Origin of the sequence: Paraburkholderia susongensis (genome assembly GCF_900177725.1) — a bacterium.
GTDB classification, from domain to species: domain Bacteria; phylum Pseudomonadota; class Gammaproteobacteria; order Burkholderiales; family Burkholderiaceae; genus Paraburkholderia; species Paraburkholderia susongensis.
On the sequence record NZ_FXAT01000003.1, the window covers coordinates 686,134 to 800,295 of the forward strand.

101 protein-coding genes, 3 pseudogenes and 1 riboswitch (2 of these 105 cut by a window edge) are annotated in these 114,162 nt (G+C 60.5%); of the genes and pseudogenes, 62 read left to right on the plus strand and 42 right to left on the minus strand.

Going from position 1 to position 114,162, the window contains the following annotated elements; all coding sequences use genetic code 11:
* The 3 genes from fliI to B9Z01_RS12145 form a co-directional block, all read left to right on the plus strand.
* On the plus strand, positions 1-1,003 hold the 3' portion of the coding sequence (fliI, locus tag B9Z01_RS12135) for a flagellar protein export ATPase FliI (protein ID WP_085483193.1). Its footprint begins 704 nt before the window's first position; 1,003 of the gene's 1,707 nt are visible here — the last part of the coding sequence; its start codon lies off the left edge, out of view; it ends in the stop codon at positions 1,001-1,003.
* 51 nt (positions 1,004-1,054) lie between these two features.
* Positions 1,055-1,504: a flagellar export protein FliJ gene (fliJ, locus tag B9Z01_RS12140; protein WP_085483195.1), complete on the plus strand. Its 450-nt coding sequence runs from the start codon at positions 1,055-1,057 to the stop codon at positions 1,502-1,504.
* A gap of 153 nt (positions 1,505-1,657) precedes the next feature.
* Positions 1,658-3,145 (plus strand): flagellar hook-length control protein FliK, encoded by a 1,488-nt coding sequence (locus B9Z01_RS12145; protein WP_085483197.1) that lies wholly within the window; start codon positions 1,658-1,660, stop codon positions 3,143-3,145.
* Positions 3,146-3,930: 785 nt separating this feature from the next.
* On the opposite strand, the gene B9Z01_RS12155 is transcribed toward B9Z01_RS12145, so the two are convergent.
* Positions 3,931-5,349: a coniferyl aldehyde dehydrogenase gene (locus tag B9Z01_RS12155; protein WP_085483201.1), complete on the minus strand. Its 1,419-nt coding sequence runs from the start codon at positions 5,347-5,349 to the stop codon at positions 3,931-3,933.
* A gap of 488 nt (positions 5,350-5,837) precedes the next feature.
* On the opposite strand from B9Z01_RS12155, the gene B9Z01_RS12160 reads away from it, so the two are divergent.
* Positions 5,838-7,511 (plus strand): GMC family oxidoreductase, encoded by a 1,674-nt coding sequence (locus B9Z01_RS12160; protein ID WP_085483203.1) that lies wholly within the window; start codon positions 5,838-5,840, stop codon positions 7,509-7,511.
* A 67-nt stretch (positions 7,512-7,578) separates the two neighbouring features.
* Here the strand turns inward: B9Z01_RS12160 and B9Z01_RS12165 are convergent, their stop codons facing one another.
* Positions 7,579-8,553, minus strand: coding sequence for a LysR family transcriptional regulator (locus tag B9Z01_RS12165; RefSeq protein ID WP_085483205.1), 975 nt, complete (start codon positions 8,551-8,553; stop codon positions 7,579-7,581).
* Positions 8,554-8,665: 112 nt separating this feature from the next.
* Between B9Z01_RS12165 and B9Z01_RS12170 the strand changes: the two genes are divergently transcribed.
* From B9Z01_RS12170 to B9Z01_RS12245, 16 genes are all read left to right on the plus strand, one after another.
* Positions 8,666-9,190: a CidA/LrgA family protein gene (locus tag B9Z01_RS12170; protein WP_085483207.1), complete on the plus strand. Its 525-nt coding sequence runs from the start codon at positions 8,666-8,668 to the stop codon at positions 9,188-9,190.
* Positions 9,187-9,921 (plus strand): LrgB family protein, encoded by a 735-nt coding sequence (locus tag B9Z01_RS12175; protein WP_085483209.1) that lies wholly within the window; start codon positions 9,187-9,189, stop codon positions 9,919-9,921. Before B9Z01_RS12170 ends, B9Z01_RS12175 begins: the two co-directional genes overlap by 4 nt.
* Before the next feature lie 42 nt (positions 9,922-9,963).
* Positions 9,964-10,098, plus strand: a riboswitch (S-adenosyl-L-homocysteine riboswitch).
* A 33-nt stretch (positions 10,099-10,131) separates the two neighbouring features.
* Positions 10,132-11,550, plus strand: coding sequence for an adenosylhomocysteinase (gene ahcY / locus B9Z01_RS12180; protein WP_085483211.1), 1,419 nt, complete (start codon positions 10,132-10,134; stop codon positions 11,548-11,550).
* Positions 11,551-11,788: 238 nt separating this feature from the next.
* On the plus strand, positions 11,789-12,142 hold the full coding sequence (locus tag B9Z01_RS12185; protein ID WP_085483213.1) for a phage holin family protein: 354 nt from the start codon (positions 11,789-11,791) through the stop codon (positions 12,140-12,142).
* Positions 12,143-12,153: 11 nt separating this feature from the next.
* Complete coding sequence (gene metF / locus B9Z01_RS12190; protein WP_085483215.1) at positions 12,154-12,984, plus strand: methylenetetrahydrofolate reductase [NAD(P)H]; 831 nt, start codon at positions 12,154-12,156, stop codon at positions 12,982-12,984.
* Positions 12,985-13,337: 353 nt separating this feature from the next.
* The gene (locus B9Z01_RS12195; protein ID WP_085483217.1) at positions 13,338-14,996 is read left to right on the plus strand and encodes an ABC transporter substrate-binding protein; all 1,659 of its coding nucleotides are present in this window, start codon (positions 13,338-13,340) and stop codon (positions 14,994-14,996) included.
* Between the two features lie 215 nt (positions 14,997-15,211).
* Positions 15,212-16,843 (plus strand): ABC transporter substrate-binding protein, encoded by a 1,632-nt coding sequence (locus tag B9Z01_RS12200; protein WP_085483219.1) that lies wholly within the window; start codon positions 15,212-15,214, stop codon positions 16,841-16,843.
* A 141-nt stretch (positions 16,844-16,984) separates the two neighbouring features.
* Entirely contained in the window at positions 16,985-17,995 is a 1,011-nt protein-coding gene (locus tag B9Z01_RS12205; RefSeq protein ID WP_085483221.1) for an ABC transporter permease subunit, read from the plus strand.
* Positions 17,996-18,080: 85 nt separating this feature from the next.
* On the plus strand, positions 18,081-18,998 hold the full coding sequence (locus tag B9Z01_RS12210; protein ID WP_085483540.1) for an ABC transporter permease subunit: 918 nt from the start codon (positions 18,081-18,083) through the stop codon (positions 18,996-18,998).
* A 2-nt stretch (positions 18,999-19,000) separates the two neighbouring features.
* A complete protein-coding gene (locus tag B9Z01_RS12215; RefSeq protein WP_085483223.1) occupies positions 19,001-20,008 on the plus strand; it encodes an ABC transporter ATP-binding protein in 1,008 nt (335 codons plus the stop codon).
* Positions 20,005-21,024 carry a peptide ABC transporter ATP-binding protein gene (locus tag B9Z01_RS12220; RefSeq protein WP_085483225.1) on the plus strand — a complete coding sequence of 340 codons (1,020 nt, stop codon included), beginning with the start codon at positions 20,005-20,007 and terminating at the stop codon, positions 21,022-21,024. The genes B9Z01_RS12215 and B9Z01_RS12220 overlap by 4 nt, the downstream gene beginning before the upstream one ends.
* Positions 21,017-22,402 carry a TraB/GumN family protein gene (locus B9Z01_RS12225; protein ID WP_338047366.1) on the plus strand — a complete coding sequence of 462 codons (1,386 nt, stop codon included), beginning with the start codon at positions 21,017-21,019 and terminating at the stop codon, positions 22,400-22,402. Before B9Z01_RS12220 ends, B9Z01_RS12225 begins: the two co-directional genes overlap by 8 nt.
* Positions 22,403-22,594: 192 nt before the next feature.
* Positions 22,595-23,071, plus strand: coding sequence for an Hcp family type VI secretion system effector (locus tag B9Z01_RS12230; RefSeq protein ID WP_085483227.1), 477 nt, complete (start codon positions 22,595-22,597; stop codon positions 23,069-23,071).
* 4 nt (positions 23,072-23,075) lie between these two features.
* A complete protein-coding gene (locus B9Z01_RS12235; RefSeq protein ID WP_085483229.1) occupies positions 23,076-23,558 on the plus strand; it encodes a DUF2778 domain-containing protein in 483 nt (160 codons plus the stop codon).
* A complete protein-coding gene (locus B9Z01_RS12240; RefSeq protein WP_085483231.1) occupies positions 23,555-23,833 on the plus strand; it encodes a hypothetical protein in 279 nt (92 codons plus the stop codon). Before B9Z01_RS12235 ends, B9Z01_RS12240 begins: the two co-directional genes overlap by 4 nt.
* Before the next feature lie 38 nt (positions 23,834-23,871).
* Entirely contained in the window at positions 23,872-24,150 is a 279-nt protein-coding gene (locus B9Z01_RS12245) for a hypothetical protein (RefSeq protein ID WP_143808897.1), read from the plus strand.
* A gap of 115 nt (positions 24,151-24,265) precedes the next feature.
* On the opposite strand, the gene B9Z01_RS12250 is transcribed toward B9Z01_RS12245, so the two are convergent.
* From B9Z01_RS12250 to pxpB, 5 genes are all read right to left on the minus strand, one after another.
* Positions 24,266-25,222: a DUF979 domain-containing protein gene (locus tag B9Z01_RS12250; protein WP_085483235.1), complete on the minus strand. Its 957-nt coding sequence runs from the start codon at positions 25,220-25,222 to the stop codon at positions 24,266-24,268.
* Entirely contained in the window at positions 25,219-25,971 is a 753-nt protein-coding gene (locus B9Z01_RS12255; RefSeq protein WP_085483237.1) for a DUF969 domain-containing protein, read from the minus strand. The genes B9Z01_RS12250 and B9Z01_RS12255 overlap by 4 nt, the downstream gene beginning before the upstream one ends.
* A gap of 124 nt (positions 25,972-26,095) precedes the next feature.
* Positions 26,096-26,848: a 5-oxoprolinase subunit PxpA gene (gene pxpA, locus B9Z01_RS12260; RefSeq protein WP_085483239.1), complete on the minus strand. Its 753-nt coding sequence runs from the start codon at positions 26,846-26,848 to the stop codon at positions 26,096-26,098.
* Between the two features lie 30 nt (positions 26,849-26,878).
* Positions 26,879-27,931, minus strand: a complete 1,053-nt coding sequence (locus tag B9Z01_RS12265) for a 5-oxoprolinase subunit C family protein (RefSeq protein WP_085483241.1) — start codon at positions 27,929-27,931, stop codon at positions 26,879-26,881.
* On the minus strand, positions 27,928-28,581 hold the full coding sequence (pxpB, locus tag B9Z01_RS12270; protein WP_085483243.1) for a 5-oxoprolinase subunit PxpB: 654 nt from the start codon (positions 28,579-28,581) through the stop codon (positions 27,928-27,930). The genes B9Z01_RS12265 and pxpB overlap by 4 nt, the downstream gene beginning before the upstream one ends.
* Positions 28,582-28,783: 202 nt before the next feature.
* Here pxpB and B9Z01_RS12275 point away from each other — a divergent pair, with 202 nt between their 5' ends.
* The gene (locus tag B9Z01_RS12275) at positions 28,784-29,296 is read left to right on the plus strand and encodes a winged helix DNA-binding protein (RefSeq protein WP_085483245.1); all 513 of its coding nucleotides are present in this window, start codon (positions 28,784-28,786) and stop codon (positions 29,294-29,296) included.
* Between the two features lie 81 nt (positions 29,297-29,377).
* Here B9Z01_RS12275 and B9Z01_RS12280 read toward each other — a convergent pair whose 3' ends face one another.
* Positions 29,378-29,977, minus strand: coding sequence for a 5-formyltetrahydrofolate cyclo-ligase (locus tag B9Z01_RS12280; RefSeq protein ID WP_244195992.1), 600 nt, complete (start codon positions 29,975-29,977; stop codon positions 29,378-29,380).
* A gap of 20 nt (positions 29,978-29,997) precedes the next feature.
* On the opposite strand from B9Z01_RS12280, the gene B9Z01_RS12285 reads away from it, so the two are divergent.
* The 4 genes from B9Z01_RS12285 (at position 29,998) to B9Z01_RS12300 (ending at position 34,933) form a co-directional block, all read left to right on the plus strand.
* A complete protein-coding gene (locus B9Z01_RS12285) occupies positions 29,998-31,965 on the plus strand; it encodes a lytic transglycosylase domain-containing protein (protein WP_085483247.1) in 1,968 nt (655 codons plus the stop codon).
* 82 nt (positions 31,966-32,047) lie between these two features.
* A complete protein-coding gene (locus B9Z01_RS12290; protein WP_085483249.1) occupies positions 32,048-33,001 on the plus strand; it encodes a complex I NDUFA9 subunit family protein in 954 nt (317 codons plus the stop codon).
* Between the two features lie 49 nt (positions 33,002-33,050).
* Positions 33,051-33,704 (plus strand): glutathione S-transferase family protein, encoded by a 654-nt coding sequence (locus tag B9Z01_RS12295; RefSeq protein ID WP_085483251.1) that lies wholly within the window; start codon positions 33,051-33,053, stop codon positions 33,702-33,704.
* On the plus strand, positions 33,701-34,933 hold the full coding sequence (locus B9Z01_RS12300) for a multifunctional CCA addition/repair protein (protein WP_085483253.1): 1,233 nt from the start codon (positions 33,701-33,703) through the stop codon (positions 34,931-34,933). Before B9Z01_RS12295 ends, B9Z01_RS12300 begins: the two co-directional genes overlap by 4 nt.
* 149 nt (positions 34,934-35,082) lie before the next feature.
* On the opposite strand, the pseudogene B9Z01_RS12305 reads toward B9Z01_RS12300, so the two are convergent.
* Together B9Z01_RS12305 and B9Z01_RS34820 are read right to left on the minus strand one after the other, a co-directional pair.
* A pseudogene (locus B9Z01_RS12305) lies at positions 35,083-35,316 on the minus strand (IS110 family transposase); the annotation flags it as partial.
* Positions 35,317-35,492: 176 nt separating this feature from the next.
* Positions 35,493-35,750: a hypothetical protein gene (locus B9Z01_RS34820; protein ID WP_143808898.1), complete on the minus strand. Its 258-nt coding sequence runs from the start codon at positions 35,748-35,750 to the stop codon at positions 35,493-35,495.
* 249 nt (positions 35,751-35,999) lie between these two features.
* Here B9Z01_RS34820 and B9Z01_RS36885 point away from each other — a divergent pair.
* Both B9Z01_RS36885 and B9Z01_RS12310 read left to right on the plus strand, forming a co-directional pair.
* A pseudogene (locus tag B9Z01_RS36885) lies at positions 36,000-36,467 on the plus strand (ESPR-type extended signal peptide-containing protein); the annotation flags it as partial.
* 81 nt (positions 36,468-36,548) lie between these two features.
* On the plus strand, positions 36,549-39,425 hold the full coding sequence (locus B9Z01_RS12310; protein ID WP_244195993.1) for a YadA family autotransporter adhesin: 2,877 nt from the start codon (positions 36,549-36,551) through the stop codon (positions 39,423-39,425).
* A gap of 215 nt (positions 39,426-39,640) precedes the next feature.
* On the opposite strand, the gene B9Z01_RS12315 is transcribed toward B9Z01_RS12310, so the two are convergent.
* Positions 39,641-39,835, minus strand: a complete 195-nt coding sequence (locus B9Z01_RS12315) for a DUF2905 domain-containing protein (protein WP_027199138.1) — start codon at positions 39,833-39,835, stop codon at positions 39,641-39,643.
* 23 nt (positions 39,836-39,858) lie between these two features.
* Positions 39,859-41,067, minus strand: coding sequence for a class I SAM-dependent methyltransferase (locus B9Z01_RS12320; protein WP_085483257.1), 1,209 nt, complete (start codon positions 41,065-41,067; stop codon positions 39,859-39,861).
* A gap of 13 nt (positions 41,068-41,080) precedes the next feature.
* On the opposite strand from B9Z01_RS12320, the gene B9Z01_RS12325 reads away from it, so the two are divergent.
* From B9Z01_RS12325 to glmS, 5 genes are all read left to right on the plus strand, one after another.
* Complete coding sequence (locus B9Z01_RS12325) at positions 41,081-41,908, plus strand: SDR family oxidoreductase (protein WP_085483259.1); 828 nt, start codon at positions 41,081-41,083, stop codon at positions 41,906-41,908.
* Positions 41,909-41,997: 89 nt separating this feature from the next.
* The gene (locus B9Z01_RS12330; RefSeq protein WP_085483261.1) at positions 41,998-42,393 is read left to right on the plus strand and encodes a dihydroneopterin aldolase; all 396 of its coding nucleotides are present in this window, start codon (positions 41,998-42,000) and stop codon (positions 42,391-42,393) included.
* A 3-nt stretch (positions 42,394-42,396) separates the two neighbouring features.
* Positions 42,397-43,455, plus strand: a complete 1,059-nt coding sequence (gene ttcA, locus B9Z01_RS12335) for a tRNA 2-thiocytidine(32) synthetase TtcA (RefSeq protein ID WP_085483263.1) — start codon at positions 42,397-42,399, stop codon at positions 43,453-43,455.
* Positions 43,456-43,592: 137 nt separating this feature from the next.
* Positions 43,593-44,957, plus strand: a complete 1,365-nt coding sequence (gene glmU / locus B9Z01_RS12340) for a bifunctional UDP-N-acetylglucosamine diphosphorylase/glucosamine-1-phosphate N-acetyltransferase GlmU (protein WP_085483265.1) — start codon at positions 43,593-43,595, stop codon at positions 44,955-44,957.
* Between the two features lie 59 nt (positions 44,958-45,016).
* Entirely contained in the window at positions 45,017-46,834 is a 1,818-nt protein-coding gene (gene glmS / locus B9Z01_RS12345) for a glutamine--fructose-6-phosphate transaminase (isomerizing) (RefSeq protein WP_085483267.1), read from the plus strand.
* 319 nt (positions 46,835-47,153) lie between these two features.
* On the opposite strand, the gene B9Z01_RS12350 is transcribed toward glmS, so the two are convergent.
* Positions 47,154-47,603 carry a hypothetical protein gene (locus tag B9Z01_RS12350; RefSeq protein ID WP_085483269.1) on the minus strand — a complete coding sequence of 150 codons (450 nt, stop codon included), beginning with the start codon at positions 47,601-47,603 and terminating at the stop codon, positions 47,154-47,156.
* A 165-nt stretch (positions 47,604-47,768) separates the two neighbouring features.
* Between B9Z01_RS12350 and B9Z01_RS12355 the strand changes: the two genes are divergently transcribed.
* Complete coding sequence (locus B9Z01_RS12355; RefSeq protein WP_085483271.1) at positions 47,769-48,926, plus strand: hypothetical protein; 1,158 nt, start codon at positions 47,769-47,771, stop codon at positions 48,924-48,926.
* 55 nt (positions 48,927-48,981) lie between these two features.
* Here B9Z01_RS12355 and B9Z01_RS36780 read toward each other — a convergent pair whose 3' ends face one another.
* Positions 48,982-49,545, minus strand: coding sequence for an ImmA/IrrE family metallo-endopeptidase (locus B9Z01_RS36780; RefSeq protein ID WP_338047367.1), 564 nt, complete (start codon positions 49,543-49,545; stop codon positions 48,982-48,984).
* A 7-nt stretch (positions 49,546-49,552) separates the two neighbouring features.
* Entirely contained in the window at positions 49,553-49,888 is a 336-nt protein-coding gene (locus B9Z01_RS12365) for a helix-turn-helix domain-containing protein (protein ID WP_085483273.1), read from the minus strand.
* Positions 49,889-50,044: 156 nt separating this feature from the next.
* On the opposite strand from B9Z01_RS12365, the gene B9Z01_RS12370 reads away from it, so the two are divergent.
* From B9Z01_RS12370 to B9Z01_RS12380, 3 genes are read left to right on the plus strand one after another with little or no spacing between them, the layout of a single operon-like run.
* Positions 50,045-50,800: a multiubiquitin domain-containing protein gene (locus tag B9Z01_RS12370; RefSeq protein ID WP_085483275.1), complete on the plus strand. Its 756-nt coding sequence runs from the start codon at positions 50,045-50,047 to the stop codon at positions 50,798-50,800.
* Entirely contained in the window at positions 50,797-52,203 is a 1,407-nt protein-coding gene (locus tag B9Z01_RS12375) for a ThiF family adenylyltransferase (RefSeq protein ID WP_085483277.1), read from the plus strand. The genes B9Z01_RS12370 and B9Z01_RS12375 overlap by 4 nt, the downstream gene beginning before the upstream one ends.
* A 3-nt stretch (positions 52,204-52,206) precedes the next feature.
* A complete protein-coding gene (locus tag B9Z01_RS12380; RefSeq protein WP_085483279.1) occupies positions 52,207-52,548 on the plus strand; it encodes a ubiquitination-like system serine protease family protein in 342 nt (113 codons plus the stop codon).
* Between the two features lie 142 nt (positions 52,549-52,690).
* On the opposite strand, the gene B9Z01_RS12385 is transcribed toward B9Z01_RS12380, so the two are convergent.
* The 4 genes from B9Z01_RS12385 to B9Z01_RS12400 all read right to left on the minus strand — a co-directional run bounded on the left by B9Z01_RS12385 (position 52,691) and on the right by B9Z01_RS12400 (position 59,223).
* Positions 52,691-53,785, minus strand: coding sequence for a DUF4238 domain-containing protein (locus tag B9Z01_RS12385; protein ID WP_085483281.1), 1,095 nt, complete (start codon positions 53,783-53,785; stop codon positions 52,691-52,693).
* A 282-nt stretch (positions 53,786-54,067) separates the two neighbouring features.
* Complete coding sequence (locus B9Z01_RS12390) at positions 54,068-56,251, minus strand: hypothetical protein (protein ID WP_143808899.1); 2,184 nt, start codon at positions 56,249-56,251, stop codon at positions 54,068-54,070.
* A 64-nt stretch (positions 56,252-56,315) separates the two neighbouring features.
* Positions 56,316-57,554 (minus strand): hypothetical protein, encoded by a 1,239-nt coding sequence (locus tag B9Z01_RS12395; RefSeq protein WP_085483285.1) that lies wholly within the window; start codon positions 57,552-57,554, stop codon positions 56,316-56,318.
* 760 nt (positions 57,555-58,314) lie between these two features.
* Positions 58,315-59,223 (minus strand): peptide ABC transporter permease, encoded by a 909-nt coding sequence (locus B9Z01_RS12400; protein ID WP_085483287.1) that lies wholly within the window; start codon positions 59,221-59,223, stop codon positions 58,315-58,317.
* 267 nt (positions 59,224-59,490) lie between these two features.
* On the opposite strand from B9Z01_RS12400, the gene B9Z01_RS12405 reads away from it, so the two are divergent.
* The 3 genes from B9Z01_RS12405 to B9Z01_RS12415 all read left to right on the plus strand — a co-directional run bounded on the left by B9Z01_RS12405 (position 59,491) and on the right by B9Z01_RS12415 (position 63,477).
* Entirely contained in the window at positions 59,491-60,480 is a 990-nt protein-coding gene (locus B9Z01_RS12405; protein ID WP_244195995.1) for a hypothetical protein, read from the plus strand.
* A 382-nt stretch (positions 60,481-60,862) separates the two neighbouring features.
* Positions 60,863-62,512, plus strand: coding sequence for a hypothetical protein (locus B9Z01_RS12410; RefSeq protein ID WP_085483291.1), 1,650 nt, complete (start codon positions 60,863-60,865; stop codon positions 62,510-62,512).
* The gene (locus B9Z01_RS12415; RefSeq protein WP_085483293.1) at positions 62,509-63,477 is read left to right on the plus strand and encodes a DUF2726 domain-containing protein; all 969 of its coding nucleotides are present in this window, start codon (positions 62,509-62,511) and stop codon (positions 63,475-63,477) included. The genes B9Z01_RS12410 and B9Z01_RS12415 overlap by 4 nt, the downstream gene beginning before the upstream one ends.
* Before the next feature lie 123 nt (positions 63,478-63,600).
* Here the strand turns inward: B9Z01_RS12415 and B9Z01_RS12420 are convergent, their stop codons facing one another.
* The 3 genes from B9Z01_RS12420 to B9Z01_RS12430 all read right to left on the minus strand — a co-directional run bounded on the left by B9Z01_RS12420 (position 63,601) and on the right by B9Z01_RS12430 (position 66,068).
* Positions 63,601-63,837, minus strand: coding sequence for a hypothetical protein (locus B9Z01_RS12420; protein ID WP_208625965.1), 237 nt, complete (start codon positions 63,835-63,837; stop codon positions 63,601-63,603).
* Between the two features lie 135 nt (positions 63,838-63,972).
* Positions 63,973-64,437 carry a hypothetical protein gene (locus B9Z01_RS12425; RefSeq protein WP_085483295.1) on the minus strand — a complete coding sequence of 155 codons (465 nt, stop codon included), beginning with the start codon at positions 64,435-64,437 and terminating at the stop codon, positions 63,973-63,975.
* Between the two features lie 269 nt (positions 64,438-64,706).
* Positions 64,707-66,068: an alkaline phosphatase family protein gene (locus tag B9Z01_RS12430; RefSeq protein ID WP_143808901.1), complete on the minus strand. Its 1,362-nt coding sequence runs from the start codon at positions 66,066-66,068 to the stop codon at positions 64,707-64,709.
* A gap of 418 nt (positions 66,069-66,486) precedes the next feature.
* Between B9Z01_RS12430 and B9Z01_RS12435 the strand changes: the two genes are divergently transcribed.
* Both B9Z01_RS12435 and B9Z01_RS36180 read left to right on the plus strand, forming a co-directional pair.
* Positions 66,487-66,795, plus strand: coding sequence for a hypothetical protein (locus B9Z01_RS12435; protein WP_085483297.1), 309 nt, complete (start codon positions 66,487-66,489; stop codon positions 66,793-66,795).
* 53 nt (positions 66,796-66,848) lie between these two features.
* Positions 66,849-67,088 (plus strand): hypothetical protein, encoded by a 240-nt coding sequence (locus tag B9Z01_RS36180; protein ID WP_085483299.1) that lies wholly within the window; start codon positions 66,849-66,851, stop codon positions 67,086-67,088.
* Between the two features lie 70 nt (positions 67,089-67,158).
* On the opposite strand, the gene B9Z01_RS12445 is transcribed toward B9Z01_RS36180, so the two are convergent.
* Positions 67,159-68,157: an H-NS family nucleoid-associated regulatory protein gene (locus B9Z01_RS12445; RefSeq protein WP_085483301.1), complete on the minus strand. Its 999-nt coding sequence runs from the start codon at positions 68,155-68,157 to the stop codon at positions 67,159-67,161.
* Between the two features lie 829 nt (positions 68,158-68,986).
* On the opposite strand from B9Z01_RS12445, the gene B9Z01_RS12455 reads away from it, so the two are divergent.
* The 4 genes from B9Z01_RS12455 to B9Z01_RS12470 all read left to right on the plus strand — a co-directional run bounded on the left by B9Z01_RS12455 (position 68,987) and on the right by B9Z01_RS12470 (position 74,992).
* Positions 68,987-69,439 (plus strand): SRPBCC family protein, encoded by a 453-nt coding sequence (locus B9Z01_RS12455; protein ID WP_085483303.1) that lies wholly within the window; start codon positions 68,987-68,989, stop codon positions 69,437-69,439.
* A 389-nt stretch (positions 69,440-69,828) separates the two neighbouring features.
* Entirely contained in the window at positions 69,829-73,548 is a 3,720-nt protein-coding gene (locus B9Z01_RS12460) for a hypothetical protein (RefSeq protein WP_143808902.1), read from the plus strand.
* A gap of 110 nt (positions 73,549-73,658) precedes the next feature.
* Positions 73,659-74,276: a rhomboid family intramembrane serine protease gene (locus B9Z01_RS12465; protein WP_085483306.1), complete on the plus strand. Its 618-nt coding sequence runs from the start codon at positions 73,659-73,661 to the stop codon at positions 74,274-74,276.
* A gap of 389 nt (positions 74,277-74,665) precedes the next feature.
* Positions 74,666-74,992 carry an H-NS family nucleoid-associated regulatory protein gene (locus B9Z01_RS12470; RefSeq protein ID WP_085483308.1) on the plus strand — a complete coding sequence of 109 codons (327 nt, stop codon included), beginning with the start codon at positions 74,666-74,668 and terminating at the stop codon, positions 74,990-74,992.
* Between the two features lie 709 nt (positions 74,993-75,701).
* Here B9Z01_RS12470 and B9Z01_RS12475 read toward each other — a convergent pair.
* A complete protein-coding gene (locus B9Z01_RS12475) occupies positions 75,702-77,294 on the minus strand; it encodes an SIR2 family protein (protein ID WP_085483309.1) in 1,593 nt (530 codons plus the stop codon).
* A 489-nt stretch (positions 77,295-77,783) separates the two neighbouring features.
* Here B9Z01_RS12475 and B9Z01_RS12480 point away from each other — a divergent pair, with 489 nt between their 5' ends.
* The 3 genes from B9Z01_RS12480 to B9Z01_RS36890 are packed head-to-tail and all read left to right on the plus strand — an operon-like array spanning position 77,784 to position 80,355.
* Positions 77,784-79,373, plus strand: coding sequence for a recombinase family protein (locus B9Z01_RS12480; RefSeq protein ID WP_275937500.1), 1,590 nt, complete (start codon positions 77,784-77,786; stop codon positions 79,371-79,373).
* On the plus strand, positions 79,370-79,708 hold the full coding sequence (locus tag B9Z01_RS12485) for a hypothetical protein (protein ID WP_085483311.1): 339 nt from the start codon (positions 79,370-79,372) through the stop codon (positions 79,706-79,708). The genes B9Z01_RS12480 and B9Z01_RS12485 overlap by 4 nt, the downstream gene beginning before the upstream one ends.
* Positions 79,708-80,355, plus strand: coding sequence for a plasmid partitioning protein RepB C-terminal domain-containing protein (locus B9Z01_RS36890; protein WP_420814660.1), 648 nt, complete (start codon positions 79,708-79,710; stop codon positions 80,353-80,355). The genes B9Z01_RS12485 and B9Z01_RS36890 overlap by 1 nt, the downstream gene beginning before the upstream one ends.
* Positions 80,356-80,710: 355 nt before the next feature.
* Here B9Z01_RS36890 and B9Z01_RS37055 read toward each other — a convergent pair.
* Positions 80,711-80,888: pseudogene (locus tag B9Z01_RS37055) on the minus strand (SOS response-associated peptidase family protein); the annotation flags it as partial.
* Between the two features lie 228 nt (positions 80,889-81,116).
* Between B9Z01_RS37055 and B9Z01_RS12495 the strand changes: the two are divergent.
* From B9Z01_RS12495 to B9Z01_RS12505, 3 genes are read left to right on the plus strand one after another with little or no spacing between them, the layout of a single operon-like run.
* Positions 81,117-82,739 (plus strand): recombinase family protein, encoded by a 1,623-nt coding sequence (locus B9Z01_RS12495; RefSeq protein WP_085483316.1) that lies wholly within the window; start codon positions 81,117-81,119, stop codon positions 82,737-82,739.
* Positions 82,678-83,589 (plus strand): ParB/RepB/Spo0J family partition protein, encoded by a 912-nt coding sequence (locus B9Z01_RS12500; RefSeq protein WP_085483318.1) that lies wholly within the window; start codon positions 82,678-82,680, stop codon positions 83,587-83,589. Before B9Z01_RS12495 ends, B9Z01_RS12500 begins: the two co-directional genes overlap by 62 nt.
* Positions 83,577-84,551, plus strand: a complete 975-nt coding sequence (locus tag B9Z01_RS12505) for a plasmid partitioning protein RepB C-terminal domain-containing protein (RefSeq protein WP_085483320.1) — start codon at positions 83,577-83,579, stop codon at positions 84,549-84,551. The genes B9Z01_RS12500 and B9Z01_RS12505 overlap by 13 nt, the downstream gene beginning before the upstream one ends.
* Positions 84,552-84,604: 53 nt before the next feature.
* Here the strand turns inward: B9Z01_RS12505 and B9Z01_RS12510 are convergent, their stop codons facing one another.
* On the minus strand, positions 84,605-85,564 hold the full coding sequence (locus B9Z01_RS12510) for an SOS response-associated peptidase family protein (RefSeq protein WP_085483322.1): 960 nt from the start codon (positions 85,562-85,564) through the stop codon (positions 84,605-84,607).
* A gap of 144 nt (positions 85,565-85,708) precedes the next feature.
* Between B9Z01_RS12510 and B9Z01_RS12515 the strand changes: the two genes are divergently transcribed.
* Complete coding sequence (locus tag B9Z01_RS12515; protein WP_085483324.1) at positions 85,709-86,098, plus strand: response regulator; 390 nt, start codon at positions 85,709-85,711, stop codon at positions 86,096-86,098.
* Positions 86,099-86,204: 106 nt separating this feature from the next.
* On the opposite strand, the gene B9Z01_RS12520 is transcribed toward B9Z01_RS12515, so the two are convergent.
* From B9Z01_RS12520 to imuA, 5 genes are all read right to left on the minus strand, one after another.
* Positions 86,205-87,038 carry a class I SAM-dependent methyltransferase gene (locus tag B9Z01_RS12520; protein ID WP_420814661.1) on the minus strand — a complete coding sequence of 278 codons (834 nt, stop codon included), beginning with the start codon at positions 87,036-87,038 and terminating at the stop codon, positions 86,205-86,207.
* Between the two features lie 390 nt (positions 87,039-87,428).
* On the minus strand, positions 87,429-88,250 hold the full coding sequence (locus B9Z01_RS12525) for a hypothetical protein (RefSeq protein WP_085483326.1): 822 nt from the start codon (positions 88,248-88,250) through the stop codon (positions 87,429-87,431).
* 805 nt (positions 88,251-89,055) lie between these two features.
* Positions 89,056-92,205, minus strand: coding sequence for an error-prone DNA polymerase (locus tag B9Z01_RS12530; RefSeq protein ID WP_085483328.1), 3,150 nt, complete (start codon positions 92,203-92,205; stop codon positions 89,056-89,058).
* A 6-nt stretch (positions 92,206-92,211) separates the two neighbouring features.
* Positions 92,212-93,681 carry a Y-family DNA polymerase gene (locus tag B9Z01_RS12535; RefSeq protein WP_208625967.1) on the minus strand — a complete coding sequence of 490 codons (1,470 nt, stop codon included), beginning with the start codon at positions 93,679-93,681 and terminating at the stop codon, positions 92,212-92,214.
* On the minus strand, positions 93,611-94,318 hold the full coding sequence (imuA, locus tag B9Z01_RS12540; RefSeq protein WP_064265610.1) for a translesion DNA synthesis-associated protein ImuA: 708 nt from the start codon (positions 94,316-94,318) through the stop codon (positions 93,611-93,613). Before imuA ends, B9Z01_RS12535 begins: the two co-directional genes overlap by 71 nt.
* 87 nt (positions 94,319-94,405) lie before the next feature.
* Between imuA and B9Z01_RS12545 the strand changes: the two genes are divergently transcribed.
* Together B9Z01_RS12545 and B9Z01_RS36190 are read left to right on the plus strand one after the other, a co-directional pair.
* Entirely contained in the window at positions 94,406-94,720 is a 315-nt protein-coding gene (locus B9Z01_RS12545) for a hypothetical protein (protein WP_064265611.1), read from the plus strand.
* A gap of 346 nt (positions 94,721-95,066) precedes the next feature.
* Positions 95,067-95,285 (plus strand): hypothetical protein, encoded by a 219-nt coding sequence (locus B9Z01_RS36190; protein WP_064265612.1) that lies wholly within the window; start codon positions 95,067-95,069, stop codon positions 95,283-95,285.
* 595 nt (positions 95,286-95,880) lie between these two features.
* On the opposite strand, the gene B9Z01_RS12560 is transcribed toward B9Z01_RS36190, so the two are convergent.
* Both B9Z01_RS12560 and B9Z01_RS12565 read right to left on the minus strand, forming a co-directional pair.
* Positions 95,881-97,149, minus strand: a complete 1,269-nt coding sequence (locus tag B9Z01_RS12560) for an ATP-binding protein (RefSeq protein WP_242665715.1) — start codon at positions 97,147-97,149, stop codon at positions 95,881-95,883.
* 29 nt (positions 97,150-97,178) lie between these two features.
* Positions 97,179-97,853 (minus strand): response regulator, encoded by a 675-nt coding sequence (locus B9Z01_RS12565; protein WP_064265614.1) that lies wholly within the window; start codon positions 97,851-97,853, stop codon positions 97,179-97,181.
* Positions 97,854-98,146: 293 nt separating this feature from the next.
* On the opposite strand from B9Z01_RS12565, the gene B9Z01_RS12570 reads away from it, so the two are divergent.
* The 4 genes from B9Z01_RS12570 to B9Z01_RS12585 all read left to right on the plus strand — a co-directional run bounded on the left by B9Z01_RS12570 (position 98,147) and on the right by B9Z01_RS12585 (position 104,735).
* Positions 98,147-99,307, plus strand: coding sequence for a TolC family protein (locus B9Z01_RS12570; protein ID WP_085483331.1), 1,161 nt, complete (start codon positions 98,147-98,149; stop codon positions 99,305-99,307).
* Positions 99,285-100,352 carry an efflux RND transporter periplasmic adaptor subunit gene (locus B9Z01_RS12575; RefSeq protein WP_143808904.1) on the plus strand — a complete coding sequence of 356 codons (1,068 nt, stop codon included), beginning with the start codon at positions 99,285-99,287 and terminating at the stop codon, positions 100,350-100,352. The genes B9Z01_RS12570 and B9Z01_RS12575 overlap by 23 nt, the downstream gene beginning before the upstream one ends.
* Before the next feature lie 21 nt (positions 100,353-100,373).
* Complete coding sequence (locus B9Z01_RS12580) at positions 100,374-103,418, plus strand: efflux RND transporter permease subunit (protein ID WP_085483334.1); 3,045 nt, start codon at positions 100,374-100,376, stop codon at positions 103,416-103,418.
* A 105-nt stretch (positions 103,419-103,523) separates the two neighbouring features.
* Complete coding sequence (locus B9Z01_RS12585; protein ID WP_085483336.1) at positions 103,524-104,735, plus strand: MFS transporter; 1,212 nt, start codon at positions 103,524-103,526, stop codon at positions 104,733-104,735.
* An 85-nt stretch (positions 104,736-104,820) separates the two neighbouring features.
* Here the strand turns inward: B9Z01_RS12585 and B9Z01_RS12590 are convergent, their stop codons facing one another.
* From B9Z01_RS12590 to bufA1, 5 genes are all read right to left on the minus strand, one after another.
* Complete coding sequence (locus B9Z01_RS12590; protein ID WP_075643431.1) at positions 104,821-105,120, minus strand: hypothetical protein; 300 nt, start codon at positions 105,118-105,120, stop codon at positions 104,821-104,823.
* 163 nt (positions 105,121-105,283) lie between these two features.
* On the minus strand, positions 105,284-105,763 hold the full coding sequence (locus tag B9Z01_RS12595; RefSeq protein ID WP_085483338.1) for a DoxX family protein: 480 nt from the start codon (positions 105,761-105,763) through the stop codon (positions 105,284-105,286).
* A complete protein-coding gene (locus tag B9Z01_RS12600; RefSeq protein ID WP_085483340.1) occupies positions 105,760-106,575 on the minus strand; it encodes an HvfC/BufC N-terminal domain-containing protein in 816 nt (271 codons plus the stop codon). Before B9Z01_RS12600 ends, B9Z01_RS12595 begins: the two co-directional genes overlap by 4 nt.
* The gene (gene bufB / locus B9Z01_RS12605; RefSeq protein WP_085483342.1) at positions 106,547-107,437 is read right to left on the minus strand and encodes an MNIO family bufferin maturase; all 891 of its coding nucleotides are present in this window, start codon (positions 107,435-107,437) and stop codon (positions 106,547-106,549) included. Before bufB ends, B9Z01_RS12600 begins: the two co-directional genes overlap by 29 nt.
* A gap of 16 nt (positions 107,438-107,453) precedes the next feature.
* Complete coding sequence (gene bufA1 / locus B9Z01_RS12610; RefSeq protein ID WP_085483344.1) at positions 107,454-107,774, minus strand: BufA1 family periplasmic bufferin-type metallophore; 321 nt, start codon at positions 107,772-107,774, stop codon at positions 107,454-107,456.
* On the opposite strand from bufA1, the gene B9Z01_RS12615 reads away from it, so the two are divergent.
* Genes B9Z01_RS12615 through B9Z01_RS12625 form a run of 3 tightly spaced genes read left to right on the plus strand, consistent with a single transcriptional unit; the run spans position 107,767 to position 109,901 of the window.
* Entirely contained in the window at positions 107,767-108,567 is an 801-nt protein-coding gene (locus tag B9Z01_RS12615) for a sigma-70 family RNA polymerase sigma factor (protein ID WP_244195996.1), read from the plus strand. The genes bufA1 and B9Z01_RS12615 overlap by 8 nt on opposite strands.
* The gene (locus B9Z01_RS12620; protein WP_085483347.1) at positions 108,564-109,238 is read left to right on the plus strand and encodes an NrsF family protein; all 675 of its coding nucleotides are present in this window, start codon (positions 108,564-108,566) and stop codon (positions 109,236-109,238) included. The genes B9Z01_RS12615 and B9Z01_RS12620 overlap by 4 nt, the downstream gene beginning before the upstream one ends.
* A gap of 48 nt (positions 109,239-109,286) precedes the next feature.
* The gene (locus B9Z01_RS12625; RefSeq protein WP_085483349.1) at positions 109,287-109,901 is read left to right on the plus strand and encodes a class I SAM-dependent methyltransferase; all 615 of its coding nucleotides are present in this window, start codon (positions 109,287-109,289) and stop codon (positions 109,899-109,901) included.
* A gap of 52 nt (positions 109,902-109,953) precedes the next feature.
* On the opposite strand, the gene B9Z01_RS36195 is transcribed toward B9Z01_RS12625, so the two are convergent.
* The 4 genes from B9Z01_RS36195 to B9Z01_RS12650 form a co-directional block, all read right to left on the minus strand.
* Positions 109,954-110,166, minus strand: a complete 213-nt coding sequence (locus B9Z01_RS36195; protein ID WP_244195997.1) for a GDCCVxC domain-containing (seleno)protein — start codon at positions 110,164-110,166, stop codon at positions 109,954-109,956.
* Complete coding sequence (locus B9Z01_RS12635; protein WP_275937502.1) at positions 110,166-110,390, minus strand: cation transporter; 225 nt, start codon at positions 110,388-110,390, stop codon at positions 110,166-110,168. The genes B9Z01_RS36195 and B9Z01_RS12635 overlap by 1 nt, the downstream gene beginning before the upstream one ends.
* Before the next feature lie 199 nt (positions 110,391-110,589).
* Positions 110,590-112,224, minus strand: coding sequence for a hypothetical protein (locus B9Z01_RS12645; protein WP_143808905.1), 1,635 nt, complete (start codon positions 112,222-112,224; stop codon positions 110,590-110,592).
* Positions 112,225-112,395: 171 nt separating this feature from the next.
* Complete coding sequence (locus tag B9Z01_RS12650; RefSeq protein ID WP_143808906.1) at positions 112,396-112,800, minus strand: hypothetical protein; 405 nt, start codon at positions 112,798-112,800, stop codon at positions 112,396-112,398.
* 495 nt (positions 112,801-113,295) lie between these two features.
* Between B9Z01_RS12650 and B9Z01_RS12655 the strand changes: the two genes are divergently transcribed.
* Positions 113,296-114,162: the 5' end (the start) of an AAA family ATPase gene (locus B9Z01_RS12655; RefSeq protein WP_085483358.1), read on the plus strand. It continues 1,746 nt past the right edge of the window; 867 of the gene's 2,613 nt are visible here — the first part of the coding sequence; the start codon lies at positions 113,296-113,298; the stop codon falls past the right edge of the window.

Here is a 114,162-nt window from a genome sequence, read left to right on the forward strand (position 1 = left end):
CGACGCGTCCGGCCGTCCGCTCGACGGACTCGGCCCGCTCGGCACGCAGACCGACGCGCCGCTCTCCGCGCCCGTCATCAATCCGCTCAATCGCGAGCCGATCCATAAGGTGCTCGACGTCGGCGTGCGCGCGATCAACGCGCTGCTGACCGTCGGCCGTGGGCAGCGCATGGGGCTCTTCGCGGGCTCGGGCGTCGGCAAGTCGGTGCTGCTCGGCACGATGGCGCGCTACACGAGCGCCGAGGTGATCGTGATCGGCCTGATCGGCGAGCGCGGCCGCGAAGTGAAGGAATTCATCGAACAGATTCTCGGCGAGGAAGGGCTCGCGCGCTCGGTCGTGATCGCGGCGCCCGCCGACGTGTCGCCGCTGTTGCGCATGCAGGCGGCAGCCTATTCGACCTCGCTCGCCGAATATTTCCGCGACCAGGGCAAGCACGTGCTGCTGCTGATGGACTCGCTGACCCGCTACGCGATGGCGCAGCGCGAGATTGCTCTGGCCGTGGGCGAGCCGCCCGCGACTAAGGGCTATCCGCCCTCGGTGTTCGCGAAGCTGCCGGCGCTCGTCGAGCGCACCGGCAACGGTCCGGCGGGCGGCGGTTCGATCACCGCGTTCTACACGGTGCTCACCGAAGGCGACGACCAGCAGGACCCGATCGCCGACTCGGCGCGCGCGATTCTCGACGGCCACATCGTGCTGTCACGCGCGCTCGCCGAAGCCGGCCACTACCCGGCGATCGATATCGAAGCGTCGATTAGCCGGGCAATGACCGCGTTGATCGACGAAAACCATCTGAATAAAACGCGTATGTTCAAGCAGATGCTCTCGCGCTATCAGCGCAACCGTGATCTGATCAACGTCGGCGCGTATTCGAGCGGACGCGACGCGGTGCTCGATCGCGCGATTGCGCTGTATCCGCGGATGGAAGCATTCTTGCAGCAAGGTTTTCGCGAGTGCGCGAACTTCGCGCCGAGCATCGAGATGCTGAACGCGCTGTTTACCTAGCGCGCATTCGCAAGCCCGTTATTGGCGTGAACAGGCCCGAGGAGGCCGACGATGGCAAAACACTTCCCGATCAAGACGCTGATCGATCTCGCGCAGGACGACGTGGACGCCGCCGCGCAACGCCTCGGCCGCGCGCAGCGCGAACGCAACGACGTGGAGGCGCAGCTCGATGCGCTCGTGCAGTACCGCGACGAATACCACGCGCGCTTCACGGCGAGCGCGCAGAACGGCATGCCCGCGGGCAACATGCGCAACTTCCAGGCGTTCATCGACACGCTCGACGCGGCGATCCAGCAGCAGCGCGATCTGCTCGTGGCGGCGACCGCGCGCGTGGAAGCCGCGAAGCCCGAATGGTTGCGTCAGAAGCAGAAGCTCGGCTCGTACGAAGTGCTGCAGGCGCGCGGCGAGGCGGCCGAGGCGAAGGTCGCCACGCGGCGCGATCAACGCGATTCAGACGAACACGCTGCACGGATTCTGCGCATGCGCGCCGAGGGCGCGTGATGCGGGCATGGCGTTGCCGCATGGCCGAATCGCGCTGCGGTGTTTTTGCCCCATCGTTTTGCCGCGTTGCCCGGCTTCATTGCTTTGCCTCATTGCCAGGTCTGATTGCTTTGCCTGACCGCACACCCGTTTGATGGATTGACAGGATTCCTCATGTCGCTTCTTTCACAGATCGGCTCACAACTCAGTTCGCTACTCAGCGCGGGCGGCAATGGCGCGACCGGCGCCGCCGCGAGTGCAGCAGTGAGCGCGAGCCCATTCGCGCAGACCTTGCAGCAGAGCATCGAGCAGCAAAACAGCGCGACCTCGCAAAGCGCGAGCCAGCAGCAGACGAGCTCACGGTCGGCGTCGCAGGCGTCGACATCGAGCGTGCATGACGCGCCATCGCCCGCCGCGCCCGCGCCGAAGAGCGCGAGCAGCAGCCAGAGCGGCAACGGTTCGGCGAACACGGCGGCGTCGGCTTCCTCGACGGGGCATGCGCAGCAGACGTCGAATGGCAATGCGGCCCGCACGCAAGCGAAGCGGAACGACACGAAGGCGCAGACCGATGCGGGCGCCGTCGCGGCTGCGGCGGCCGCCGCGCAGGCACAGGCGCAAGCCGAGGCACAGGCCGCCGCCAATAACGCCGATGCCAACAGCGCCGGCTCGACCGACGCCACGGCATCCGCAGCCGACGCCGTGGGCGCGCTCGCCGGCAATGCGGCGGACAAGAAAGGCGCCATCGATCCGAAGTCGCTACAAAATGCTTTGCAGAACGCGCTTTCCGCGCTCTCGAGCGGCCAGGGCGTGGTGCCGGCGCAGGCGATCGCGAGCGGCGCGGCCGTGAAAGCCGCGACCGCGGCGAGCAGCCTAGCGAGCACGAGCGGCGGCCTGAACGGAACATCGCAAGGCAAGACGCTCACGAGCGGCCTGTTCGGCGACGGCAAGGGCTCGGGCGCGACCCACACCACGTCGGCGGCCGCAGCGGCCGCGACCGCGCTGAGCGACCCGGGCACGGCCAAATCGGCCGCCGATGCATTGACCGCCGCAGCGGCCAGCAGCGCGCAGGCTGACAACCTCGCGTCGGCGCGTAGCACAGCCGATGCATCGAGCGCCGCGCTCGCCGCGACACAAGCCGCAGCCAATGCCGCGAGCACGACAGCCGCGGTGCAGAACACCGGCAACGCGAGCGCGGCGGCCGCGGCCGCGAACGCGCTGACACCGCAGGTCGGCACGAGCGCTTGGGAAGATGCGCTGAGCCAGAAGGTCGTGTTTTTGTCGAACGCGCATTCGCAGAGCGCTGAGCTGACCTTGAACCCGAAGGATCTCGGACCGTTGCAGGTCGTGTTGCAGGTTGCTGATAACCATGCGCATGCGCTTTTCGTGTCGCAGCATCAGTCGGTGCGTGAGGCTGTCGAGGCTGCGTTGCCGAAGCTGCGCGAGGCGATGGAGTCCAATGGCATTGGGCTGGGTAGCGCGAGTGTTAGCGATGGGTTTGCCCGGCAGAGCGGGCAGCAGCAGAGTGCGGATTCGGGGCGGTCGGGGGGGAGGTCTGCTGGTGGTGCAGGCGCTATCGGCGGTAGTGGGTTGGCTGATTCGGCGGATACCGTTGTTGATGCCGCTGTGCGGCGGAAGGTGGGGTTGGTCGATACGTTTGCTTGAAGGTGAGGGTTGGTTTCTTCTTGTTTTTTTGTTGGCCTGTTGGTCATGGTTCCTGTGCGGGGCCTGCTTTCTTTGTTCATGCGGTGTTGGCCTTTCCTTGTTTTCTTGTTGGTCTATTGGCGTTGCCCCTGTGCGGGGCGGCACCTACTTTCTTTGCGGCTGCAAAGAAAGTAGGCAAAGAAAGCAGCTTCACACCGCCAGTTCTTAAGCGGGTCCCCTGGCTTGGAGGGGGCAGTGGTGCATCTGGAATCTGTGCCCCCGCACATTGCGCGCTGGTGACAAAGCCATCATCCGCTCCCACTCCGCACTACGTGCGTCGCGGACGGGTCTGCAAGGGAAACCAGTGGGGCGAGCCTTGCTCTGTGGGGGCCATCGGCTTCGTCTCGGCGATGCGCCGAAAAAAACCGATGGGTTTTGAACAGGGGTTCGGCGCGCGCAGCGCCGCCGGAAGAATGACTGCCTTGTCACTCACGGCAAATGTGCGAGGAGACAGATTCCAGATGCACCACTACCCCCTCCAAGCCAGGGGCCCCGCTTAAGAGTTGGCGGTGTGAAGCTGCTTTCTTTGCCTACTTTCTTTGCAGCCGCAAAGAAAGTAGGTGCCGCCCCGCACAGGGGCAACGCCAATAGACCAATAAGAAAGCAAGGAAAGGCCAACACCGCACGAACAAAGAAAGCAAGCGCCCCGCCCCGCACAGGAAGCACCGCCAACAGACCAACAAGAAAACAAGGAAAGGCCAACACCGCAAGAACAAAGAAAGCGAGCAGGCCCCGCAGGGGCACCCCTAAAACCTCATCATCAACCTCAACAAAGCATCCACACGTTTCCCATACGGCGGCGAAATCAAACCCCGCGCATTGAACCGCGACTGCGTCAGCACCGGCTTCATCTTCGAGAACGTCACGAACCCCTCGTAGCCGTGATACGCGCCCATGCCACTCGCACCGACCCCGCCAAACGGCAAGCTTTCACACGCGAGATGCATCAGCGTTTCGTTAACCGCCATGCCGCCCGCGATCGTTTCATGCGTCACGCGCTCGATCGTGCGCGCATCGTCCGCATACAGATAGAGCGCGAGCGGCCGCGGCCGCGCATTGATCCACGCAATCGCGTCGTCGAGCGTGTCGTAGGGCACGAGCGGCAGCAGCGGCCCGAAAATCTCCTCCCGCATCAACGCGCACTCCTGCGGCGCTTGCGTGACGGCGATCAGCGGAAAGCGGCGGCTCGCGGCATCGGGCAACGCGTCGGTCAGCGCATGCAGTTGCGCGCCGGCGGCCTGCGCTTCGTCGGCGAGGCGCTCGAGCCGCCCGAAATGGCGCACCGAAATGATCGACGTGTAGTCCGGGTTCTGCGCGAACTCCGGGTACATCTTCGTCATGCGCAGGCGCGCCCGTTCGATGAACGCCTGCTCCTTGCCGCGCGGCACCAGCACGTAATCGGGCGCGACGCAGGTCTGGCCCGCGTTGAGTGTCTTGCCGGCGATGATGTTATCGACCGCGTTGTCGAAGCGCGCATGCGCGCCGATGATCGCAGGCGACTTGCCGCCGAGTTCGAGCGTGACCGGCGTCAGGTGTTCGGCGGCCGCGCGCATCACTTCGTGACCGATCTTCGTCGAGCCGGTGAAGAGCAGGTGATCGAACGGCTGCGCGCTGAACGCGGCGGCGAACGCCGCGTCGCCGTTGACGACCGCGACGTGATTGCGCGCGAAAGTCTGGCCGATCAGTTGCTCGAAGAGCGCCGAGGTGCGCGGCGTGAATTCCGACATCTTGATGATCGCGCGATTGCCGGCCGTGAGCGCGCTGATGAGCGGCCCGACCGCGAGCAGCACCGGATAATTCCACGGCACGATGATGCCGGCCACGCCGAGCGGCTGCGGCACCACCTTCGCGCGCGCGGGCATGAGCCACTTGCTGGTGCGGCGCCGCTGCGGCTTCATCCAGCGCTTGCCGTGGCGCAGCGCGGCGTCGATCTCTTCCTTCACGAGCAGGAATTCGGCGAGCAGCACTTCCTGTTTTGCGCGATTGCCGAAGTCGGCGTGCATCGCATCGGCTAGCGCGTCGCGATTGTCGAGCATGAGCTTGCGCAGCGTGCGCAGGTGCGTCGCGCGGGTGTCCCACGACGGATACGGCGTGCGCAGATACGCATGACGTTGATCGCGCAACAGCGCTTCGAGTGCGGCGACCTCCGGCAGATCGTGCTTCATGTGAGTCCACTCCCTGATGGATGACGGTGCGCGTAGATCGCGCGTTAGGGTTGTGCGTCGCGCTGTTGCACCGGACCGTTGAGCGTGACGGCGAATTTCACGAGCCGTAACGCCTGATTCGTTACCTCGTGAGTCTGGCCGAAGCCGTGCCGTTCCATCCGCTGTCTCCGTGCTTTTTCCATTGTGCGCTGGTTCACTGGCGTTGGTTGGCAACGTGCTGTTTGATCGCCGTGTGTCACGCCGCGTACGGAAAGGATGGCGCGCGCCGCGCCATGTTTGAATGCCGCGCGCGACCGGCTGGCAGCCGCGCGTGCGTGCCGGGCGCGCCTTTCATCATAGGGGTGCGCCGGTGCCGGCGTTTAGAGGAATCGCCCTGGCCCGAGGTCATCGCAGCCCCCGCAACGCTCCCTACAATGCGCAGAAAACACGCGTAGACGAGTGTGCACGAGACAGGGCTCGCGAGCAGCGCGGCCCATCAGGAGGAGCGGATGCAATACGACTACATCATCGTCGGTGCGGGCTCGGGTGGTTGCTCGCTCGCGAGCCGGCTCGCGGATAGCTGCCCCGACGCGACCATCGCGCTGATCGAAGCCGGTCCGCACACCGGGCGCAATCTGCTCGTGAACATGCCCGTGGGCGTGGCGGCCATCGTGCCGAACAGGCTCAAGACCAATTACGGCTATCTGACCACGCCGCAGCCGGGACTCGCCGGGCGTCAGGGTTATCAGCCGCGCGGGCGCGGCTTCGGCGGATCGAGTGCGATCAACGCGATGATCTACACGCGCGGCCATCCGCTCGATTACGACGAGTGGGCGCAGCTCGGCTGCAAGGGCTGGTCGTGGGCCGACGTGCTGCCGTATTTCCGCCGCGCCGAAGGCAACGAGCGCGGCGCCGATGCGTGGCACGGCGACGCCGGTCCGCTGACGGTGTCCGATCTGCGCTTCCAGAATCCGTTTTCGAAACGCTTCGTGCAGGCCGCGCTCGAAGCGGGCTACACACTGAATCACGATTTCAACGGTGCGGACCAGGAAGGCGTCGGCTTCTATCAGGTGACGCAGCGCGACGGCCGCCGTTGCAGCGTCGCGCGCGCGTACATCTACGACCGCCCGCGCGCCAACCTGCACACGATCGCCGATGCGACCGTGCTGCGCGTCGTGTTCAACGGCAAGCGCGCGGGCGGCGTGGAGATCGCGCGCGGCGGCCGCACCGAAACGCTGGAGGCGCGCGCCGAGGTCGTGCTCGCCGCGGGCGCGTTCAATTCGCCGCAACTCCTGATGTGCTCGGGCATCGGGCCGGCCGCGCATCTGTGCTCGCTCGGTATCGACGTATTGCAGGATGCGCCGGAGGTCGGCCAGAACCTCATCGATCACGTCGACTTCACGATCAACAAGCGCGTGTCGTCGATCGAGCCGACCGGTTTTTCGGTGCGCGGCATCGCGCGGATGCTGCCGCAGTTCGTCACGTTCATGCGGCACGGGCGCGGCATGCTGTCGAGCAACGTCGCCGAGGCGGGAGGTTTTCTGAAGAGCCAGCCGACGCTCGCGCGGCCCGATCTGCAACTGCATTTCTGCGCGGCCATCGTCGACGATCACAACCGCCGCATGCATTGGGGCCACGGTTATTCGCTGCACGTGTGCGTGCTGCGTCCGCATAGCCGCGGCACGGTCACGCTCGCGAGCGCCGATGCGCGCACGGCGCCGCTGATCGATCCGCGCTTCCTGAGCGATGCGCGCGATCTCGATCTGCTCGCCGACGGCGTGAAGATGGCGCGCCGCATTCTCGATGCGCCGTCGCTCGCGTTGCATGGCGGGACAGAGTTGTACACGCATGCGGGGCAGTCGGACGCGGAGTTGCGCCGGACCATCGCCGGGCATGCGGACACGATCTATCACCCGGTGGCGACCTGCCGCATGGGCAGCGATGCGCGCTCGGTGGTCGATCCGCAATTGCGCGTGCGCGGCGTGACGGGTTTGAGGATCGTCGATGCGTCGGTGATGCCGACGCTGATCGGCGGCAACACCAATGCGCCGACGGTGATGATCGGCGAGCGCGCGGCCGAGTTGATTGCGGCGAGCCGCCGGGAAGGAGCAGCGGCGTTGAAGACAGTGGAGACCGCGACGGCGGGCGAGGGTGGAGGCGGAGTCGCGGCGCGGGCCGTTTGACGTGCGCAGTTGCGCCGATAGATGCGCGGGTGGGCGAGCATGATTACCCGCCCGGATCCGCCTTGCCTCACTCGTCCGGCGGCGTTCGCATCTTCTGCGTATCCGCCACCGCAATCCCACTAAAGCCAATTGCCGGCCCGAGTATGAAGTCATCGCTGACCTGCGTCGGCAGCGTCTCGCGCGCGACGTCGAGCCACGCGCGCGCCGCGTGCGACAGGTAGCCGTTGCGCCGCCAGCCGATCGCCATTTCCCACGGAATCTCTGGCTCCACGACCGGCAGGCACGTGAACTGCGCGGGGTCGAGCCGCCGGCAATACGGCGCGGGCAAGAGCGCAATGCCGACGCCGGCCAGCACCAGCGCCGCCATGAAGTCCCAATGCCCGCTGCGCCCGACGATGGCCGGTGCGAAGCCCGCCGCGCGGCACGCGTTCAGCACGACGTCGTTGAGCGCCAGGCTCTCGCCGTAGAACACGAACGGCTCGTTCGCGAGCTGCGCGAGCGGCACTTCGCGCAGCGCGTCCCAGCGCGAGCCGGTGCGCGCGACGAGCCAGAGCAACTCGTGCGACATCGGCAGCACGTCGATATTGTCGGGGTCGACCGGCTGCAGCACGCCGCCGAGTTCCAGTTCGCCGCTGATGAGCGCCGCTTCGATCGCGCGCGAACCCTGCTCGAACAGCTTGAGCTCGATCTTCGGATAACGCTGGCGAAACGCCGCGATGGCGGGCGTGAAGAGCGCACCGCCCATCGGCGGGATGCCGATGGCGAGTTCGCCGCGCCCGAGCGTGTCGAGATCGTTCAGTTCGGCTTGCAATTGCGCGTGCGCGGCGAGCACGTCCTGGCCGCGCTGATAGACGATCCGGCCGGCGTCGGTGAGCACCATCTGGCGGCCTTCGCGCAGCAGGAGCGGCGAGCCGATCTCGTCCTCGAGCGACTTGACCATCTTGCTGATGGTCGGCTGCGTCACGAACATCTGCTCCGCGGCGGCCGTGAAGCTTTGTTGACGGACCACTTCGACGAAATAGCGCAGCGCACGTAGTTCCACGATTCCCGCCTCCCAATTCCAGATTGGAATGATTTGAATGATTGTAAGTCATTATGTTTATGATGCGGTGCACCCTATACTGGCTTGCATCTGAAGTCATCCAGGAAATGCCATGGCTACGCCAGTTTCTGCTCGCGCCGGTGCTCGCGCCGCTGGCCGCGCGCGCAGCCGAGGCAAGGCGGGCGGCACATCAGGCGCCTCGGGCCCCTCGGGCATCGCGCGCGTGGCGCGGATCGCCGTGCAAAGCGCCGCGCTCGCCGCCCTCTGGAGCGTTGCCGATTTCGCCGCGCGCAAGCTGCATCTGCCGGTGCCGGGCGGCGTGGTCGGTCTGATCGTGCTGCTCGCGCTGCTGTTCTGCGGCGGCGTCGCGCCGCGCTGGATCAAGGCCGGCGCGGACTGGCTGCTGTCCGACATGCTGCTGTTCTTCATTCCGGCCGCGGTCGCCGCCGTGCAGTACGGCGGCCTGTTTCGCGAGGACGGCTGGCGTCTCGCGCTGGTCGTGATCGCCGGCACGCTGCTGGTGATGGTGGCGGTTGCCTTCGCGGTCGAGCAGGCCGCGCGGCTCGAACGGCGGCTTGCGCTGCGCCGCGCGCTGGTTGCGCGAAGCGCGTCCGGCCTCTCCCGGCCGCAGCGATGAGCGCGTTCTATTCGTCCCCGTTCGCGTCGCTCTTTACCGACAACGCCTCGCGCCTGATCGCGGCCGGCTGCTTCGTACTGACGGTCGCGCTGTACTTCGCGTCGAAGGCGCTCCATGCGCGCGTCAGGTCGCCGTGGCTCACGCCGATGCTCACGGTGCCCGCCGCGCTCGTGGCGATCGTCGCGCTCGCGCACATTCCGTATGCGCTCTATGTCGAGGACACGCGCTGGCTCATGTGGCTGCTCGGCCCAGCCACCGTCGCGTTCGCGCTGCCGATCTACGAATACCGCGCGCTGCTCAAGCGCCACTGGATTTCGCTGACCGTCGGCGTGGCGGTGGGGATCGTGGCCGGAGTCGGCGGTTCGCTGATGCTCGCGAAGCTGCTGCATCTGTCGCCGGAAATCCAGCGCAGCCTCATGACGCGCTCGGTGTCGACGCCGTTTGCGCTCGCCGTCTCCGACCGGATTCACGCGCCGAAGGATCTGACCGCGTTGTTCGTGATCGCGACGGGCGTCTGCGGCATGATGTTCGGCGAACTCGTGCTCGCGTTCGTGCCGCTGCGCACGCGCCTCGCTCGCGGCGCGCTGTTCGGCGCGGCGGCGCACGGCGTCGGCACCGCGAAGGCGCGCGAACTCGGCAGCGAGGAAGGCGTCGTCGCGAGCCTGACGATGATGATCGCCGGCGTCGCAATGGTGCTGCTCGCGCCGATGCTGGGGCTGCTGCCGGTCTGAGCGGATGCCAGATGCCATCCCGATTTGCTACAATCGCCGTTCGTCTTCGAGGAGCGTTGCGACGGGTCCCGCGAATCCGCATTCGCCGGCCGCCCGCCAGGCTCGAAGGCTTCAATCGGAGGGCCCGGATGCGCATAGCGCTTTCCCATCCACCGCATCGAACCGCGCTCACGTCAAATTTCTAGTCAATTTCTTAGAAAGGAGGGCGTGATGAACGCCGCAGTGATCGATTCCCAGAACCAGGATTACGTTGTTGCCGATATGTCGCTGGCCGACTGGGGCCGCAAGGAACTCACGATTGCCGAGACCGAAATGCCCGGCCTCATGCAAACGCGTGAAGAGTACAAGGCGCAGCAGCCGCTGAAGGGCGCGCGCATCGCAGGTTCGCTGCACATGACGATCCAGACCGGCGTGCTGATCGAGACGCTGACCGCGCTCGGCGCCGACGTGCGCTGGGCTTCGTGCAACATCTTCTCGACCCAGGACCACGCCGCCGCCGCCATCGCGAAGGCCGGCACGCCCGTCTTCGCGTTCAAGGGCGAATCGCTCGACGAATACTGGGAGTTCTCGCACCGCATCTTCGAATGGCCGAACGGCGAGTTCGCGAACATGATCCTCGACGACGGCGGCGACGCAACGCTGCTGCTGATCCTCGGCTCGAAGGCCGAGAAAGACCGCTCGGTGATCGCCAAGCCGACCAACGAGGAAGAAGTCGCGCTGTACAAGTCGATCGCGAAGCACCTCGACGCGGATCCGGTGTGGTACTCGACGCGCCTCGCGCACATCAAGGGCGTGACCGAAGAAACCACGACCGGCGTGCACCGTCTGTACCAGATGGAAAAGGAAGGCCGCCTGCCGTTCCCGGCGATCAACGTCAACGACTCGGTCACGAAGTCGAAGTTCGACAACCTGTATGGCTGCCGCGAGTCGCTCGTCGACGGCATCAAGCGCGCGACCGACGTGATGATCGCAGGCAAGATCGCGGTCGTGGCCGGTTACGGCGACGTGGGCAAGGGCTGCGCGCAATCGCTGCGCGGTCTCGGCGCCACGGTGTGGGTCACCGAAATCGATCCGATCTGCGCGCTGCAGGCCGCGATGGAAGGCTACCGTGTCGTGACGATGGAATACGCGGCCGACAAGGCCGACATCTTCGTGACGGCCACCGGCAACTACCACGTGCTTAGCCACGACCACCTGAAGGCGATGCGCCATAACGCGATCGTCTGCAATATCGGCCACTTCGACTCGGAAATCGACGTCGCGTCGACCCGTCAGTACCAGTGGGAAAACATCAAGCCGCAAGTCGACCACATCATTTTCCCGGACGGCAAGCGCGTGATCCTGCTCGCCGAAGGCCGTCTCGTGAACCTCGGCTGCGCAACGGGCCACCCGTCGTTCGTGATGTCGAACTCGTTCACGAACCAGACGCTCGCGCAGATCGAACTGTTCACGCAGGGCAAGAAGTACGAGAACAAGGTGTACGTGCTGCCGAAGCATCTCGACGAGAAGGTCGCGCGCCTGCATCTGGCGCGCATCGGCGCGAACCTGACCGTGCTGTCGGACGAGCAGGCCGGCTACATCGGCGTCGACAAGAACGGCCCGTTCAAGCCGAACCACTACCGCTATTGAGTACGCGCGCACTTCGGTGCGTTCGGCTCATCAGGCACGCGGGCGGCTATGACAGCAGACGGTGTGATGGCTTGATGGCGTGACAAAAACAGGGCGGCGCGTCATGCGCCGCTTTGTTCACCCGCTTTATTCACCCCCGCTTTGTTCACCCATTTCGCTCGCCGGCCTCGTCTGCTCACTCGTTCGTTATGGCCGCCCTTTTTCATTCAACGGACATCCCGCCTACAAGGAGTGCTACATGACCGTGCTGCTCACCTGGCTCATCAACGCGCTGGCGCTGCTGATCATCACCTACCTCGTGCCGTCGATCCACATCCGCAGCTTCGGCACGGCCCTGATCGTCGCGATCGTGCTCGGCCTCATCAACGCGGTCCTGCGGCCGGTGCTGATTCTGCTGACGCTGCCCGTCACGATTCTCACGCTCGGGCTCTTCATTCTGGTGGTCAATGCGCTGTGCTTCTGGCTGTGCGCGTCGCTGTTGAAGGGTTTCGAAGTGTCGGGCTTCTGGTCGGCGTTCTTCGGCTCGATTCTGTACAGCATCGTTTCGTGGCTGCTGTCCGCGCTCATCTTCGGCAACCGCAGTCTCGCCTGACCTACTGAATCATGAATCCGATCGAACTTTCATTCGAATTCTTCCCGCCGAAAACCCAGGACGGCGTCGACAAGTTGCGCGCCACACGTGCGCAACTCGTGCCGCTCAAGCCGAAGTTCGTGTCCGTTACGTTCGGCGCGGGCGGCTCGACCCAACAGGGCACGCTCGACACCGTCATCGACATGGCGAAGGAAGGGCTCGAGGCAGCACCGCACCTGTCGTGCATCGGCTCGTCGAAAGAGAGCCTGCGCGCGATCCTCAACGAATACCGCGCGCATGGCATTCGCCACATCGTCGCGCTGCGCGGCGATCTGCCGTCCGGCATGGGCGAAGTCGGCGAGCTGCGCTATGCGTCGGAACTCGTGAGCTTCATCCGCGCCGAGTTCGGCGACTGGTTCTGGATCGAGGTGGCCGGCTACCCGGAATACCACCCGCAGGCGCGCTCGCCGCGCCACGATCTCGAGAACTTCGCGCGCAAGGTGAAGGCCGGCGCAAATTCGGCGATCACGCAGTATTTCTTCAACGCGGACGCGTATTTCCGTTTCGTCGACGATGCGCGCAAGCTCGGCGTCGACGTGCCGATCGTGCCCGGCATCATGCCGATCACGAACTTCTCGCAACTGATGCGTTTCTCCGAGATGTGCGGTGCTGAAGTGCCGCGCTGGGTCGCGCGTCAACTCGAGAGCTTCGGCGACGATCGCGAGTCGATTCGCGCATTCGGACTCGACGTGGTGACGGACCTGTGCCGGCGGCTCATCGACGCGAAGGTGCCGGGCCTGCACTTTTATACGCTGAACGCCGCCACGGCGACCAAGGCGATCTGCGAGCGGCTCGGCGTTTGAGTGGCGGGTTGGCCTTGGAGTATCAGCGCACCTGAAAAAACCGCGCGTCCGCAATGGCCGCGCGGCCTCGTGCGACCTCATCCCCGCATGCATCGAGGGCGCATCGCGCCAGTTAAGAACTCACCTAAATCGGCCGCGCTCAGCGGCTATCAACCGTGATCGACCGCCATCGACCGCGATCAAGCAGCAGTCACACCGCGGTCACACCGCATTCATCTCCCGCCAAAACCCCGCGCGGCGCGCGATTCGCGCCGGGATCCGTCCCGGACGGCGTGGTAAGTACCTGTTGAAGCTCATTTTTGTGCTGTCTATGATCGAATCGCAGCCAACCCGGCTGCTGTGCGGAGGACGATATGACAGTGACAAGAAAGACTGCGGCACAACGACTCTTTGCGCTTCGCCAGTTCTGCCTTCCCGCTCTCGCAGCATGCGCGTTCGTCGTAGCCAGCCTCGCGCCCGCCGCGACGCAAGCGGCCACGCTGCCGGACAAGACCCTCGTGTTCTGTTCCGAGGGCAGCCCGGCCGGCTTCGACACCGCGCAATACACGACGAGCGTCGAATTTACCGCCGGCTCGTACACGGTCTACAACCGGCTCGTCGAATTTGCACACGGCAGCACCGACATCGAGCCGGGCCTCGCCGAAAAGTGGGACGTCTCGCCGGACGGCCTCACCTACACGTTCCATCTGCGCCACGGCGTCAAATTCCAGACCACGTCGTTCTTCAAGCCGACGCGCGAATTCAACGCGGACGACGTCGTCTTCACCTACGAGCGCATGCTCGATCCCGAGAATCCGTTCCGCAAGGCCTATCCGGTCAGTTTTCCGTATTTCAACGACCTCGGCCTCGCGAAGAACATCGCGAAGATCGAGAAGGTCGATCCGTACACGGTGCGCTTCACGTTGAAGGAAGTCGACGCGCCGTTCCTGCAGCAGATCGCCATGCCGTTCGCGTCGATCCTCTCGGCTGAATATGCCGATCAGTTGCTGAAGGCGGGCAAGGCGTCCGATATCAACCAGTACCCCGTCGGCACCGGCCCGTTCATCTTCCGCAGCTATACGAAGGACGACACGATCCGCTTCGACGGCAATCCCGACTACTGGAAGCCGGGCATCGTGAAAGTGGGCAAGCTGATCTTCTCGATCACGGTCGATCCGGCCGTGCGCCTGCAAAAACTCAAACGCGGCGAATGCCAGGTGATGGCATATCCGCGCCCCGCCGACATCCCGACCGTGAAGGCGGACGCGTCGCTCGCGATGCCGAACGAAGTCGGCTTCAACCTCGGCTACATCGCTTACAACACCACCAAAAAGCCGCTCGACAACGTGCTCGTGCGCCGCGCGCTCGATATGTCGGTCAACAAGAAGGCGATCATCGAAGCGGTCTACCAGGGCGCGGGCCAGGCCGCGACCAACCCGATGCCACCGACGCAATGGGGCTACGACAAGAATCTGAAAGACGCGCCCTACGACGTCGAAAAGGCCAAAGCGCTGCTCAAGCAGGCGGGCTATCCGGACGGTTTCGAGCTGACGCTGTGGGCGATGCCGGTGCAGCGGCCGTACAACCCGAATGCGCGTCTGATGGCGGAAATGCTGCAGTCCGACTGGGCGAAGATCGGCGTCAAGGTGAATATCGCCACGTACGAGTGGGGCGAGTACATTCGCCGCGCGCATGCGGGCGAGCATCAAGCGATGCTGATTGGGTGGACCGGCGACTACGGCGATCCTGACAACTGGCTTGGCGTGCTGCTCGGCTGCGACGCGGTGAACGGCAGCAACTTCTCGAAGTGGTGCTACAAGCCCTACGACGATCTCATCAAGCAGGGCCGCAGCACCACCAACATGGCTGAGCGGACCAAGGCGTATACGCAGGCCCAGGAGATCTTCAAGGACCAGGTGCCGTTCACGCCGATCGCCCATTCCACCGTCTATCAGCCGATCAGCAAGGACGTGACGGGCTTCAAGATCGATCCGTTCGGACCGACCCAATTCCTGGGAGTCGGTCTCAAATGAGCGCCGGCGGCGCGTTTCTTGCGCCGTCCGCGCCGCATGACACCGCGGGCCGCCGCCGTGCCGCGCGCTGCGGCCCGCGGCGGCATGTGGCAAAAACGTTTGCCCGAAGTGTTTGCCATCGTCAACAGGGGGCGTTTCCTCCGCTTGGTGGTCGAGCCAAGCTCAAGTAATATCCCGCTACGCTGGCGCAAGCCGGCCCAGATCCTGGAGGAAACATGAAGCAAAACAATCTGTTGCGCGTCGCGCGTATGACAACGCTCGTCGCTGCCGCAGCGGCATCTCTCGTGGGCGCGACGAGCGCGCACGCCGCGGGGATTCCGAACAAGACGCTCGTTTACTGCTCAGAAGGCAGTCCTGCGGGTTTCGATCCGGCGCAATACACCACTGGCGTCGATTTCACGGCTAACACGTTCACCGTCTACAACCGCCTCGTCGAATTCGAACGCGGCGGCACGAAAGTCGAGCCGGGCCTTGCCGAAAAATGGGAAGTTTCGCCGGACGGCAAGACTTACACGTTCCATCTGCGTCACGGCGTGAAGTTCCAGACCACGTCGTACTTCAAGCCGACGCGCGACTTCAACGCGGACGATGTCGTGTTCACGTTCCAGCGCATGCTCGATCCGAACCAGCCGTTCCGCAAGGCGTACCCGGTGCAGTTTCCGTACTTCACCGACATGGGCCTCGACAAGCTGATCGAAAGCGTCCAGAAGGTCGACCCATACACGGTCAAGTTCACACTGAAGGAAGTCAACGCGCCGTTCATCCAGAATCTGGCGATGGAATACGCGTCGATTCTCTCGGCTGAATACACGGATCAGTTGCTGAAAGCCGGCAAGGCCGCCGACATCAACCAGTATCCGGTCGGCACCGGGCCGTTCATCTTCCGCAGCTACACGAAGGACGCGACGATCCGCTTCGACGGCAATCCTGATTACTGGAAGCCGAACGCGGTGAAGATCTCGAAGCTGATTTTCTCGATCACGCCGGACGCCGGCGTGCGCGTGCAGAAGCTCAAGCGCGACGAATGCCAGGTGATGAGCTATCCGCGTCCGGCCGACATCGCGCCGCTGAAGGCCGAGCCGAACATCGACATGCCGTCGCAGCCGGGCTTCAACCTGGGCTACCTCGCGTACAACGTGACGCACAAGCCGGTCGACAAGCTCGAAGTGCGCCAGGCGCTCGACATGGCGATCAACAAGAAGGCGATCATCGAATCGGTCTACCAGGGCGCAGGCCAGCTCGCGACCAACCCGATGCCGCCGACCCAATGGTCGTTCGTGAAGAACCTGCCGGCCGCGTCGTACGATCCGGCGAAGGCGAAGGATCTGCTCGCGAAGGCGGGTTATCCGAACGGCTTCGAGCTCACGCTGTGGGCGATGCCCGTGCAGCGCGCGTACAACCCGAATGCGCGTCTGATGGCGGAAATGATCCAGGCCGACTGGGCGAAGATCGGCGTGAAGGCGAAGATCGTCACGTATGAATGGGGCGAGTACATCAAGCGCGCGCACGCGGGCGAAGACGACACGATGCTGATCGGCTGGACCGGCGACAACGGCGATCCGGACAACTGGCTCGGCACGCTGCTCGGCTGCGAAGCGATCAACGGCAACAACTTCTCGAAGTGGTGCTACAAGCCGTTCGACGACCTGATCCAGAAGGGCCGCACGACCTCGGACGTGGCGACGCGCACGAAGGTGTACGGCGAAGCGCAGCAGATCTTCGCGCAGCAACTGCCGTTCTCGCCGATCGCCCACTCGACCGTCTATCAGCCGGTCAGCAAGAAGGTGGTCGACATGCGCATCGAACCGCTCGGCTACGCGCGCTTCGACGGCGTCAGCGTCAAGTAATCCGTAAAGTTCGCGCAGTACGCCGCAGTACAGTACGCTTTTCGCACGGTTAGAAAACTGGTCGAAATGGTCCGGCGACCGGGGTCACGAGCCCTCGTCGCCGGTTGCGTTTTTTCATCACCAGTACCATAGGAGCGAACCATGTTCCGCTTCGTTTTGCGCCGCATCGGCATGGTGATACCGACGTTCATCGGCATCACGATCCTCGCGTTCGCGCTGATTCACCTGATCCCAGGCGACCCCATCGAAGTGATGATGGGCGAGCGCGGTGTCGATCCGGCCATGCACGCTGCCGCGATGCACCGCCTCGGGCTCGACGAGCCGCTGCCGATGCAGTACATCCACTACATCGGCCGCGCGCTGCACGGCGACCTCGGCACCTCGATCATCACCAACACCAGCGTGATGGGCGAATTCCTCGCGCGCTTTCCCGCTACCGTCGAACTGTCGATCTGCGCGATGCTGTTCGCGCTCGTCGTCGGTCTGCCGGCGGGCGTGTTCGCGGCGCTTCGGCGCGGCACGGTGGTCGATCACGGCGTGATGGGCACCGCGCTCACCGGCTATTCGATGCCGATCTTCTGGTGGGGCTTGATCCTCATCATGGTGTTCTCGGTCAAGCTCGGCTGGACGCCGGTGTCGGGCCGCATCGCGGTCGAATACGACATTCCGCACGTGACCGGCTTCATGCTGATCGACTCGCTGATGTCCACCGACGAAGGCGCGTTCACGTCCGCGCTGAGTCACCTGATCCTGCCCGCGATCGTGCTCGGCACGATTCCGCTCGCGGTCGTCGCGCGCATGACGCGCTCGTCGATGCTCGAAGTGCTGCGCGAGGACTACATCCGCACCGCGCGCGCGAAGGGTTTGTCGCCGGCGCGCGTGATCGTCGTGCATGCGTTGCGCAATGCGCTGATTCCGGTTGTGACCGTGATCGGCTTGCAGGTCGGCACGCTGCTTGCTGGCGCGGTGCTGACCGAAACGCTGTTCTCGTGGCCGGGCATCGGCAAGTGGCTGATCGACGCGATCGGCCGGCGCGATTATCCGGTCGTGCAGGGCGGCATTCTGCTGATCGCGACGCTTGTGATCGTCGTGAACCTCGTCGTCGATCTGTTGTACGGCGTGTTGAACCCGCGCATTCGCCATACGAGGTAAACATGTACCCCCACGCTCACTTACGTTCGCTGCCCCCCGAGGGGGCGCATGCCTCCCTTGAGGCGGCTCTGCGGGAGGCATGACGATGGCTGACATCCAAAACACCGTCCCCCAATCGGTTACCCCGCCGAGCGGCCGCGCAATCGCGGCGCGCGAATTCTGGGCCAACTTCTCGCGCAACCGCGGCGCGGTCGGCGCGGGCATCGTCGTGCTCGTGCTGATCTTCGTCGCGATCTTCGCACCGTTGATCGCGCCGCACAGCCCGATCGAGCAATACCGCGATTCCGTGAAGATTCCGCCCGCGTGGCTCGACGGCGGCAACTGGAAGTTCATTCTCGGCACCGACGAAGCGGGCCGCGACATCCTCTCGCGTCTGATGTACGGCGCGCGGCTGTCGTTCTGGATCGGCTTCGTGTCGGTCGTGCTCGCGCTGATTCCGGGCGTCGTGCTCGGCCTCATCGCCGCGTTCTTCGAGAAGTGGGCCGACACGCCGATCATGCGCATCATGGACGTGCTGCTCGCGCTGCCGTCGCTGCTGCTCGCGGTCGCAGTGGTCGCGATCATCGGCCCCGGTCTGGTCAACACGATGCTCGCGATTGCGATCGTCGCGCTGCCGGGCTACGTGCGTCTCACGCGCGCGTCCGCCCAGGGCGAGTTGCAGAAGGAATACGTGACCGCTTCGCGCGTCGCGGGTGCGGGCACGCTGCGCCTGATGTTCTCGCAGGTGCTGCCGAACTGCACCGCGCCGCTCATCGTGCAGGCGACGCTCGGTTTTTCGTCGGCGATTCTCGACGCCGCCGCGCTCGGCTTTCTCGGCCTCGGCGTGCAACCGCCGTCGGCGGAGTGGGGCGCGATGCTCGCGTCGGCGCGCGATTACATCGACAGCGCATGGTGGATCGTCACGATGCCGGGCCTGTCCATCCTGATCTCGGTACTTGCGATCAACCTGCTCGGCGACGGGCTGCGCGACGCGCTCGACCCCAAACTGAAACGGATGGCGTGACCATGAGCAACAATCTACTGACCATCCGCAACCTCGCAGTCAACTTCGGCGGCCTGCCGGCGGTCGACCGCATCAATCTCGACGTCGCACCGGGCGAAGTGCTCGGCGTGGTCGGCGAATCGGGGTCGGGCAAGAGCGTGACGATGATGGCGCTGATGGGCCTGATCGACGCGCCGGGCAAGGTCACCGCCGACGAAATCACGTTCGACGGCAAGAACCTGCTGAACGCATCCGCGAAGGAACGCCGCAAGATCATCGGCAAGGACATCGCGATGGTGTTCCAGGATGCGCTCACGAGCCTGAACCCGAGCTACACGGTCGGCTATCAGATCAAGGAAGTGCTGAAGCTGCACGAGGGCTTGCGCGGCAGCGCGCTCGACCAGCGCGCGCTCGAACTGCTCGACCAGGTCGGCATTCCCGATGCGAAAAGCCGCATCACGTCGTTTCCGCATCAGATGTCGGGCGGCATGAACCAGCGCGTGATGATCGCGATGGCGATTGCCTGCAACCCGAAACTGCTGATCGCCGACGAGCCGACCACCGCGCTCGACGTGACGATCCAGGCGCAGATCATGGAGTTGCTGATGCGTCTGCAGAAAGAGCGCGGCATGGCGCTCGTGCTGATTTCGCACGATCTCGCCGTGGTCTCCGAGGTCGCGCAGCGCGTCGCGGTCATGTACGCTGGCGAAGTGATCGAAACGAACAAGGTGCCGGACATTTTCGCGGCGCCTCATCATCCGTATACGGAAGCGCTGCTTGCCGCGATTCCCGAGCACAACGTGGGCGCGGTGCGGCTCGCGGCGTTGCCGGGCATGGTGCCGGGCCGCGATGACCGGCCGCGAGGCTGTCTCTTCGCGCCGCGCTGCAAGTACGTGGCCGACGACTGCATGAAGGCGCGGCCCGCGCTCGCGCCGCTGCAAGGTCACGCGGAAGTCACGCGCGTGCGCTGCATCAAACCCCTGAACCTGAGCGGCGACGCCAACGTTCATACCCACGGAGGCGCGCGATGAACGCAGTACCCGAAACGCGGCGTCCGTCGAACCATGCGGGCGATCAGGTGCTCGTCGCCGAGCAGCTCGCGCGCTACTACACGGTCAAGCGCGGCATGTTCGCGCAAGGCACGGTGAAGGCGCTGAACGGCGTGTCGTTCGCGCTCGAGCGCGGCAAGACGCTCGCGGTAGTCGGCGAGTCCGGCTGCGGCAAGTCCACGCTCGCGCGTCAGCTCACGATGATCGAAACCCCGAGCGCGGGGCGTCTGCTGATCGACGGCGAGGACGTGGCCGGCGCGAATCACGAGAAGATCGCGGCGCTCAGGCGGCGCGTGCAGATGGTGTTCCAGAATCCGTTTGCGTCGCTCAATCCGCGCAAGACCGTCGAGCAGACGCTCGGCGAGCCGCTCGCGATCAACACCGCATTGAGCGCAACCGAACGCACCGAACGGATCGCGCAGATGATGCGCACGGTCGGCTTGCGGCCCGAGCATGCGAAGCGTTATCCGCATATGTTTTCGGGCGGCCAGCGTCAGCGTGTCGCGATTGCGCGCGCGATGATTCTCGATCCGCAGATCGTCGTCGCCGATGAACCGGTCTCCGCGCTCGACGTGTCGATCCAGGCGCAGATCCTGAACCTGTTCATGGATCTGCAGGATCAGTTCAAGACGAGCTATGTGTTCATCTCGCACAACCTGTCGGTGGTCGAGCATATCGCCGACGACGTGATGGTCATGTACTTCGGCGGCGTCGCGGAACTCGGCGACAAGAAGCGCATCTTCTCGAAGCCGCGCCATCCGTACACGCGCGCGCTGATGTCGGCGACACCGTCGATCTTCGAGGCGGACCGCACCATCAAGATCAAGCTGCAAGGCGAGATGCCGTCGCCGCTCAATCCGCCGTCGGGCTGCACGTTCCATCAGCGCTGCCCGTACGCGATCGAGCGCTGCCGCAGCGAGGAGCCGAAGCTGCGCGAGGTGGATGGCCGTCAGGTGTCGTGTCACCGTGCCGAGGAGGTGGGGGACGTGGATGCCTGATGCGGTGGCGGCGCGTCGTCTTGCGCGCCGCTTGCGTGAGGGCGGCCGCGCGGCTGCCTTCGCGCGGCGACGGGGAGCGCGTGCGCAAAATGGCGCCGCGCTCTTCGGTGCTTTTCCTGGTGTTTTCTTCGGTGTATTCGGCGTGCTTGCCGGTGCGTGCGTTGGTGTCTTCGGCATCTTCGGGGCGCTTGCCGGTGCGTGCGTCGGCGTTTTCGGCATCTTCGAAGCGCTTGCCGGTGCATGCGTCAGCGTTTTCGGCCTCTTCGGCGCACTTGCCCGCAGATGCGCCGGCGTCCTCGGCGCATTAGTCGACGCGCTATCCCGCGCTTCTTTACGCGCATTTTTCCCTGCCTTTTTCCCGCTAAGCTGCGCGCTGTATCTCGGCGCCGCCGCGCCCAACCTCGCCTATGCGGCCGGCGCCGCCGCGAATGCGCCAGCTCAGGCAGGCCGCCCGGCGGTGGCGGTGCCCGGTGCGTCACCGCCGCCCTCGGTTGCGCCGCCCGCTGTGCCCGGCACCACGGCGAGCGGCCCGGTGCGTGTGCAGCCTGCGCGTATGCCGTTCTATGTCGCGACGCGCGGCACCACCACGATCTACGTGCTCGGCACGCTGCATGTCGGCGATCCCGCAGACTATCCCGCGGGACAGCCATTCCGCGCGCCGATCCTCGCCGCGCTCGCCGCCTCGCCGACGCTCGCGCTCGAACTCTCGCCCGACGAACTGCTCGTCTCGCAAGACGACGTTTCGAAGTACGGCGTGTGCAAGCGCGACTGTCTGCCGGGCCTGCTGCCCGAGCCGTTGTGGCACAAGCTCGCGTTGCGTCTGCACGGCAATCCGGCCGCGCTCGATGCGATCAAGAAGATGCGGCCGTGGCTCGCGTCGCTCGTGGTCGAGACCTACGACTCGCTCTCCGCGGGCCTGCAAACCGAGTACGGCACAGAAGCGCAATTGCAGAACGTGTATCTGAAGACGCGCGGCAAGATTGTCGGACTCGAAACGCTCGCGCAGCAGATGCGCGCGTTCACGGGACTCACGCTCGCGCAGCAGCGCGAAATGCTCGCGCAGGATCTCGTGCAGACGCCCGCGCAGAACGTCGACGACGTGCGCGCGCTGCATCGGCTCTGGCAGGTCGGCGATGCCGATGCGATTGCCGCGTGGCAGGCCGCCAAATCGGAGAAGCTCGCGCGCGACAAGCGCATCTCCAATTCGATCGACAACCGGACCGTCTACGAGCGCAACCGCCGCTTCGTCACGCGGATGCTGCTGCTTGCCGCGCCGAACAAGCCACTGTTCGTCGCGATCGGCGCGCTGCATCTCGGTGGGCCGAAGGGCGTGCTGCAACTGTTGCGGCAGCACGGCTTCGTGGTCGAGCCGGGTTGAGGGGCCGGGGCTCGTTGGAAGCAATGGGCTCAGAATGTCTGCTGCACATCGCCCGCGAGGGCCGAAGCCCGCGCCAGATATTTAGCAATCCTTGACGCAATTCTCGGAAGATTCCTATTTGTCTCGCATCCTGATTCCGCTAACTTCGTCCAGCAATATTTCTCATTCGAATAACAGGACGGAGACTCACGGATGGTGCAGGACATCTTTATCAAGATCAACGGTATCGACGGCGAATCACAGGACGCGGCTCATCTCCACGAAATTGATGTAATCGGATGGCGTTGGCACGTTACGCAGCAATCGGCAATGCACTCCGGCTCAGGTGGTGGGGCCGCGAAAGCCACCGTTTCCGACCTCGAATTTACCCATCTGATGGACCGGGCAAGTCCGAATCTGGCGAAGTACTGCTTCTCCGGCGAGCATATTCCCCAAGCGAAGCTCACCATGCGAAAGGCCGGAGGTACTCCTCACGAGTACGCAAGAATCACGATGTACGACGTGATCGTCTCTCATGTGGAACCTGCGGGCGGTGGCCACGGTTGTCACGAACAGGTGCGGCTGTCATTTGCACGCATGAAGCATGAGTACATTTTGCAGAACGACCTGGGCGGAAGCGGCGGCACGGTCACGGCGCTCATCGACGTCAAGGCAAACAGACAGGGCTGATGAAATGCCAGTGTCCTGTACTTTCACATTGAATCGGCGTGCTATGTCGATGCTGGTTTGTCCGGGCTTTGGGAGTGTTGCTGCGTTTTCGGGTAACGGACGGTATGTCGATGATCCGGATTTCACGAACGTAGTAGAAGAGGGTGCCATTCCCAAAGGCGTTTATTACATCGTCGATCGGGAAAGCGGCGGACATCTGGGCTGGCTTCTGGATGCTGCCAAAGATTGGTGGGCGGCCACGCATCGCGCGCAGTGGTTTGCTCTGTATCGTGATGACGGAGCCATCGATGACTGGACGTTCGTAGAAGGCATAAAACGCGGCAACTTTCGCTTACACCCAGTCGGACGATTCGGGGCAAGCGACGGTTGCATTACGCTCCCATCCCGCGAGCAGTTCAAGACACTGCGTTCGTACCTGAAAGCACAGTCGCCTGCGTTCGTCCCCGGAACGGTGACCAGATACTACGGCACGGTAGAGGTGCAATGAAAAAGGCACTGATTTGTATCGCGCTCGCACTGTTGATGATGCTGCCGGTCACAATCGGGATCGTACGCATCCCGATTGTTGAGAAATGGCTTGCGAGTAGTGCGGGCTATGAGTTCTTTATTCCGCTTTTCAAAGCACTGGGTTCGATTGGCGGTGAAAGCAATATGGACATCATCTTCGCGGCGACGCTCGTTGTCGGGTTCGTCGTGTCGTTGGTGTTAGCCGCCGCGCTTTTGGCGATTGTCAGCCGTTTGCGTCATACGCACCGGCGTTGATGTGCTCACAGATGTTTAACAGGGAGATTCAAAGGGTAATGAAAAAAGCACTTATTTGTTTCGTGCTCGCACTGTTGATGACACTGCCCGTCGCAATCGGGATCGTACGCATCCCGGTTGTTGATGGATGGCTTAACAGTGACGCGAGCGATGGCTTCTTTAAACCGATTTTCATCGCACTGGATTCGCACGGCTGCGAAAGTAACTCGGACATTATCTTCGCGGCGACGCTCGTTGTCGGGTTCGTCGTGTCGCTGGCGTTAGTCGTTGCGTTTTGGGCAATTGTCAGCCGTTTACGTCGTACGCACCATCGTTAAGCCGACGTCGGTAATTCCCACTGCCAGGCACCACCCGCAAAGACCGGCGCCCGGCAGCTACGACAGCGAGACAGCGGAACAACGAAACAGCAAAACAACGCAGACCCCGCTACAGCTACAAAAACATCAAAAAATTCAACAGCAAAATATTGATGACAAGCAACGTCAGCGCGGTCGGAATCTGCACCTTGATTACCGCGTTCTTGTCCGGCAATTCGAGCAGCGCGACCGGCACCATGTTGAAGTTCGCGGCCATCGGCGTCATCAGCGTGCCGCAGTAGCCGGAGAACATGCCGATCGCCGCCATCACGGCCGGATTGCCGTGAAACACGTTGACGAGGATCGGCACGCCGACGCCGCCCGTCATCACCGGGAACGCGGCGAAGCCGTTACCCATCACCATCGTGAAAAGCGCCATGCCGATGCAGTACACCGCCACCGCGACGAAGCGGTAGTCGAGGCTGATGTACGCGGTGGTCACATGCGCGACCGCCTTGCCCACGCCCGCGTCGGAAAACACGAGCCCGAGCATGCCGAGCATCTGCGGCAGCACGGCGGCCCACGAGAGCGCATCGACGAGCCGGCGCGCTTCCTTCATCGACTGGCCGACCGTGTCGCGCGTCATCACGCAAGCAATCGCGAGCGCGATCACGCAGCCGATGCCGAAGCCGATCAGCGTGACGTTGGCCTTTTCGATCAGCGGCACGCCGCCGAACACGAGGTAGCTGGCCGCGAGCGTGACGATCACGGTGATGACCGGAATCGTCAGCGCGGGCACGAAGAGCTTGTTGCCGAGCCGCGCGGCGCTCGCCTTGCGCGCTTCGGGCGACAGCGTTTTCGGCTTCGCCGCCGTGACGCCGCCGAAGCCCGCGATCAGCGCCATCACGATCACCGCGATGCCGACCACGGCGGGCGGCAGCCGGTCGCCGATCAGGAAGATCAGCGCGTAGAGAATCCAGAACCCGCCCGCGGTGAGGCGGCGCGGATGCTCACGGTCCGTGACGATCATGCCGCCGACGATCAGCAGCACCACGCCGAGCAGCCAGAAAAGGTAGTTGATCGTGAAAGTCATGCTTCGTCTCCGGCGGCGGGTTGCGTGGCTGGCTTCGATGGGATGACGCCGCCCTGCGCGTTGCCGCGCAATTCGCGCTCGAGCCTGCGATCGAGCAGATAAAGCCGGAAGCCATGCACGATGAACGCGCTGATCGCGGTCGGAATGCCCCACACCGCGACGTGGATCGGCTCGATGACGATGCCCGCTTCCTTGAGGAAGGTCGTCATCAGCACGATCGCGCCGAACGCGACGAAGATGTCCTCGCCGAAGAAGAGCCCGACGTTGTCGGTCGCGGCGGCAAACGCGCGCAGCCGGAAGCGCACTGCATCGCTGATCTTGCCGAAGCGCGTTTCGGTCGCACCCTCGGCCATCGGCGCGATGAGCGGACGCACCATCTGCGGATGACCGCCGAGGCCGGTGAGGCCCACCGAGGCAGTCAGCTCGCGCACGAGCAGATAGACGATCAGGAGGCGCCCGGCGGTGGCCGCCTTGATGCCGCTGATCCACGTCTGGGCGCGCTCGCGCAGGCCGTGCCGTTCGAGCAGGCCGATCACGGCGAGCGGCAGAAGAATGATGAGCGGGATGTTGCGCGTCTTGATGAAGCCGGTGCCGATCAGCGCGAGGATTTTTTCAGGCGGGAATTGCGCGGCGAAGCCGGTGATGATCGCCGCGACGGCCACGATCAGCATCGGATTGAACCGCAATAAAAAGCCGACGATGATGACGGCCACGCCGATGAGCGGCCATAGACTGACGGTTGTTTGCATCAGGATCTCCTCCAAACAGGGTTTCAACCTCGCCGCGAGTGGCGGTGAGCGTAAACCGGCGCACGGGGTTCGCTGAGCCGGCTTGTTGCCGCGGCTCTGCGGCCGCGTTGACTGGCACTGCTTCTCAGACGCGCGCGGCGCTTGCCGCGTGAACCGCGATGCCGGCGGCGTCGAGCTCGCTGCGGATGCGCCGCGCGAACGCGAGCGCATGCGGGCCGTCGCCGTGCAGGCAGATGGTCTGCGCGTTGAGCGTCACCCAGTGGCCGTCCACGGCGCGCACGCGTTGTTCGCGGATCATCGCGAGCGTGCGTTCGAGCACTTCGTTTTCATCGTCGAGCAGCGCGCCGGGTTCCTTGCGCGGCACGAGCGAGCCGTCGGCGCGATAGCCGCGGTCGGCGAACACTTCTTCGATCGCGGTGAGGCCCGCGTTGCGCGCGGCGCTCACGAGTCCGCTGTTGGCGAGCGCGAACACCGCGACCGACGGATCGAAGTCGTGCACCGCCGAGACGATCGCATCGGCGATCTTCGCGTCGCGAGCAGCCTGGTTGTAGAGCGCACCGTGTGGCTTCACGTGCGCGATGCGCCCGCCCTCGGCCTGCGCGATCGCCGACAGCGCGCCGAGCTGGTACAGCACGCCCGCGTAGATTTCCTGCGCCGGCAGATCCATTTCCTTGCGGCCGAAGTTCTCTGGATCGTTGAAGCTCGGATGCGCGCCGATCGACACGCCTTTCTGCACGGCCCAGCGCACGCAGTCGCGCATGGCGTTGGGGCCGCCCGCGTGCCAGCCGCACGCGATATTGGCGGAACTCACGAGGTCGAGCAGCGCCTCGTCGGAGCCGCAGCCTTCGCCGAGGTCGGCGTTCAGATCGATTTCCATGGGGATTCCTCTACTCGGTTCTACTCGGTGTCAGAGCGCAGCGACCGCCGACCGGCGCACGCAGCGTTCTTCATGCATCGCGATCGCGGCATCGATCTGCCGCAGATACGAGCGTTCTTCCAACAAGGCCAGGCGCGCCTCGTAAGGCGTCGTCGGGATGAAACGGACGGCCGCGTTCAGGCGCACCTGCGCGAGCTTCCACAGATCGGCCTGGATCACCGCGCCGATCTTCGGATAGCCGCCGGTGGTCTGCGCGTCGCTCATCAGCACGATCGGCTGGCCGTTCGGCGGCACCTGGATCGTGCCGGGCAGCACCGCGTGCGACAGCAGATCGGTCTTCTGCGTGCGCTTCAGTTCGGTGCCGGCGAGCCGATAGCCCATGCGGTTGCTGTTCGGCGTGACGAGCCACTCGTCGGACCAGAACGATTGCTGCGCTGCTTCGGTGAAGCGGTCGTATTCGGGGCCGCGCAGCACGCGGATCGGCACGGCCCATGGCACGCCCGACGGATGCCGGCCGCGCCGCAGCGGCTCGTGGACCAGCACGAACTTGCACCAGGCGGGCGCCTTCACGCCGAACTCGGGCGCCTCGGGCGAGAAGCCCACGTGGCCGCGCTGCGGCGGCGCGCCGACCGGCAGGCGGTCGCCGTCGTGCAGGGCGCGGCCGCCGAGTCCGCCGAAATGGCCGGCGAGGTCGGTACTGCGCGAGCCGAGCATCGGCAGCACGTCGATGCCGCCCGCCACGCACACGTAACCGCGCATGCCGCGCTTCGCCGCGTTGAGCACGAGTTCCTGGCCGGCCTGCACGGGCAGGCTCCACCATGAATAGACCGGTTTGCCGTCGAGCGTCGCACCGAATTCGGTGCCGGTGATCGCGACGCGCGTCGCGCGCAGGAAGCGCAGCACGGTCGGGCCGAAGGTGATTTCGAGGCCGGCCGCGTCGGGCCGGTTGCCGACCAGCCGGTTGCCGACTTCGAGCGAGAGCCGGTCGAGCGCCCCGCCCATCGCGACGCCGAGATGCCGGTGGCCGTGGCGGCCGAGGTCCTGGATCGTGGTCAGAAGACCCGCGCGGATCACGTCGATCATGCGTGCATCCCCGCGATCGTGAAGCGCACCCGGTCGCCCGGTTGCAACAGCGTGGGCGGGCGGCGCGCGGGATCGAAAAGCGGCACTTCGGTGCGGCCGATCAACTGCCAGCCGCCCGGCGAGACGGCCGGATAAATGCCAGTCTGCTCGCCGCCGATGCCGACCGAGCCCGCCGGCACCTCGAGCCGCGGCGACGCGCGGCGCGGCGTGTGCAGCGCGGCTTCGAGGCCGCCCATATAGGCGAACCCCGGCTGGAAGCCGAGGAAAAAGACCACGTAGCTGCCGCTCGTATGACGCTCGACGACCTCGCGCATGGTCAGCCCCGTATGTTCGGCGACCGCCTGCAGATCGGGGCCGAACTTGCCGCCGTACTGCACCGGAATCTCGACGTCGCGGCCGGGCACGGCCGTTTTGCCCGCCGCGTTCCAGGCCGCGAGCAACTGCCCGGCAAGAGCCTCGGCGTCGGCTTCGAGCGGATCGAACACGAGCGTCAGATTGTTCATGCCGGGCACGACCTCCAGCACATGTGCCCAGTCGCGCGCGGCTTCGGCCGCGGCCCACACTCGCTGCTGGCATTCGAGCGTGGCGGGCGGCGGCGCTTCGCAGACGAGCGCGGTATCGCCGAGCGGGAAGATTCTTGGTTGGCTCATGGCTTGACAGCCCAGGTCGAGTCGGAGGAGGCCGGCATGGCGGTGCGTTGACGCATGCTCGGCACGGAATCGGCGATGATGTGAGGGTACATTATCAATAAAATATCAACGTTTTATCAATAAGCGTTTTCGCCAGGCTCGCCGGAAGCGAGGGCTCGTCGTACACTTTCGACACCTTTCCACCCCGTCCCGAGAACCTCGTATGGCGCGCCATCCCACCAAGATCGTTTCGTCGGAGCATCTCGTCTCCGAGACCAGCGCGGAACTGTCCGAACTCGAATATGCGCTCATCATGGCGGGCAATGCATTCAACCGCTGGATGGTGCGCTGCATGTCGGCGGCCGGCGACAAGGACATGACCGCGATCGAAGTGTCGCTGCTGCACCACGTGAGCCATCGCGAACGCCGCAAGAAGCTGGCGGACATCTGCTTCGTGCTGAACATCGAGGACACGCACGTCGCCACTTACGCGCTCAAGAAGCTCGTAGCTAGAGGGTATGTAAAAAGCGAAAAGACCGGCAAGGAAGTGTTCTTTTCGGCGACCGAGGCGGGCCGCGAGTTGTGTCTGAAGTATCGCGAGGTGCGCGAAAACTGCCTGATCTCGACGCTCAAGGAAAGCGGCCTGACCAACGAGCAGATCGGCGAGGCCGCGCAACTGATGCGCAACGCATCGGGGCTGTACGACACGGCCGCGCGGGCCGCGGCTTCCTTATAGCGGTGGCGTGACGGCGGGAACGTGGCGGGAAAGCGGCGAGGAAGCACCGCGCGCACGGCAGGGCGGTGCGCGCCCGTCGCCTCAGGCCGGCAAGCCCGGATGAAATCCCGCCTCGGTCACGATCAGATCGAGCGGAACGTCGTGTGCTTCGCGTTGCAACGCTTGTGTGCGGCACGCTTCGTAGGCGATGCCGACCGTGACCGGCTTCCTTGCCGCCGGCCAGCCGGCCAGCGTGCGATCGTAATAGCCGCCGCCGTAGCCGAGCCGGTAGCCGTCTGCGTCGAAACCGACACAGGGCACGAACAGCAACTCGGGCAGCACGATGCGCCCCGAGGTCGGTTCGGTGATCCGGTGATGGCCGATTCTCATCGGCATGTCGGGCGTCCATGCGTGAAACTCGAGCGGCATGCCACGTTCTTTAACGATTGGCAGACTCGCTTCATGCTCCGCGTTGGCCGCGAGCCAGATCGCAATCGCGCCGCGCGCGTCGAATTCGCCCGCAAGCGGCCAGTAGAAGCCCACGCTGTCCACTGCATAGTGCTTCAGCGCGTCGAGTACGCGCCGCCCGAGCGCGGCATTGCGCGCCGGCTCGGAAGCCGCTTGCAGACGGGCTTCCAGTAGCTTCCGACGCAACGCCTTTTTCGCTTCCGGCACAGGGTTGCATGCTATGCTTGGGTCCAATTCGCGCTCCAGAAACAACGATGTCAAAAAGCCTCTTTCGAGTATATCGCGCGGTCGGCATGGCGCTGGCCGCCGCGGCGCTCGTCGCGTGCAGCACGGCCTCGGCCGTCAAGCCCGTTCCGTTCTCGCAACTCACGAACGACGACCAGATCTTCGTCCAGCTTCGCGAAGCCGCACGCAATAACGACGCGGCGCGCGCGGCCCAGCTCGCGAGCATGATCCCGAATTACCCGGCACCGTCGTATCTGGAGTATTTCCAGATCAAGCCGCAGCTATTCGATTCGAGCGGCCATGCGCGCGTCGACGCGCCCGACGCGCCGGTGCTCGCGTTCCTGCAGAAGTACGACGGCCAGGCGATCGCCGATCGCCTGCGCAACGACTACCTGACCGTGCTCGGCACGCGCCACGACTGGCGCAACTTCGACCAGCAGTACGCGAAGTTCGTGCTCAACGACGACACGCAGGTGAAGTGCTACGCGCTCGAATCGCGCGCATCGCGCGGCGAAAACGTCGCCGACGCGGCACGCGCGCTGCTCGTCGATCCGAAATCGTACGGCGACGGCTGCGTCGATCTGATTACGGTGCTCGGCATGAACCGCCAGTTCAGCACCGACGATGTCTGGCAGCAGATCCGCCTCGCGTACGAGCAGAACTATACGAGCACGGGCAGCAAGCTCGTCGACGCGCTCGGCGACCAGGCGCCCGATCCGGTGCTGTTCAGCCAGGCGGTCAATACGCCGCCGCTCCTGCTCGCGCGCGGCGTCGGCGCCGATCCGCAAGCGCATCAACTGGCGCTGCTCGCGATCACGCGCATGGCGCGCAACGATCCGGCCATGGCGGCGGCCACCTTCGCGTCGGTCGCGCCGTCGCTGAATTCGCCCGAGCGCGCGATCGGCTGGGGCACGATCGGCTATCAGGGCGCGTTGAAGCAGATGCCGGCCGCGGTCGACTGGTACCGGCTGTCGGCGAACGCGCCACTGTCGAATCCCGCGTATGAATGGCGCACGCGCAGCGCGCTGCTCGCGGGCGACTGGAACATGGTGCGCTGGTCGATCGAGCAGATGCCCGAGACGCTGCGCAAGCAGCCGTCGTGGGTGTACTGGCATGGGCGCGCGCTGAAGCAGGCCGGCGACACGGCCACGGCGAGCCAGGAATTCGAATCGATCTCGCAGGGCTTCAACTTCTACGGCCAGCTCGCCGCGGAAGAGCTCGGCCAGAAAATCACCGTGCCGCCGAAGACCACGGTCACCGACGCCGAAGTCCAGCAGGCCGGCAACACGCCGGGCTTCGATCTCGCGCAGCGCTTCTACGCGCTCAATCTGCGGCTCGAAGGCAATCGCGAATGGAACTGGCCGCTGCGCAACATGACGGACCGGCAATTGCTCGCCGTCGCTGAATACGCGCGCCGCATCCAGCTTTACGACCGCACCGTCAACACCGCGGACCGCACGAAGAGCGAACATGATTTCTCGCTGCGCTATCTGTCGCCGTTCCGCGATATCGTCGAGCGCGACGCGCAATCGAGCGGGCTCGACGTGGAATGGGCATACGGGCTGATCCGCCAGGAGTCGCGCTTCATCATCAACGCGCGCTCGGAAGTCGGCGCGGGCGGTCTGATGCAGCTGATGCCGGGTACCGCGCAACTGGTCGCGAAAAAGATCGGCCTCGGCCCGATTTCACGCGAGCAGATGAACGACATCAACACCAACATCCTGCTCGGCACGAACTACCTGGCGATGATCTACAATCAGTTCGACGGGTCCGCCGTGCTGGCCACCGCCGGCTACAACGCAGGTCCTGGCCGTCCGCGCAACTGGCGGCAGTCATTGCAGCGCCCGGTCGAAGGCGCGATCTTCGCCGAGGCGATTCCGTTCCAGGAAACCCGCGACTACGTGAAAAACGTGCTGTCCAACACGGTCTACTACGCGGCATTGTTCGAAGGCCGTCCGCAATCGCTGAAGGCGCGTCTGGGTTACATCGCACCGTAAGCGCCGTGCCGCCGCGGTCTCGTTGCCGAGGCCGCGGCGCGCTTCTCCAGCCGTTGCCGCGGCTTCCAACAGGGAGTCGAAAATGCGACATCAAGCCATTGCGATCATCGGTGGGTCCGGGTTCATCGGCAGCCACCTCGTCAACGCGCTCGTCGACATGGGCAAAGACGTGCGCATCGCCACGCGGCGGCGTTACAACGCCCGCCATCTCACCATGCTGCCGATCGACGTGATCGAAACCGACGTGTTCGATCCGGTCCAGCTCGCGCGCTTCGTCGAAGGCGCCGATTGCGTAATCAACCTCATCGGCACGCTGCACGGCAAACGCGGCAAGCCCTATGGCGCGGAGTTCGCGCGCGCGCACGTCGAATTGCCCACGCGCATCGTGGCCGCGTGCGAAGGCAAGGGCGTGCATCGGCTCATTCATCTGAGCGCGCTCGGCGCTGATCTGAATGGCCCGAGCATGTATTCGCGCTCGAAGGCCGACGGCGAGAAAGCCGTGCATGCGGCGAACGTCGCGTGGACGATCTTCCGGCCGTCCGTGGTGTTCGGTCCCGCGGACCAGTTCCTCAACAAGTTCGCGTTCCTGCAGCGCGTGTTTCCGGTGATTCCGCTCGCCATGCCGGACGCGCAATTCCAGCCGGTCTATGTCGGCGACGTCGCGAAGGCGATCGTCAACGTGCTCGATCTCGACGCCGCCAGCGGCCACACCTACGAACTCGGCGGTCCGACCGTCTATACGCTCGAAGACCTCGTCACCTATTGCGGCGACGTGATCGGCCGGCACGCGCGCATCATCCGTCTGCCCGAGCCGCTTGCGCGCCTGCAGGCGCTGAGCTTCGAAATGGCACCCGGCGAGCCGGTGATTTCGCGCGACAATCTCGATTCGATGAAGGTCGACAACGTGCTGAGCGTGCCGCTTGCGCCCGAACTCGGCCTCGAGCCGACCAGCATCGAAGCGATCGCGCCGACGTATCTGACCGGTGCGTCCGCGCGCTCGCGCCTCGACGACTTCCGCGCGAGCGCCGGGCGCTGAAGCCTTTGCGCCGGTTTTTCGTTTCCCTCTCTCTTCTTTGATACCTCGCATGAAACTGCTCATTGGTGACAAGAACTACTCGTCATGGTCGATGCGTCCGTGGCTGCTGCTCACGCATTTCGGCATTCCGTTCGAAGAGGTGTTGATCCTCCTGTACGAAGCGGACACGAATGCGAAGGTCCTCGCCCAGGCGCCGCGCGGGCCGGGCAAGGTGCCGTGCCTGATCGACGACGCAGGGCAGGCCGTATGGGAGTCGCTCGCGATCGCCGAGACGCTCGCCGAGCGCTTCCCGCAGCACGCGCTATGGCCGCGCGACGCGGCGGCGCGCGCATATGCGCGCAGCGTCAGCGCCGAGATGCATTCGGGCTTCGGCGAATTGCGCTCGAACATGTGGATGAACATTCGCGCATCGTTCCCGGGCAAGAACGCGAAGCCGGGCGTGCTCGCCGATATCGCGCGGATCGAGGCAATCTGGGGCGATTGCCTGCAAAGCTATGGCGGCCCGTTCCTGTTCGGCGAATTCAGCATTGCCGATGCGATGTACGCGCCGGTCGCGATGCGCTTCAACACGTGGAAACCGGCGCTGTCGGCGACGACGTCGGCCTACGTCGAGCGGCTGACCGCATTGCCCGCGGTCAGCGCGTGGATCGACAGCGCGCGGCGCGAAACGCACGCCATTCCCTATCAAGACGTATGTCCATGAATATTTACGCAGTAGGCGGCGCGATCCGCGACGAACTGCTCGGCGTGCCGGTGCAGGACCGCGACTACGTGGTGGTTGGAGCGACGCCCGAGCAGATGGTGGCGCAAGGCTATCGCCCGGTGGGCAAGGACTTTCCGGTGTTCCTGCATCCGCAGACGCACGAGGAATACGCGCTCGCGCGCACCGAGCGCAAGACGGCGGCCGGCTATCACGGCTTCCAGTTTTTCTATGCGCCGGATGTCACGCTCGAAGAGGACCTTGCGCGCCGCGATCTGACGATCAACGCGATGGCGCGCGAAGTGCGCCCGGACGGCAAGCTGAGCGGCCCGGTCGTCGATCCGTTCAATGGCCAGGCCGATCTGCGGGCGCGCCTCTTTCGCCACGTCAGCGATGCGTTCCTCGAAGACCCGGTGCGGATTCTGCGCATCGCGCGCTTTGCGGCGCGCTTCGTCGATTTCACGGTTGCACCGGAGACGATGACGCTGATGCGCCAGATGGTCGCCGACGGCGAAGCCGATGCGCTCGTGGCCGAGCGCGTGTGGCAGGAAGTGTCGCGCGGACTGATGGAGAAACGGCCGTCGCGGATGTTCGCGGTGCTGCGCGACTGCGGCGCGCTGGCGCGGATTCTGCCCGAGGTCGATGCGCTCTTCGGCGTACCGCAGCGGGCCGACTATCACCCTGAGGTCGATACGGGCGTGCACGTGATGATGGTGCTCGACCATGCCGCGCAGCAGGGTTATACGCTGCCGGTGCGCTTCGCGGCGCTGACGCACGATCTCGGCAAGGCGACCACGCCCGAGGACGTGCTGCCGCGTCACATTGGCCACGAGGGGCGCAGCGTCGATCTGCTCAAACCCTTGTGCGAGCGGCTGCGCGTACCGAACGAGTGCCGCGACCTCGCGGTACTGGTGGCGCGCGAGCACGGCAATATTCATCGCGTGATGGAAATGGGTGCGGCTGCGCTCGTGCGGCTCTTCGAGCGCAGCGACGCGATCCGCAAGCCGGCGCGGTTTGCCGAGGCGTTGCAGGCGTGCGAGTCGGATGCGCGCGGGCGGCTCGGCTTCGAGACGCGCGATTATCCGCAGGCCGAGCGTCTGCGGGTCGCGCTCGTCGCCGCGCGCGGCGTGGATGCGGGCGCGGTCGCGAAGCGGCTCGCCGACGCGCCGGCCGGCATCAAGGGCGCGGTGCATCAGGAGCGCGTTCGCGCGGTGGAAGCGGCGATCGGCTAGGGAATGTCAGGTACTTTGAGTAATCGCTGCGACGTGTACAAGCTCCGCGCGGGTCCAACCCGCTTCACATCACCGTTGGCAGTGCGAAGTGATCGTTTCTACGTGCTTGTAAAGTTTCCGCTCATGTCTGTTGCCGCTTGAGCGACAGGTTAGTCAGTTGCCGGTTCGAGCTTGACGTCATCGCCATACTTCAATGAGGCCCACGCCAGTCTCGTATTCTTTGCGGCGATCGCGATGGCCGTCTTCCAGTAGCCTCGTCGCTCGACCAGGGTTCGGACCCGCCGGCTGAAGCGATCCTGCTTCTCGCCGAGACTGGCAATGACAGAACGGGCACCGTTGACCAGCGGGCCGCGCAGATAAGCGCCGCCTGCCTTCGTAATGCTGACTTCATCATGGCACTTCGCTGCCAACCCGCGGATTCCACCGCAGCCTCGGAACGAGGAAGTCCCTTTCATTCTCCAGGCGGATCAGTCATATGGTTCGAACGGAAGAAAACCCGCTCGAATCCGATCGGTCATGCAGGTATTGAATCGACCAGAAAAGGTTGGAAAGAGCGGTTTTAGAAGTGAAGCGTCGCGATATGGCGATCGGTGAGGATAAGTGCCGGGTTCGTGTGGATCGCGCCGCTCAGACCTTCGCCCTCCTGAGGCGCATCGCCATGAGCCTGCTGCGCCAAAAGCACCTCACTTGCACGTGAGCAAAAAACCATCGCCAGCAGGTCAGCACGAGCGATGTTGACCGCCCTAAAGTCCTTGCCTAGTAAGCGATGTGGTGATCTGGCGTGACACGCAATTGTCCTGATTCGATATTCGGACAAAGCCTATTTTCGTGCAGTCCCAAAAATATAGACTTGGAATCAGTTAAAGAGATCAGCGCAAGGCGATCTGGCTCTCGCGGAATTCAACAGTTATCGACCGACCGTCACCGGCTGTCCGGTGTTGGGGAGTGTGTGGCCGTCACGATTTTCTAGCGAGAAATTGCTGATCTGTCAGACAGGAATGGTTTCCACAAAATCAGTAATCCTAAGTTATCTAGATTAATTAATCTCTTGTAAAAGGAACGCATCATGAACAAGTCATATGTCAGCGTCTGGAATGAAGCGATTGGGTCGTGGGTCGCGGCCTCCGAGCATACGGTTGCGCGCGGCAAGCGAAGCAAGTCACGGGCAGTGGCTGGGGCGGTTGCCACTGTCGTTGTGCTGGCCGGGCTGTCGAGTGCGGCATCAGCCGGCATCATCGCCACGCCGGCTCAGGCGACAAACGGGCAGTATTCGGGAACATCGACGACTTCCGCTTCCGCTACGGGCGAGGAAGCGACAGCGGTTGGGTCGAAAGCGGCTGCATCGGCGCTGGGAACAACCGCGATTGGCGCGGCTAGCTTGGCGAACACACAGAACGCTACTGCGATTGGCATTCAGGCGACAGCGTCCGCGTCGGGGGCGGTCGCTCTGGGTTGGCATACGACTGCCTCCGGGAACCTCAGCACTGCGCTTGGCTCACAGGCGATTAGCGATGGAGCTCAGAGCGTGGCGCTCGGTTATTCTGCTAACGTGTCTGCTGCAGGGACCAACGGCCTCTCCATTGGTACCTTGACATCGGTGTCAGCGGCCGACGGGGTGGCAATCGGTAACCGGGCGAGTGTCACGGCACAGAACTCGGTGGCACTGGGCGCGAATTCGATCGCCGACCGCGAAAATGCGGTGTCGGTTGGCAGTGCGACGGGCACGCGCCAGATCACGAATGTGGCGGCCGGCACGCAGGACTCGGACGCGGTCGTTGTGTCGCAACTCAAGGGAGTGAGCGACGCGCTTGGTGGCGGTGCTGCGGTCAATGCCGACGGTTCCATCGAGGCACCTGCTTACAGCGTGGGTGGTACGACGGTCAACAATGTGGGTGATGCAGTCACCAACATCGACGGCCGTGTGACGGACAACAGCAAGAACATTGCGATCAACAAGTCCGATATCGCGAACATCACCAACAGCCTGAACGACGGCACGATCGGTCTGGTGAAGCAGGATGCGGTGACGAACGCGATCACGGTGGCGTCGGACAAGGCGGGCACGTCGGTGGACTTCAGCGGTACGCAGGGTGTGCGCACGCTGAGCGGTGTTGCGGCCGGTACGCTGTCGGACACGAGCACGGAAGCGGTGAACGGTTCGCAGCTGTTCGCGACCAACACCCGCGTGACGGCGGCGGAAGGCAACATTGCCCAGAACACTAGCGACATCGCCCAGAACACGAGCAACATCGCGAACAACACGTCGTCGATCAGCAGCATCGACGGCCGCGTGACGAACGTTGAAGGCTCGGTGACGGACCTGACGGAGCAACTGAGCACGGGCGAAGTGGGCCTGGTGAAGCAGGATGCGGTGACGAACGTGATCACGGTGGCGTCGGACAAGGCGGGCACGTCGGTGGACTTCGCCGGTACGCAGGGTGCGCGCACGCTGAGCGGTGTTGCGGCGGGTAGTCTGTCGGACACGAGCACGGAAGCGGTGAACGGTTCGCAACTGTTCGCAACCAACACCCGTGTGACGGCGGCTGAAAGCAACATCGCGCAGAACACGAGCGACATCGCCCAGAACACGAGCAACATTGCGAACAACACGTCGTCGATCAGCAACATCGACGGCCGCGTGACGAACGTTGAAGGCTCGGTGACGAACCTGACGGAGCAGCTGAGCACGGGCGAAGTGGGCTTGGTAAAGCAGGATGCGGTGACGAACGCGATCACGGTGGCGTCGGACAAGGCGGGCACGTCAGTGGACTTCGCCGGTACGCAGGGTGCGCGCACGCTGAGCGGCGTTGCGGCGGGCAATCTGTCGGACACGAGCACGGAAGCGGTGAACGGTTCGCAACTGTTCGCAACCAACACCCGTGTGACGGCGGCCGAAGGCAACATTGCCCAGAACACGAGCAACATTGCGAACAACACGTCGTCGATCAGCAATATCGACGGCCGCGTGACGAACGTTGAAGGCTCGGTGACGAACCTGACGGAGCAGTTGAGCACGGGTGAAGTGGGTCTGGTGAAGCAGGATGCGGTGACGAACGCGATCACGGTGGCGTCGGACAAGGCGGGCACGTCGGTGGACTTCAGCGGTACGCAGGGTGCGCGCACGCTGAGCGGCGTTGCGGCGGGCAATCTGTCGGACACGAGCACGGAAGCGGTGAACGGTTCGCAGCTGTTCGCAACCAACACCCGTGTGACGACGGCGGAAGGCAACATTGCCCAGAACACGAGCGACATCGCGAACAACACGTCGTCGATCAGCAACATCGACGGCCGCGTGACGAACGTTGAAGGCTCGGTGACGAATCTGGCGGATCAACTGAGCACGGGCGAAGTGGGTCTGGTGAAGCAGGATGCGGTGACGAACGCGATCACGGTGGCGTCGGACAAGGCGGGTACGTCGGTGGACTTCAGCGGTATGCAGGGTGCGCGCACGCTAAGCGGCGTTGCGGCGGGCAATCTGTCGGACACGAGCACGGAAGCGGTGAACGGTTCGCAACTGTTCGCAACCAACACCCGTGTGACGGCGGCAGAAGGCAACATCGCGCAGAACACGACGGACATCACGAAGCTGCAGGACCAGATGGGTGATGTCGGGACGTCACTGTCGGGCGCGGTGCAGTACGACCGCAACGTCGACGGTTCGGTGAACTTCAATTCGGTCACACTGGGCGGAAGCCTGAGCGCAGGTCCCGTGGTCCTGACCAACGTTGCGGATGGCAAGAGCCAGTACGACGCGGTGAACTTCGGCCAGTTGTCAGCGTTGCAGGACCAGGTGACGGATCTCAATGGACAGATGTCGAATCTCAACACCCATATGTCGAATGTTCCATCGGCGAGCGGCAGCGATGGCGCGGAGGTCAATGCGGCGATGCCTGGTACCGGCGCAGGCAGCACGGCTGCCGGTGCGGGTGCGGCGGCCTCGGGCGACAACGCCACGGCAGTCGGCGCCAACGCAGGGGCGACGGGTGTCAACTCGACGGCGATCGGTGCGGGCTCGCAGGCTGACAATGCGAACTCGGTCGCGTTGGGTCAGGGTTCGGTGACGGACCGCGACAACTCGGTGTCGGTGGGCTCGGTGGGTAACGAACGCCAGATCACGAACGTGGCGAGGGGTACGGAGAGCACGGATGCAGTCAACGTCGGCCAGATGCAAGACTCGGTTGCACAGGGCGTGAGCCAGGCGAACGCCTACACGGATCAGCGTATCGGTGTGATGGACCAGCAGATCAACGATGTCGCGAGGAAGTCGTACTCCGGTTCGGCGGCGGCGATGGCCATGGCCAACCTGCCGCAGGCTCCGGCTCCGGGCACGCGCATCGTGTCGGTGGCGGGCGGTACGTACTCGGGTCAGTCGGCGGTAGCAGTGGGTGTGTCGACCTTCACGCGCAACGGCAAGTGGATCGTGAAGGCTTCGGGCTCGACCACCACGTCGGGTACGTTTGGGGTCGGCATCGGTGCGGGTCGTGTCTTCTGATCGGAGGTGTGAAGTAAAGCGTGGTATCGTGAAGTAGCTGAACGGGCGGGATGTGAGAGCATCCCGCCCGTTTTTTTTGTGCGCGAGGCACGGCGCGCAGCGTCGTGACTGGCGCCATCCGGCTCGTTGCGGTGACGGGTTGGATGACTTGGGGGTGAACGTCCCCTACATACCCGGCAAGAGGACGTGTTAGCTGAACGGCAAGCCGCCCGCCCCTACAACGCCCGAGCCAGCAGCGACAGCAGCATCGACAACACCAGCGTCGACATGAACGGAAACGGGTACTCCCGGCCGAACAGCCGCAAGGTCACGTCGCCGGGCATCCGGCCAATGCCGAGCTTTCTCAACCACGGCCAGCAGGACGAGAGCACGGCTACCGCAACGAAGGTGGTCAGAAGCCAGCGGATCATCGCGAATCCTTAGGGTCTGGGAATCACAGCGTATGCGAGCGATCGCCGCTCGAAAATGCCTGCAGCGTATCGTCGAGTCCGCGCGAAAAGGCGATCACCTTGAACAGCTCGCCCATCTCCGCCTCGGACAGCAGCTTTTGCACAGCATTCGCGGCGGGCAGGAAGCGCGCGGTATCGGCGGGATCGATTTCGCCGAGCGCCTCGGTGATACCCGCGTTCAGCAGAAAGCGCGCTTGCGACGTGAAGCCGAGCAGGTCCGCGCCGGTCTCGACGCCCGCTTCGGCGATGCCGGTGAATTCCACGTGCGCGGTGATGTCCTGCAAACCCGGGTACAGGAACGGATCGCCGTGCGCGCGGTGCCGGTAGTGGCACATCAGCGTGCCTTGCGCGCGCTGCCCGTGGTAGTACTCGTGACGTGGAAAGCCGTAGTCGATCAGCAAAATCGCGCCGCGCGCGAGCATCGTGCAGATCGTGCGCGTGAACGCGCTCGCGGCTTCGTGTGTTTCGGTCACGTAGTCTTCGCCGGCGGCGCCGGTAGTATCGATTTCGGCGAGCAGCGCAAGGTCCGATGCGGCCTGCACGGGCCGGTCGTCGAACGCGAACGCGCCGTCGCGCCACACCACGCCGCGCTCGTGCCAGATTCCGCCGGTGTGGGCGAAGAGCCGCACCGGCATCGCGTCCAGCACCTCGTTGCCGATCACGACGCCCTCGAAGCGCTCGGGCAGCGCGTCGAGCCAGCGTACTTTCGCGAGCAGCGCGGGCGCGGCCGCCGCGATCGTTTCGCGCTGACGCTCGCGCAACTCGCCCGACAGATCGACGATCGAGTAGCTGTCGAATTCGACGCCCGAAGCACTCAGAGCGTCGAGTGCGTTGAGCAGCCCGGCCGCGAGCTTGCCGGTGCCCGCGCCGAACTCCATCACGTCGCGTGTGCCGCTCGCCTGCAAGGCCTCGGCCACCGGACGCGCGAGCGTCGCGGCGAACAGCGGCGACAGTTCCGGCGCGGTGACGAAGTCGCTGCCGTCGTCGCCGCGCAGGCCGAATTTGCGCGCTCCGCCGCTGTAATAGCCGAGCCCCGGCGCGTACAGCGCGCGCTCCATATAGCGGTCGAACGGCAGCCAGCCGCCGGCCTCGTCGAGCCGCGCGCGGATTTCGGCGACGAGCGCTTCGGACTGCGCGAGCGCGCTCGGGCCGGGAGCAGGTAAACTATCGGGTTGGTGAGCTTTCAGATTCATCCCCGCATTGTAAATGACCGTTTCTCCGGACACCGCTGCCCGCGCGGCTGAAGCGCCGCCCGAGGCACCCCGAATCGTGCTGATTACCGGCGCTGGCCGCCGCATCGGGCGCGCGCTCGCGCTCGGCTTTGCCGCGCGCGGCTGGGACGTGGCCGTTCACTACAGCACGTCGCGCGAGGAAGCCGGCGAAGTGGTCGCGCAGATCGCCGCCATGGGGCGCCGCGCGGTCGCGCTGCAGGCCGAACTCGGCGACGAGGCGCAGGTCGAGCGGCTGCTGCCGGACTGCACGGCGGCGCTGGGGCGGCCCACGTGCATCGTCAACAACGCGTCGCGCTTCGAGGAAGACACGGCGCGCGACATCGGCTACGAGTTGCTGCTCAAGCTGACCGCGATGAACCTCGGCGCGCCGCTCGTGCTTGCGCGTATGCTGTTCGAGGCGACGCCCGAGGCCGCGTTGAGCGACGAAAGCCAGCGCACGGTGGTCATCAACGTGCTGGACCAGAAGCTGTACAACATGAATCCGGATTACCTGTCGTACACACTGTCGAAGGCGGCCTTGCAGAGCGCGACGGTCGCGCTGGCCCAGGCGCTCGCGCCGAAGGTTCGCGTGGTCGGGCTCGCGCCCGGCCTCACGATGCAATCGGCCGATCAGACCCAGGACGGGTTCGAAGCCGCTCACCGTATGACACCTCTCGGCCGTGCGTCGCGGCCCGAGGATATTGTCGCCGCCGCGCTGTATCTCGCGGATGCAGCCGGCGTCACCGGAACGACGCTGGTGGTCGACGGCGGGCAGCATCTCGTGCCGCTGCCGCGCGACGTGATGTTTTTGACGGGCGCCTGAAACGCGCGCGGCTCGCCTTGCCAGGGCGGCCGATGTGTGGCGATGCGCCCCCTTGCGTGTCTTGCACGCCTTTTTCGATTGGAACGAACATGTTTGCCGCTCTTTCGCATCCCCGGCTCGCCGATTGCCGCCGGCTCTTTCTGCGCAATTACGAAGTGCACATCAACATCGGCGTGCACGACTTCGAAAAGCGCGGCGAACAGCGCGTCGTGATCAACGTCGAACTGTTCGTGCCGCTTTCGCTCTCCACGCCGGTGCACGACAAGCTCAACGAAGTCGTCGACTACGACTTCATGCGCTCGACGATCGCGCGGCGCGTCGCGCAAGGCCATATCCATCTGCAGGAAACGCTGTGCGACGACGTCGTGCGCACGATGCTCGAACATCCGCAGGTGCGCGCCGCGCGCGTGTCGACCGAGAAGCCGGACGTGTATCCCGACTGCGACGCGGTCGGCGTCGAAGTCTTCCGCATCAAGGAGGATTGAGCGATGAACGCGCCGGAAATCCTCAACGACGCCACGGCGAGCGCCGCCACAGTGACCGCTGACGCTGACGCTACCGCCAGCGCCAGCGCCAGCGCCACGCCGGCCACAGCGCACGCCGAACGCACCGAGCGCGCCAAATCGCCGCTCACGCGCCGCGAACAGAAGGAAGCGTACGAGAACAACAAGCTGTTCAAGCGCCTCGCGCGCCAGGTCGGCCAGGCGATTGGCGACTACAACATGATCGAGGACGGCGACAAGGTGATGGTCTGCCTGTCGGGCGGCAAAGATAGTTACGCGATGCTCGACATCCTGATGCGGCTGCGCGAGCGCGCGCCGATCAATTTCGACATCGTCGCGGTGAACCTCGACCAGAAGCAGCCGGGCTTCCCCGAGCACGTGCTGCCCGAATACCTGAAGCAGCTCGACATCCCGTTCCATATCGAGAATCAGGACACCTACAGCATCGTCAAGCGGCTCGTGCCCGAAGGCAAGACCACCTGCTCGCTGTGCTCGCGGCTGCGGCGCGGCATTCTGTACCGTGTCGCGGGCGAACTCGGCGCGACCAAGATCGCGCTCGGCCACCATCGCGACGACATCCTGCAAACGCTGCTGCTGAACCTGTTCTACGGCGGCAAGCTGAAGGGCATGCCGCCCAAGCTGCAATCGGACGATGGCAAGAACATCGTGATCCGGCCGCTCGCGTACGTAAAGGAAACTGATCTGGAGAAGTACGCGGAACTGCGCGAATTCCCGATCATTCCGTGCAATCTGTGCGGCAGCCAGCCGAACCTGAAGCGCGCTGAAATGAAGGCGCTGATCCGCGACTGGGAGAAGCGCTTCCCGGGCCGCATCGAGAACATGTTCAACGCGTTGTCGAACGTGGTGCCGTCGCACCTGATGGATCACCAGCTGTTCCCGTTCGCGGGGCTGCGCGCGACCGGCGAGGCCGATCCGCAAGGCGATATCGCGTTCGACGAAGAGCCGTGCTCGAGCGGCGCCGACGAGGGCGCACCGCTTAAGGGCGAGAAAACCATTTCACTGGTCCAGTTCGACGATCTGTGACGGAACGTGCCTGTTGCGCAGGCATTCCGGCGGTTTTTCGCTGACTTTCCATCCCCGCCAGGGCCGCGTCCGCGGCCTTTTTTGCAGATGCAGCATGATAGAATCGGCGGCTCCGAACTCGTCTTATTGCCGACGCCATGAACATCGTGATTTTGGCGGCAGGCACCGGCAAGCGCATGCGGTCCGCGCTTCCCAAGGTGCTCCATCCCCTGGCCGGCCGGCCGCTCCTCGCTCATGTCATCGACACGGCTCGCGCGCTGAAGCCCGCGCGCCTCGTCGTCGTGATCGGCCATGGCGCCGAAGCCGTGCGTGAAGCCGTCGCGGCGCCCGATATTCAATTCGCGGTGCAGGAGCAGCAGCTCGGCACCGGCCACGCGGTGCAGCAGGCGCTGCCGCTGCTCGATCCTTCCCAGCCGACGCTCGTGCTGTACGGCGACGTGCCGCTCACGCGCGCCGAAACGCTGCGCGCGCTGACCGGGCGCGCGGGCCACGACGGCTACGGCGTGCTCACCGTCACGCTCGGCGATCCGGCTGGCTACGGCCGCATCGTGCGCGATCAGCACGGCAAGGTGCAGCGCATCGTCGAGCAGAAAGATGCGAGCCCCGAGCAATTGAAGATCGCCGAGATCAACACCGGCATCATCGTTGCGCCGACCGCGCGCCTCGCCGGCTGGCTCGCGGCGCTGAAAAACGACAACGCGCAGGGCGAGTTCTATCTGACCGACGCGGTCGAGATGGCGATCGAAGCCGGGCTCGAAGTCGTCACCACGCAGCCGCAAGACGAATGGGAAACGCTCGGCGTGAACAGCAAGCAGCAGCTTGCCGAACTCGAGCGAATCCATCAGCGCAATGTGGCCGACGCGCTGCTCGTGGCGGGGGTGACGCTTGCCGATCCGGCGCGCGTCGACGTGCGCGGCACGCTCGAATGCGGCCGCGACGTGTCGATCGACGTGAACTGCGTATTCGAAGGCCGCGTGACGCTGGCCGACAACGTCAGCATCGGACCGAACTGCGTGATCCGCAACGCGAGCATCGGCGCGGGCACGCGCGTCGATGCGTTCACGCATATCGAAGGTGCCGAAGTCGGCGCGAAGGTCGTTCTCGGCCCGTATGCGCGCTTGCGCACAGGCGCGGCGCTGCAGGACGAGTCTCATGTAGGGAACTTCGTCGAGATCAAGAACGCGGTGCTCGGCCACGGCTCGAAAGCCAACCACCTCAGCTATATCGGCGACGCCGATATCGGCGCGCGCGTGAATATCGGCGCGGGCACCATCACCTGCAACTACGACGGCGCGAACAAATTCCGCACCGTGATCGAAGACGACGTGTTCGTCGGCTCCGACACGCAACTGGTCGCACCAGTGCGCGTGCAGCGCGGCGCGACGATCGCGGCGGGCACCACGGTCTGGAAGGACGTCGAACCCGGCACGCTGGTGCTGAACGGCAAGACGCAAACGAGCAGGACGGACTACGTGCGTCCCGTCAAAAACAAGAAAAGCTGATCGATACGATGCGCGCACGGAGCGCGCTCATTGAATCCGGCACTGAAAAGGAATAGGCCATGTGCGGCATTGTCGGCGCGGTTGCGCAACGTAATATCGTTCCCGTCCTGATCGAAGGACTGCGTCGCCTCGAATATCGCGGCTACGATTCGTGCGGCGTCGCCGTGCTCGGCGCCAACGGACCGAGCCGCGCGCGCAGCGTGGCGCGTGTCGCCGACCTCGAAGACCAGGTGCGCGAAGGGCACCTCGAAGGCGTGACGGGCATCGCGCATACGCGCTGGGCGACGCACGGCGCGCCGGTCACGGACAACGCGCACCCGATCTTCTCGCAGGACGCGCTCGCGTTGGTACACAACGGCATCATCGAGAATTACGAAGCGCTGCGCGAAATGCTGCGGGGCAAAGGCTACACGTTCGTCTCGCAGACCGACACCGAGGTTATCGCGCACCTGATTCACAGCGCGTATCACGGCGACCTGTTCCTGGCCGTGCGCGAAGCGATCGCGCAATTGCACGGCGCCTATGCGATCGCGGTGCTGCACAAGGACCAGCCGCACACGGTGGTCGGCGCGCGCCAGGGCTCGCCGCTCGTGGTTGGGCTCGGCAACGGCGAGAACTTTCTCGCGTCGGACGCGCTCGCGCTCGCGGGCAGCACCGAACGCTTCATCTTCCTCGAGGAAGGCGACGTCTGCGAACTGTCGCTCGACGGCGTGCGCATCGCCGATCGCGACGGCTATGAGGCGCAGCGCGAAGTGCGTCAGGTGGCCGCGTATGGCGGCGCGGTCGAACTCGGCCCGTATCGCCACTTCATGCAGAAGGAAATTTTCGAGCAGCCGCGCGCGATCACCGACACGATTCCGCAGGCTGATTCGTTCGATGCGTCGCTATTCGGCGAGAGCGCGGACAAGATCTTCGCGGAGATCGACAACCTGCTGATTCTCGCGTGCGGCACGAGCTACTACTCGGGGCTGACCGCGAAGTACTGGCTCGAATCGATCGCGAAGATTCCGACCCAGGTCGAGATTGCGAGCGAGTATCGCTACCGCGAGTCGGTGCCGAATCCGAGGGCGCTCGTGGTCGTGATCTCACAGTCCGGCGAAACCGCGGATACGCTCGCCGCGCTCAAGCATGCGCAGCAGCTCGGTCACAAGCACACGCTCGCGATCTGCAACGTGAGCACGAGCGCGATGGTGCGGCAGACGGAACTGTCGTTCCTCACGCATGCGGGCCGCGAGATCGGCGTCGCGTCGACGAAGGCGTTCACGACGCAACTGGTCGCGCTGTTCGTGCTGGCCGCGACGCTCGGGAAGCTGCGTGGGCGTTTGAGCGACGAGCAGGAAGCCGGCTATCTGAAGCAGCTGCGCCATCTGCCCGCTGCGCTCAACAGCGTGCTCGCGCTCGAGCCGCAGATCATCGCGTGGTCGGAAGAGTTTTCGCGCAAGGAACATGCGCTGTTCCTCGGGCGCGGCATGCACTATCCGATCGCGCTCGAAGGCGCGCTGAAGCTCAAGGAGATTTCGTATATCCACGCCGAGGCTTATCCGGCCGGCGAACTGAAGCATGGGCCGCTTGCGCTCGTGACCGAAGCGATGCCGGTGGTCACGGTGGCGCCGAACGACGCGCTGCTCGAGAAGCTGAAGTCGAATATTCAGGAAGTGCGCGCGCGCGGCGGCGAGCTTTATGTGTTCGCCGATGCGGATACGAAGATCGTCAACGGTGAAGGTCTGCATGTGATCCGGATGCCGGAGCACTATGGGTTGCTGTCGCCGATTCTGCACGTCGTGCCGTTGCAGTTGCTGGCGTATCACACGGCGTGCGCGCGTGGGACCGATGTGGATAAGCCGCGGAATCTGGCGAAGTCGGTGACGGTGGAGTGAGGGGGCGCCTCGCGACAATGCACGCTGTGAACAAAAAATTGTTCTTACGTTTAATCAACAAATTGTTCACGCAAATGGGCTTTTTTGCCTTCACTCCACGCGGCTTAATTCTTTGATTTCAAATAGGAATCACGGAACTTCGCCGCGCAAGAGCGAACGTGCAGATGTGTGCAAATCCGTCAGGTGAGGGGTCGCCCTAGACGGCTCCTTCGCGGGAACACTCCAGGACCCTGCTTGATATAGCGACTGTCGCTGACGGAGCTTTCGTGCTCGTTGGCCTAGCTGCTAGACGGAAATGTCTTCCTTGGATATTCGTCCGCTAAAGTCTGCGGTAAAGAAAGTGCTGTCGTCGCTTCGACAGTTCTCTAAGAATTTCGAATTCCACCGCCCCGGCCGGATAGTCCTCCGGCCACTCCTTTGCCAGCAATTCCACCTCCGTTCGCACGGCCGCGCCGAATGCGCCCGCTGAATCCTCCGTTTGGCTATCGCCACCGCCTACATCCGTAGACGCTCCCGTCCTGCCCGCTGCGCTGCCGGCAATTTCCCTCACTGTTTCCAGTAGCCTTTGCGCGCAAGCAACTCGGTCGCGTGCCCGCCGAAGCCGACCAAAGCTGGCGTCCGATAGCCTCAATTCGCGCGCCACGACGCTGATATCGCTGTCTGCATCGCCCAAAATGAAGCAGAGCAGTTCGATTGGGGCTTGCGTCGCGTCAGGGCGTGTTGCCGGGGCTGCGGCTGATACAGCAGCGTTTTCGATTGAGAGTTCCATGCGGAATGTAGTCGCCCGATTTATATAGGCTCGTCGTCGTCCATCAGGGAACAGAACTGCTTCCGAAGTGTCGGCTGCTGTAACGGGTCTGTCCCGTCCGCGCGGCATTTCATCGCTCGCGCAGACCATGGTTTTGGTTCGACTTCTCTCTGCTGGGGTACGAAGATGGGCTGGGAATACACCGACTTTCGACGCGAGGAGCTCTACGAGGAAGTGTGGGCGGAGCCGGTTACGAAGGTTGCGAAGCGCTATGCGATTTCCGACGTCGGGCTTAGGAAAATATGTCTGGACCTCGAAGTGCCGCTTCCACCGGTCGGGTACTGGGCGAAATTGGCTGCGGGCCGGGCCGTGAAGAGGCCGCCCCTTGGCGCGGCGAAGGGACCAACGACTTATCGCCGCTCCAGGTACGTCGCGCCGTTAGAGGATGAGTTCGATGCCCGATATCGGGAAAGTCTTGAAGAGGACTTGCCGCATCGCCCTGCGATACCAAATCTGCCCTTGCGGACATCTCTGGAGGACTGTTTGCCGCTTTCCAAGCGAGTCGCGAAGAAGCTTGACGGCAAGGTTCGCGACGCAAGGGGCTGGCAGCTCTGCGACGGACCTGGGCTCGTGTGTGTTGCCGCGTCCCAGCCGAACAGCTTCCGTGCGGTGCTGCTTCTCAATCTCGTGCTCGAATCGCTGTTGGCTGCCGGCTACGCTCTTTCCGCCAGCGCTAAGGCCGATGGCCCCGTATTCGTCTCGATACTTGACCTCAACTTGTCATTCAATGTCCGCGAGCGTAGCCGGCGAGAGCCAATGCCTCTGACGCGCGAACAACGACAGAAGAACGAAGAAGTTGGATTCAACTTCCACACCCAGCAGTACGAATATCATCCAACGGGTGAGTTCGATATTGCGGTGACCGAGCCAAATAGCAGCTGTGAGTTGGCGAAAACTGGCGACAGTCGGAGCGCGTCCGTTGAAACCAAAATCGTGGCTTTCGTCGGCCGACTTCGTGAGCTGTCGATACGCCGGCGCGTGAAAGCCGAAATTGACGCCAAGCGCCAAGTCATTGCGGAAGCCAAGGTCGCGGAGGAGCGGCGCCTGGCTGAAATACGGAGGAAGGCACTCGAACGTCTCAAGCAAGTTGAAGAGTTGGCGTCCAAGCTTGAGCGGGCAAATCGGTTGAGGAGCCTTGCCGACAAGTTCCAAACCGAAAAACTGTCTTCAAACGACAGAGTAGTCAACGCGGACTGGATTCGTCGTGCGGCAGATTGGCTGGACCCGACGATACTTCGTCGCTGGGACGAGGTGGATGGGCCGGGCGATGAGACCGTCGAATAATGCGACTATCTTCCGCGACTCGGCTTTATCAAAGCAGCTTGACCGGCCGCCGCCGTCACCTTTGGCGGAACTGGCGGTTAAGCCCGGTCATCGACACCCGGTAGGTGTACATCCTCTTGCTCACACCATACTCCGCTGTGACTTCGTCATCCGACATGCCCTGACGGCGGATATCGACGAGAGCCTCGCGAGGCAGGAGAAGCGTGCCAGCTAACCAGTCGGCTTCCTCTTCCTGCTCTTTGTCGTACGCCTTAAGTAGCATTAGCCCTTCCGAAGAGATGCTCATCTCTTCGGGCTCGTGATTGCGGATACGATGAGCCAGTTCGTGCATTAGGTCGCTTGCCTGCCTCGCTGGGGAGTGTGACGAGTTCAAAATCACGAGAATCTTGTCTCCGACTACAAGGGTTACGGCAGACCAGCAACTCGGCGAACCGTCGTTGCGCAGAAGCACCTGCCTTGTTTCGGATGGCAGACCTGGGACATCGTGAGGCGTCCATACGCGAATTCCCAGGTGCTTTGCCAGCTCTCGAGCACTCAGCGGCGATGTCGGGGGCAAACTAAGTTCGCGGCGAGTGTCGGCTGAGTACCGCTCGCACCAAGCTTTGTATCCACGCTGCACAGTACGCTCAGACCTCTTCCTTCAGCAGTGCCTCTTGTGCGAGAACAATCATCTCGCTCAATGCCTTTGCGCTCTCTGGGCGTATTGCCGCTTCTTTCTTGAAATGAACTTGCGCTCTTGGTGCCGATGAGGATGCTGGGACTAAGCCAAGGAAGGTTGCAGGGTCCTCACCAAGCCACGCACAGATTTTCCCGAACGTCTCCAAATCTGGGACCTTTCTGTTTTCAACTCGGGAAAGGGTGGCTGGACTAATGCCGACTTCCTTGGCTGCCTCACGGATACCCCGACCGTCTCTGCGCTGGAGTATGTGCTGGGCGAGCACGTCCATCTTTACTTGTTCCATTTCTCTCCTGTCTTATATGCGAGACAAAAACTGTTTGACTGATGAAACGGAGCGTGCCAAACTGTTTCACATGTAAGACGCAGTCTGGCATCCAGCCGGTCGAACGTCAACATCGCCGAGCCGGCGTCCGTCCATTCGATGCAACGGGGTTCCAAAATGTCTGCAAACGAGCAACGTATTGAGGAAGTCGCAATTGTCGAGGCTGCCGGCTTCGCCGGTGAGGAAATCCTCGAAATCATTGATATTGAGGTTTTCGTCCGCGAGAAAAAGCCGGTGCCGCACGGCCACAGGTACCGGATTCGCATCGACAAAGTCCACTACGTGGTCGATGTGTCGCACATGACCGGGGAGCAGATTCTCGGTCTGGCCGGCAAATCGAGCGCGGGTTGGCTGCTCTCGGAGAAGGTCGGCGGTCAGATGCGGCCGGTCGCTCCGAATCAGACAGTGGACTTCGCCGCGCACGGTGTAGAACGCTTCGCGACCATTCCAAAAGAGGTTCAGGAAGGCGAAGGTCCCGTGCGCGCGGACTTCACGGTGCTGGATGAAGACCGGGAGTACCTCGACAGCCGGGGTTATGTGTGGGAGGCCGTCGACCAATCCGACGCTAAACGCATCGTGGTGCGCGGTTTCCAGCCGCCGCCCGGGTTCGCGCCAGCGACGGTAGACATGTTCGTGATTCTGCCGGCAGGGTATCCCGACACACAGATTGACATGGTCTACTTCCACCCTGCGCTTTCGCGTGCGGACGGGAAGCAAATCCGGGCTCTGATTACAAATCAATTCGAAGGTAAGACCTGGCAGGGGTGGTCGCGGCATCGCACTGCAAACAGCCCGTGGCGCCAAGGAATCGACAATGTCGGCACCCATCTGATGTTGGTTGACGATTTCCTTCGCGTTGAGCTGTTGAAATGAGTGCCGACAACTTGCTCTCCGTGCTGGCTATTTCGGGTAGGCACCGCGACCAGCTGCGCCGTCACCTTTTTCCCGGTGACGGCAAAGAGGCAGTTGCAATCGCGCTGTGCGGACAGGCTGTGGGCGCAAGCAGGAGTCAGTTGCTCGTGCATGACATCGTTGAGGTCCCTTACTCGGCGTGCCGCATTCGTGAGTTTGACGCCGTGGCGTGGTCCGTCGAATCGGTGCTTCCGGCCCTCAATCGAGCCATGCAGTCGAAGCTTACCGTTGTCAAGTTTCATAGCCATCCCGGCGGCTACCCGGAGTTCTCGAAATACGACGATGCTTCGGACAGAGCTTTCTTCAAAGCTGTGGACGATGTGCTCGACAATTGCGACGCGCGCGCCAGCGTGGTTATGCTGCCGGAAGGTCGATTCTTCGGGCGGAACGTCCAAAACGGCGTTCTGGGAAATCCTATCGACCTGTTCCGCATTGCCGGCGATGACTTCGAATTCATCCGCCCCTGCGACGAGCATGGCGACGGGGAGCAGATGCCGGAGCACGCAGTGCGACTTATCCAGACATTCGGCGAAGGCACGTATCGGACGCTGCGTCAGTTGCGTATCGGCGTGGTCGGAGCATCCGGCACCGGCAGTATCGTTCTTGAACAACTTGCACGAAATTGCGTGGGTGAAGTCGTACCGGTCGACCCCGACCATCTTGAGCGGAAGAACCTCAATCGCATCCTGAATTCTCGCGGTTGCGACGCTGCAACCGGTCGCAGCAAAGTCGACCGAGCGCGCGAAGCCATTCTTGCGATGGAGCTGGGCACGACGGTCTCCCCGCTGGAAAAAGACATTGGCGAACGCGAAGCAATCCTCGCCTTGTCCGAATGCGACATCCTCTTCGGATGTGTAGATTCAGTTGATGGTCGCCACATCCTGAACAAGATTGCTACGCACTTCCTGATTCCGCTCATCGACCTTGGTGTTCGAATCGACGCGGATGGGAAGGGCGGGGTCGACCAAGTCTGCGGGGCGGTTCACACCGTGCTCCCCGGCGGCTCAAGTCTCATGAGTCGTGGCGTGTATTCGCAAGCCGACCTTGATGCAGCGTTCATGAAAAAGCGGGAACCTGAGCGGTACAAGGAAATGGCAAAGGCTGGATACGTTCGTGGCGTGAACGTGGACCGCCCAGCGGTAATTTCATTGAACATGCTGGTGGCTGCATATGCGGTTAATGAGATGCTTGCGCGTCTGATGCCGTATCGTGTCGACCCGAATTTAACGTTTGCGCAGCGTCGCATCAGCCTTTCCGACCCACTGGCTAGTAGCAACGACGGGGACGGCGAAGCCTGCCCTGCTTTTGCGAAGCGCGTCGGGTACGGTGCAGCGGAACCACTTCTCGGAATCTTGGGACTTTAAACGATGGCGAATCTTTTCGAGGGCCTGTGGAAGAAAGCTGTCGCTTTTTACGATTCGATGCGCGGCCGTTACCGCGTAGCTGTTGTCGACGAATTGCCAGACCGGCTGGCCTCAAAGACTGTCTATGCTGTCGGCGAGGATGGCCAGTACTGGCTTGCTGCGCTGACGTGCCCGTGCGGATGCGGCGACACCATTCAACTCTCGATGATGCAGGGGCAGCGTCCGCGGTGGACCTTGGTTGAGCGGCATATGCGTTTTCCTACCTTGGCCCCATCGGTCGACCGCACGGTTGGATGCAAGAGCCACTTCTTTGTCAGAGGCGGGAGGATTCAGTGGTGTCAATAAATGTTTGATTGCCAGCAAGCGAGCCGAGTACCGCTCCGATACTCCTCAGGGCCGCCGATTCCTCATCGTTGTAAACGAAAGGGGCATTCACAGGGTTGTGCGACCAACGTTGAACCTGCTCCGGCCCAGTCCGGATGTCGCTCTATCGCGCAGGCTCCTTTTTAAAAGGATAGATGCTGTCGGATATCAGCGCGTGGCGCTCTCTGATGTATTTTGCACCTGTGCCGTTGGCGTAGACAGCGCCTGGAGACCGCCAGCGAAGTAAGCTAGGCCAGCGCGTCGGCTGGGGATGTAATGTTTGAGTGTGCAAGAGCGCTTCGCCTTCGCGATTAAAGTCGCTTACGTCAACCACCTTGAAACGAGAATGTTCACCGTTTGTCGAGTCAAGGAGCGCGACGTTGACCTTGTGCCGGACTGGGAGTCTCCGGTCCGAACACAAAGCATACTGAATCATAAAATCCTCTTCTGAGGCCGATTCGGGTACGTATAGATTGGCGAAGCAGTTGAGGAATTGATGCTGGTTCAGTGCTCTCACATCGCCAGCGTTCCGCACTTCAACCCAACCGCGGTTGTGCTGGACGCTGTAGACGTCGCCGTCGTATGCAAGACAGAGAATGTCTGGAGTCAGCGGCATCAGTGTGACGATGCCGGAGCCGCGCAGACCAAAGGAGCTGCCAACTCCTCGACGGTCTTCTAAGTACCAACGATTCGATGCTACGGCGGGGTCATCCGAGGTGATGAAGGGGATGTCGGTTCTGTTTCGGAGAAGGCAGACTTTCAGGTCTTCGATGGATGGGGCCGTATCCGCTACTGCCTCCATTGCCGTCTGCACTGCCTCTTGAATTCCGAAAGCGAAAGGCAACGAACTATCCCCTATAACTAATTCGGCTTCCGCTGCCATTTGCACTGCGCGCTTCGATGCGGCTTCCGTACGAAGATGTTGGACGAGCCAGAAGAAGCGAAGAAACCACTTGTCGTCATCGTTGAGGAAATATCCGGGCTCACGAATCTTGCGGAGTAGGGAGGCATATCCGCCCTCAACCGATTGGATTGCTGTTTCAAGTTGCGGGTCCTGCCCATAGAAGTAAGAGCCAGAGCACTGGTGCTTAACCCGGGCCGTGGCGATGAAGCTTTGCCGGTCGACATTGAAGAGCTTGATGGTGACGTTTCCCTCGTCCTTTGTAAAAGCCTTGAGATAGCAACGCGGGACAAAATGCTGGTTCTTATTCGTGGCCATAAATTCACAAAGCTGCACGGCGCAGAGCGAAAGTGTCAGGGGCTAGCTTTCAGGAAGCTACGCCGAGTAGCCCACACATAAAGCCGAAACTTGAGTCACGAGGGTTCGCGATTGTCGCCGGTTGCCGCCTGCTGGGGAAATGTTCTCAGCATCGGACGGCCGAAAGGGTTCGAAAGCGGCGTCGCGTCATCGGGGTGCTACTGTGCGAAACCGCTCGCTACCTCGTTCAGCCGTTAGAGAGGCGACGCCGAACAACGCCTGCGCGCTGCTTGACGAGTCCAATCAGAAGGTGTTTTGCAGACCCTCGATTTCTTGTGCAAGGTCTCGAAGGTAGCTAGGGAGCGTACGCTCCTTAAGCCGGGCACAAAGCTCCTCGAGATGCCTGGTGGCTAGGCGCATCCTGCTGGCGGCCAACGCTAGTAGAAATTCCGGAAGCGCAGCGCCTCCACCCTCGTCCCATGCGAAAACCTCCGCCAATATGACGTTCAGCATTGCGACACTGCATTCCTCGTCCACCGAATACAAAAGTTCGGAAGGGCTCGCTGCTCGCAAAAAGGCCGCTCGCAGTACTGCATCGTTGTAAATCTCAAAGTTTGAGGGACACACAAGCACGTGCCCGTACACGCTCGAAGACCATGTCGTAAAGGCCGAGGTGCGGGAGGGGCCGGAGATGCCTTGATTGTCAGCCCGGGCACACGCGAGGGTGTTCGCGACGATGGTAAAAATGTCCGCTTGCGAAATGCGCTCACGTTCTTTTTCGGTGTCGAGATAGACGAAATCGCGCGCAATTTCCAACTTAGGGCGGCAGCCGCTAAAAAACAACTTGTCTGAACTGGTGGCAGAAGTGTTGAGTTCATTGAACCTCGCGTCAAGCTCTGGCTCCAACGCCTTCTTTTCCTTCATGCGTAGCAGCGTCTTGTGCTCGGCCTCCCACGCAGTATCGACTGGGGTAGGTACCGGAAGCATGAACTGAAGCGCAGAGCGAAACGTAAAGGTGTCTCGCCCGCGTTCGCCGAAACTCAAAAACATCGTCAACTCATTGAGAGCTTGAGAAGTTTCAGCCACCGTGATGGCGGAAAGGTATGCAACAGCACCTCCCGGCACAAGGGTCCGCATTCTCGCGTTGATTTCTCTCGCTCTCGCATGATTGCTCAGACAGCCGAATACCACCAGCGCCGTCCCATTTGGAACGCTCGCGAGACCTTCGACCTCGTTAGTTATCGTCGCAGAGGCTATTACAGCCTGTAGGCCCGCTTCCCTAACCAACGCGTCGAATTTCGCATCAGAGAGGCCAAGCAGCACGACGTAGTTCAGTGGGGCAGGCGCGAAGCGACGTAGCATTCGGATGAAGTCCGCTCGAAGCTGGGCATCCACGTCAAGTAACAGCTCTCCATTGACCGCAACGCCCGCCGGCCGCGCGGGAGATTTGAAAAGAGTAACTTCGAGACAACCTGTCCGAGCAAGCCGCTCCGCGGCACTTCGAGCGTCGTCAGGCTGCGCCTTGCTTCTAACTGCCAGGCGCTTGACGGCACGCTTCTCCAATAGAAACTGGTCTCCCTCCAACTGCGCGAGGAAGTGGCCGCTCCTGCAGAAGGGGCAGTTCTGCAGCAAATAGTTGCTTACTGCTGGGTAGCCGAACAGACCGTCGTTCCGATAAGTCAGGTGGCACACAACTGTGCCCGTATACTCTGGAGCTCCTGACTCAAGATAGAACAGTGTGACGATTCTGCTTTCGTCGACGTTAATGCTGGTGAGCCTATTGGCTAAGCCGCCAGATGTCGAAGCGGATATGAGAAATAGGTCTGTAGGTCTCGTTCGCGGCAGATTTTCAACGCCACCGTAGGAGCTGAACGATTTGACGGGCGGATACTTGTCCCACAAGCCATGCGCGACAGCCATCCGAGCCATCGCGAACGCCACTGCGATGATAGGTGCCGTATCGACCAAAATCCGCGACGGCGCCTTGCCAGAGGTCGCCCCGAGAGCAAAAAACGCAACTGCCGCGCAAGCTTCAGACGTAAGAAGCGGTCCACTGGCGCGCAGGAACTTGTTGGAATGCCGTCCTGAGAGCTTTCCGAAGTGGACGCCCGGAGGCGCTTCAACCAGCCCGCCACCGCTGTGAAAAAGGTCAAATAGCCATCCGCTGCGAAGTCGGTCATCCAGTGATTCACGTTCGCCCGCATGCACCGTGCCGTCCGAATATTCAAACGGCATAGCCGAAACATGACGCTTCCCGTCGCTGGTCTCCTGAATTCCGAGAAGACGAATCCTTCCACCGATGCCGTCAAAGTAGCGACGAGCTCGCTCCACAGCGACGCCGTTCGCAATGAGTTCGACCATCTTCGTTTCGCTCACAAAGGGCGCGAGAACGTAGATATTCGCGGTGGCGGGCCGTCGGTCGAAAATGTTCCGGACGTCCTCGCTCAGTGTTGATTCGGCGAAATCGTACTCGTCATAGACAAGCACGCTGGCCTCGCCCTCGTACGCGTCTTGACGGAATCTTGTTGTTAGACAAAGCGCGCTCATGCGTTTAGTGCAGAGGAACAATTACACGGACGGAAGAACCAACCAATAATTCGTGTTCGGATGGAACGGCGACGTACCGACGCTCGAAATCGAGCAGTTGGGGTTTGGGCATCCCCGGTCGTGTCGAAGAGTTCGCGGGCTCCATCTTGAATTTGAATTCACCTTCCATAAAGGTGCGGTACCCATATATGCGGCCGGTTCGAATTTCGATGGAGCCACGGAGCAATTGCAGAGCACGCAGAACCTCGTACAAACCCATGCCGCGGTGGGCTTGACGGACGTCGGTTAACCCGGGCTCATAGTGACGTTCAAGGCATGAATGCACCACTTTCCATTCGAGGTTCAAGTCGACAGTTCGTTGAATAGGTTTTCGCATGAACGAAGCGAAAAAGCCCGGCCCAGAATCGAAAATGGACAACTCAAAGGCCTCAATGGGGCGAGCCGCATCGTCCCCGGCGTCTTTGCTTCTTGGACGCTCAACCTTGGTGCGCTTCAAAACGATTCCGCGTATGCCATTCTTCTGGATTGGCAAACCGGACAACTCGGTCTTGCCATGCGTATCAGCATTTTCAAAGAGCTCTGACACGATTGTCGCAAGCGCGGAACTCCAATGCACAGCAGACGAAGTCGACAAGTCAGTGGCAGCTTGGTGCGTTACGAGCTCTTCGATGATTGCCTCGAAGTCTTCGCGTTGAATCATGCTTCCGTCAGCACCGTACAAATCCGGTGGTGAACCTCTGCCTCTGCTGTCGGCACAAATCACGACTTGCGTGTCGGCAAAAAGGTCGGTCTTTAGGCGTTCCTTGAATAGCTTGCGACGAGCAGCATCCAGTGCGCCAACCACCTGTCCGTTGTCAAGCCCTTCAATCTCGTGGTCCGCATTCTCGAGGACGATAAGCACTGCAAGGAGCGGGAATATCGTAGGGGACGCAAGAGCCCGGGAAGCGATATGCTGCGCCCAACGAACGCGGACGGAGGCGTGTCGACTTAAGGTCAACAATCGCTGAATGGCCAGTACCTCAGACTGCGCCATGCCCGCCGACATTTCATCCTCGTAGCTATCCGGGACGATAATGGAAATACCAACGTTGTCGACTGCGATATCTCGCCCGCGACTTTCGTCGATTAAATCGAACGGTAACCGGAAAGCTAACAGTTGCGGCTCAGCCATTTTGGGTCTGCTGATGATGAAGTAATCGCAAGGTTCGGGGCCTGCGGTCATGGACCGACCGTAGGTCTTCATTGACCGCGAGCCGTCCCCGCGTCGGTTCAGCCTTAGATAGTAATTGCGTTTTCGGGTGCCGAGCGGCGCCGTATTCGTAACGCACCACTGGAAACCGGAGCATTGTATAACGTGTGGGTCAAGGTCGTGACCGACGGTTGCCTTGGACGACATCGACGTTCCGGAATCTGGTGATTTTTCGACCGAGCAGAAGCCACCGATATGTCTGCAGTCCGCTCGCATGCGGTATTGGTTGGCATGCGGAGGCTGGTTCGCCTCACCATTTGCAGTGTGCTCGGGATTGACGGGGACGACGCAACGGTCCTCTCCAGCTCCGGCAATCCCTGGTGGTCGTTCGTCGGCGGTGACAGCAACGAGCGTGGACCTCGCCCGGAATCGGACTAGGGGAGCGAAGACTTCTTCATGCAGACGGCGTTCGCCGGACATAGCTCCGAAAACTGTGTACTTGCCAGCAATTCCTCAGATGCACTGTTCCGGTTCATCACGGCTTATCCAGTCCGCAGGAAGAAGTCCGCTGCTGTCGTGGTGAGCGGCCACAATTCCGATATCCCGGCCGCTCGAGCGACGTCTTCCGAATGCGCCGCTATGCGTCGCGGATAGTGCGACTGCAGCGCTTGGTAGACCCGCTTCTGGCTATTGGCTTGTACGTATCGACAGCACCTGTTGTCTGGGGACGTGAATATAGCTACTGTAGCGCGTCCAATCGATGCACTGAATGTTGAGCGGAGGCGGCAGCCTCCGCTCTATCATTTAGCTCTCGCTATTCGTAGGGTGACCAATGGACGCGGTCGTAGAAGTTTGCAGGCAATTCGATATCCAGAGTACCGAATTTGGCCAACAGCTTGGTGGCGAGTTCAGGTGGGGCAACGTTTTCCGCTTGGAGGATGAACGAGTAAACCAGCCCACCGTCGTTGCTCTCGTTTTCCAGAATCTCTGCGTCCGCAAGGATTTCCGCATCCTCCAGGTCGATGGCGAGCTCTTCTGCGAGTGCCTGTGCAAGGGTCACTGTGGGCCCGTCACCATCCGAACTGTCATCTCCGAACCACGCGAGCTTCGCAGAGGTGACTCTGCACTCCGGCTCGCCAACGCAGACCTTACCGTAGCGGGTGAGAAAGAGCGATGCGGTCACATTAACAACATGTCCGACATACACTCGCTCAGGGTCCTGTCTCATGCTGGCGTGCCCGACAATGCGAAATTCCCTAGCACTGTCGTAGGGTATCTCGTCGAGCGACGTTTCGAAAGGCAGGTAGACCTCGCCGAGAGTGCCGTTGGACATTGCCATCTGGCTGATGGTGTCGTCGTGGTTCACAACGCTCTGGTCAAGGTAGTCCCTGAGCACATCGTCGAACGCACCCTTGGTTCGATGAACGGTGGCCCAAGGCAGGGTATGCGTCAGAGCGGCTGTCAGCAGGGAAGCCACAGCCTCGTCGGTGTAGCCAACATCGAGCTCGCTGGCGCGCAGCAGAAGCAGCGGTTCGTCGAGAACTATATGTCTGGTGGGCGATAGGTCCGGCTGTTCTTCTTGCGCGTTTTGATAGGCAGCAAGGGACTTATAGCCGAGCGCCGCAGCGACCAGCTGCTGAGCGTGACCAAGAACAAGCGGTTTGGACAGTGAGGCGCTCTGTTTACGAACAGCGAAAGCAAGCGCACTGATACCAATAGCCATGCGATTCTCCAATCTGGCACGGGGCATCGAGCGATTACATGCACCGCGCCTGCGAGAACACGCAAGGGTTGGTAAACATTGATTCTGGGAAGAATTCTGTCGGTTTTGAGCCGCTCGCAACTCAGGCTGACGCCGTGCAGTCATCATAGCAGAAATTTCCCGTGATTCTTGTTGGGTACTTTCCGCCTACCCTGCCGCGCGATTGCGCGGCAGGGTAGGCGCAACGCGTTGATTTGTACCCCCTTGCTGTCGAGTGGACCGGATGGTGTGGACGACGATGAGGTACCGAGCTTCAGTCCTTGGGGTGCGGTATATTTAGGTGGTCATCCGCCGACCGAAAAGCATATGTCCCGCCTTGGCATCGAACACGAAAATGGCCTCGTCTATGAAGGCACCGACAATCCGAGCTATCTCACTGTCCCTGCACCAATAATCTCGCAGTGTGCGCTGGTCGAATCCCCTTCCGACCTCGAGAATTTGCCGCGCGGTATGCTCAGCGACCCGTTTCGGTGGATTTTCCGAGAGGACTCGTTTGACCCTGTGTCTCGCGTTCGAAGAGGGCGTCTTTTTCAGTCATTCACCAAGACCAATCGGGAATTGGTCTTCGTCGAAGCTCACCCTAATTCGTTATCCGACAGTAGACGGAGCCGGTCGGACGGTCGAGTACACAAAGAACTGAATGTGTTCATCCATTGCACTGAATTGCTGGGACGCCCGAACCGGGCGGAAGGTCTTCAGCTTGCGATAGGTCACGTCGGAGCACACTCGCTTTGGCGAATATTGCAGACTGAACAAACGGTCAGCCAGGACGTGCTGGTTACTGTTCGAGCTGAGTCTGCGTTTGGCATACTGCCCGCTCTCAACATGGTGCAAATTCCGGAAGGAAATCGGAAATCCGTCGTGGATGCTTACGACCGCGTCATGAAGGTAGCGTATCGCGATTCTCCAACTTCTGTTGTAGACCAGTGCCGAAACCTGTGCGCGGTTCTCGCTGGCCGGTGGTTACGCCAATTGAGCGGTGACGAGAAAGCGGTCCACAAAGACCTAGGTCCATGCCTCACGGCAATCGGAAAACATGTTGGTGAAAATGAGCGACGGCTGATTCGTGCGGCTCTCGAGACCGTCAACCTCCTTCATCCTCGTGGGAAGGATAATGAGCGTGAGCGTCTCGACCTGCGGGAGGTATCGAACGAGGACGCCGAGCTTGCCTTGCATGCAACGGGGTTCGTTCTTAGAGAGCTCGGTTGGGGGCATTGATGGAATCGGCTCACGTCGTGTTTCGGGCCTCGCCAATGCACGCGTTTCGCGGAAGAACCCTACCTGCCCCCACGCCGCACTCTGATGCCTCGAAATGCGCAAAATGATATAGCCGTCGCGTCATGCCACATCAACAGGCGTCAACCGGCACTCGACGCCAAATGTTCGCTGCCTGTTGACAGCCTGAATACTCCTGCCGTAGGATAAAAGCGCGGTTCATGCCGAATCGTGGGCAAGTTGGCGCCCGTCAGTGCACGCACCGGAGCCTTTCCGGCACGGCAAAGCCAGTTCCCGTAATACTCGAATTTCCCGGCTCGGTGATTTCACTGGAAAGCCGGACAACGCGTGCCGTCCCGAGTGTGCTTTCCGTGATGAGGTCATCATGACAGCCAGTACCTCGGCGTCGGCGGACGCCATTTCATTCGCTTCTCCCCAGTCCCAAGCCCTAGCCTTGTGGACGTTCATCAAGCTCAAGAACCCCGACTTCAACAGCCAAGCGGCGCTTGGCGTTGTTCAACGGCTTTCCCCCCAGCCTGGGGACGACGTCAAGAAGCTTGCGAAGCGTTTGCGCGCCGAACTAGCGACAGCTGGGGTGAGCATCAAGCACGTCACGGCGCTTGATGCGGCATCCCGGATGCTCTCAAGCCAAGGCTGGTTCCAACGACACTCGCCTGCTGCGGCGCCTCGTCTATTCCTGCGCTCAGTAATCAACGACCAAGAAGTAAGCGCGATGACATGGCAAGAGTTATTGCCTGTGCTCATCCGGCAGTGCGAGCCTTTGGTTGTCGCGTCCCATGTACGCGCGCTCCACGTTGAGGTGGGAGAGAAAATGCTTACAGTCAACACCTTGGAGCACGCCAGTGGCGAGAAACTCTTACACGTGCCTATCGTCCTAGTGATACCCAATGGGGACACGGACAGATGGCTAGACGGTGCGTCGACAGCTATTGAGGGACTGCGCCGCCGCTTTGAAGAAACACAGGAGGCGGTTGTTGAGGGCGTGGCCCCGCTACAGCTTTGCTCGGACCCTGAAACGGATAACGCTAGCTTCCCTCCTTCAGCAGCTCCCTTCGCCGAGTTGGTCTTGATGCGTGTCGACGGGGACTACCAAGATGGCTACGAGATTGCCCGAGGCAATGAGTTCACTTGCTGGTCGCAGTTTGAATTGGCCTGCCAAAAGGACTCCGACCGGTCGGAGGACATCTGGGTCACGCCGGAGGTAAACATCGCAGACGCCGCATGGATGTGTCGTGGTGGCCGCTACGTATGGCAGTTGGCAAAGCTTTCACGAAATGGGACGTCCGCCCATCTGACTATCCGCGAGCTAGATGAAAAGGCAACCAGGAAACTGCTGAAGCGCTATCTGCTTGCTCGCAGCCGGTTCGGTGGACGCATGGAACATTTTGACCTTCCCAAGGCCTTCTCGCACATTGGCGCGCCAGGTGAGAACTATCGAGTAGATACACGGCGCCTGAATGACGCGCTCGCTAATCACGGACTCACTTGGGACGCGTACCTTGCAGAATGCGGTGACGACGTACCGCTGACTCCCGAGCTGCCGGTTGGTTTTCTGTTGACGCTGCTTGAACGACTGAATCTGGATAACCCTGCGAGCATACTGTTGGCTCCGTCACGAGCGGAACTTCGCCGCGTAGATTCGGACGACCTTCTGCGTGCTCTTGCGCCTCGAACTGACCACGTTCGCTACCGTTCGTCACGCCGGCTTGACGACGAGTTGAAAGGGTTTGTCCGCGAAGCGATTCAGGAATTCGGCGACGGAATGCGCACGCGGATGCTCATGACCAGTGGCGCGCTGCAGATAGAAGGCCGCCCGCTCCCAAACCTCGTATATGCGGCAGAGGCCGAGGAACTGCGCGCAGGTCTGGCGGCTCGTGGCCTGGCAATGTATGTCGGCATCATGCCGAATATTGTCTCAACCAAAGAGCACCCCAACGCCGCGCAGTTACCGCCTTTCGCTTTGGGCACAAGCCTGTTCATCGACGTTGACCTCGACGAAAGCGAGGCCGTATGAACCCGCACATCGAAGAACTGCAAATCCGCCTCGAGGCACGAGATATCGCCGGGTTCGTGGATACCTACGCCACAGAGGTCGTGAACGTACGCGGCGACCCTCAACTCACCCGCGTGACGCAAGTCATCCTTCCTCCGATATTGAGAGATGCTCTCCGGGAGCGCCATGTTCCGGCCACGGTTCTCATCCAGCTCTGGCGAATGATTCGCAACAGCACCCTGCTTGTTGTTGACAATGAGGTGCTCGCTAGCATCAATGCACAGATTGATGGAGCTTTCCGGGAGTGTCATGGCAGCGACCATGCTCCGGTCGAAAAATTCTGGCTGCAGAAAAATGACGAACACCCTCGCCAAATGCCGCTCTCGCCATCACTCCCTGCCTCCGGTCAGGCATCTGCCGGCCCCTTCGCGGTCACTGAGCGGGTGGTCATCGCGAGCGTGTTCACCGTCGGGCTGACACACGTGAGCGACATGTTCAACTGTAAAAAGAACGTTTGCGCCAGTTCGCAGGAACGGGAGTTTCTGAAGGCGGTGCGGCAGTATCTTCCGAATCTGCAAGCCTATCCCAACGTGCCACTGCTGAACTTCATCGACATTGACCGGATGGGTGACACACTGACTGACCGGATGAAAAGTTACGTGCGTGCGTCCCGTGTGGATGTGCTGCTGTGTACTGACGACGAGGACCCGGTTGGCGGAATCGAGCTTGATTCTGTGCACCACGACTCGGACGAAGCGCGGGAGCGGGACGTTCTGAAAAACGAGTTCTTCAGCCTCGCCGGGCTCCCGTTGATTCGCATCAGACCTGAGAACAGTCGAGACGTCCGTGCAGAAGATTTTTATGACCTGCTCCTGAGCGAGTCAGAATCATTGCAAGCGCTTCGCCCGCGCCGAATGCGGCCGCGCCGCAATCACGACTTCCTCGTGCCTGCTGAATCCGCATGCAAGGTCAGGTGCCAAAGCTAGGGCAACAGGTACGGCCAGCCCGCGAATCCATAGAGTTCATGGGCTGGTGTTCGAGTGTCGAGCGTTGTCAGTCAGGTGATTCTGAAACAGAAGACCCGGTTCACGCTCAACGTGCTCGCCTGTTTACCCGCCCTTGCTCTTAAACAGGCGCTCGTGCATCCAGCCGTCGTTGGTTGCAACCAATACGGCCTTGTCACCAGGTGCCCCGCTCAAGTCACGCTGCACGGAAGGATATGCGGCCTGAATCGCAGGCTGTTTCGCCCATGCCGGTGCTTCATCGACCTCGTAGAGGTAGTTGACCTGCGAAATCTTGGTGCCAAACATATCTGCGGGTTGCGTGAAGTTTTCCGCTTCCTTCACCTTGTACTTGCCGCCGCAGAACGCGTCCCAGTTGCCCAGGTTGCCGGTCGCGCCTTTGACCAGATGTTTCTTGCCGTCATCGCCAGCCCTTCTCGCGCTCAGTGACCGCCCATGCCCGTCAGCAAACCCGCTGGTCTAGTTAGAAGCCGCCTTGGTTCTTACAGCGCCGGGCTCGCCGGCCTCCTTGAACATATCGTCCATCAAATCCTGGACGACGCCGTCGGCATTTGGAAACTGATGCAGAACCGAATTTTTCCAGTGGCCAGACGCGATAAGGCCGCCGCTTGGCGCCTTGTAAAAGCGGATGTCCATCGAACGCAAATACATAACGATGTCCCAGAACCAGCTGTCGGTGTAAGTGACATTCATGTCGGCTTTGTCGCACGCAGGGGCAACCGACACCGACACGCCGTGGTTTTCCAAGTTGCGTTGGATTGCAGCGTCCATATCAGCCGACTTGCCGCCGTGCGCGGTAAAGCACGCTGTCGTCATCGGCGAGCCTTTCGCCTGCGGACCAGCGGTGACACTTTGACTTGTGGAGCATCCAGGAAGGACGACCAGCGCCGAGACGGCGGCGACCAGGGAAACCAGAGTGCGCATTTTATTTTCCAGTTTGAATGCAGAGGCGGCACTCTGAATATCGGCAGCTATGTCGTCAACTTAAGCGAGCGGGAGAACACTCTGCTCGCCGGTTGCCCCCTGCCCAGTCGACTACGCGCTCACCTCTGTTCATACAACGGCACTACGGGAGTCTCAACCTTGGCGGCAACTGTTTTGACCGAAGCAGCCTTCTTGCTTGTTGCCTTCTTCGCAGCGACCTTCTTGAGAGCAGAAACGGCCTTCTTTGCAGCCGGAGACTTCGCGCCAATTCACGACCCACCCTTGTACGTCGCGACAAAACTCGCAAGGTCGCCCCAGTTCGGCGAAGACAGCAACTCCGGATGGTCCTGCTGGACCTTAAGCGCGACACTCCGAAAGGCTTGCGCGCATGCCGAGAAGCCGGTCGATGGCGAGACGGGAGCCGATACGGTCGAGTTGCTCGGTATCGGGACATTTAGCTTCGGTGCAGGGCCCGGCGTTTTGGTTTCAGAAAGAGCGGAGCTGAGCTTCGAGAGTTGTGTGCGTGCGCTGACCGGAGCAGAGTAGGTGCTACCTGCGTTGAACTTATCTGCGAGAAGCTGAAGTATCGACGTATGGTCCAGGTTTCCGGAAAAGACGCCTCCTGGTGCGACATAGGGCGAGACCAGGAATGCCGGCACACGCAGCCCGGTAGTTTGAAACTGATAACCGGCAACGTCAGTCGAAATCTCAAGTGGGCTTACATGGTCGAAGAATCCCCCGTGCTCGTCGTAGGTGACAATCATCAACGTCTCACCCCATCGCTCGGACGTGGAAATAGTTTGATAAATGTCGGCAAGGAACGCTTGCCCTGGGGCGACGCCGGTAGGTGAATGGTCGTCGTTCGGTACCCGATGCGGCCCATCCGTGTATTCCGGCTCGATGAAAATAACTTGAGGCAGATTGCTACTGGTCGTCCAGTCCGCCTTGAAGCGCGAATATCGCCTGAACCTCCCTCCGTTGCCATCTAGCGGCAAGGCAAGCGACGTGACTATCTCAGGCAACCATTTGGGCATCAAGCTGAAGAACGGGAAGAAGCCTCCCGACTGGTAGACACACCAACTTGCGCCGTGTGTGGTCAGCCAGTCGTATACCAGGGACTGCTCGGGAAGAAAACCAGAAACGTTGTCGCTAATCGCACTTTCTCCCGCCATTGCCATCAAGCGATTTGCCTGGGTTCCCGTCGGAAGTGGAGCAAACCAGCTATCGCAAATAGTGAAATTTTTTGCGAAAAAATCATAAACAGGTAACGCGCCGGCCGTGTAGTAGCCCATCACCATCGACAGGTCGGCTGGCGCAGGGTTTCGTGTCGCATAGCTTGCGACGAATCCACCCAGTTCAGGACAGCCCCCACTCGCGCACGGCGTGTTTATTTGCGTCGAAATCGGCGTTCGGTCATGCGGCGGGTCGAGGATAAGTTGGGTCGACGGCGAAAGCGCATGTATGGCGTACGTATTGCCGCCGTAGAGGTTCGTGAAATTCTGTTGCCAGGTGGGGTCGGCCGAGAGGCCGTTGACATCCTTCCCGTCGAGGCTCAGGTAGCCAAGAACATGGTCGAAAGACCTATTCTCCATCATGACTATGATGATGGTCTTAATGTTGTCAACGGACATGCTCCCTCCGATATAACGGCATCAGGGCGACGACGTCGCCTACAAATGCCCAGCCCGAAGGAACCACCAGGCGCGCGGCACGGGAGGTCTACTGACACGAACCTGTTTCCCACCGTGGTCCTACAGCGCTAGCCGGGACCGGATAGGTCACACGTCCGCGACAGGGGGCTTGCGTCTCCGACGAGGCTCGAAACCAAAGGCTTGCTTCCGGCTAGACGTTAAGGCTAGTTCACGTTACTTGAGTGTTCAAGTTCAGTTGCGTGATAGCGTTGCCCTTTTCACTTGCCACGCGGTACGCCTTCAGGAGTAACTCCATGTTACGAATCTCGCACCGCCGTTTCACATGTGTCCAATTTCGCCTCCTACACTCCGAGCCGTGGTCACTGACATTGCACTCAATGTGCGAGGAGTAGCGAAGATGAACAAGATTCTCGGCGCGGCGCTCGGCCTGGCAATACTGGCAGCATCAACAGCAGCATCGGCGCACGTCGACGTCGCCATCGGATTGGGCATCCCCGGAGCCGTGTATGCGCCGGCAGAGCCGGTGTACGCACCGCCACCTGCCGTCGTTTATGCTCCCGCACCTGTCGCCGTCGCGTACGGCGATGACGACGACTGGCGAGCCCGCGAATGGCGTGAACGTCGCGAGTGGCGTGAACGTGAATGGCGCCGCCAGGAATGGCGTGAGAACGAGTGGCGCGAGCGCGGTCGCTGGGGCGGCTATTGAAACGACGCCGGAAGGCACTACATCTCCGGCATACAAACACCGAGTACCTTCGAATGAAAGAAACTAGCCCGATAAGAATAGCTTTGGTGGCCGCTACCTTGGCATTGGCAACGATGGGAACGGCAAACGCCGCAGGCTGCCTCAAGGGCGCTGTGGTTGGCGGGGTCGCCGGACACTATGCGGGGCACCACGCTGTAGTTGGCGCGGTCGGTGGCTGCATGGTCGGCAGGCATCTTGCGAAGCAACACGCTCAACAGCAAGCTGCGCAAAGTCAGGCTGCACAGGCGCAATAAAACGTCGTCGGCATGGGGTACCCGGTGGAATCAGAAAATCGTTGGTCCACCGGGTACCTGACAACTACGTTCAGGTCGTCAACTCGGCGGCAGACTCGACTGCGGCCACTGGCGCGGGCACGGCCACGCTCTGGCGCGGCGCATTTTTCGCAGGCGTCTTCTTAGCAGGCACCTTCGCGCTCACGGCCTTCTTGGCGACCACTTTCTTCACCGCAGCCTTCTTCGTCGGTGCAGACTTTGTCGCTGCGACCTTCTTGACGACGGCTTTCCGGGCAACTGCCTTTTTGACCGAAGGCTTCGTCTCGGTCGAAGCACTCACATCGGCCGCCGCACTGGCGCCATCAATCAAAAACTTCGACCGGTCCTTGGCACCAGCAAGCCACGCCGGAGCCCGTCCACGTCCGCTCCAGCTCGCACCCGTCTTAGGGTCAAGGTACATCACCGGCTGCGGACCTTTGCGTTGACCCTTACCACCGGTCGTGCCAACAGCTTTCGATGCCTTCTTGACCGCAGCCTTTGACTTGCTCGCAGTACCCGCGGTCGTCACAACAGTCGCTTCAGCACCACCTGCAATCAAAAAGTTATTACGGTCCCTGACGTCAGCGAGCCAAGCCGGAGCGCGGCCCCGACCACTCCACGTCGCGCCGGATTTAGGGTCCTGATACATCGCCGGCTGCGGACCGCGCACGTAATTGCCCGCAGTCTTCACTTTGCTAACAGGAGCCGGCTTCGCCGTCGCCGCACCGCCGTCAACCAGGAATTTGTCTCGCTTCTTGGCTGCTGCAATCCAACTTGGTGCCCGGCCGTGTCCGGTCCAAGTTGCACCACTCTTCGGGTCGCGATACTTGACCGCAGCAGTGCTGCCTTTGCTCGTGGTCTTGGCAACTGCCTTCGTGGCGCGCTGCTTGCCGCCAACGTGCGCGTCAATGTCGGCGGTGGTCAGGCCGTGCTTCGCCATCAACTCGCGAATCTTTTCGATGATGCTCGACGATTGCTTTGCAATCAGCGCATCCGCTTGGGTCTTCAATTTATCCATCTTCGCTTGAATTGCTTCCAGAGTCGTTGCCATCGAGTAACCTCCATATGAACATGGCCGCAATATGCCACGGTCGCGTTAGAAAAGGCTAGTGCATTGACTGGAGCGGCGTATCACCGAAAATCACACGACTGCGTCGTCGCGCTCCATGCCCTTCAATGTGTTCCATTCAAGGCTTGTCCTTGTCGCGAACATTACTTGGTGATTCTCCGGTGTTTCCACCGCTCGTCCTTCGGCGTTGGAAGAGAACGCCGAATCCAACCGCGACAAGCAAGGCCGTCATCAAGCCGGCGCTCATGCCGGTCGTGCCACGCGATTCACTCGCGCCCGAGGGAGCAGACGCGACCGTAGGCGAAGAGGCTTTTGTCTCCACGGGTTTCGGAAGCGCCACGCCGGCGGCACTCCCTTGGCGCACCAGAGATGTTTCCGAAGTCGGCAAGGCCTGGGATGCGGGAAGGACGATTGCTTCCGAAGCAGGTCCGACAGGAGCCATGGCAGTAGTCGAGGCCATAACCGGAGCTACTGCAGCGCGGGAATTGGTTTCGACAGACCTGGCCATCGCCTTCCACTGCGCGAATACGGTGTCGATGCAGTGGACAACCAGCCTCCGACACCGGAGGTGACAGAGCAGCGCCGAGTTGGTTCAGCGGTGGGCGCGCACCATCAGCGTTCCCACTGAAAGTTCCTATCGGCGAGCAGTCAACGGGGTCTTCCCCGTCCCGGCCTCAATCACATGCACAAGGGACGGTTCCCGACGTATCGTCGGCAACGTCTTTTGCCCACGGATAGAAGGCGCTCTCGCTAGGGAGAGAGTCCGGGAACACTTATACTGGGTGTCATTACGAGCATCCAGAAAGATGCAATGAAATTTTCCGTCAGCACAATGGTGTCGGGAAGTGTCGATTGGCTCTTCGCACTCTCTCAGGACTACTCCCGCCGACAAGAATGGGACCCGTTTGCAGCTCGCTCCGAATTACTTAATGGGGCGACGGTGCCCGCGGTCGGTGTCGACGAATACATCGAAAGTGTCGGTGGCCTGGTTATGGTGTCGCGCTATGTGTCGTTTCAGCCACCGCACGTGGCCGCAGTCTCGATGATTGAAGGGCCACGTCTGCTGGCCGGTTTCAGCGGGGGATGGAAATTCCGGCAGATATCCCCCACGCTCTGCACTGTAACGTTCACATACAATTTTAGAACGTCGCCGATTTGGCTTCGCTGGGCGATGGAACCGATTGCTGGCCTCTGGTACAAGCGACAGATGCGCGCGCGGCTAAATGGTTTCAAGGCGTGGACAGAGACTGACTCTAAAAAATAAACGAATAGTGGGGTTCGGGAAGCCGAACGAGAACCGAAGCTTGTCGACACCCTGTACAAGGCGCGTTGTCTTATCTCGATGCACAACGGCATGACCGTGCGGTGCGACGGCGAGGAGTGGGCGCTTGATTTCAACCAGGGGCTGCGGATGATTGACGCTACATTAAAGATAGCTGAAATCGACACTACGCGGCTGTAGCAGTAGATACTAGTCGAGCCGCCCGAACTGAGCCAATCCTGCAGAAGAAGCGGTATAGAAGACCTTCAGAGGTCTACAGACGCAAACTGACACATATCGAGGATATTGGGGCAAGTAGGATGAGACGAATTGAAAGCATTCACGTACCGGCTGAAACGCGAAAGTTGCTGCGAGAAAGGTTGCAGCGATTCTTGCCCACAAACAATGCTCCAACCGGACGCCTAAACACTGCGGTGCAACCGCCGGTTTTCGACTCCGTACTCATCGACTTTTATCAAAACCTTATCTTCCTACCCGGCGACGATGTTTCGCACGCGCGCGCGGTATATCAGCAAACCCTCGAAAAGCAGTTGGCGTCTCGCGATACGCAAGAGCACGAAGTTCATGGCGAGAAACTCAATGTCGTAACGCCGACAAACTTGGGAAACGCGCTTGATGCTTCGTCGCCAGCGCCACCGAACGATATAAGTCTGGTGTCAACAAACTCCTCTGATACAAAGAACCTCGGCTCTACTGACGCCGAACTTGGCGATGGAACTAAACAAGAACGCGAGCAGCCAGCCCCGGGCATTTCGATAAGAATCACCTCCGACTCACCGAGCCTTGCGGCACTTTCCTCATCTCCCTCCTTCGACGAGCTGGTCGAGAAGCGCTGGATTCATATCGCATGGGATAGGGTTCTCATCTCCGGTGAGGTTTGGACAGTTATCTGGCGAAGTCAAGAGCCGAAGGTAGCGGCCTTCAAGGCCATGCTGGAGGCGCTTGGCGTCGAAGCGTTTGCTCTCGCTAGCGACTACCTCCCCGGCGATTCGCTACTGGAATACGCAAATGAAGTCGTCGCCGGCACGCGTCGTCCTTCCGAGATAGCTTGCATATCGCCTGCGTGGATTGCGGCGCGAATCTGGGATACCTCGTCACGTGCGCCTCAGGCGCCACGAGCGGACTCAGAACGACGCATTGGTCATTGGGTCGATTGTTGGCGTTGTTTGGGAGCGCCTACGTTTGCACTCAGTCGCCAATTAGAATCGACCGAGTTCGAAGCCTTCATCGACGCGACCCTAGATGTGCTTGCACGGCCATCTGTATCGCCCAGTTGGGATGATTTGCGTGCCTTCGCGGTCGCACCCTTACGCCTCTTGTATCCGCACCGCGCTGAGCAAGCGGACGCCATTTTACCTGCCCCGCCGGTATCTACGATTGAAAGACTTCGGTGGACGGAAAGGCACGCCGCACAATCCGCGTTCCGCGACTTCGCGTTCGCGCGAGGCAGCAGCCTGATGGCGATGCTAACAAACGAGCTGCGCGAGTCCGCTTTCGACCCCAAGGCATTGGCGATACGTCTGTTGGACTTGGTCGTCGAGCGACCTATCCTGTTCGTGCAACTTGTTATGGTGGCCACGAGCACGCCGGTGATGCTTGCTGACATGCTTATGTCGCCGTCAACGTGTGCCTTGGCCTGTCTTCTCATAGCAGGATGGCAATACAACGGCGGAGGATGGAACCGCGCGTTCCAGTCTCATGCCAATCAAGCGACCGAGTTGTTTGCTTTCGAAGATGCGCTTGCTGTTCTGGGGAGCCACATCGAAGCTGCACGGATACCTGCGTGCGACTTGGCTGCGTTGTTCGTTGAAATCTACAAGCTGAGTTTGGACCCTGCTCAATCGTTTCACCGCCGAGAAATGTTGTCGTTGCTTCGTGGCGAGCTTAGTGCGGCTGCCCCAGAACTAAAAGTCCAGGTGTTTCGCACGCTGCTAACCAAAGTACGGGTTGAAGCGAGTCCCATAGAATTTTTTTTTGCTGTGCTAGACATGGCTTCCGAAGATGACGTCGTCGAACTGGCGGAGCCATCAGAATTGCCAATGCTGTATCTTGAGGTGGTACTTCCCAAAGCTAGTCGATTGCAATTTGGTCAATTGGACTCCAGAAGTTCGTGCTTCCTGTGCCAGCTCGCGCTGCGATGCGACGCGCAGCTACGCCAAAGATTCCTCAACGCAATCGACGTCACAGCCTGGTCGAGAGAGACTCCTGCGGACGCGAGCGAGCAGTTCGCATTTCGTCACCAACTAATTCTCCGCATCAGGTTGCACATCTACGTGCTTTCGCGCGCTATCGCCGCATGGCCGTCCGTGGTGCCGAGTGACCTCGTCGACGCGCTGTCGCGCGCTGTACAAGCTGGAGCAATTGACCATAGCGAGCGCTACCGGATTGACGTTTTCAACGTTTCGCTAACGTCCGGGGTTCTACGCCCCGACGAACCTTCCATTTCGCTCGACTTGGCGGCCGCACTACGAAGGCTCGAGGGCAACCTCTTGCAAACACTCGTCACCCAACTATGTCAAGTTGAGGAGCCTGCTGTGTTGGCTGAGATTGCTGCGAACACGCCGGCAAGCCACAATGAGCAGATTGCGCGTCATCTACAAACTTTAACGCCGAGTTCGTCCTCGAAGGTGGGAAGTCTCCCGGCTCTGCAAGCGAGAGTCAACGCACTCCTTGCAGCAGGTTTGACTGAATTGGCTGAGGCCTTCAGTGCGGTCGAGCGCGATGCCATTACCTTGGGACGCGTACAGGGTCGAGAGATAGCAAGGTTACGAGTCGAGCTTGGAATGCTGACTATGCGTTCTGATTGGACGGGGCTATCAGCATATGTCTTACCAACGGACCTGTCTCCTGCCGAGAGGAACGAAGCAGTCGATGCGCTTGCGTTTTATTGTGCGCTAGCCGAGCTAAAGAAAGAGGGAGGCGATTTTGCAGGCGCCGAAGCGACATTTGCCCGACTGAGCCAACGACATCCCAACGTGGTGGCGTACACAATCAATCTCTTTGTCAGTCGAGTGCACAGGCTCTTGAACAACGACACATTCAGGCTACTTTCAGGGAGTGGCCTCGTCGAAGCCAAGCAGTACCTGAGCGAAGCAGAGCGAGATGTCCTGCCTCTGATTCAGCACTCGGTGCGTGACCTAAAGCCGTTCAACGTCAATCGCATCATGCTGATGCTGGCGACCGGCCTCACGCGAGAGGCACTCGAAGTGTCGTTGCAAATGAGAGAGGCCGGATACGACGCATACTTTGAAGGCTTCGGCGCTCTGGCCATGGCGAGATTGGGAAGTAAGAGTCAAGCTCTTACGGCTCTTACTGATGTCGAGCGAGTCTTTGGTCGCATCGAATTCCTAGCTGCGGTCAGGGGCAACATTGACGAACATCGCCCCTATTCGACTGTCCCAAGTCTTGCAGTCGATGACGACCCGGTTCCAGGGCTGCGTCACGCGTTCGAAGCGTTTTCCAGGCTTGGTCACGAAGAGCAGGCACAAGTTCTCCAGGAGCGCGGTCGTATTGACCTGTATTTGTTGGAACAAGTTCGGGGAGCATGCGCCAGCCTTGTAGCTGTCGCGCCGATGATGGAAGGCCTCGGCATGCTGCGTTTAGAGGACAACATATCAGGAGTACTCAAGCAACTTCTTCTTTCACGGCTTCTCATCGCACAGTGGGCAGTGCAAGACCAACCACGCGGGGGTGTGGCCGAATCCGGTGGAGTTGGCGAGCGCGACATTGTAATCAGCAAAGGTACAGTGGAACTCGCGGTACTTGAGGCGCTCACTGTCGAGTCAGTCGAGACCACTAACCTGACGTCACATTTTAGAAAGCTGTTCAAATACGGAAATTGTCGATTTTTCTTCCACATTACCTATTCGCGCGGCGCGAACCGTACAGGCATCATTAGGCATCTGAAGACGATGTGCGCTAGTCCGCCCGATGGCATCGACTATCAGCGCACCGAAGACCTGCCCGACAACGACACGTCTCCTATTGGCTTTAAGGCTTTCTATACCATTGAGTCTCGCGAAATCATTATGACATTCCTTGTACTTGACATGGGAAGGCCGTTCCCGAGGAACGCCGCTCCACAGCCGTAGGTCGACTCATTCACGTCCAATGAATGGAACCAGCGCTGCGGCAGCCGCTGCATAAGCGCGCTGCACTTCCCAATGGGTACCCACCCATACCACCCCTGGGAGAGTTGGACATGTCGCAACCCGGTGTTTCAACCGCCCCATCGCGAGCCGTTGGTTCTTTCGTCGACCAGTTCAAGGCGCGGATTGCGCTGCTCGCCCTTTTTGTCGGTTCGATGTGGGCGGTGTTCTTTCTGTCGGTGTCGATGCCTTTCCTGCATCTGAACCGTCACGGCGTTGTTCCGCGCACACTGGACGGTTTGCAGGGCGTCCTGTTTGCACCGTGGTTGCACGCCGGCCTGTGGCACATCACTGCCAACACGGGCGGTCTGCTGGTGCTCGGTTGGCTTACGATGTGGCCGCGTATCGCAAATTTCTGGCAGGCGACCGCCGGGGCCATCCTCGGCGCGGGATTGTGCGCATGGCTGCTGGGCGAGCCTTATTCCGTACACATCGGCGCGAGCGGCGTGGTGTTCGGATACGCAGGATATGTCGTCGCACGCGGCTTCTACACGCGTGGCGTCCTCTCGATTCTGGCCGCCCTGTTCATGGTCACCAGCTACGGACTGAGCCTGCTGTTCGGCCTGCTGCCCATTTACCCGGGGGTGTCGTGGCAGAGTCATCTCGGTGGCGCAATGGGTGGCATCATTGCCGCACGCCTGTCTCGTCAAACGCTACGCCGTCAGGCCTGACATTTTCACATTTACGGTCCATATACCGTTCTGGAAAAGCCACGTCGGGAGTGGCTCGCTGGTTCCTCAGCATCGCCGCTCGGCGTGTCGTTAATAGCGTCACGCCGACACCGATGGCAACCTCCCCGTCAGGAAGTTTGGCGTCAGTTACCGAACGTTTTGTCGGAAACTGAAACGGCACGGTCTCGGCGCACCCTATCCCAAACCAGTTGCAACAGACGGGCCAGCCGGTTTTGTCAGTCTAGCTGCAACACTGTTTTCAGGAATCGCACATCGACGGCAGTCTTTCTCAACAGGATACTTCGCATGTCCGAATCACCTAGTGGCAGGCGCGTCGGCGAGACGACACGAGACCGCTACGAGGTTGGAACTTCGAAGGGGAAACCGACATGGATGAGCAAAAACGCCAAAGTATGATTGCATACCTGCGCAACAAGATGGCGAAGGTTGGCATCAAAGTGGGTGACGTCGCGGCGGCAATTGCGGAAGAAAGGGCGCGCCAAAAGTCGGCGCGATATCGCAGTGCTTTCGGCGACACATGGGATGGCAAGGGCGATATTCCTCAGTGGCTGAGGCAAGCGACCAGCGCCGGGCAGTCACTGGCGCACTTTGCTGTTGGGAAGTCGTCAACGTCGGCTAGCCCTGGACGTCCGGCAATTGACTGGAGTCGGGACCCGTTCGCAGGCACACGACTGGCGACGGTTAGGCCGTCGTAAGCGCCATGTAATTGCTGTCTCATGCTCGTTGTTTGACCACGTAGCCTCGTCCTCAACGTCTTTCGGGGCAGGCGGGGATTGCCCACCAAGCCTACTGATGAATGCGGCCTCGTCAAGCTAGACGACCGTGCGGCCGGGTTGGTGTGCGTTTATCCTGCCGGTAAGAGCGTCGAAGAGCAATGGTGGTTCGAAATGGGAGATTATGGTTCACCGCTGTCGCGCGTCAGCGGCTGGCGGCCAATTTGCCCACGGGCTCTAGGTGTTATGCAATTGCTGAAGACCATCCCATCGTTCTCAGAGTTCAATGCGAGCGCCCGTGGCCTCCGCCACTGCCCCGACCGGATAATCTTCCGGCCCCTCCCTTTGCCCGCAACTCCACCGCTTCCCCCATCCGCATTCGCACCCTCGCTTCGGCGAACTTCGCCGTCTCTCCGCCTTCCGCCCCCTGCGGCCTCATTGTTTCCAGAACCGATTGCGCCCAAGCAATCCGGTCCATCGCCCGGCGCAAGCGCACGAAACTAGCGTTAAATATTCGCGCGTCGACGCCCTTGGGGCACCCCGAATTACGTGCTCTACTCAGTTTTTTTCGCCGATGAGCCCAAACTTCAACCGATGTGCCCGAAATGGCATGTCAGTACAAACATCTTGCTTAAGTCTTCGTGACTTCGGAGCTACCACTGTTTCGGTGATACGAGGCCGAGGGCGTCTACTATTTTGCGCGCGCTGGGAATCCGACCTCATTCAATATCGTAGGAATCTCGTCATAGCCTTCATACCACAGCACTGTCACACCAAGCTCGTTCATCAGTACCTCCGTGAGAGCATGGTGATTTTCGAGGAATGTCTCTGCAGCATCCAGGTCTGGCAGTATTTGCTTCTTTTTCCCATTGTCTACTTCGTCATAAACGAAGCTGTCGACGGTCATTCTCTTCATGAACGCAAAGTGGCGCGGTTCATTCACGCCCCGATTCGATATTTCCAGCAGCCGGCGTAGATTCGGGTCAGCCATCGACAGGCCAACCATCAAGCAGGTCGAATCCCGAAGCGCACTCAGCTGTACCAGATTCGACCAGTGGTATGCGTCCGTATAAATCTGGTGGTAACCCTCCTCGGCGAACACCAAGGTGGCGTCGTCGAGTCCATCGTAAGGCGAAGCTTTCTCCGGAATGAATCCATGTACGTGATAGACAGGTAGGTCGTCCACTTCAACCGACGCGGTCTGCGAATAGACTGCCTTGTGCGGAATAGACTTCGCTTGCAACTGGCGTTCAAATAAATCGTCAAAATTGTATGTGATGACCGACCGCACCAATGCGCCCGAACGTCGCGGTATACATAATTCAACCAGAACTCTTATCAATGGTGAATCGATTAGCCAATTCTGCTTCCTCAGTCCGTATAAGGCCTTGCGGATTGCACCCGTAAAATCGCGACCGTCAGCACTGTTCCCAGCGATACCTTTTCGCAAATACCTGGCTGATACCAGGGCTGAAGGACCGTCAAGCGCATTCATCCGTTTGACCAGTTCAAGAATCGACTGTGCGGCGCCGTCGTTTTTCGCCTCAACATCCTCCGTCAGATAAGTTACGAACAGGGCGTTCAATAAGCTGTTCCAGTCGGGCATGCCCGCACTACTCGACACACCTGCGCCAAGAAAAAGGGAAAACTGCCCAGTCGAAAATCGCTCGGCTAATTTCGAGACCCTTGAGCCTCTCTCAGTTCGCCAGTCTGGTTCCTTATTCTTTAAAACGCTTCTGACGCGCATGCTGAGCAAGTTACCAACGATGTGTTCGGACACCTCTGGATGTTGACCGCTAACCTGGTTTAACTCTGCTTTTCCCCATATCACTACCTCGATAGCGCTATCGTCCTTGCCGGAGGACCGGACTATCGGCTCAAACTCGTCAAGGTCCACCAGTTGGTCAGTGATGAAGAGGAGCGTCACGGGTGGACGCACCTCTGCGTGGCTTAGTGCAGCCCTGGCAACTCCCTGCAGCAAGTTAAGCTTTCGCGAAAAATTCTGACGCGAGAGCGACAGGTAACACTCCACGATAACTGGGCCGTGGAAGTCGTCGAAACCTTGGGGAGCGAATCCATCCGGCATGAAAATCTCTCTGGGTGCGCCGGTGCGGAACTTCGCTCTGGAGTCAAACGGTTTCGCTTGGCTCTCCGCATGAACACGCAGGAGTTCAATAACGAACGTTTCGAAGCTGTATGCACTGAGCATTGCCCGTCGATAACCGGGCAAGTCGCTGGGAGTTGTAGATAACATCTTTATTTTCTGCCGCAGTTTGAGCGGCATGTCTTATTGGTAATTGGTCTAGTGGTTCTCGGTGCGATGCGTACTTGGTTGAACAGCAACCATTGCAGAAGCTGCACGTGTAGACGGGGTCGCCCTCAAATGCTACCAAACCATACGGTTTGCTGCGAGCGCATCGTGTGCAAGCAACGCGAGAGGCGCCGTCAGCCCAGCCTGAGATGACAGCCGCAATTGAACTATCAGTCTGGCGCTAAGAATGCCTGCTTCGCCTCGGGCTGGTTTAAATTGGGGTCGAGCATCGGCGTCTCGACAAGGCGAGGACACTCCCAAAAAGGCGGGGAGCGATTCGCAAGGCTGCGAGGATGCCGTTAATCGCTGCGAGGCGGTTTATTCGTTCAACCTGCCAGCAAAGCCCGGCCGCGGGGCACGCGCTCACAACCCAAGCGGTCTTGTCAGTCGCCGGGCTCGACTCACCTTGACTTCTTCTGCGGAAACGCTACTACTTGCTTGTGCTGCCATCGGACATGTCACATGCCTTCCGCACGGAGTCGACGAGCAAGTCCACCTGTGCCTGTCCGTGCCGCGCAGTACATCCGCATGTCTACGGACCACCAGGAATACTCCCCAGTCTTCCAGAGACAAGCTATCGCCGCCTACGCGGTTGCCCATCACTTCCGCATCGTGCGCGATTACGAAGATGCCGGCATCAGTGGTTTGACCCTGCGAGGGCGTCCGGCACTTATACAGTTGCTGATGGACGTCGATAGCCCACAGCGCAAGTTCACTACTGTGCTTGTGTACGACGTCAGTCGGTGGGGCCGATTTCAGGATGTCGACGAGGCTGCGTTTTATGAATATGCCTGTCGGCGTGCTGGAGTCGATGTCGTATATGTGGCCGAGCCTTTTGAGAACGACCGAAGCCCGGCGACGTCAGTGTTAAAGGCACTGAAACGGGCCATGGCTGCCGAATTCAGTCGAGAAATGTCCCGCAAGGTTTTCCTGGGGCACTGTCTCAATGCTGAGCGCGGCTTTCATACGGGCGGTCCACCCGGCTACGGATTACACCGCGTCCTTCTCGACGCAGACCGTCACGTCCGGCACCCCCTCGACAGGTACGAATACAAAAGTGTTCAGACTGACCGCGTCATCATCGCCCCGGCATCCGCTGGCGAAGCGGCGATGGTTCGAAAGATTTTCGAGTGGTACGCGACACAACCAGTCACCGGGGCCGCAATAGCAAGGCGCCTTAACGATTTCGGGGTTTGCAACGGCTTCGGGCGACCATGGCAAGGCCAGAACATTCTGAACATCCTCCGCAACGAGATGTACATTGGTACCAACGTCTACAGTCGTACCACCTCCAAGCTGACCAGTCCGTGGAAGCGTGTCCCAAAACAGGAGTGGATTCGTGTCCCTGGAGCGTTTGAGCCTGTCGTCGACAAACGCATCTTCGCTGCCGTTCAGCAGAAATTGGAGCGAGCCCGGCGTAGACCCACGAGGGATGAGATTACGGATGGTCTGCACAAAGTCATCAAACGAGCCGGCAAGCTCAGTCAGGCGACACTGAGGCATTACCGCAGCGCGCCGTCCGTCGAGCAGGTAATGCGAGAGTTTGGAAGCCTGAACGATGCATACAAGGCTATAGGCTACGCTCCGAATCTGGACCCAGCCCGCTCGGAAAACCGCTCTGTCGAGCGCCGCATGGAGAAGCGGGTCGCTGATGTAACCATCGACGTTTTGCAGAAGCTGGGCCACGAGGTGCGGTACGAAAAGCACACAGACACCATGTGTGTCGACGGTTCGTTGAGGTTGAAGCTTGTTGTTCGCAGTTCATGGCTTATCGACGGCAACATCCCTTACTGGGTCGCGCGATGGCCAGACTGCTTCCCCATAGATTTCCTTATATATGGTCGTATAGAGCGCGCGGATTCGGAGTTGCTCGACTTCCACATCTTCCCGCGTGGAAGCCTCGTTCCGGGGGCATACACGGTAGTCCATCGACACGGCCAATCGCATTTCAAGGCATATGAGCAATCGGATTTGTTACGTTTGCTCGATATCGCGGAGAGCATCCCTCTTGAAGTGTTAGCGACCACGACACCCAAGGAGAGTCTCCTGTGACGCGTCAGAATCGCCCAAGCCTCAGCACCTCCGGCATTGAGCAAAACTTGCCGCTGCGGGATAGCGAATCAGACTCGCTAACGCTTCAACATGAGCGCAGACGCCCCAACGGACGCGCAACACCGGAGACGAAGGCCAAAGACGTCTTCAAGCTGGAGCGCTCGCGGCAGCGGACTGCAATCAAACACATGCAAGCGACGCACGGTGAGATGGCTCTGACAACAAAGGTCTTGCTGGAGCTACTCTCGGACACAGCCTTCGTGGCGCTGTTACGCGCCCAGGGGTTCACCTCGATACCGAAGCTCCTTCATCAACGGCTCATGGAGCGACGCTGATGACACAAGCTCGACCTGCGAGGTTCATCCGTCGTTCGAACGCGGCCCGGGCCGGGTACGAAAGACCACCCGAAATTTGTGAGGAAGCGTTTGCTATGGTCGCCGGGCAAACGCTTCCGAAACGGACGGTCGCGACGCTTGCGCGGATGACCCCGGCCCGTCAGGTTGCAACTACCCAGACGATGGTCGCCGTGGACAACCTCAGCGGAGATTTCGCTCGGGCCCTACTGGCAGCGACGCCATCCAGTGAGAGGTCGGATGATGCACGGGGAAGACAGTCACATCCTCATTGCGCAGTCAGACTGGCCAGGATGGAACGAGGGCTTGTTCAAATGCAACTCGAAGCCGCAGAGCTGCGCTCGCATTACGACGATGACCTGTTTCATCTGGCACTTGCCGCCAGTTACGTTCGGGGCTGGATGCGGAACGAAGTGGTTACAACTTGGCTCTACTCGCACCACCAAGAGTTCGCCATCGTGCTCGACCGCCTGGCGAAGGCGGCAGACTTTGCAATTGAGCCAGGGCGTCCAATGCGGCTTCCTTACTCTCCGGCTGCTAGCCCCGCAATATCGCGCAAAGGCAAATCAGGTAGACGCCCACCCGCAGGCATCCATACCCGTCAAGACCACCGCGTACCAACAAGGTAGGTTAGGCAGTGCTGGTAGATGGTCCGCGCTGTTTCCGAACGGAAGTCCAAACTCAAGTTCTCACAAAACAGCGTGGTAAACGTCTGTCGCGAAAAAGCGGGCAGCGGTGTCATCTCCAACTGTCGGGCCAGTTCCAAGGCGCGACTCGACAGCATGACCCGCTGCATGACATCAGCGCCCCCACAATTTGTGTCTAACCACAAGGTCGTGGACTCCACGACGTGGTCGGGCGAAAGCCAGTCACCCGTCAATTGTTTCGCAAGCAGGTGCGACGAAACAAGATAGGCAAGCAGTTCGGCTCGTGCCCGTAGGTCGAGGTTGAGTGGATTCTTCACGCTTTAACGCAATCAGTAGACTCAATGGGGATGATACAGCGGTCATGGCCAGCGGCAGCACTGGTTCGTACTGCGGCAAAGAACAACGAATCTGGCTCGCCCAGTGCCGACCACCGCAACCAAAGTCAAGCGACCAGGATGTCATGTGCTGGTCGTGCTGAACTCTAAAACCACGTCCTCGTCTTTTTCTCCTGTCGCAGGCTACCAACCGTCCAGCTAGGTTCAACTTCATGTCTGTAACCACATACGCGGCAGGCACATTAGGGGCGTGACCAGCGTGTGAATTTTCTTTTTGAGTCCACTTGGCGCACCAGTGGGTCACGCGGTTGAGACCCTAACTCAAACGTTGGCGCGCCGACATCTATCTTCCTTGACTTGGGCGACCACAGACCTATCACTAATTACCACGCAAGACAGGAGACGCGAATGCCGCAAGCGGATGGAATATTGACGTCCCTTGCTGGCAGGCTCGCAGCGCAATATGTGCGGATGTCTACGGACTACCAGCAGTACTCAACCGAAAACCAGAAGCTGGCTATCGCTGAGTTCGCCGCAATACAGGGAATATCCATCATCGCCACGTACGAGGACGCAGGGAAAAGCGGTGTGACACTCAAAGGCAGACCAGCTCTGCTCCAGCTACTTCAGGATGCGCAGGCTCCTACACATGCCTTCAGCCTAGTGCTTGTGTACGACGTCAGTCGTTGGGGCCGCTTTCAGGATACCGATGAGAGTGCACACTACGAATACCTGTGCCGGCAGGCCGGCGTACAGGTTGTGTATTGCGCAGAAATCTTCTCGTACGACGGCGGCGCTGTGGCGACGTTGATGAAAACGCTCAAGCGCGCGATGGCCGGAGAATACAGTCGTGAGCTATCCCGCAAGGTTTTCATCGGCCAATACAGACTTGCTGAGCGAGGTTTTTGGCAAGGTGCGGCTCCGGGATATGGCCTGCAGCGAATACTGGTCGACTCGGATGGGAATGTCAAAGGCCCTCTGCACCATCGGGAGCAAAAATGCATCCAGACAGACAGAGTTATCGTGATTCCTGGTGACGAACGCGAAGTGGCGCTTGTGCGTCGCATGTACGATTGGTACGTTAGTCAGCGAGTTGGGTGCAAACGGATTGCGGACCGGCTCAACGCTTTCGGAATGTGCAATGCTAACGGTCGTCCGTGGAGGGCGCAAAACATTACCGGCATTCTGAGCGGTGAAAAATATGTGGGTACAAATGTCTACGCCAGGACATCCAAGAAGCTCAATGCTAACTGGCATAAGAATCCGCCTGCCGAGTGGGCTCGTTCAGAGGGCGCGTTTCCACCTCTAGTTGACCGAGTGATGTTCGACGCCGCTGAGAGAATCCGGGCGAACAGGACACAGAACCTCAGCGACGATGAGATTCTGAAAAGATTGAGCGACTTTGTGCACTCCGCTGATGTTGTGAGCACCGAGGAAATCGACAAGGCCCGGACACTACCCTCAGGAAAAACTTATTCCCTACGATTCGGCGGCATCAGGAACGCGTACGCGCTAATCGGATACGAGCCGACTTATCACATCGTGGGTCCTGAAGTCTTTCGGGCCTCAAGGGCCGCCCAGCGAGAATGTATGGGTAAGACCATCAGCGCCCTGACGGGTCTGGGCCACCGCGTGGACATCTCCGCGGACGAAACTACCATTCGTGTAGATGATGAACTGGTCATCAGATTCGCCGTTCGCCCGATTCTCTATTATGACCGTCATCGCCCGCGCTGGGGAGTTCGTTGGCCAACCTACTCGTCGCCCGACCTTCTCGTCATATTGAGATTGGACTCCGCGTTCAAGACTCCAATTGATTTTTATATTTTTCCTCGAGGCAGTCTAGTGCCCGGTTACGATTTCTCGCTGTCCATCCGCAGCGGCAGTAGCGAACCTTTCGAAATGTTCCGGTTCCCCGACGAGAGGATTCTGCTTGAACTGACAGCGCGGACTCGCATGGAGGCATTCGATGGAAGCCAATCCCCTCATTCCAATCGCAGACATCCAGATTCGCCAGATTCGGGTACTTAATCCCCGGACCCGCAGCAGGCGTCAAAAGCAGGCGCTTATCGACAGCATTGCGGCGGTGGGGTTGAAAAAACCGATAACCGTAAGCCATCGGGCGTGCTCCGACGATACGGCTGCGTTCGACCTGGTTTGCGGCCAGGGTCGACTCGAAGCAGTCCAGGCTCTCGGCCATGACACCATTCCCGCACACGTTATCGACAGCGCTGAAGATGAGTCTCTCCTTAAAAGTCTCGTCGAAAATATCGCGAGACGGAACCATTCCACCATGGAGTTACTCAGGGACATTCAAAGCCTCAGGACAATCGGGTACACGGACAACCTCATTGCAGAGAAGGTAGGCTTGTCTGTAGCTTATCTGGAAAGCCTGATGTTTCTCCTCGACCGTGGGGAAGAGCGGCTTATAGCAGCCGTCGAGGCCGGGAGCATCCCCATAGCTATCGCGATGCAAATCGCGCGCGCCGATGACACAGAGGTGCAATGCGCACTGGTTGACGCTTACGAAGACGGGACGTTGAAAGGGCGACAGCTTGCGGTTGTCCGTAAACTGCTTGACCGCCGCAACAGGTCAGGAGGCAAGATGCTGCCTGTTTTTAAAGGAACTGGCGCCCCTCGGTCTCGCGAACTGGCTCCCGAGCAGTTACGTCGACTGTATATGCGGGAAAGTGACCGGCAAAGGGTGCTTGCAAAGAAAGTCGAGGTTACACACGCGCAGTTGCTGTTCATTGTTCATGCCCTGCGTCAGCTGATGCGCGAAGAAGGCTTCGTCGGCCTTCTCGAACGGGAGGGGCTCACAACGCTTCCTCGCGTACTCGACCAGCGTATCAGGGCGGAGGCACAATCATGGTCCAGATAACAGGGCAGCCCCTCAAGGCCGCATTTGAGCGCCAGCCGATAATGCTACAGCTGGATGCGTTGGTTTCATCACGGCACCTGCCCAACAATGTCACTTCGAGCAGGAAGTTCCTGCAGATTCTGGCATCCATCTCTACTGTTGGTCTTGTCGAACCTGTAGTTGTGGCGCGCATCGCAGATGACGAAAGCAGGTTCCGGATTCTCGATGGTCGGTTGAGAGTGGAAGCTGTTCGTCGCCTGAATTCCACAGAGGTCTTGTGTCTTGTCGCGACTGACGATGAAGCGTACACCTACAACAAGCATATAAGCCGACTGACATCGGAGCAGGACGCGCGCATGATTGCCAAAGCAATCGAACGTGGCGTTCCACGAGAGCGGATTGCCCTGGTACTGGGAGTCGACATCAACACTGTGAAGCGCCGGGCGGAGCTGCTGGACGGAATATCCCGCGAGGCGGCGACCTTGCTCGCAGACAAAGCCTGTCCGGCGACGACCTTCAATACCCTGAAGCGAATGAAGCCACTACGGCAGTTGCAGGCGGTGGAGCTCATGTGCGGCCAGGGAAATTTCACTTCCGCTTTCGCACGTGCCATTGTGGCCGCGACACCGCCGGACCAACTCGAACAGAATCCCGGTACTCGAAAAAAATCAGAAACCGAGATGATGACGCAGCTCGCCAACCTCGAACGCGAACTGGCTACGCTCCAGGCTACGGTGGCGCAAACTGATGAGAGGTATGGCATAGAACACCTACATCTCACGGTATCGGCAGCGTACGTGGCGACGCTTGTGAACAATGAGCATGTGTCTCACTGGCTCAACGAGCGGCATCCCGATTTTGCTGCCCAGTTCGAGACTATTGGCAAGGACGCGCGTGACGCCCGTTCTGCGTCCAGCTCAAGCAGCCCAGGGGCCAAGAGCTTCCGGCGCGTTGGAGGTGATACTGTTCAACCACCTCGCTAGTCCACGTTGCACGGGCGCTGAGCGCGAGGTGTAATCGAGGTCCGGGCGAGCGGTCACGCAGCTAGCCGGTGCTCGTAGTATGGGCGGTCCCTGTCATCAAGTATTGCGTACAAGGCCGCCAAGTCGGACGCATCCGGGTTTAACCATGCATCAATGTTTTCCGACTTGATAGGAATAATGCACCGGTCATGTCCCGCTGCAGCAATTTCGGGGGGCGGCTCATCTGTTATGGCAGCAAAAGACAGGAGGTCCGGCTCACCGGGCGCGCTCCAGCGCGACCATAAACAGGCAACAAGCATGTCATGCGCAGGGTTCGGTCGGAACTCTAAAATAACGTTCTCGTCTTTCTCATTTTCAGCAAGCTCACGTCCTTCCATCTTGGCGCGGCTGACGTTCTCGTAAAACGCGCTGGCTACCAGGATGCCGTGTGAGCAGCCAAAAAGCGGCTTCCAAAAACCCTCGAGATTATCGATGCGTGCCATGTATGTTCCCGGATATTTGTCGTCAAAAGCGGCCGGTCTTCCAGCAATGCGGCATTGGTAGCGCATGGGCTTAATGACGCGTTGACCATCTTCCATCACCATGACCGGCGCATAGTGCCCGGGAAAAATGCGCGAATCGCGCGGCTGGGGCTCCGCCCGTTGGATGTCCTCGAGTTTGCCGAGTGTCCACGCGATTTTGTCGGTGGCAATTCGTTGGCTTTCGGTGGCCGCCTTCGTGACCTTCGTTTGTAGCGTGCGTTCTGCGTCGGCCAGTCGCTTGCGCTGTTTAAAGAGGTCCTGCTCGAACTTCGACGTCTGTTGGGCGTTAAACTCATCGATGAGCGCTTTGATTTCGCGCTCCTCTTCCGATGTCGGATTCAGGAATGCGTCATCCATCCCTTTTGGTATCTTTGCCTTGCTGCCCTCTGCGCGCTCAAAGTACAGCTGGGCGAACTCCCGAAGGCTCATGTGAGCGCCGAACATTCGTACGTATTTCCGGTAGTCCGCCAGAATTTGAGCCGAGTAGCACATAGACGCCTCCATTTCCTGCTCCCATGATACGCATTCTCCGAAGTAAGGAGAGCTCAACGGGTATGCGACTTGGATGACGGACCGCATGAAACTTTAGCTAGCATTTAGTTGCCAAAGGACAAGTGGTAGCTCGGACATTTGGATATGACAAGCGTGCTGCTGGTTGATGACGACGCGGAAACCCTTGCGGCATGGGAGGCGAACTGCATCGCAGACGGATTTGAAGTCAAAAGTGCGAGCGACGGCCAATCAGCATTGGCATTGTTCATCGAATCCCCTGTCGATATTGTGGTCGCCGACTGGCGCATGCCGGTGATGTCGGGGAGCGAACTCTGTCACCGATTGCGCACTCTCCCGGGCTTGGCCGACGTTGCTTTCATATTGGTCTCCGGAGAACCTAGCCCGCCGGCCTTCATTAGTTACGATGGGTTCCTTCGAAAGCCCGTAGATGGCGCAATGTTACTGGCCACAATGCGACGGCTACTGGCGGACAAAGTCGAGCATCGACAGCTACAACGCGGTGGAGCAACGTAGTTAAAATGCAGGCTTTGCGTCCAGACGGGGACGCTCGCCAAACACCCCGAGATGCTCGGAGTGTTCCGGTTAGCGCATTCATGAGTATCGCTTTACACACGACCATTCAGGGCTTCCTCGCAGAGGCGAGAACACACGGCATTGGTACCTGAAACTCCTCATCGTTGCGATACGCAGTTGCGATTTCCATGACGGCCTTCTCAATCAGAGCGAAGGCGTCCGGCGTTTGGGCTTTCAGGACTGCCGCTATGCGCACTCCGCCGCGCATCAGCGCGTGCAGGGGCGTTTCCGGCGCACGAATATGCCATGTCTGGTCTACTTGACGGACGTGCTGCTCTACGAAGCCCGCGTCGAGCAGCACCCGCTCGCATTCACACCAGTTGCTGAAACGGAAAAATGGAGGTCCTTCGGGAAGCCCCACGTCCAACTGACCGTGCGCTTCGATTGCCTTGAGCACCATGCCAAGTCCGATGGCCTTATCGGCCGCAGCCCAAACGGTAAACGCCACCCTGCCGCCAGGCCGGAGCATACGAAAGGTCTCAGCGAGCGCCTTCTCGGGACGCGCGAAATGGAAAAGCCCAAAACTGATGCCTACGGCGTCGAAACTCCCGTCCGCAAACGGAAGGTCTTCCGCACTGCCGACTCGGAATGTGAGCGATGGGTAAAGGCCTCTTGCGTATTCAACCATCGCCTCGGCGACATCGACGCCCGTTACATCGGCCCCTCGTTGCGCAGCAGCGGCGGCAAGGTAGCCCGGGCCCGAAGCGACGTCGAGAAAGCGTGAGTCTGGTCGGACATCAAACGCATCGAGCAGTGCGCCGTGCGATTGGCCGGTCAGGCTCGCGTAGTACGCGTGGTACGGCTGGGCGAGTCTCTCCCAGCCTTGGTGCTCGAAAGCATTGAATACATCTTCTTCCATTTCTGCATCCCCTTGGTCCATTGCACTATGGGATAACGTCAGGGATTTCAGTGTGGTGCCGTCTGTGAGCCACCACTTCCTCTGCCTGCGGTGTGCGTGACGGGACAGCGGAAATGGGCACGACCGCCGCCCAATCCGTCAGGTTCCTGTCGCTCGTCAGTCAACGTGCTCTGCAGAGGACGCGTCCGACTTATTTGTGTTCGGCAGGTCAACCCGCCCGTAACTTGCCAGCAACGGCCCCGCTCACTGCCTTGAGCAACCCACTGAGTGGAGACGGAAAGGGGCGCGCTCATTTCGGTGACTCTCATCGCTGGTGGCGTGCTTGCGCGTCCTCACCTCAATGGGGTGCCTCTCGCTCGGGCGGCATGTCCTCTCTGAACGCATGGCTTGCTGCCCCGGTTATCGGCCGATTTACCCGCCCATCGTGACGAGGAGCGTGACGTCCATCGGGATAGTCACCGCCTTGTGGCCCAGCACGCCCTTAGGAATATTGAACGTGCCGCCATAGTGAATCGTATGTGCACCGGGAGGCAACTGAAGCATCAGGAAGTAACCGTCTCCCACTGACGTGCCACTGCCGCCGACCGTATTAAAAATCCAAGGCGTAGGAGCGGTAAACGTGAACTGGCCGGTCGTCGTCCGATAAGCCGTTACATTGGCGACCGGGACACCGTCGATGGTGACGAACAGGTCCTGAATGTAATTAGCGAACTGCTGGGCAATCGCCAGTTGGCCCGCCGCCGTAGTCGCAAAGAATGGCGGGGCATCCAACGACGACGCCTCGATATCGAGCGTGGTTAGAAAGATGGCTTTGCCAGCCGGGATAATCGTCGCCGATTGGTTGCACACTACTGTTGCCTCCGGCGCAGACCAGAACCAGACATCCCCGCTTTGGCCCGCCGAGATGGGACGATTGTTACAGTCGTTAAACGGATGCGGCAGGGTCGGGTCATTGACTGGCAATGCCAAGGCCCATTGCCAGAATGCCGCCTCCCACAGAGGATACGTTTTCCCCTCGAAGGTCTCGTTCGGCGGGACAATTTGAGTACTGGTTACCGCCGCCTTGGTGACAGAGTTATTGGCCACCGACGCAGGCGCCGCGCCGTCACTGCCGCCACCACCGCAGGCGGCTAACGCCGTCGCAAGAGACACGAGGATTGCGGATATCCCTAACACTTTCCTGACGGACGCCGCCGCGGCAGCGCCGTCATGCTTTTCAACCTGGTCATTCATGATGGTCTCCAGCAGGGTTGAACTTACGCCGGTTCGAACCGCACGGACGATGCCCCAAAACAAATTCGCACTCCGCGGAGGCGCTGATGCTCCGGGCGATTCGCGGACGTACGCGAGAGCGACGCCAGCAAAGCCCAGTTCAGGAACAGCGGGCAGCGGAAAATGAACGGGTCGGGGAGCCTGTACTCTTTCATCCAATACACAACTTCATCGACGGTGTCTCGAGGAGACTTGCGGACATACAACGAACCGCAAATTCGAGATGGCAAAGCCCTCCACCATCAGCGCGAGGGTAAAGACCTACCGAACCGGCCGACTGGCCGGGAATATGAGTCATGTCGTCGGTGATTCGATGCGAGATTGCCTCGACCGGGTCCGGCGTAATGAACGAGAGAAGTGCGTCACCAGGCTGGTTTTGAGGGCTTGGTGTTGGCAGATGGGCGCCCAGGAGTTGCGCGGAAGTCTGCCTTTGGTGACTTTATGAGTCGGCAACGACGTGAAGGTAGTGTTGCACGATTTGTTATAGCCAAGGGGTGGAAGGAATACAAGACCAGAACGAGATACCTTTCCGCCTTCCGCTGGTGAGAGGTGGCGCGAAAGACCGTGTCAACTTCGACACAAGCATTCGATAACGCAATTCATGCAATCACGTTGGCCCGACTTCTGGGCGAGACGACGACTCAATCAGGCGCGGGGATTGGAGCAAGTCACTACTCTCGCTCCGCCCGGGATGCGGCACAGGTCGCATATTCACCGGTCGATTGCTTTGCGCCGATTCGTCTGCAGTTAGAGGTTTGACGTCTCTTCAATGGAAGTTCCTGCTGACCGACGGCAGCTCGCCGAGCAGGTATGACATATCAATGAGGCGTTGCGCGACAAGGTGCCGTACTTCACCTTCACACTGCCATACACCGAGCACACCAAGTAACGATGCGCCAAGGACTTCCTTACGCTGTTGCTCAAGCACTTTGGGCCAAATGATGACGTTGACGTTACCGGTCTCATCTTCGATGGTAATAAAGATGACGCCCTTCGCCGTCTCTGGCCGTTGACGCACGGTGACGATGCCACAGGCACGGGCCAGGCGACCGTTCCGATAAGTCTGCAGCGTTGAGGCCGGCATCAGTTTGTTGGCAAGCAGTTGGGGGCGCAGTAGCGCAAGAGGGTGTCGTCCAAGTGTTAGCCCCGTCGACCGGTAGTCACCGACGATATCTTCCGCTTCGGAGGGCGCACCCAGTTCTGGTGTTTCGTCTTCAACCTTCGCAACCGATAACATGTCTTTGTCAGGCACTGAAGCGACTGACTGCCACAGCGCTTCGCGTCGATTGCCGGCAAGAGATGACAGTGCGTTCGCCGCTGCAAGCACCTGCAGGTCGTGACGGTCCAACTGAGCGCGTCTCGCGAGGTCGCCCACTGTCGTGAACTGTCGCACGGCTCGTGCATTTTCAATACGCTCCGCGGCTCCGTCCCGCATACCTCGGAGCAGCGACAAACCTAACCTGACGGCAGGCTTCCCGGCACCGTCTGTGTGCTCAAGCGATGAGTCCCAGCCACTTATCGTGACGTCCACCGGCAGTACCTGGACTCCGTGCCGCTTCGCATCCTGCACGAGTTGCGATGGCGAGTAAAAACCCATCGGCTGGGAATTCAACATCGCAGCGAGAAATGCTTCCGGCTCGTGACGCTTTAGCCAACTGCTTGCGTACACCAGCAGCGCGAAGCTGGCGGCATGGCTTTCTGGAAAACCGTACTCGCCGAAGCCGAGAATTTGCTGAAAGATGCCATCCGCGAATGTCTTGTCGTACCCGCGCTCGAGCATGCCGTTCACGATGCGGTCGTAGTATTTATCCAGACCACCTTTCCGCCGCCACGCGGCCATGGCACGTCTTAACTGGTCGGCCTCGCCGGCAGTGAAGCCAGCTGCGAGGATGGCAACTTGCATCACCTGTTCCTGAAAAATCGGAACGCCCAACGTGCGGCCCAATGCGGTCTCAAGCGCCTTGCTGGGGTAAGTCACCGGCTCGAATCCCTGTCGGCGCTGCAGATACGGGTGAACGGCGCCACCCTGAATTGGTCCCGGGCGAACAATCGCAACCTCGATAACCAGGTCATAGAACGTGCGGGGCTTCAGTCGTGGCAGCATCGACATCTGCGCACGCGACTCTATCTGAAACACACCGACGGTATCCGCGGCCGAAATCATCTCGTACGTCTTCGGGTCCTCTGCCGGAATGTCCTGCATTTCAAAGCGCTCACCGCGCTGGTCTGATACTAGGTCCAGCGTGCGACGAATTGCTGACAGCATCCCGAGTGCCAGCACGTCAATTTTGAGTAGCCCCAGCGATTCGAGGTCATCCTTGTCCCACTCGATGACCGACCTGTCCACCATCGCAGCGTTCTCAACCGGCACGAGGCGTGTAAGTTTTCCCCGGCTGATAACAAACCCGCCGGAGTGTTGGGACAGATGTCGCGGGAAGCCAAGCAACTGCGACGCGAGAGATGCCCAGGCCTGAATCAGCGGCGTTTCCGCGTTGAGGCCGGACTCCGTAAAGCGTTTGAGAAGGTCCTGTTTGCCATCAAACCATTGATGCCCCTTGGCCACAGCATCGACAATTTGCGGGTCAACGCCCAACGCCTTGCCAGTTTCGCGAAGAGCGCCGCGGGGTCGATACGTCGAAACGGCGGCGGCAATCGCAGCCCGGTCTCGACCGTATTTTTTGTAGATGTACTGTATGACTTCTTCGCGCCGTTGGTGCTCAAAATCGACGTCAATGTCCGGCGGTTCACCACGCTCTTTAGAGATAAAGCGTTCGAAAAGCATGCTGCCACGTGCAGGGTCGACCTCGGTAATGCCGAGGCAGTAGCAGACTGCAGAATTGGCAGCCGAGCCACGGCCCTGGCAAAGGATATGCTGGCTGCGAGCAAAGTGGACGATGTCATAGACGGTCAGGAAGTACGGCTCATATTGCAGGTCCGCAATCAGCTCGAGTTCGTGCTCAATCTGCTCCTGAACGTTATGCGGGATGCCTGAAGGGAAACGTCGCTGTGCGCCGACGTATGTCTCCTGCCGCAGGTATGCCGCCGGTGTAAATCCGGGTGGCACCAATTCGTCGGGATACTCGTACCGAAGCTCGTCGAGTGAGAACGTGCAATGCGCGACGATGTTGGTCGTCTCGCTGAGCGCGTACTCCGGATAAAGGTTTGCGAGTCGCAGCCGGGAACGCAGATGCTGCTCCGCATTTGGCGCCAGGTCATATCCGCATTCGTGCACCGGCCTGCCGACGCGAATGGCCGTGAGCGTATCCTGCAATGGCTTGCGCGAGCGCACGTGCATCACGACCTGGCCGAGCGCGACGACTGGGATGCCGTGCATGTCGGCAACGTATTCAATGGCGCCGCGATGGATGTCATCCATCGCCCGCTGATGCAGCACGAGCCCGCACCACGCACGACCGGGAAATGTCTGGTCGAGCCACTCAAGCTGCGCATTGAGTGCATCCTCTTTAGCGGGAAAATCTGGCACCAGTATCGCGAGACAGTTGGGCATGCCGCGCAGGTGACTGTTCTCCCTGTCGGGCCGCGACAGGTCCTGGGGCGTCAGCCGGTACTGGCCTTTGGGTGCACGTGTACGCGCGAGCGTAATCAGCTCGCAAAGGTTCCCGTATCCCTCGCGATTCTGGGCGAGAAGGATGAGGCCGAACGCCGGTGAGCCGTCGGCATTGACGAGCCGGAAGTAGGAGCCGATGACGAGCGGAAGCTTCACTTCCTTGGCCGCAACATGCGCCCGCACGATACCTGCAAGCGAGCATTCGTCAGTTATCGCCAGACCCGAGTAGCCGAGTTGCGCCGCACGCCCGGCCAGTTCCTCTGCATGCGAAGCGCCATGCAGGAAAGAAAAGTTGGAAAAGCAGAACAGCTCGGCGTACGCCGGTAGTGTGGAAAACGTGGAATCCATGGCCTGTCATCCGAAAAGGCCGTGGAGGAACCAGCGCGGCTCTTCTTCTGCATCTCGGCTGCTTACACGCTCACGATATATCCAGAAACAGCTCTGGTCTTCGCCCTGAGCGACAAAATAATCACGCGTCATGAGTTCGCCATCGAACCACCCGCTCTCGATGCGTTCTCCCGGCGACACAAGGCGTAGCGGTGAGCCATAGAATGGTCGGTGCTTCCGCATCAGCAGGCGCACGGGCTTCTCGAGCAGCCATGTTGGCCGTGGAAGTCCCTGCGGAAGCAAAGTGCTTTTCGACGCACTCGCGACAGGCACCCAACGGTTCGCAATCTCTGGACGGTAGTCTGCCGTTGGGGAGGGCTTTAGGACGTTGTCTTCGCCAAGCCTTGCGACCAGAAGTTCGACGAGACGTGCATGGTCCTCTGCGGAGCCACCGGGCTCTGGAAAGAGCGTGTCGGACACTGGCGCTGCTGGTTGCACGTTCAACGCATCAAGTCGCAGTGCGATGACCGGCGCGCTCAGTTCTACGCGGGCAAGCCGCTCTTTGATGAGCCGGACAAGATGGTCCTCGTGCCATGTTGGCTCACCCAGCGCAATCTCGATAGGCGTAGGGTCTATCGCCTGCCTGCCGCGCTCGTGTTCGAGCAGAAGCGTCGCGCCTGTAAGCGCCAGATGCTTCGCACAAAGCCAGCCACAAAGCTGCACAACAAGGCGATGCGCGCCGAAAAGCGCCGCTTCCGCGTGCTCAATGCGGTCGGGCATTTCAATGCGGGCAGAAAACGTTGGAGGCAGTTCCAACCAGTCAAACAGCTCGGGCGCCGTACCGAAAGCGCGGTCCAGCGAATCGAGCAGGTGCTCGCCGCAACGGCGCTGCAGTCCCGCGCGCGGCAGCCGTCGGACATCCGCTATGGTCTCGCAGCCAAGCCCGGTAAACCAGTCGGCGAACGGTCGCACTTCCGGTACTGATAGCAGAGGTAATGCGGACAGTTGCCGTTCGAGCGAGTCGACCTTGAGTACGCGCCGGTTCCGGTGTTTTGCCAGCAGCCATGCGCCTTGCCCAGTGGGCGCGGCACTTATCCGCGCGGTCAGTCCCATGGCTTCGAGTATCGCTTTCGCCTGCCGGCATACAGCGAGCAGTCCACCAAACAGACGCAGGCTTGCGCCGATGTCGACCACGACGACAGCCTCTTCGAGCACAGCGACATCGGGTGAGAACCGCATGAGCGCCACTGCAACTTCGCGTTGCGTGGCATGTTCGCGGCCGAGGTCGCGCTCGTACATCTCTACCTCCGGCGCGAGCGTCAACACACCGCCGCGCTTCATGCCAACCCGCACGCCCGCAGACCTGGCTACCCCGTCAGCGATGAGCACCGTGTCCCTGTCCAGGACCACGCAGCCATGTGCGGGCTCAGGCAGCCACTTTGGCCGGAAGACCTCGAGCTGCAACCGCGATAAGTGGACGGCGAGAAATACGCGCATGGTGCGAAAACAGGACAGGAGTAGGTTGAAGTGGAATGGACAGAGGCGCTGCGCGTGCTGGACCTCGTCGCTTCGTGATGTCGACAGTCAAACCGTCCCGTTCTGGTTTGAGCGCCAGTCTTAAAACCGCTGGGGAAGCGTCCTGTGCGGCTGCCAGCGGGCGGACCATAAAGAAAAGCGTCTCTGAGGCCTGTGCGGCCAGATGCAACCGACGCAGCGAAGAGGTCTGAACGTATTGCGCCCAGAACAGCAATGCCCCGCAACTGCCGGCGCGCAGAATCTGCTCTGCTGCCCACAATGCGTCCGCCGTCTTCGAGGCCCGAATCTGCATCAGTTGCTCTGGCGACAACCCGATGTACTCGAGGCCAAGCCCGTTGGGAATGTGCGGTGGCTGCACCATAGCAACCGGGCGCTTGCCCAGTTCGCTGAGCGCAGGGCGTAGCAGCCGCATTTCACCCACGCCGGCCTGTTGCACCAGCAGGTCCACTAGCGCACCGACCGGCCAACCGCCGCCGGGCAACTCGGCGGAGAGCGCCGGGTAGCCGGTGTCAACGACCCGTCCGCGACCGCGCGCGAGCTGGGACGCCCGCCACAGGGACGGGTGTATCTCTTCAGCCAGAACAGTAGCGGTGGACATGGCGCACTAGAAAACCTGTATATTTATACAGTATCGTACACGCAATTTTGCGACAGTGAACTGACACTTTTAATCGGAGGCTCACCTATGGATGCACGCGTTCGCAAGGTTGGCCATCCGATGCCCGAGCTGGCGGGGTTCATGGCAAAACTGCGCGCTGCTTTTGGCGACGAGGCCATTGATGATGCTGTCAGGCGCGGCAAAGCTGGCGAGCCGACGTTTTATGCCAATGAAAACGGCCGTGCTGTTGGCACGGCAAGTCCGGCGAACGACAATGTCTGGCGCGTCGCCGCTGACATACGGAACCGGCAGTATTGCCCCGGGTGCGATGGCGGATGCGTCGGACAGGGCGTTGGTTGCAAAGAGTGGCTGCAACGACAGGCTGGGAAGGAGAGTTTGTGAAAACAATTGGATTGGCCATACTGATGGCGACATTCGCGCCGGCCGCGTTTGCGGCTGGCGTGTATACCGAGGTTTGGAATCCGCCAGAGGCGCGTGCGGCCGCCCCACACAGGGTCAGTGCTGCGCACAAGCTCCCGGTTCGTCGACGCGTCGTTCCGCATGCGATGAAAGTGCACGCGCGGCGCACGCCGATATCTGCACCCAAGCTCGTGGCGAAGCAACGCAACATACAAAAGGGTCCGCCCGCAATCGAGCCCGATATGTCTGAGATTCCACGGCAGCTCACTCCCGAGGGAAACGTGCTTCGGGTTGATTCTCGTGGCATGTCGCCCGAGGTCACACGTTGATGGAGTCAGAGAGCTATAGCGGCTACACGGTGTGGGGGCACGCAATCCTTCAAGAGGAAGGCATCTTGCAGCCGGAACGGTATGCGGCGAGCGGGACAATCACTACGGGCGGCAAGTTAATAGAAGCATCGGGTGTCCTCGGTCATTTCGATAGAGAAGAAGATGCTCAACATACAGGGCTGGATTGGGCCCGCGCCTGGGTCGATGCATACGGGTGAGATAACTACCTCGTCAGCCATTGCGATGTGCACCGATTTCCTTCCTGTCATCTACTTTCATTTGCCAATCGTCGGGCTCCGTCGTGAAGCATCCGAACGGTTCTTCGCGTCGCTACAAAGAGTCCCATCCAATTATGGCTTTATGTCGAAAGGACTCTTCGATGATACGAATGAGTGAAGACATATCTAGCGAATGATGTTTTAATTTTTCTGGCGGCCATTTTAGACGAATACATCGCTCGCTTCGGTCGAGTGTCAGAGACTGACCAGTCGCGCTGACACGTCATTGAAGGAAGTCTTTTTACCACCAGGCATTCGTCGTAAGGCCGTCCGAACATGGACCATCCCGACGGAGTGAGCTGTATGCCGAGCAAGCTTGGGATTTCGTAGCGGCGGATATGAACGACCCAGCTACGAGGTTCGGCTGTCCTACTTTGGTATTCGAGCGTACGTCGCGTTAACGACGACGCGAACTCGCGAGATATGGCAGTGAGTTTCAAATGTTGTCGCGCGCGGTTGTACTCTCGATGCCTACCGCTGTTAATGGCTGGGCCCGTAAGTGGCAACCCGCGCGCCGGACCGCTTCCTCACGCCGTCAACCGTTCCGCCGCAATGGTTGAAAATAGCGCGCACGGAAACCACCGTCGGTATTTTCAAGCACGAGGCGCCCGCCGGTCCGACGAGCAATCTCCGAGACGATGGAAAGACCCAGTCCGCTTCCCGACGCTGCGGAATGGTCCAGCCGGTAGAACGGTTCCAGTACCCGCTCGAGTTCCACGTCTGGAATGCCCGGGCCTGAGTCGACGACTTCAAACATCACGTCGCTTCCTGCCTGAACGACGGACACGTCCACCTTGCCACCGACCGGCGTATATCGCACCGCATTGTCGACCAGGTTTCTCAGCACCACTGTGACTGACGACACGTCGATAATGGTGTCAAGTTCATCGAAGTGCTCGAACCCAAGGTCGATATCTTTCTCACGTGCGAGACCAATCGTGGCGTTGATTACATCGGTTGCCACTGCTCGCAATGAAACCGCAACGGGTCGCTCCAGCGCTCCCTGTTCAGACCTCGCCAGTTCGAGCAGTTGCTCCACCAACCTATGCGTGCGGCGCAATCCTGACTGCAAGACTACAAGCCGCTCGCGGGCGTCTGGCGACGTAATGGCTGCGCCAAGATTGCCCGCCTGCAGCGACAGCGCGGCGATTGGCGAACGCAATTCGTGCGCAGCGCTCGCGACGAACCGGCGCTGATGGGTGATGGCCTCTTTAAGTCGGGCAATCAGGCGGTTAATCGACCTGACGAACGGCAATGCTTCATTGGCTATCCCGTCCTCGGAGAGCGGTTCGAGCGACGCATCCGTTTGTCGGTCGACAACATTCGCCAGACGCGTGAGAGGGGCCAGCTTGGTTCTGACAATCACCACGACCACGATGAACAACCCCGGGAGAAGTATCAGCATGGGGACAAGCGTTCTCATCGAACCGTCCTGCGCGATTTCGTCACGCAACGCGGAAGGCTCAGCCACGGCGATTCGCTCGCCGCTGCGGAGCGTACGAATGTGGACGCGCCACCTTTGGCCGTTACCGTCCAAATCATGAAATCCATCTGCTAGCGAGTTGGGAATCACAAGTCCTGCGGCCGGTGTGTGTGTCGTCTCGTCGCTTAGCCTGTCGATGACGACCTTGAGGTCTGCATCCTGCGAACTCTCGACAGAAGGCCGAGAACCAGTAAATGCTAGCGCTCGGCTGTCAATAAGCGCGGCTATTTCCTTGAGCTGTCCGTCCTGCAGTTCTCTGGCCTCCTGGTAGGCGAACACGAACGACAGCGCGCAGGCAATCACACCCACCCCGCCAATCACGCAGCCAATCCAGGCCGACAGCTGCCACGTCAGGGAACGTGATTGTTTTCCTTGTCTACCAACCATCCCACACCCCGTACGTTGCGAATGACCGACGCCCCCAGCTTCTTGCGGATACCATGAATCACCACTTCCACGGCATTGCTCTCGACCTGCTCTTCCCACGCATAGACCTTTCGCTCAAGTTCGCTTCTCGACATGACAGTGCCAGGCTTCATCATCAGCGCGCTCAGCAGCGCGAACTCGCGACCGGTCAGGCTGCACTCTGTCTGACCATACACCGCGAGGTGTGTATTTGAATCCAGAGTCAGATTCCCGCTCGTCATTTTCGTGTCGCCATGGTCACCGAGTCTGCGAGTGACCGCCCTAAGGCGTGCGAGCAGCTCGCCGATTTCGAACGGCTTGACCAGGTAATCGTCGGCACCCGCGTCGAGCCCGGCAATTCTGTCGTCAAGACTGTCGCGCGCAGTGAGAATAATGACTGGAGCCTTGCTGCCTTCTGCCCTCAAGGAACGGAGCACGTCGATTCCATCACGCTTCGGCAGGTTCAAATCAAGGAGCACCACATCGTGCTCGCGTCCTATCAGCGCACCTGACGCCGAATCAGCATCGCATACCCAGTCGACCGCATAGGCGGCGTCCTTCAACGCCTGCACGATTGCGCCGCCAATCATTTCGTCGTCTTCTACGAGCAGAATTCTCATGCCTCTCACCGGTCGGCGGCAACTTGCTAAGTCAACACTAAGTCTCGCGCAGTAGTATCTGAAGCGTTTTTTTGCGCCGGATACCCATCGTGACCCATCGTACTTACGATACTAGGTTGCAATACCGCATTACCGCAACCGGTCAGCGACGTAGAGGTGCAAGTGCGCTCGCGCGGTTCGCTCAGCTGACGCTGACTGTAGCGTTAAGTGGATGTGCCTCGTATGCACCCAGGCCTCTTCCAGAGGCGCCGCAATGGTCTTATGACATAGCGACTACCGACGTTCCGCTGACGGTGGACCAGGTGGTCGAGCGGGCACTTAAGCAAAGCCCCGACATTCGGCGCGCTGAGCGGGAACTCGATATCGCCACCGCCAAAGAATATGCGGACGGCCTGTTGCCAGACCCAACGCTGACGTTCAGTACCGACCGCCCCGGAGCCGAGGGTTTTGTACCCGCGTTCATGGCCGGGCTCAGCTACGAGGTATCAGCGCTGGTTGACCGCCCTGCAAAAAAGCGAGCGGCGGCCAAAGCCAGTGAGAAGCAACAGCTCGCATTGGAATGGGTGAAATGGCAGGTCGCGAACCGCGCTTATGCGCTCTACGTCACTAACGTGAGCCTCCAGCGACTCGAAGGTGAAGTCGGGCAGCTTGTGGCGTATCAGAAGGTCGGCACCGAACGATTGCAAAAGGCCCTTGCACGCTCCGACGTAACACGCGACGCAGCCTTGCAGGCGGAAGTAGCGCACAACGACAACGTGCAGCAGCTAGGCACGCTACGACAGGAACGTCTCAGGGCCGAGCAGGACCTAGCCAGGCTGCTTGACATCCCGCCGGGGTCGCATTTGACGCTCGCGGCTCCGCCGGAGCCATCGGAAGTCCCACAGGACCTCGTCGTCCGCGCGCTTTCAGACCTGGGGCAGCGTCGCCCCGATTTGCTGGCTCTGCGTGCGGGGTACGACGAACAGGATGAACGCTATCGCGCAGCGCTTCTCGCACAGTTTCCACGGCTCGACATCGGCGTCACAAGAGGCCGCGACACGTCGGCCATCTATACCTCGGGACTTACCGTTTCTGTGACCCTGCCGCTGTTCAACGGCAATCGGGGCAATATCGCCATCGAAAAGGCCACCCGGGAGAGTCTCTATCAGGAATACGGGCAACGGCTCGACGACGCATATACCGCCGTCGACGCCATCAGTTCTGAACTGACTTTGCTAACTGAAAGTCTTCACAGCTCGCAGTCCACGGAAGCCGCGCTCAATGCATCGGTAAAACAGTTACGTCACGCCTATGGTACTGGCGACGTCACTTTTCCGGTGCTGGCCGACATCGAAGTCCGGCAACTGAATCAACGCATTGCGACAGCAAAGCTCGCCAATTCCATCCTTCAACAACAAGTCGAACTCTGTACCTTGATTGGTGTGAGCGCGATTGACCACCAACCGCTTCAATAGGTCGCCCATGACATCTGTCCGCCTGCTGGTCTTCATTGCGGCCATCGGCATCTGCTCCGTCGCCGGCCATCCTGCGTTTGCCGAGGACGTCGTGACGATGCCTGCGGTCCAGAAGCGCCTTGCATCCACCTTCTCAGCGCCGGCCCGCGTGCAGGCGGCATCCAATGCCGTACTTGGCGCGCCTACTGCCGGCGTCGTCTCCAGCTTGCGCCTGATTCCAGGTGAAGAAGTGCGGGCTGGGCAAGTGATTGCACGGCTAACCGGTCCCACCATATCGACTGATACCGCACGACTTGCGGCGGACCTGACATCGGCCCAGATTCGAGTGACGGCCGCGACCCAGGCCGCCGCTATCGAACAACAGAAGCTGGAGGAACAACTCAGTACTCGCGATGCGGTCATTCGCGCACATGCCGAACTCGACACCGCGCGTCAACAACTTGCAGCGGCGCAGGCGGCATCCCGCGGCTACGCAAATCTCACCACCATTAGTGCGCCGGCCGCTGGGATGGTGACGGCCGTAAGCGCTGCCGATGGTCAGTACGTGAGTGCGGGACAGGCGCTCATAACCATCGCGCCCACTACCGGCCTCTACGTAGTCGCCGACCTGTTTGGGAGCAATGCCAGCTTGATTGCGCCGGGAATGAAGGGCGTTTTTCTGCCAGAGAGCAACAATGCATTGATTCAAGTGGTCGTTCAGCGCGTATCACGCAGTCTGACCACACCCGGCCAGATGGAAGTCTGGCTCAAAGCTGGACCAGGCTACACGCTCGACCCGGGGGCGGTTGGCACCGTTTCTCTGACCACGTCCGACGACAAGCAAGTGGCTATCCCATCAGGCGCGCTCATTCTCGACGCAGGGCAATGGTGGGTACTCGTGCGTGACCGGAGCGGCAGCCGTCGACGCCAAGTCGTTCCGGGCCTGTCGGACGGCGGTTGGACATCTGTCAGGCAAGGTCTTGTGGCCGGCGAACGCGTCGTGACGCAAGACGCCTATCTTCTCTTTCACCAGGACTTTGCTACGCGTTATCAGCAAGCCGATTGACGTCGCTTTCGAAGAAGAACAATGCTCAACGATATCGTCAAGAGGCCGCTACTCTGGGTCATGCTCTACGGAGCCCTGATTGCGTATGGCATCTACGCGCTGTTGAACATTCACGCGGAAGTGTTGCCACAGTTCAATATGCCGCAAGTGAGCGTTGTCGCGCAGTTGCCGGGCGCAACAACGTTGGACCTGGAGGGGCTGATTGCCCGACCGGTCGAAGCCGAACTGTCGTCGCTCGCGTCATTGAGCGACGTGCGGACAGTCATAGGGCAAGGTTCCGTCAAGATTGAGGCGCGCTTTTCTGAAGGAACTTCCCCAGCAAGCGCCCTGCAGGACGTTAACGGTGTCATCGGTCGCATCAACAGTTCGTTACCCAAAGGTACGAATCTGACGACGGAAATCTCCGGCAATGCCATAAATGAGGTCGCGGACTACGCAATCCAGATTCCTGATGGCGTGGACGCGTCGCAAATCCAGCGTATCGTCGAGTCAAATTTCGCACCACGTATCCGGGCGGTCGCTGGTGTACAACGCGTGTCTGTCGCCGGACCCGGAGCAGACGCAATATGGGTGCGTCCCGACCTTGCAAAGCTGCAGCGTTTCAACGTCTCTGCGTCGGCGCTTACGACATCGCTCGACGCGGCGACCGCGATGGTGCCGAGCGGGTATGTCAACCTCGGACATCAGGACGTATTCATGGAAGGCAGAAGCCTGCCGACGAGTCCCTCCGACTACGCGCGCGTGCTCGTTGGGAACCCTGGCGCCACGTTGCCTCTAGGCGCTGTTGCTGAGGTCCTCCGGTCAGCGCTCCCGTTTCACCATTCGGTGAAACTCGATAACCGGCCGACCATTGCTCTGGTCGTTTTCAAGCAACCCGGGGCCTCGACCCTGCCCGTCGTCGACGAAGTCGATAAGACGCTGCAAGAACTGGAGCCGCAGTTGCCAGCCGGCGCACGCTTCGTGCGTATCTACAGTCAGGGTCATATTGTTGGTGTGGTTGCCTCTGACCTGACCAGGAACCTTGCCATTGGCGCCGTGCTTGCGGTTGCAGTGCTGTTCTGGATGCTCGGCGCCAGCCGCGGCATCTGGGCGCTAGCGTTGAGCATTCCGTTATCGCTGCTGCTCGGTATTGCTGGGCTGTACCTGATGGGGCAGACACTGAATCTGCTCACGTTCGGCGCCCTCTCAGTCGCGGTGGGCCTGCTTGCCGACGACGCCATCATCGTACTGGAAAGCATTTACCATCGCTGGGAAGCTGGCGACGGCAGGTGGGAAGGGGTTGCTCGTGGCTTGCGCGACATAGCCGGTCCTGACATTTCCGGGACGATGACGACCGTCGCGGTGTTCCTGCCGCTCGTGTTCGTGGGTGGCCTGGCGGGGCTGTTCTTTGTCCCGTTCTCTGTGGCGATGACAGTCAGCCTGGTTGCATCGCTCCTCATTTCGTTGAGCCTGATTCCGCTCGTGCTGGGGTTCATCGGACCACATGTCGAGAAGCGCGCCACGTCCGGTTCGCGCGCGGTTGCGTGGCTGAAGGGCCGTAATTTGCATCTGTTTGAATTTGCCCTGCGTCGTCCGCGCGTCTCGCTCTGGTCGTGCGTCGCCATTTTCGCGGTCTCGGTGGCCGGGCTTGTGCTGGTGCCCGTCGATTTCCTGCCGCTTCCGAACGAGGCAGTACTGCTCGAAAGCTTTACGCTGCCGCCCGGAACTTCATTGCATGACGCCCAGGACGCTTCGGACCGCATTACGCAGCGGTTGATTAGCCTCCCGCCTGTTGCGCACGTGTTTTCCCGCGTCGGGTCTGCTTCGGGAACGTCATACACCGAGCCCGCTTATGCCGGCGAGATTCAGATAGCGTTGAAGCCCAATGTGAACGCGAGCAGTCTGGACAAGGTCGGCAAGCAGGTTCTGGAGGCCTCAAAGCTCCCGGCGGTCCAGACAATCATTGGGACACCGACGCTCGAACGGGTGGGCGAAACGCTTTCCGGCCTGCCGCAACCGTTTGTCATCGACGTCTACGGCGATTCGATTGAAGCATTGCAGTCACTGTCGAACGAGGTTACGCATCGGCTCTCAGGCGTATCCGACCTCTCGGACGTCTTCAACAACGATGCCTATCCCGTAACGGAGTTGCAAATCACGCCCAATCCCGATGGTCTCGCGCTCCACGGCATTACGCCGGCGCAGCTCTTTTCCCAATTGCACATCCTGCTGGCCGGACAAACGGTTGCTAGCGTTCCAGAGGGCAATGGTCACCTGGATGTGTTCGTGAGACTCGCCGACCCCACGCATCTGTCCATCGAGCAGCTCAACCAACTTCCCGTAATGGCCAATGGGTGGGTCGCGTTGAAAGACGTGGCGTACGTCCACATGGCGACCGGGCCCAACGTTATACGGCACCTGAACGGACTGCGGGCGGTCGAGATTCTGGCGACACCCACTGCGCCGCTCGGTCAGGTCATTTCAGCTTCAAGGAAGGCCCTCGCGACGCTTCCCTTACCGGCGGGATACGAGGTGCGGTTTGGCGGTCTGTATCCGCAACTCGAACATGCTGCGCTCAACGTTGGCGTGGCAGCCGTAGTTGCTTTCGCGCTGATGTTGGGCATCCTGACGCTGCAATTCGATGGCCTCCTCGTGCCTGGACTTCTGCTGTTGCAAATGCCGTTGGCATTCTCGGGAGGGGCAATCGCTCTGGTGGTAAGTGGCGTTGGACTGAATGCCATCGGCCTGATTGCTTTTCTCACCCTGATTGGGGTGAGCTTGAATCACGGTATCGTGTTGCTGCAACTAGTGAAGCGAAACGAGGCACAGGGACTGTCCGTAGTCGATGCCGTGCGTGACGCTGTTGACGTGCGATTCCGGCCGATTCTCCTGACTGTGCTGACAGCCTCACTGGGCCTGCTGCCGACGGCACTCGGTTTCGGCAAAGGTGCCGCCCCTGAACAGGGACTCGCAATCGTTACATTGGGTGGGCTAATCTGGAGCGGCTTGCTCAGTACGAACCTGCTGCCAGCCCTTTATGTGTACAAGCGCGAGAGGCAACTTCGGAAAGCATCCCAGAGGCGTTGAGTTCGTGTAGAACATCGCCCTGTCATTGGCACGGTTTTATGATGGCGCCACACCCGCGCAGGGCTGTACAGCTGTTGAACCCGACAACCCTGGAATCGAGAAAAGATGCAGACCAATTCCACGCCGCGCGCCGGCACGCTTAGCCAAATCCCACGTGGTATCTGGATGCTCGGCTTTGTCAGCATGTTCATGGACATCTCGTCGGAAATCATTCACAGCCTTTTGCCGATGTTCCTGGTAACTGGCCTGGGTGCGAGCGCGATGATGGTTGGCCTGATTGAAGGCGTCGCCGAAGCGACTACGCCTATCGTGAAAATGTTTTCCGGCGCCCTGAGCGACTACCTCGGCAATCGGAAATGGCTAGCGGTCATTGGATACGGCATGGGCGCGTTGAGCAAACCCTTGTTTGCGCTCGCGCCGACGGCGGGCATCGTCCTGACAGCGCGCGTTGCTGACAGAATCGGCAAAGGTGTGCGAGGTGCGCCGCGCGACGCACTCGTAGCTGATATCACGCCCGCCCACCTGCGTGGCGCCGCCTATGGCTTGCGACAATCGCTCGACACAATCGGCGCGTTTCTTGGACCGTTGCTCGCCGTCGGGCTGATGCTGCTTTGGGCAGACAACTTTCGTCTCGTATTCTGGGTGGCTGTGATTCCGGGGCTCGTCGCGGTAGGGTTGCTGGTGTTCGGCATCAAGGAACCCGCGCACCATTCGGACGCGAAACGTATCAACCCGATGAAGCTCGAAAGCCTGAAGAAGCTGAGCCGGACTTATTGGTGGGTGGTGTTCATCGGAGCGGTATTCACGCTCGCGCGATTCAGCGAGGCATTCCTCATCCTGCGCGCGATGCAGGGCGGTGTACCGATTGCGCTGGTGCCGCTGGTGATGGTGGCAATGAACCTGGTGTATTCCGTCTCGGCCTATCCCTTTGGCAAACTGGCTGACTCGATGAGCCACACCGGACTACTCGCCATCGGCCTTGTGGTGCTGATTGCGTCGGATGTTGTGCTTGCACACGGAAGCCACTGGCCGGTCGTATTGCTGGGTGTCGCGTTGTGGGGCCTGCATATGGGGCTCACGCAGGGCCTGCTCGCGACGATGGTTGCACATGCAGCACCGCCAGACCTGAAAGGCACCGCGTTCGGCTTCTTCAATCTGATGAGCGGACTGGCGATGCTGATTGCAAGCGTCGTCGCGGGTGAGCTTTGGGACAGCATGGGCGCTGCGGCAACCTTTTACGCGGGTGCAGGGTTTTGTCTGCTGACTCTGGCGGCCCTCGCCATAGGCAGAAGTTTGCGGCGAAAGAACACCTTCTAGCGAAAAACGCATGCCTGACTACGGGAGGGTTCATGCCGTCGCAGCACAATACAAACGCTATGACTGAGCCCGGCACAACGATGCATCAGTCATCGTCATCCTCATGGTGGTGCTTGTACCAGCCACGATGCCGCCCATTGTCATGCCAACGGCGCCCCTCCCAGTATTCGCCCTGATATCCGTAGCCATAAGCTGGTGCCGGCGCGTACACGACCGGCGGCGATTCGTAGACGACCGGCGGCGGTTGGTAGACGACTGGAGGCGGTGCCATGTACACCGGGCCGGGTACGCCAAAATAGACGCCGATATCAGCGTGGGCCGAAGCCGCGCCGGATGCGAATCCTAAGCAAACCCCCAGCGCGGTTAAAACCAATGCCCGTTTCATGGTGCTCGTCCATTCAGGTTATGCGGACCGCCTGCGGGGGTCCGATACACCATCGTAGGCGACGGAAAAAGTGCTCGGTGAAACGAAGGAGTCTCTCCTGTAACCGTTTGTAATACGCGACGAGACCTAGCTACGGGGTTCCAGAACAAGCGCATTCATCGCGTTATACATTTGATGTTGGGCGGCTACTAAAGCGCCTGTATAACAGGTAGTCCAATGACCATTTTCCAGCGCCTCGGCACAGCAGAACCAGGAGCATCGCGGCCCACTGAATGTGCGTAGGCCATGCTTGCGGATACACGAACACCTCGATGACAGTTGTCATGCCGAGCAGGACCAACGCTACGGGTCGCGTCGCCAGGCCGAGCACAAGTAAAACAGGGGTTGTCAGTTCGATGGACACTGCCAGGTAGGCTGCAAGCTCGGGAGGAAGCAACGGCAGTCGATAGTCCTCCCTGAACAACTGGAGCGCGGCATTCCAATCGGCCAGCTTAGTCATCGCCGAGTTCCAGAAGACCGTGGCGACAGCAAGCCTCAGTGGAAGTACGAGAGCCGTGTGCGGCACCCGCTCCAGCCACCCAACGGCGCGTAGTACACGGTCAGTCAGTCTCGTACGATGAGCGGATTGGGATTCCGGCATCATGTGACTTGCCTCCCAATTGCCTGGCTGGATGCCTCGTTTGATAGGCAGATGTCGACGAAGCACCCAGATGCAAGAAGGTGTGCGAGCCAGACAGATGTCTCAGCGTCCGGCACGTCGACAAGGGCATCATGCAAGGGGCGCCCCGCAAGCAAGGCAGCCGTGAACCGGCATTGCCCTTCTGCCATCCGGTTCATCTCGACACCCGAAGGCCCTCGGTGGATATACAACCAGACCGGGTCGGCGGCCAGATTGATGTTTGCCAATGCGCTATCGTCCCGGGACAACACCGCGTGCCAGATGGCATCGACGGGAAAGGGCGACTCGCGTACCCGCGCTGCAGGACTCGGCAAAAACCGTACGGCTTGCATGTCGGCTCCATTCAGTTGCTCAAGGCGCCGTAGGTCAAGCGGCTTTGCATCTGGCGCGTGCAGGGCCTCATTCACGGCCCATTCGAGTCGTGCCGTATCTGGTAGATAAACAAGAGACGCCGCTTCGGGCATCCGCGCCAGAAATTCCGGAAACAACTCTCCGTAGCTGTCCAGCAAAGCGCTCGACGGTGGGCATTGCTCAATAAAAAGTCGAGCCGCGCCTTCGAAGAATTCGGACCCAACCAGAGCCTGCACCGCTGGATAGGTCAGCCGTAGTGCTGCAAGCAGCGTGCTGTTCGCCGTATTTCGATAGATGCCGAGCCGCGCCTGCGGAGCCAGGCCGTCGGCTACCACATACCCAGATGCGTCGCCATCGGCAAGCCCAAGCATGTCCCGGCGGACCGCGCGTTGCAGCTCAAGCAGCGTAGGTGCACAGATTGTCATTTCGCTGCCTCTCAATAGCGGCCTCTGCAATCGCGGCTTCTTCCATCAGAACCTCGAGTGCCGGGACATCGGTGTCCCATTCAATCAGCGTGGGAATGGGTCCAAAGCGCTTGAGGGCTTCCTCGAACAGGTCCCACACCGGAGGCGCGACTCGCGAGCCATGGTCGTCGATGCGAATTGTCTGGCCTTGGTCAAGCTGTCGGACGCTGTGGCCGGCCAGGTGAACCTCGGTAACCGAATCCGACGGCAGAGCATCGAGATAGGCCATGGCACTCCAACCGTGATTGCTGGCACTGACATAGATATTGTTGACGTCACAGAGGATGCCGCACCCCGTGCGCCGCGCGACCTCGGCGAGAAATTCCCATTCCGGGATGGTCGAGTGGCGGAAACGCAGGTAGGTCGATGGGTTTTCTAAAGAAATCCGCCACTGCAGGTGGGTTTGGGTTTGGTCGACGTGCATGCAGACAATCGTCAAAGACTCTTCCGTCATCGGGAGCGGCAAGAGGTCAGCGAGATAGATGCCGCCGCTGATGCTCCAGGACAGATGTTCTGAAACCAGTCCGGGCTCAACACGCCTGATGACGTCGCGCACACGCTCCAGATGCCGGACATCCATCGCTTCGGCGCTACCCAAAGAAAGTCCCACGCCGTGGAGCGAGATTGGGTAGTCGCGGCGGATGGCGTCCAGGTAACCTGGCGCGCTACCCCCGCCCATATAGTTCTCCGTATGGACTTCAAACCAGGCAGCACGCGGACGTCCCTCGACAACCTCACGATGATGTCGGAAGCGCAGCCCAACCCCGGCGCATGCCGGAATCAGGCCATGCGCGGATTGCGACGCAGCAGAAGCGGCATCCATGAACTCCTCCGTCCGCTCAGGAAGGCTTCAGCTTGCCGCCCTGGATTTTGCTGCAATCCCCCGCGGGAAGCAGCACGAATGATTTCGCGTCGCGTGCCTGGGTGGCTTGCCCTGCGCAGGAATGCGCTCCCTCCGCGCAGTCATTTTTCGATACGGCATTGATGCCGTAGCACTTCTCCAGTTTGTTCGCTTCCATCCGGGCCATGTTGTCCTTCACAACTTGCGGCATTCCGCTCATATCCTTCATGGTCTGGGCCTGGACCGGTACTACCTGCATGGCAAGTGCCAAACCGATTGCCGACGACAAGGTCGAGGCGGCCATAACATGTTTGTTCATCACGCTTCCTCCTGAGAGTTGCGGCCCGGCATTCCGGCCGTGTAAGGAAGTTCGGCCGGCAGCCGCAAAAGGTTACGGTCCGAGCAAACTTTTTCTGCGTGACAAACAGTCGTCCACGCCACAAAATTTCCACATGCCCCGGCATCCACATCCACCCAGTCCGGTTCCAGGTTCCGAGAGAGAGGACCTGGAGTCGTTCACGCCGGTCGGTCAGGCCGCGCCGGTTGCCAGCCGTGCTGACGGAAAACTGGACTGGTCCATCACCATGGCCAGCGCGCAAACCGGCGACCAGGAAGCCTATCGTCGGCTGCTCCAGGATATAACCCCCTATCTTCGTGCGCTCGCGGCACGGCACATCCGGAATGCCGATGACATTGAGGACACGGTTCAGGATGTGCTGCTCACCGTGCACTCGGTCCGCGACACGTATGACCCTTCCCGTCCGTTCGGGCCGTGGCTGGTCGCCATTGCAAACAGACGCATCGTCGACGGTCTGCGTCGGCGGGGACGCGTTTGCTCACATGAATCTTCCGTGGAAAATGGGCTTGAAACCTTTGCTGCTGATGAAGCGAACTTACAGGAAGAGGCCGTGAATGCCCGTCTGGTGAGGGAAGCTATCGAGCAATTGCCTGTCGGACAGCGCGACGCGATGCGCATGCTCAAGCTGGAAGAAATGTCTTTGCACGAGGCTGCGGCCGCAAGCGGAACATCGGTTGCAGCGTTGAAGGTCGCCACTCACCGGGCAATGAAACGATTGCGGGAAATGTTCCAGCGGCGAGGTAGCAAATCATGACTCGGACCTCCGACCTGATAGAAGTGCTGGTTTCGGATGCAACACCGGTCCGGCGCTTGCGGCCCCCAGCGGCAAGAGCGACCTGCTGGTTATTGTTTGCCGCTGTTGTGATGCTCTTCGTTGGTATCGCGCATGGGGTACGTGCTGACCTGGCAGTCAAATTGCATCAGCCCCTCTTCGCCATCGGTGTAGCTGCAGCCGTGGCAACAGGCATTCTGGCCGCCACAGCGGCCTTTCTTGCCAGCGTGCCAGGCAGGTCCCGCCGTTGGCTTCTGTTGCCTGCACCGGCAACTCTCGCCTGGGTAGCTACGATTGGCTATGGTTGCCTGACCAACTGGGTCGCGATTGGACCGGAAGGCATGTCGCCTGGCGAAACGGCCAGATGCTTTGCTACTCTGGTATTGGTCGGTACGCCCCTATCGCTCGTGATGCTGATTATGCTGCGCCACGTCGCTCGACTGGCACCGGGTCCGGTCACGATGGTTGGAAGTCTCGCGGTCGCCGCCATGACTGCAGTTGCATTGTCGATTCTCCACCCGCTTGACGCAACGGCCATGATATTGCTGTGGAACCTTGGCGTCGCCGGGCTTTATCTGCTGCTGAGTGGCTGGTATGGTCAGCGACTTTTAGGCTGGGTGGCGCACCACTGGAGCCTGGGTACCCCGCACTAGCGCCAAAGAAAGGTCCTCAAATCAAGGTGCGGCGTTTAAGGATGCAATATGGACAGCAAACGGCACTGGGAAGACGTGTACCGGTCGAAAGCCCCGGATGCAGTCAGTTGGTATCGCCCGCACCTTGATATCTCGCTGACGCTGATTTGCGAAGCCGTGTCGGACCGGAACGCAGCCATTCTTGATGTGGGTGGAGGAGAATCGACGCTGGTCGATGATTTACTTCAGCGCGGATACCGAAACCTGACCGTGCTCGATACGTCCGCCATCGCTCTCGATACGACGAAACAGCGTTTGGGTTCTATCGCCGAGCAGGTAACGTGGGTCGAATCCGACATTACGGTGGTCGACCTGCCTGAGCATCGATACGACGTGTGGCATGACCGCGCCGTCTTCCATTTCCTGACGGAGTCGTCGCAACGAGACGCCTATATTCGCCTGCTGACGAGAGCAATCAGGCCAGACGGCCACGTTGTGATTGCCACTTTCGGGCCAAGGGGGCCCGCTAGGTGCAGCGGGTTGGACGTGAGCCGATACGACGGCCAGCAGCTCTCTGATGAATTCGGCGCAGCGTTCGAACTGGTAACAAGCTCACTCGAAGACCACCACACGCCTGCTGGTTTCAGCCAGCAGTTTCTGTACTGCTACTTCCGGAAACTGTGACTGTCGGGTCCATCCGCCTCGGCGTCGCGCGTGGCCAATTGCGTGAACCTGGTCAGGCGCAGCAGGAGCCAGACTGCTGCATCGGCGGGCACCTGTTGGTGCCGTACGAGCAGTACACGCAGCAATCCCGGGATTTCGGCCTGAGCACTGTCTTGCAATGCTCGCATTCGTAAAACCACACACAGGCGTTGGTCGGCATCGTCTCGTTTTTCTTGTGCCCACACACCGGACACGTGATGGTGGAATCCAGCACAACTGAAATCATTACTGAACCCGCTTGACGTGAGATGGATAGCCGGCGTCGGCCGTGGCGTTTGTCGACGCGTCGACCGAGGACTTGTTCGGGTCAAAGACTACCTGCGTGGGTTTGCTTGCGAAGTCGACCTTGGTCGAAGTCACGGCGGTTACCTTCTCAAGTGCCTGGCGAACCGTAATCGGACACACAGCGCAATCCATGTTTGTGACGTCAAAGGTGCCCGGGCGCGCTATTTCCTCGGGTCGAAGTCATCGACGGTCAGCACGATACGCTCGCCCGGTCGTGCGCGAGCCTTTCGTTCTGCCAAAGCCACAATACGCCTCCGGCCTTCGGAAAATGCCTTGAGAACGCGCGCGATGACCCGATTTCCCCGTACATACCGGTGCAAGCGCCCTTTGCATACCGTTGAGGGACGCTCGCGAATCACAACGCTCATCTCCCAAATGACATACCACGCGACGGACTATCAATGGACAGACCTAACACCTTCGCCCAGCGCTGCCCCTCTAACTCCATAGATTTGGTCAGAGCGCGAGCGTTCTCCCCGATTGCCTGAAAAATCATGTACGGGGGCAGTTCGGTCGACTTTAGGCCCGAGTTGTCGCTCAGCCACTTGAACGCCGCTTGCACACCATCAAATGACGCCGTCGCTTTACCGCACAACGCTCCGGTTAGCAAAGTCGGAAAGGATTCGCCGCAATCGCGCCAGTCTACGTCACAGCCAGTTGCCGTCCAAGTAGTCGCCGAGGTCTTCTCGGTGAAGCCATAACTTCGATTTATCGCCGCTTTCGACTTGAGAATTTCCACCGCAGGAATCGAGGCTAAGCCACTGTTGCGCACGGAAAGTAGCGCGTGCATGGAGAAACTTCCGAGGTCTGGCCGGTGAAGCTTTTCCAGGCACTGAAACTGCCGCACCCCGTTCTGCCAAACATCAATCCTGTCCGTTTTCCGTTCGTCTCTCTTGAACTGGATAAATGCAAGGCGCACACGAACGGAGTCACCGAATTTTGTACATAGCGCTAACATGATGTCAGCGCCCGTCCTCGTCTCGGCTTTCTTGTTGAGGAACGTTCCACGCACCGCGTGCACATATCCATCGGGCAATCCAAGCGCGGCGCACAAGTCCGGACCCCACGCCCGAATCTGTTGCTCCCACGCATTACACCAGTCTATGGCGAACGCGTCCTCAGCATAACCGGCGCCATAAGCTTTCGCGTGGTAGTCGGTCGTTGCCTTGATTGCAGTCCAGAAGGTAATCCATGCGTCTGGCCGGACGAAACTTCCGGGCATCACCGCCGCTCTGAACGCCGCCTGCAAGCGGTCTTGTGGGTCAGTCGCGGTTGGCGTCGCGGCGGGCTTAAGTTGTCTTGTGATACCTTCGGCCGATGCGTGTGCGTACGCGGAGCTATCTGAGCCACTCACATCGTTTGCACAATTCACCGCGAGAAATTCACTGTGAATTTCGAGGGCTTTTTTTGAGATGCTCGCTTGGGCGACGCGTTTCGGCAACTCTCTGCGCGCAAACTCTTCCAGGTCTCCTAGCTGCTGCGTCACGTAAACGAGGTCAAGTTGCATAGGTCCAGAAGGGAGGAGCGGTTCTTGGTATTCAAACCCGAGTGCAGTATTCCCGTGCTGCAAAATTGCCTCCGTATAGACCGGCACCATATCGCTCAGCTTCTTTTCGAGCCTTCTTATTTCGCGAAGATGGTTTGAGCTTCTGTCGGATTGCTCCACCTTTTTGACGGCACCTAGGCGATTGGCTAGCTCGTATTTCCTGAGTTCTGCTTCTTCGACCTCAACTTGCTTAGAGCGCTTACTCGCTACGTCTCGTTGCCTTTCCAGGGCTTGCGAATACTCTTTTCGCAGCCAAAGTCGACTCCAGAATGTCCGAGCTTCAATCGATTTCACGAGACGAGCAGCCACCTCGACCTCTTGCAAAGCAGCTTTTTTCGAAGCACTCAATTGAGGATTGACCAGCCAAAAACCTTCCTTTAGAACGTCGTCGACTGAACCGCTGACAATCTGTTTCTCCGACTCAACCCTTAAGTTCGTGAGTGTCTTTGACAAGCTTTCTACGTTTGGTAAGAGCATTTCAATTGTTCGCTTTTCGCTGACGCGGACATACCCCGACCGCATCTCTGGCAGTCCTTTAGGACGACACCGAGGGAACACGGACTAACCGTGTCCGTTCGTGACGGAGACCTTTGTCGCCGGCCTGGTCTGTGATTTTGGCTTCACTCAAGCTGGGTCAAAAAACGATGCGACGTCCGCGTACGAAACGAGGTCGATAGACGCCGCGCCCAGCTTCAACAGCGCGCCGCGGTGCCGGTCACTCAGCCACAGGTCCCGCCCTTCATCTCGCAGCACTGCTCGCATATCACGCATATCCGAAGGCGAAGCGAACAACTGATTCAGGCAAGTTTCCGGGTCGACGTGTCCTGCCTCGACCGCTGCTGCCAAGCTATCCATCACCCACGTGAGCGTCGGCGCGCCGGGCATTGCGAGCAGCGCTCCGACTTTGATTGGCGTCAGGGTCGCCTGTTCTGCGTTCCAGCCGCCAAACTCGATGCAGGCGGACGCCTTCCGCGCTCCCTCCTCAGTGTCGAAAATCAACGACGAGACTTGAGGAATATAGGTATTCACTGTTGGCATTCATTTGCTCTCGATGTTTGTTTTTTTATGGCCCGTTTCAGGCCGGCCTACTTAGTTAACGGTAGGCCGGGCCGAACCTTTAACAGCCGCACAATGTTCTGGTTCGCCGCTCGGCACGGCGGGCGCTTTGTCGACGATAAGGTTCGATGGTTCTATATTTCATAGTATTGATTCTAATGCTCTGCAGCGACCCATTCCTTTGTCACCAATGACGCCGTGCCACGAGTCCGCTATCCTTGACCAAGACCGTCGTTACTCGACTGACTTCAATGGGCTAGTTCCACTGGAACGTTAGGAACCGTAGCCTCTCGGCGCTTCGTCGCCTTGTCGAAAACGTTCGCACGAACATTGGTCAAGAAAAGACCAATTTTTCGGTATACGCCTTTGTAAGCGCACGTATATCATCGAAATCTCAGCGCCCATTTCAAACAAAGCACGACCAAAGCAACTGCTTCGGCCGCGATAAATTCCGAGGGGTCTTGACCAGTGACAATCATCCAAGAAATCTACCATTGGTCGAAGACTCTTTCGGCCTGGCAGCAAGACGCTGTTGCCCGACTGTATGTAAATCGCGGGCTGTCGCCCGAGGACATCGAGGACATCTATGCGCTCGCCAAAGCTGAAGCCGGCATCCCTGACGAGAATGACCGAGTGGCCAGGAAGTTGGAAAGTGCAGAGGTCGCACCTCCGACCAATCCCACCCGACTTGTCCAGATTGTCGCCGTCAAGGAGTTGCAGCACGTCAACGCCTTGGTGCAAGGCGGCCGACTCCCGATTTCGCCGACCGGCCTGACCGTCATCTACGGAGAAAATGGAGCCGGGAAGTCTGGCTATTCCAGAATATTCAAACACGCGTGCCGCGCTCGGGACCGAAGGGAGCCCATCCTTCCCAACGCGCGCCTCGACCCGAAGGATGTCGGCACTGCACAGGCAGTGTTTGAGGCTATCGTCGATGGCACGACAGTCGACTTCGTGTGGAAGCATCGCGCGGAACCACCCGTACCGCTCGCCGACATCTCAATCTTCGATACTCACTGCGCGCGTGCGTATATCGACAACCAGGGTGATTTTGCCTACGTGCCATACGGGCTCGATATTCTCGAAGGGCTGGTGAGCCTCTGTACGAAGCTGAAAACCCGTGCGACAAAAGAGAAGGCGGACTCGTCGCCGAGTGATGCGGCGTACTCTGCACTAATCAATCAGACCACTGCCGTCGGTCGCGCGCTCAGCGGAATCTCCAAGAAGACCACGAGAGAAGAGATAGCGACGCTGGCCGAGTTGTCGGACGATGACGTCGAACGCCGAGAAGTTTTAGCGAAGACGCTTTCCGAAGCGGACCCGAAAACGAAAGCC

What these genes read in the sequence shown, in the direction of transcription:
- fliJ (WP_085483195.1), top strand. Translation starts at nt 1,055, where the DNA reads ATGGCAAAACACTTCCCGATCAAGACGCTGATCGATCTCGCGCAGGAC.
- B9Z01_RS12145 (WP_085483197.1), top strand. Translation starts at nt 1,658, where the DNA reads ATGTCGCTTCTTTCACAGATCGGCTCACAACTCAGTTCGCTACTCAGC.
- B9Z01_RS12155 (WP_085483201.1), bottom strand. Translation starts at nt 5,349, where the DNA reads ATGAAGCACGATCTGCCGGAGGTCGCCGCACTCGAAGCGCTGTTGCGC.
- B9Z01_RS12160 (WP_085483203.1), top strand. Translation starts at nt 5,838, where the DNA reads ATGCAATACGACTACATCATCGTCGGTGCGGGCTCGGGTGGTTGCTCG.
- B9Z01_RS12170 (WP_085483207.1), top strand. Translation starts at nt 8,666, where the DNA reads ATGGCTACGCCAGTTTCTGCTCGCGCCGGTGCTCGCGCCGCTGGCCGC.
- B9Z01_RS12175 (WP_085483209.1), top strand. Translation starts at nt 9,187, where the DNA reads ATGAGCGCGTTCTATTCGTCCCCGTTCGCGTCGCTCTTTACCGACAAC.
- ahcY (WP_085483211.1), top strand. Translation starts at nt 10,132, where the DNA reads ATGAACGCCGCAGTGATCGATTCCCAGAACCAGGATTACGTTGTTGCC.
- B9Z01_RS12185 (WP_085483213.1), top strand. Translation starts at nt 11,789, where the DNA reads ATGACCGTGCTGCTCACCTGGCTCATCAACGCGCTGGCGCTGCTGATC.
- metF (WP_085483215.1), top strand. Translation starts at nt 12,154, where the DNA reads ATGAATCCGATCGAACTTTCATTCGAATTCTTCCCGCCGAAAACCCAG.
- B9Z01_RS12195 (WP_085483217.1), top strand. Translation starts at nt 13,338, where the DNA reads ATGACAGTGACAAGAAAGACTGCGGCACAACGACTCTTTGCGCTTCGC.
- B9Z01_RS12200 (WP_085483219.1), top strand. Translation starts at nt 15,212, where the DNA reads ATGAAGCAAAACAATCTGTTGCGCGTCGCGCGTATGACAACGCTCGTC.
- B9Z01_RS12205 (WP_085483221.1), top strand. Translation starts at nt 16,985, where the DNA reads ATGTTCCGCTTCGTTTTGCGCCGCATCGGCATGGTGATACCGACGTTC.
- B9Z01_RS12210 (WP_085483540.1), top strand. Translation starts at nt 18,081, where the DNA reads ATGGCTGACATCCAAAACACCGTCCCCCAATCGGTTACCCCGCCGAGC.
- B9Z01_RS12215 (WP_085483223.1), top strand. Translation starts at nt 19,001, where the DNA reads ATGAGCAACAATCTACTGACCATCCGCAACCTCGCAGTCAACTTCGGC.
- B9Z01_RS12220 (WP_085483225.1), top strand. Translation starts at nt 20,005, where the DNA reads ATGAACGCAGTACCCGAAACGCGGCGTCCGTCGAACCATGCGGGCGAT.
- B9Z01_RS12225 (WP_338047366.1), top strand. Translation starts at nt 21,017, where the DNA reads ATGCCTGATGCGGTGGCGGCGCGTCGTCTTGCGCGCCGCTTGCGTGAG.
- B9Z01_RS12230 (WP_085483227.1), top strand. Translation starts at nt 22,595, where the DNA reads ATGGTGCAGGACATCTTTATCAAGATCAACGGTATCGACGGCGAATCA.
- B9Z01_RS12235 (WP_085483229.1), top strand. Translation starts at nt 23,076, where the DNA reads ATGCCAGTGTCCTGTACTTTCACATTGAATCGGCGTGCTATGTCGATG.
- B9Z01_RS12240 (WP_085483231.1), top strand. Translation starts at nt 23,555, where the DNA reads ATGAAAAAGGCACTGATTTGTATCGCGCTCGCACTGTTGATGATGCTG.
- B9Z01_RS12245 (WP_143808897.1), top strand. Translation starts at nt 23,872, where the DNA reads ATGAAAAAAGCACTTATTTGTTTCGTGCTCGCACTGTTGATGACACTG.
- B9Z01_RS12250 (WP_085483235.1), bottom strand. Translation starts at nt 25,222, where the DNA reads ATGACTTTCACGATCAACTACCTTTTCTGGCTGCTCGGCGTGGTGCTG.
- B9Z01_RS12255 (WP_085483237.1), bottom strand. Translation starts at nt 25,971, where the DNA reads ATGCAAACAACCGTCAGTCTATGGCCGCTCATCGGCGTGGCCGTCATC.
- pxpA (WP_085483239.1), bottom strand. Translation starts at nt 26,848, where the DNA reads ATGGAAATCGATCTGAACGCCGACCTCGGCGAAGGCTGCGGCTCCGAC.
- B9Z01_RS12265 (WP_085483241.1), bottom strand. Translation starts at nt 27,931, where the DNA reads ATGATCGACGTGATCCGCGCGGGTCTTCTGACCACGATCCAGGACCTC.
- pxpB (WP_085483243.1), bottom strand. Translation starts at nt 28,581, where the DNA reads ATGAGCCAACCAAGAATCTTCCCGCTCGGCGATACCGCGCTCGTCTGC.
- B9Z01_RS12275 (WP_085483245.1), top strand. Translation starts at nt 28,784, where the DNA reads ATGGCGCGCCATCCCACCAAGATCGTTTCGTCGGAGCATCTCGTCTCC.
- B9Z01_RS12285 (WP_085483247.1), top strand. Translation starts at nt 29,998, where the DNA reads ATGTCAAAAAGCCTCTTTCGAGTATATCGCGCGGTCGGCATGGCGCTG.
- B9Z01_RS12290 (WP_085483249.1), top strand. Translation starts at nt 32,048, where the DNA reads ATGCGACATCAAGCCATTGCGATCATCGGTGGGTCCGGGTTCATCGGC.
- B9Z01_RS12295 (WP_085483251.1), top strand. Translation starts at nt 33,051, where the DNA reads ATGAAACTGCTCATTGGTGACAAGAACTACTCGTCATGGTCGATGCGT.
- B9Z01_RS12300 (WP_085483253.1), top strand. Translation starts at nt 33,701, where the DNA reads ATGAATATTTACGCAGTAGGCGGCGCGATCCGCGACGAACTGCTCGGC.
- B9Z01_RS12315 (WP_027199138.1), bottom strand. Translation starts at nt 39,835, where the DNA reads ATGATCCGCTGGCTTCTGACCACCTTCGTTGCGGTAGCCGTGCTCTCG.
- B9Z01_RS12320 (WP_085483257.1), bottom strand. Translation starts at nt 41,067, where the DNA reads ATGAATCTGAAAGCTCACCAACCCGATAGTTTACCTGCTCCCGGCCCG.
- B9Z01_RS12325 (WP_085483259.1), top strand. Translation starts at nt 41,081, where the DNA reads ATGACCGTTTCTCCGGACACCGCTGCCCGCGCGGCTGAAGCGCCGCCC.
- B9Z01_RS12330 (WP_085483261.1), top strand. Translation starts at nt 41,998, where the DNA reads ATGTTTGCCGCTCTTTCGCATCCCCGGCTCGCCGATTGCCGCCGGCTC.
- ttcA (WP_085483263.1), top strand. Translation starts at nt 42,397, where the DNA reads ATGAACGCGCCGGAAATCCTCAACGACGCCACGGCGAGCGCCGCCACA.
- glmU (WP_085483265.1), top strand. Translation starts at nt 43,593, where the DNA reads ATGAACATCGTGATTTTGGCGGCAGGCACCGGCAAGCGCATGCGGTCC.
- glmS (WP_085483267.1), top strand. Translation starts at nt 45,017, where the DNA reads ATGTGCGGCATTGTCGGCGCGGTTGCGCAACGTAATATCGTTCCCGTC.
- B9Z01_RS12350 (WP_085483269.1), bottom strand. Translation starts at nt 47,603, where the DNA reads ATGGAACTCTCAATCGAAAACGCTGCTGTATCAGCCGCAGCCCCGGCA.
- B9Z01_RS12355 (WP_085483271.1), top strand. Translation starts at nt 47,769, where the DNA reads ATGGGCTGGGAATACACCGACTTTCGACGCGAGGAGCTCTACGAGGAA.
- B9Z01_RS12365 (WP_085483273.1), bottom strand. Translation starts at nt 49,888, where the DNA reads ATGGAACAAGTAAAGATGGACGTGCTCGCCCAGCACATACTCCAGCGC.
- B9Z01_RS12370 (WP_085483275.1), top strand. Translation starts at nt 50,045, where the DNA reads ATGTCTGCAAACGAGCAACGTATTGAGGAAGTCGCAATTGTCGAGGCT.
- B9Z01_RS12375 (WP_085483277.1), top strand. Translation starts at nt 50,797, where the DNA reads ATGAGTGCCGACAACTTGCTCTCCGTGCTGGCTATTTCGGGTAGGCAC.
- B9Z01_RS12380 (WP_085483279.1), top strand. Translation starts at nt 52,207, where the DNA reads ATGGCGAATCTTTTCGAGGGCCTGTGGAAGAAAGCTGTCGCTTTTTAC.
- B9Z01_RS12385 (WP_085483281.1), bottom strand. Translation starts at nt 53,785, where the DNA reads ATGGCCACGAATAAGAACCAGCATTTTGTCCCGCGTTGCTATCTCAAG.
- B9Z01_RS12395 (WP_085483285.1), bottom strand. Translation starts at nt 57,554, where the DNA reads ATGAAGACCTACGGTCGGTCCATGACCGCAGGCCCCGAACCTTGCGAT.
- B9Z01_RS12400 (WP_085483287.1), bottom strand. Translation starts at nt 59,223, where the DNA reads ATGGCTATTGGTATCAGTGCGCTTGCTTTCGCTGTTCGTAAACAGAGC.
- B9Z01_RS12410 (WP_085483291.1), top strand. Translation starts at nt 60,863, where the DNA reads ATGACAGCCAGTACCTCGGCGTCGGCGGACGCCATTTCATTCGCTTCT.
- B9Z01_RS12415 (WP_085483293.1), top strand. Translation starts at nt 62,509, where the DNA reads ATGAACCCGCACATCGAAGAACTGCAAATCCGCCTCGAGGCACGAGAT.
- B9Z01_RS12425 (WP_085483295.1), bottom strand. Translation starts at nt 64,437, where the DNA reads ATGCGCACTCTGGTTTCCCTGGTCGCCGCCGTCTCGGCGCTGGTCGTC.
- B9Z01_RS12430 (WP_143808901.1), bottom strand. Translation starts at nt 66,068, where the DNA reads ATGTCCGTTGACAACATTAAGACCATCATCATAGTCATGATGGAGAAT.
- B9Z01_RS12435 (WP_085483297.1), top strand. Translation starts at nt 66,487, where the DNA reads ATGAACAAGATTCTCGGCGCGGCGCTCGGCCTGGCAATACTGGCAGCA.
- B9Z01_RS36180 (WP_085483299.1), top strand. Translation starts at nt 66,849, where the DNA reads ATGAAAGAAACTAGCCCGATAAGAATAGCTTTGGTGGCCGCTACCTTG.
- B9Z01_RS12445 (WP_085483301.1), bottom strand. Translation starts at nt 68,157, where the DNA reads ATGGCAACGACTCTGGAAGCAATTCAAGCGAAGATGGATAAATTGAAG.
- B9Z01_RS12455 (WP_085483303.1), top strand. Translation starts at nt 68,987, where the DNA reads ATGAAATTTTCCGTCAGCACAATGGTGTCGGGAAGTGTCGATTGGCTC.
- B9Z01_RS12465 (WP_085483306.1), top strand. Translation starts at nt 73,659, where the DNA reads ATGTCGCAACCCGGTGTTTCAACCGCCCCATCGCGAGCCGTTGGTTCT.
- B9Z01_RS12470 (WP_085483308.1), top strand. Translation starts at nt 74,666, where the DNA reads ATGGATGAGCAAAAACGCCAAAGTATGATTGCATACCTGCGCAACAAG.
- B9Z01_RS12475 (WP_085483309.1), bottom strand. Translation starts at nt 77,294, where the DNA reads ATGCCGCTCAAACTGCGGCAGAAAATAAAGATGTTATCTACAACTCCC.
- B9Z01_RS12480 (WP_275937500.1), top strand. Translation starts at nt 77,784, where the DNA reads ATGCCTTCCGCACGGAGTCGACGAGCAAGTCCACCTGTGCCTGTCCGT.
- B9Z01_RS36890 (WP_420814660.1), top strand. Translation starts at nt 79,708, where the DNA reads ATGACACAAGCTCGACCTGCGAGGTTCATCCGTCGTTCGAACGCGGCC.
- B9Z01_RS12495 (WP_085483316.1), top strand. Translation starts at nt 81,117, where the DNA reads ATGCCGCAAGCGGATGGAATATTGACGTCCCTTGCTGGCAGGCTCGCA.
- B9Z01_RS12500 (WP_085483318.1), top strand. Translation starts at nt 82,678, where the DNA reads ATGGAAGCCAATCCCCTCATTCCAATCGCAGACATCCAGATTCGCCAG.
- B9Z01_RS12505 (WP_085483320.1), top strand. Translation starts at nt 83,577, where the DNA reads ATGGTCCAGATAACAGGGCAGCCCCTCAAGGCCGCATTTGAGCGCCAG.
- B9Z01_RS12510 (WP_085483322.1), bottom strand. Translation starts at nt 85,564, where the DNA reads ATGTGCTACTCGGCTCAAATTCTGGCGGACTACCGGAAATACGTACGA.
- B9Z01_RS12515 (WP_085483324.1), top strand. Translation starts at nt 85,709, where the DNA reads ATGACAAGCGTGCTGCTGGTTGATGACGACGCGGAAACCCTTGCGGCA.
- B9Z01_RS12520 (WP_420814661.1), bottom strand. Translation starts at nt 87,038, where the DNA reads ATGGACCAAGGGGATGCAGAAATGGAAGAAGATGTATTCAATGCTTTC.
- B9Z01_RS12525 (WP_085483326.1), bottom strand. Translation starts at nt 88,250, where the DNA reads ATGAATGACCAGGTTGAAAAGCATGACGGCGCTGCCGCGGCGGCGTCC.
- B9Z01_RS12530 (WP_085483328.1), bottom strand. Translation starts at nt 92,205, where the DNA reads ATGGATTCCACGTTTTCCACACTACCGGCGTACGCCGAGCTGTTCTGC.
- B9Z01_RS12535 (WP_208625967.1), bottom strand. Translation starts at nt 93,681, where the DNA reads ATGCGCGTATTTCTCGCCGTCCACTTATCGCGGTTGCAGCTCGAGGTC.
- imuA (WP_064265610.1), bottom strand. Translation starts at nt 94,318, where the DNA reads ATGTCCACCGCTACTGTTCTGGCTGAAGAGATACACCCGTCCCTGTGG.
- B9Z01_RS12545 (WP_064265611.1), top strand. Translation starts at nt 94,406, where the DNA reads ATGGATGCACGCGTTCGCAAGGTTGGCCATCCGATGCCCGAGCTGGCG.
- B9Z01_RS36190 (WP_064265612.1), top strand. Translation starts at nt 95,067, where the DNA reads ATGGAGTCAGAGAGCTATAGCGGCTACACGGTGTGGGGGCACGCAATC.
- B9Z01_RS12565 (WP_064265614.1), bottom strand. Translation starts at nt 97,853, where the DNA reads ATGAGAATTCTGCTCGTAGAAGACGACGAAATGATTGGCGGCGCAATC.
- B9Z01_RS12580 (WP_085483334.1), top strand. Translation starts at nt 100,374, where the DNA reads ATGCTCAACGATATCGTCAAGAGGCCGCTACTCTGGGTCATGCTCTAC.
- B9Z01_RS12585 (WP_085483336.1), top strand. Translation starts at nt 103,524, where the DNA reads ATGCAGACCAATTCCACGCCGCGCGCCGGCACGCTTAGCCAAATCCCA.
- B9Z01_RS12590 (WP_075643431.1), bottom strand. Translation starts at nt 105,120, where the DNA reads ATGAAACGGGCATTGGTTTTAACCGCGCTGGGGGTTTGCTTAGGATTC.
- B9Z01_RS12595 (WP_085483338.1), bottom strand. Translation starts at nt 105,763, where the DNA reads ATGATGCCGGAATCCCAATCCGCTCATCGTACGAGACTGACTGACCGT.
- B9Z01_RS12600 (WP_085483340.1), bottom strand. Translation starts at nt 106,575, where the DNA reads ATGACAATCTGTGCACCTACGCTGCTTGAGCTGCAACGCGCGGTCCGC.
- bufB (WP_085483342.1), bottom strand. Translation starts at nt 107,437, where the DNA reads ATGGATGCCGCTTCTGCTGCGTCGCAATCCGCGCATGGCCTGATTCCG.
- bufA1 (WP_085483344.1), bottom strand. Translation starts at nt 107,774, where the DNA reads ATGAACAAACATGTTATGGCCGCCTCGACCTTGTCGTCGGCAATCGGT.
- B9Z01_RS12620 (WP_085483347.1), top strand. Translation starts at nt 108,564, where the DNA reads ATGACTCGGACCTCCGACCTGATAGAAGTGCTGGTTTCGGATGCAACA.
- B9Z01_RS12625 (WP_085483349.1), top strand. Translation starts at nt 109,287, where the DNA reads ATGGACAGCAAACGGCACTGGGAAGACGTGTACCGGTCGAAAGCCCCG.
- B9Z01_RS36195 (WP_244195997.1), bottom strand. Translation starts at nt 110,166, where the DNA reads ATGATTTCAGTTGTGCTGGATTCCACCATCACGTGTCCGGTGTGTGGG.